This window comes from Paenibacillus sp. CMM36 (assembly GCF_053570945.1).
Window position 1 is genome coordinate 57,672 of sequence record NZ_JBSEDY010000003.1, and the last position, 115,343, is coordinate 173,014.

Annotated in this window: 95 protein-coding genes, 1 tRNA gene, 3 pseudogenes and 1 riboswitch (1 of these 100 only partly in view); of the genes and pseudogenes, 64 read left to right on the forward strand and 35 right to left on the reverse strand. The window is 46.3% G+C overall.

Annotated features, from left to right (window positions below):
• Positions 1-141: 141 nt before the first annotated feature.
• Positions 142-1,185, reverse strand: coding sequence for an ABC transporter substrate-binding protein (locus ACWA2B_RS07625; RefSeq protein ID WP_318627663.1), 1,044 nt, complete (start codon positions 1,183-1,185; stop codon positions 142-144).
• A gap of 193 nt (positions 1,186-1,378) precedes the next feature.
• A riboswitch (TPP riboswitch) is annotated at positions 1,379-1,488 on the reverse strand.
• A 270-nt stretch (positions 1,489-1,758) separates the two neighbouring features.
• Here ACWA2B_RS07625 and ACWA2B_RS07630 point away from each other — a divergent pair.
• From ACWA2B_RS07630 to ACWA2B_RS07655, 6 genes are all read left to right on the forward strand, one after another.
• Entirely contained in the window at positions 1,759-2,193 is a 435-nt protein-coding gene (locus ACWA2B_RS07630; protein ID WP_029514695.1) for a pyridoxamine 5'-phosphate oxidase family protein, read from the forward strand.
• A gap of 224 nt (positions 2,194-2,417) precedes the next feature.
• The gene (locus ACWA2B_RS07635) at positions 2,418-4,520 is read left to right on the forward strand and encodes a bifunctional 2',3'-cyclic-nucleotide 2'-phosphodiesterase/3'-nucleotidase (RefSeq protein ID WP_449291870.1); all 2,103 of its coding nucleotides are present in this window, start codon (positions 2,418-2,420) and stop codon (positions 4,518-4,520) included.
• Positions 4,521-4,789: 269 nt separating this feature from the next.
• On the forward strand, positions 4,790-5,851 hold the full coding sequence (locus tag ACWA2B_RS07640) for an EAL domain-containing protein (RefSeq protein ID WP_029514697.1): 1,062 nt from the start codon (positions 4,790-4,792) through the stop codon (positions 5,849-5,851).
• A 359-nt stretch (positions 5,852-6,210) separates the two neighbouring features.
• Positions 6,211-7,224: a zinc-dependent alcohol dehydrogenase family protein gene (locus tag ACWA2B_RS07645; protein ID WP_449291871.1), complete on the forward strand. Its 1,014-nt coding sequence runs from the start codon at positions 6,211-6,213 to the stop codon at positions 7,222-7,224.
• Between the two features lie 153 nt (positions 7,225-7,377).
• Positions 7,378-8,535, forward strand: a complete 1,158-nt coding sequence (locus ACWA2B_RS07650; RefSeq protein WP_340931231.1) for an SMP-30/gluconolactonase/LRE family protein — start codon at positions 7,378-7,380, stop codon at positions 8,533-8,535.
• 18 nt (positions 8,536-8,553) lie between these two features.
• Entirely contained in the window at positions 8,554-9,342 is a 789-nt protein-coding gene (locus ACWA2B_RS07655) for an SDR family oxidoreductase (RefSeq protein WP_449291872.1), read from the forward strand.
• A 306-nt stretch (positions 9,343-9,648) separates the two neighbouring features.
• On the opposite strand, the gene ACWA2B_RS07660 is transcribed toward ACWA2B_RS07655, so the two are convergent.
• The gene (locus ACWA2B_RS07660) at positions 9,649-10,740 is read right to left on the reverse strand and encodes a hypothetical protein (protein WP_165147945.1); all 1,092 of its coding nucleotides are present in this window, start codon (positions 10,738-10,740) and stop codon (positions 9,649-9,651) included.
• A gap of 272 nt (positions 10,741-11,012) precedes the next feature.
• Between ACWA2B_RS07660 and ACWA2B_RS07665 the strand changes: the two are divergent.
• Positions 11,013-12,713: pseudogene (locus ACWA2B_RS07665) on the forward strand (glycoside hydrolase family 13 protein).
• Between the two features lie 152 nt (positions 12,714-12,865).
• Here the strand turns inward: ACWA2B_RS07665 and pdaA are convergent.
• Positions 12,866-13,663, reverse strand: a complete 798-nt coding sequence (pdaA, locus tag ACWA2B_RS07670; protein ID WP_029514703.1) for a delta-lactam-biosynthetic de-N-acetylase — start codon at positions 13,661-13,663, stop codon at positions 12,866-12,868.
• A 261-nt stretch (positions 13,664-13,924) separates the two neighbouring features.
• Between pdaA and ACWA2B_RS07675 the strand changes: the two genes are divergently transcribed.
• Both ACWA2B_RS07675 and ACWA2B_RS07680 read left to right on the forward strand, forming a co-directional pair.
• Positions 13,925-14,947, forward strand: a complete 1,023-nt coding sequence (locus ACWA2B_RS07675; protein WP_025722905.1) for a methionine ABC transporter ATP-binding protein — start codon at positions 13,925-13,927, stop codon at positions 14,945-14,947.
• Positions 14,944-15,609 (forward strand): methionine ABC transporter permease, encoded by a 666-nt coding sequence (locus ACWA2B_RS07680; protein WP_029514704.1) that lies wholly within the window; start codon positions 14,944-14,946, stop codon positions 15,607-15,609. Before ACWA2B_RS07675 ends, ACWA2B_RS07680 begins: the two co-directional genes overlap by 4 nt.
• Here ACWA2B_RS07680 and ACWA2B_RS07685 read toward each other — a convergent pair.
• Together ACWA2B_RS07685 and ACWA2B_RS07690 are read right to left on the reverse strand one after the other, a co-directional pair.
• Positions 15,606-15,901, reverse strand: a pseudogene (locus ACWA2B_RS07685) (MerR family transcriptional regulator). The gene ACWA2B_RS07680 and the pseudogene ACWA2B_RS07685 overlap by 4 nt on opposite strands.
• Before the next feature lie 99 nt (positions 15,902-16,000).
• Complete coding sequence (locus tag ACWA2B_RS07690) at positions 16,001-16,981, reverse strand: aldo/keto reductase (protein ID WP_165147951.1); 981 nt, start codon at positions 16,979-16,981, stop codon at positions 16,001-16,003.
• Positions 16,982-17,254: 273 nt separating this feature from the next.
• On the opposite strand from ACWA2B_RS07690, the gene ACWA2B_RS07695 reads away from it, so the two are divergent.
• The 3 genes from ACWA2B_RS07695 (at position 17,255) to ACWA2B_RS07705 (ending at position 25,231) form a co-directional block, all read left to right on the forward strand.
• A complete protein-coding gene (locus ACWA2B_RS07695) occupies positions 17,255-20,617 on the forward strand; it encodes an S-layer homology domain-containing protein (protein ID WP_449291873.1) in 3,363 nt (1,120 codons plus the stop codon).
• Between the two features lie 159 nt (positions 20,618-20,776).
• On the forward strand, positions 20,777-23,923 hold the full coding sequence (locus tag ACWA2B_RS07700; protein ID WP_318627658.1) for an ATP-binding protein: 3,147 nt from the start codon (positions 20,777-20,779) through the stop codon (positions 23,921-23,923).
• Between the two features lie 156 nt (positions 23,924-24,079).
• Positions 24,080-25,231 (forward strand): response regulator, encoded by a 1,152-nt coding sequence (locus tag ACWA2B_RS07705; RefSeq protein ID WP_449291874.1) that lies wholly within the window; start codon positions 24,080-24,082, stop codon positions 25,229-25,231.
• A 141-nt stretch (positions 25,232-25,372) separates the two neighbouring features.
• Here ACWA2B_RS07705 and rpoN read toward each other — a convergent pair whose 3' ends face one another.
• Positions 25,373-26,689: an RNA polymerase factor sigma-54 gene (rpoN, locus tag ACWA2B_RS07710; protein ID WP_318627656.1), complete on the reverse strand. Its 1,317-nt coding sequence runs from the start codon at positions 26,687-26,689 to the stop codon at positions 25,373-25,375.
• 254 nt (positions 26,690-26,943) lie between these two features.
• Here rpoN and ACWA2B_RS07715 point away from each other — a divergent pair, with 254 nt between their 5' ends.
• The 5 genes from ACWA2B_RS07715 (at position 26,944) to manZ (ending at position 32,504) form a co-directional block, all read left to right on the forward strand.
• Entirely contained in the window at positions 26,944-29,736 is a 2,793-nt protein-coding gene (locus tag ACWA2B_RS07715; RefSeq protein ID WP_069010772.1) for a sigma-54-dependent transcriptional regulator, read from the forward strand.
• A 201-nt stretch (positions 29,737-29,937) separates the two neighbouring features.
• Positions 29,938-30,357: a PTS sugar transporter subunit IIA gene (locus ACWA2B_RS07720; protein WP_013369099.1), complete on the forward strand. Its 420-nt coding sequence runs from the start codon at positions 29,938-29,940 to the stop codon at positions 30,355-30,357.
• A 2-nt stretch (positions 30,358-30,359) separates the two neighbouring features.
• Positions 30,360-30,848 carry a mannose/fructose/sorbose PTS transporter subunit IIB gene (locus tag ACWA2B_RS07725; protein WP_013369100.1) on the forward strand — a complete coding sequence of 163 codons (489 nt, stop codon included), beginning with the start codon at positions 30,360-30,362 and terminating at the stop codon, positions 30,846-30,848.
• A 31-nt stretch (positions 30,849-30,879) separates the two neighbouring features.
• Positions 30,880-31,650: a PTS mannose/fructose/sorbose transporter subunit IIC gene (locus ACWA2B_RS07730; protein WP_318627655.1), complete on the forward strand. Its 771-nt coding sequence runs from the start codon at positions 30,880-30,882 to the stop codon at positions 31,648-31,650.
• A gap of 11 nt (positions 31,651-31,661) precedes the next feature.
• Positions 31,662-32,504, forward strand: a complete 843-nt coding sequence (gene manZ, locus ACWA2B_RS07735; RefSeq protein WP_275041127.1) for a PTS mannose transporter subunit IID — start codon at positions 31,662-31,664, stop codon at positions 32,502-32,504.
• A gap of 731 nt (positions 32,505-33,235) precedes the next feature.
• On the opposite strand, the gene ACWA2B_RS07740 is transcribed toward manZ, so the two are convergent.
• Positions 33,236-35,038, reverse strand: coding sequence for an alpha-glycosidase (locus tag ACWA2B_RS07740; RefSeq protein WP_449291875.1), 1,803 nt, complete (start codon positions 35,036-35,038; stop codon positions 33,236-33,238).
• A gap of 151 nt (positions 35,039-35,189) precedes the next feature.
• Here ACWA2B_RS07740 and ACWA2B_RS07745 point away from each other — a divergent pair, with 151 nt between their 5' ends.
• Genes ACWA2B_RS07745 through ACWA2B_RS07765 form a run of 5 tightly spaced genes read left to right on the forward strand, consistent with a single transcriptional unit; the run spans position 35,190 to position 39,712 of the window.
• Entirely contained in the window at positions 35,190-35,864 is a 675-nt protein-coding gene (locus ACWA2B_RS07745; protein ID WP_029514713.1) for a response regulator transcription factor, read from the forward strand.
• On the forward strand, positions 35,864-37,294 hold the full coding sequence (locus ACWA2B_RS07750) for a sensor histidine kinase (protein WP_342434779.1): 1,431 nt from the start codon (positions 35,864-35,866) through the stop codon (positions 37,292-37,294). Before ACWA2B_RS07745 ends, ACWA2B_RS07750 begins: the two co-directional genes overlap by 1 nt.
• A gap of 59 nt (positions 37,295-37,353) precedes the next feature.
• Positions 37,354-38,271, forward strand: coding sequence for an ABC transporter ATP-binding protein (locus ACWA2B_RS07755; protein WP_342434780.1), 918 nt, complete (start codon positions 37,354-37,356; stop codon positions 38,269-38,271).
• On the forward strand, positions 38,268-38,984 hold the full coding sequence (locus ACWA2B_RS07760; protein WP_029514716.1) for an ABC transporter permease: 717 nt from the start codon (positions 38,268-38,270) through the stop codon (positions 38,982-38,984). Before ACWA2B_RS07755 ends, ACWA2B_RS07760 begins: the two co-directional genes overlap by 4 nt.
• A complete protein-coding gene (locus ACWA2B_RS07765; RefSeq protein ID WP_449291876.1) occupies positions 38,984-39,712 on the forward strand; it encodes an ABC transporter permease in 729 nt (242 codons plus the stop codon). Before ACWA2B_RS07760 ends, ACWA2B_RS07765 begins: the two co-directional genes overlap by 1 nt.
• Positions 39,713-39,783: 71 nt before the next feature.
• Here the strand turns inward: ACWA2B_RS07765 and ACWA2B_RS07770 are convergent, their stop codons facing one another.
• Positions 39,784-40,740 (reverse strand): L-lactate dehydrogenase, encoded by a 957-nt coding sequence (locus tag ACWA2B_RS07770; RefSeq protein WP_029514718.1) that lies wholly within the window; start codon positions 40,738-40,740, stop codon positions 39,784-39,786.
• A 534-nt stretch (positions 40,741-41,274) separates the two neighbouring features.
• On the opposite strand from ACWA2B_RS07770, the gene ACWA2B_RS07775 reads away from it, so the two are divergent.
• The 3 genes from ACWA2B_RS07775 (at position 41,275) to ACWA2B_RS07785 (ending at position 43,068) form a co-directional block, all read left to right on the forward strand.
• Entirely contained in the window at positions 41,275-42,096 is an 822-nt protein-coding gene (locus ACWA2B_RS07775) for a MerR family transcriptional regulator (protein ID WP_029514719.1), read from the forward strand.
• A 139-nt stretch (positions 42,097-42,235) separates the two neighbouring features.
• Positions 42,236-42,802, forward strand: a complete 567-nt coding sequence (locus ACWA2B_RS07780) for an RNA 2'-phosphotransferase (RefSeq protein WP_029514720.1) — start codon at positions 42,236-42,238, stop codon at positions 42,800-42,802.
• A gap of 146 nt (positions 42,803-42,948) precedes the next feature.
• Entirely contained in the window at positions 42,949-43,068 is a 120-nt protein-coding gene (locus tag ACWA2B_RS07785; RefSeq protein WP_013369112.1) for a hypothetical protein, read from the forward strand.
• Between the two features lie 162 nt (positions 43,069-43,230).
• Here ACWA2B_RS07785 and gntK read toward each other — a convergent pair whose 3' ends face one another.
• The 3 genes from gntK to ACWA2B_RS07800 all read right to left on the reverse strand — a co-directional run bounded on the left by gntK (position 43,231) and on the right by ACWA2B_RS07800 (position 47,011).
• Complete coding sequence (gene gntK, locus ACWA2B_RS07790) at positions 43,231-44,778, reverse strand: gluconokinase (RefSeq protein WP_318627651.1); 1,548 nt, start codon at positions 44,776-44,778, stop codon at positions 43,231-43,233.
• A gap of 41 nt (positions 44,779-44,819) precedes the next feature.
• Complete coding sequence (locus ACWA2B_RS07795; protein WP_318627650.1) at positions 44,820-46,181, reverse strand: GntP family permease; 1,362 nt, start codon at positions 46,179-46,181, stop codon at positions 44,820-44,822.
• A 131-nt stretch (positions 46,182-46,312) separates the two neighbouring features.
• Positions 46,313-47,011, reverse strand: coding sequence for a GntR family transcriptional regulator (locus ACWA2B_RS07800; protein ID WP_165147990.1), 699 nt, complete (start codon positions 47,009-47,011; stop codon positions 46,313-46,315).
• 193 nt (positions 47,012-47,204) lie between these two features.
• On the opposite strand from ACWA2B_RS07800, the gene map reads away from it, so the two are divergent.
• Together map and ACWA2B_RS07810 are read left to right on the forward strand one after the other, a co-directional pair.
• Entirely contained in the window at positions 47,205-47,951 is a 747-nt protein-coding gene (map, locus tag ACWA2B_RS07805) for a type I methionyl aminopeptidase (protein ID WP_013308498.1), read from the forward strand.
• Positions 47,952-48,651: 700 nt separating this feature from the next.
• On the forward strand, positions 48,652-49,614 hold the full coding sequence (locus ACWA2B_RS07810; RefSeq protein ID WP_342425581.1) for a glycoside hydrolase family 26 protein: 963 nt from the start codon (positions 48,652-48,654) through the stop codon (positions 49,612-49,614).
• A gap of 156 nt (positions 49,615-49,770) precedes the next feature.
• On the opposite strand, the gene ACWA2B_RS07815 is transcribed toward ACWA2B_RS07810, so the two are convergent.
• On the reverse strand, positions 49,771-50,268 hold the full coding sequence (locus ACWA2B_RS07815; protein ID WP_029514725.1) for a CcdC family protein: 498 nt from the start codon (positions 50,266-50,268) through the stop codon (positions 49,771-49,773).
• A 167-nt stretch (positions 50,269-50,435) separates the two neighbouring features.
• Complete coding sequence (locus ACWA2B_RS07820; protein WP_449291877.1) at positions 50,436-50,912, reverse strand: disulfide oxidoreductase; 477 nt, start codon at positions 50,910-50,912, stop codon at positions 50,436-50,438.
• Positions 50,913-51,148: 236 nt separating this feature from the next.
• Between ACWA2B_RS07820 and ACWA2B_RS07825 the strand changes: the two genes are divergently transcribed.
• A complete protein-coding gene (locus ACWA2B_RS07825) occupies positions 51,149-51,775 on the forward strand; it encodes a nitroreductase family protein (protein ID WP_165147993.1) in 627 nt (208 codons plus the stop codon).
• 104 nt (positions 51,776-51,879) lie between these two features.
• Here the strand turns inward: ACWA2B_RS07825 and mprF are convergent, their stop codons facing one another.
• The gene (gene mprF, locus ACWA2B_RS07830) at positions 51,880-54,522 is read right to left on the reverse strand and encodes a bifunctional lysylphosphatidylglycerol flippase/synthetase MprF (protein ID WP_449291878.1); all 2,643 of its coding nucleotides are present in this window, start codon (positions 54,520-54,522) and stop codon (positions 51,880-51,882) included.
• A gap of 212 nt (positions 54,523-54,734) precedes the next feature.
• Here mprF and ACWA2B_RS07835 point away from each other — a divergent pair, with 212 nt between their 5' ends.
• The 3 genes from ACWA2B_RS07835 to ACWA2B_RS07845 all read left to right on the forward strand — a co-directional run bounded on the left by ACWA2B_RS07835 (position 54,735) and on the right by ACWA2B_RS07845 (position 58,220).
• Positions 54,735-55,496, forward strand: a complete 762-nt coding sequence (locus ACWA2B_RS07835; protein ID WP_029514729.1) for an AAA family ATPase — start codon at positions 54,735-54,737, stop codon at positions 55,494-55,496.
• 249 nt (positions 55,497-55,745) lie between these two features.
• Positions 55,746-56,948 (forward strand): MFS transporter, encoded by a 1,203-nt coding sequence (locus ACWA2B_RS07840; protein WP_449291879.1) that lies wholly within the window; start codon positions 55,746-55,748, stop codon positions 56,946-56,948.
• A 219-nt stretch (positions 56,949-57,167) separates the two neighbouring features.
• Positions 57,168-58,220 carry a lactonase family protein gene (locus ACWA2B_RS07845; RefSeq protein ID WP_449291880.1) on the forward strand — a complete coding sequence of 351 codons (1,053 nt, stop codon included), beginning with the start codon at positions 57,168-57,170 and terminating at the stop codon, positions 58,218-58,220.
• 119 nt (positions 58,221-58,339) lie between these two features.
• Here ACWA2B_RS07845 and ACWA2B_RS07850 read toward each other — a convergent pair whose 3' ends face one another.
• Positions 58,340-59,296 (reverse strand): ArsR/SmtB family transcription factor, encoded by a 957-nt coding sequence (locus ACWA2B_RS07850; protein ID WP_039270301.1) that lies wholly within the window; start codon positions 59,294-59,296, stop codon positions 58,340-58,342.
• Between the two features lie 270 nt (positions 59,297-59,566).
• Positions 59,567-60,532 (reverse strand): hypothetical protein, encoded by a 966-nt coding sequence (locus ACWA2B_RS07855; protein WP_449291881.1) that lies wholly within the window; start codon positions 60,530-60,532, stop codon positions 59,567-59,569.
• 274 nt (positions 60,533-60,806) lie between these two features.
• On the opposite strand from ACWA2B_RS07855, the gene ACWA2B_RS07860 reads away from it, so the two are divergent.
• Positions 60,807-61,439, forward strand: coding sequence for an NAD(P)-dependent oxidoreductase (locus ACWA2B_RS07860; protein ID WP_342425582.1), 633 nt, complete (start codon positions 60,807-60,809; stop codon positions 61,437-61,439).
• A 33-nt stretch (positions 61,440-61,472) separates the two neighbouring features.
• A complete protein-coding gene (locus ACWA2B_RS07865) occupies positions 61,473-63,077 on the forward strand; it encodes an NAD(P)H-hydrate dehydratase (protein ID WP_449291882.1) in 1,605 nt (534 codons plus the stop codon).
• Here ACWA2B_RS07865 and ACWA2B_RS07870 read toward each other — a convergent pair.
• Complete coding sequence (locus ACWA2B_RS07870) at positions 63,061-63,555, reverse strand: hypothetical protein (protein ID WP_165148014.1); 495 nt, start codon at positions 63,553-63,555, stop codon at positions 63,061-63,063. The two genes, ACWA2B_RS07865 and ACWA2B_RS07870, sit on opposite strands and share 17 nt — an antisense overlap.
• Positions 63,556-63,725: 170 nt before the next feature.
• On the opposite strand from ACWA2B_RS07870, the gene ACWA2B_RS07875 reads away from it, so the two are divergent.
• A complete protein-coding gene (locus tag ACWA2B_RS07875) occupies positions 63,726-64,562 on the forward strand; it encodes an HAD hydrolase-like protein (protein WP_029517887.1) in 837 nt (278 codons plus the stop codon).
• Between the two features lie 183 nt (positions 64,563-64,745).
• Here ACWA2B_RS07875 and ACWA2B_RS07880 read toward each other — a convergent pair whose 3' ends face one another.
• The 3 genes from ACWA2B_RS07880 to ACWA2B_RS07890 all read right to left on the reverse strand — a co-directional run bounded on the left by ACWA2B_RS07880 (position 64,746) and on the right by ACWA2B_RS07890 (position 70,049).
• Positions 64,746-66,497, reverse strand: a complete 1,752-nt coding sequence (locus tag ACWA2B_RS07880) for a methyl-accepting chemotaxis protein (protein ID WP_449291883.1) — start codon at positions 66,495-66,497, stop codon at positions 64,746-64,748.
• A gap of 166 nt (positions 66,498-66,663) precedes the next feature.
• Complete coding sequence (locus ACWA2B_RS07885) at positions 66,664-67,695, reverse strand: ribonucleotide-diphosphate reductase subunit beta (RefSeq protein WP_029517885.1); 1,032 nt, start codon at positions 67,693-67,695, stop codon at positions 66,664-66,666.
• Between the two features lie 20 nt (positions 67,696-67,715).
• Positions 67,716-70,049 carry a ribonucleoside-diphosphate reductase subunit alpha gene (locus ACWA2B_RS07890; protein ID WP_449291884.1) on the reverse strand — a complete coding sequence of 778 codons (2,334 nt, stop codon included), beginning with the start codon at positions 70,047-70,049 and terminating at the stop codon, positions 67,716-67,718.
• A gap of 526 nt (positions 70,050-70,575) precedes the next feature.
• Between ACWA2B_RS07890 and ACWA2B_RS07895 the strand changes: the two genes are divergently transcribed.
• Positions 70,576-70,923, forward strand: coding sequence for an MTH1187 family thiamine-binding protein (locus ACWA2B_RS07895; RefSeq protein ID WP_029517883.1), 348 nt, complete (start codon positions 70,576-70,578; stop codon positions 70,921-70,923).
• A 73-nt stretch (positions 70,924-70,996) separates the two neighbouring features.
• Positions 70,997-71,068: transfer RNA gene (locus ACWA2B_RS07900), tRNA-Thr, on the forward strand.
• Positions 71,069-71,162: 94 nt separating this feature from the next.
• On the opposite strand, the pseudogene ACWA2B_RS07905 reads toward ACWA2B_RS07900, so the two are convergent.
• Positions 71,163-71,351 (reverse strand): annotated as a pseudogene (locus tag ACWA2B_RS07905) (tyrosine-type recombinase/integrase); the annotation flags it as partial.
• Positions 71,352-71,578: 227 nt separating this feature from the next.
• Positions 71,579-72,571 carry a YiiG family protein gene (locus ACWA2B_RS07910; protein WP_449291885.1) on the reverse strand — a complete coding sequence of 331 codons (993 nt, stop codon included), beginning with the start codon at positions 72,569-72,571 and terminating at the stop codon, positions 71,579-71,581.
• A 916-nt stretch (positions 72,572-73,487) separates the two neighbouring features.
• Between ACWA2B_RS07910 and ACWA2B_RS07915 the strand changes: the two genes are divergently transcribed.
• The gene (locus tag ACWA2B_RS07915) at positions 73,488-74,909 is read left to right on the forward strand and encodes a transcriptional regulator (protein WP_340953987.1); all 1,422 of its coding nucleotides are present in this window, start codon (positions 73,488-73,490) and stop codon (positions 74,907-74,909) included.
• 182 nt (positions 74,910-75,091) lie between these two features.
• On the opposite strand, the gene ACWA2B_RS07920 is transcribed toward ACWA2B_RS07915, so the two are convergent.
• Positions 75,092-75,610 carry a DUF3231 family protein gene (locus tag ACWA2B_RS07920; protein ID WP_069010789.1) on the reverse strand — a complete coding sequence of 173 codons (519 nt, stop codon included), beginning with the start codon at positions 75,608-75,610 and terminating at the stop codon, positions 75,092-75,094.
• Positions 75,611-75,763: 153 nt separating this feature from the next.
• On the opposite strand from ACWA2B_RS07920, the gene ACWA2B_RS07925 reads away from it, so the two are divergent.
• Positions 75,764-76,012: a WGxxGxxG family protein gene (locus tag ACWA2B_RS07925; protein ID WP_029516020.1), complete on the forward strand. Its 249-nt coding sequence runs from the start codon at positions 75,764-75,766 to the stop codon at positions 76,010-76,012.
• A gap of 228 nt (positions 76,013-76,240) precedes the next feature.
• Here the strand turns inward: ACWA2B_RS07925 and ACWA2B_RS07930 are convergent, their stop codons facing one another.
• The gene (locus tag ACWA2B_RS07930) at positions 76,241-76,744 is read right to left on the reverse strand and encodes a hypothetical protein (protein WP_340931251.1); all 504 of its coding nucleotides are present in this window, start codon (positions 76,742-76,744) and stop codon (positions 76,241-76,243) included.
• A 408-nt stretch (positions 76,745-77,152) separates the two neighbouring features.
• Here ACWA2B_RS07930 and ACWA2B_RS07935 point away from each other — a divergent pair, with 408 nt between their 5' ends.
• The 3 genes from ACWA2B_RS07935 (at position 77,153) to ACWA2B_RS07945 (ending at position 79,109) form a co-directional block, all read left to right on the forward strand.
• Entirely contained in the window at positions 77,153-77,749 is a 597-nt protein-coding gene (locus tag ACWA2B_RS07935) for a glycosyltransferase (RefSeq protein ID WP_340931252.1), read from the forward strand.
• 223 nt (positions 77,750-77,972) lie between these two features.
• Positions 77,973-78,854 carry a glycosyltransferase family 2 protein gene (locus ACWA2B_RS07940; RefSeq protein WP_029516018.1) on the forward strand — a complete coding sequence of 294 codons (882 nt, stop codon included), beginning with the start codon at positions 77,973-77,975 and terminating at the stop codon, positions 78,852-78,854.
• Positions 78,855-79,001: 147 nt separating this feature from the next.
• Positions 79,002-79,109 (forward strand): hypothetical protein, encoded by a 108-nt coding sequence (locus ACWA2B_RS07945; RefSeq protein WP_023986758.1) that lies wholly within the window; start codon positions 79,002-79,004, stop codon positions 79,107-79,109.
• A 220-nt stretch (positions 79,110-79,329) separates the two neighbouring features.
• Here the strand turns inward: ACWA2B_RS07945 and ACWA2B_RS07950 are convergent, their stop codons facing one another.
• Both ACWA2B_RS07950 and ACWA2B_RS07955 read right to left on the reverse strand, forming a co-directional pair.
• On the reverse strand, positions 79,330-79,971 hold the full coding sequence (locus ACWA2B_RS07950; protein ID WP_449291886.1) for a hypothetical protein: 642 nt from the start codon (positions 79,969-79,971) through the stop codon (positions 79,330-79,332).
• A 276-nt stretch (positions 79,972-80,247) separates the two neighbouring features.
• Entirely contained in the window at positions 80,248-81,360 is a 1,113-nt protein-coding gene (locus ACWA2B_RS07955) for an SPRY domain-containing protein (protein ID WP_449291887.1), read from the reverse strand.
• A 365-nt stretch (positions 81,361-81,725) separates the two neighbouring features.
• On the opposite strand from ACWA2B_RS07955, the gene ACWA2B_RS07960 reads away from it, so the two are divergent.
• On the forward strand, positions 81,726-82,541 hold the full coding sequence (locus ACWA2B_RS07960; protein WP_039270320.1) for a DUF2935 domain-containing protein: 816 nt from the start codon (positions 81,726-81,728) through the stop codon (positions 82,539-82,541).
• A gap of 134 nt (positions 82,542-82,675) precedes the next feature.
• Here ACWA2B_RS07960 and ACWA2B_RS07965 read toward each other — a convergent pair whose 3' ends face one another.
• The 3 genes from ACWA2B_RS07965 to ACWA2B_RS07975 form a co-directional block, all read right to left on the reverse strand.
• Complete coding sequence (locus ACWA2B_RS07965) at positions 82,676-83,575, reverse strand: alpha/beta hydrolase family protein (protein ID WP_449291888.1); 900 nt, start codon at positions 83,573-83,575, stop codon at positions 82,676-82,678.
• 147 nt (positions 83,576-83,722) lie between these two features.
• Positions 83,723-84,088, reverse strand: a complete 366-nt coding sequence (locus tag ACWA2B_RS07970) for a cupin domain-containing protein (RefSeq protein ID WP_039270324.1) — start codon at positions 84,086-84,088, stop codon at positions 83,723-83,725.
• A gap of 109 nt (positions 84,089-84,197) precedes the next feature.
• A complete protein-coding gene (locus tag ACWA2B_RS07975) occupies positions 84,198-84,740 on the reverse strand; it encodes a GNAT family N-acetyltransferase (RefSeq protein WP_080658582.1) in 543 nt (180 codons plus the stop codon).
• A gap of 176 nt (positions 84,741-84,916) precedes the next feature.
• Between ACWA2B_RS07975 and ACWA2B_RS07980 the strand changes: the two genes are divergently transcribed.
• Positions 84,917-85,771, forward strand: a complete 855-nt coding sequence (locus tag ACWA2B_RS07980) for an aminoglycoside 6-adenylyltransferase (RefSeq protein ID WP_029516010.1) — start codon at positions 84,917-84,919, stop codon at positions 85,769-85,771.
• Positions 85,755-86,348, forward strand: coding sequence for a dienelactone hydrolase family protein (locus ACWA2B_RS07985; RefSeq protein ID WP_318627639.1), 594 nt, complete (start codon positions 85,755-85,757; stop codon positions 86,346-86,348). Before ACWA2B_RS07980 ends, ACWA2B_RS07985 begins: the two co-directional genes overlap by 17 nt.
• Before the next feature lie 322 nt (positions 86,349-86,670).
• On the opposite strand, the gene ACWA2B_RS07990 is transcribed toward ACWA2B_RS07985, so the two are convergent.
• Entirely contained in the window at positions 86,671-87,360 is a 690-nt protein-coding gene (locus ACWA2B_RS07990) for an ArsR/SmtB family transcription factor (protein WP_029516008.1), read from the reverse strand.
• Positions 87,361-87,458: 98 nt separating this feature from the next.
• Between ACWA2B_RS07990 and ACWA2B_RS07995 the strand changes: the two genes are divergently transcribed.
• From ACWA2B_RS07995 to ACWA2B_RS08005, 3 genes are all read left to right on the forward strand, one after another.
• Complete coding sequence (locus ACWA2B_RS07995; protein ID WP_165148038.1) at positions 87,459-88,097, forward strand: flavin reductase family protein; 639 nt, start codon at positions 87,459-87,461, stop codon at positions 88,095-88,097.
• A 153-nt stretch (positions 88,098-88,250) separates the two neighbouring features.
• Positions 88,251-89,543 carry a homocysteine synthase gene (locus tag ACWA2B_RS08000; RefSeq protein ID WP_165148041.1) on the forward strand — a complete coding sequence of 431 codons (1,293 nt, stop codon included), beginning with the start codon at positions 88,251-88,253 and terminating at the stop codon, positions 89,541-89,543.
• Positions 89,544-89,733: 190 nt separating this feature from the next.
• Complete coding sequence (locus ACWA2B_RS08005) at positions 89,734-91,398, forward strand: CoA-disulfide reductase (protein ID WP_449291889.1); 1,665 nt, start codon at positions 89,734-89,736, stop codon at positions 91,396-91,398.
• Here ACWA2B_RS08005 and ACWA2B_RS08010 read toward each other — a convergent pair.
• Positions 91,383-91,751, reverse strand: a complete 369-nt coding sequence (locus ACWA2B_RS08010; protein WP_029516003.1) for a VOC family protein — start codon at positions 91,749-91,751, stop codon at positions 91,383-91,385. The two genes, ACWA2B_RS08005 and ACWA2B_RS08010, sit on opposite strands and share 16 nt — an antisense overlap.
• A gap of 164 nt (positions 91,752-91,915) precedes the next feature.
• Between ACWA2B_RS08010 and ACWA2B_RS08015 the strand changes: the two genes are divergently transcribed.
• The 7 genes from ACWA2B_RS08015 (at position 91,916) to ACWA2B_RS08045 (ending at position 98,316) form a co-directional block, all read left to right on the forward strand.
• Positions 91,916-92,221: a hypothetical protein gene (locus tag ACWA2B_RS08015; RefSeq protein WP_238794843.1), complete on the forward strand. Its 306-nt coding sequence runs from the start codon at positions 91,916-91,918 to the stop codon at positions 92,219-92,221.
• A 340-nt stretch (positions 92,222-92,561) separates the two neighbouring features.
• Positions 92,562-92,684 carry a hypothetical protein gene (locus ACWA2B_RS08020; RefSeq protein WP_342434792.1) on the forward strand — a complete coding sequence of 41 codons (123 nt, stop codon included), beginning with the start codon at positions 92,562-92,564 and terminating at the stop codon, positions 92,682-92,684.
• A 98-nt stretch (positions 92,685-92,782) separates the two neighbouring features.
• Positions 92,783-93,091, forward strand: coding sequence for a hypothetical protein (locus tag ACWA2B_RS08025; RefSeq protein ID WP_029516002.1), 309 nt, complete (start codon positions 92,783-92,785; stop codon positions 93,089-93,091).
• A 729-nt stretch (positions 93,092-93,820) separates the two neighbouring features.
• Entirely contained in the window at positions 93,821-95,323 is a 1,503-nt protein-coding gene (locus tag ACWA2B_RS08030; RefSeq protein ID WP_165148047.1) for an HD-GYP domain-containing protein, read from the forward strand.
• A gap of 175 nt (positions 95,324-95,498) precedes the next feature.
• Positions 95,499-96,944: an ATP-binding protein gene (locus tag ACWA2B_RS08035; RefSeq protein WP_029516000.1), complete on the forward strand. Its 1,446-nt coding sequence runs from the start codon at positions 95,499-95,501 to the stop codon at positions 96,942-96,944.
• 46 nt (positions 96,945-96,990) lie between these two features.
• Positions 96,991-97,716, forward strand: a complete 726-nt coding sequence (locus tag ACWA2B_RS08040) for an NAD(P)H-binding protein (RefSeq protein WP_318627634.1) — start codon at positions 96,991-96,993, stop codon at positions 97,714-97,716.
• Between the two features lie 219 nt (positions 97,717-97,935).
• Positions 97,936-98,316, forward strand: coding sequence for a RidA family protein (locus tag ACWA2B_RS08045; protein WP_029515998.1), 381 nt, complete (start codon positions 97,936-97,938; stop codon positions 98,314-98,316).
• Positions 98,317-98,477: 161 nt separating this feature from the next.
• Here the strand turns inward: ACWA2B_RS08045 and ACWA2B_RS08050 are convergent, their stop codons facing one another.
• On the reverse strand, positions 98,478-99,233 hold the full coding sequence (locus ACWA2B_RS08050) for a tryptophan-rich sensory protein (protein ID WP_449291890.1): 756 nt from the start codon (positions 99,231-99,233) through the stop codon (positions 98,478-98,480).
• A 242-nt stretch (positions 99,234-99,475) separates the two neighbouring features.
• Here ACWA2B_RS08050 and ACWA2B_RS08055 point away from each other — a divergent pair, with 242 nt between their 5' ends.
• The 3 genes from ACWA2B_RS08055 (at position 99,476) to ACWA2B_RS08065 (ending at position 102,498) form a co-directional block, all read left to right on the forward strand.
• Positions 99,476-100,426 (forward strand): bile acid:sodium symporter family protein, encoded by a 951-nt coding sequence (locus ACWA2B_RS08055; RefSeq protein WP_029515995.1) that lies wholly within the window; start codon positions 99,476-99,478, stop codon positions 100,424-100,426.
• Positions 100,427-100,673: 247 nt separating this feature from the next.
• Positions 100,674-101,798, forward strand: a complete 1,125-nt coding sequence (locus tag ACWA2B_RS08060) for an NADH-dependent flavin oxidoreductase (RefSeq protein ID WP_029515994.1) — start codon at positions 100,674-100,676, stop codon at positions 101,796-101,798.
• 112 nt (positions 101,799-101,910) lie between these two features.
• Entirely contained in the window at positions 101,911-102,498 is a 588-nt protein-coding gene (locus tag ACWA2B_RS08065) for a GNAT family N-acetyltransferase (protein ID WP_029515993.1), read from the forward strand.
• Here the strand turns inward: ACWA2B_RS08065 and ACWA2B_RS08070 are convergent.
• Both ACWA2B_RS08070 and ACWA2B_RS08075 read right to left on the reverse strand, forming a co-directional pair.
• Entirely contained in the window at positions 102,428-104,086 is a 1,659-nt protein-coding gene (locus tag ACWA2B_RS08070) for a response regulator (RefSeq protein ID WP_029515992.1), read from the reverse strand. The genes ACWA2B_RS08065 and ACWA2B_RS08070 overlap by 71 nt on opposite strands.
• Positions 104,087-104,093: 7 nt before the next feature.
• A complete protein-coding gene (locus ACWA2B_RS08075; RefSeq protein ID WP_342434794.1) occupies positions 104,094-105,908 on the reverse strand; it encodes a sensor histidine kinase in 1,815 nt (604 codons plus the stop codon).
• Positions 105,909-106,115: 207 nt separating this feature from the next.
• Between ACWA2B_RS08075 and ACWA2B_RS08080 the strand changes: the two genes are divergently transcribed.
• The 3 genes from ACWA2B_RS08080 (at position 106,116) to ACWA2B_RS08090 (ending at position 109,351) form a co-directional block, all read left to right on the forward strand.
• On the forward strand, positions 106,116-106,997 hold the full coding sequence (locus ACWA2B_RS08080; protein WP_029515990.1) for a carbohydrate ABC transporter permease: 882 nt from the start codon (positions 106,116-106,118) through the stop codon (positions 106,995-106,997).
• Complete coding sequence (locus tag ACWA2B_RS08085) at positions 106,998-107,834, forward strand: carbohydrate ABC transporter permease (RefSeq protein ID WP_029515989.1); 837 nt, start codon at positions 106,998-107,000, stop codon at positions 107,832-107,834.
• Positions 107,835-108,055: 221 nt separating this feature from the next.
• Positions 108,056-109,351 (forward strand): ABC transporter substrate-binding protein, encoded by a 1,296-nt coding sequence (locus ACWA2B_RS08090; RefSeq protein ID WP_165148071.1) that lies wholly within the window; start codon positions 108,056-108,058, stop codon positions 109,349-109,351.
• Between the two features lie 82 nt (positions 109,352-109,433).
• Here ACWA2B_RS08090 and ACWA2B_RS08095 read toward each other — a convergent pair whose 3' ends face one another.
• Positions 109,434-109,973, reverse strand: a complete 540-nt coding sequence (locus tag ACWA2B_RS08095) for a dihydrofolate reductase family protein (RefSeq protein WP_029515987.1) — start codon at positions 109,971-109,973, stop codon at positions 109,434-109,436.
• A gap of 108 nt (positions 109,974-110,081) precedes the next feature.
• On the opposite strand from ACWA2B_RS08095, the gene ACWA2B_RS08100 reads away from it, so the two are divergent.
• The 4 genes from ACWA2B_RS08100 to ACWA2B_RS08115 all read left to right on the forward strand — a co-directional run.
• A complete protein-coding gene (locus ACWA2B_RS08100; RefSeq protein ID WP_029515986.1) occupies positions 110,082-111,035 on the forward strand; it encodes a helix-turn-helix transcriptional regulator in 954 nt (317 codons plus the stop codon).
• A 157-nt stretch (positions 111,036-111,192) separates the two neighbouring features.
• The gene (locus ACWA2B_RS08105) at positions 111,193-114,318 is read left to right on the forward strand and encodes a DEAD/DEAH box helicase (RefSeq protein WP_069010809.1); all 3,126 of its coding nucleotides are present in this window, start codon (positions 111,193-111,195) and stop codon (positions 114,316-114,318) included.
• 20 nt (positions 114,319-114,338) lie between these two features.
• Positions 114,339-115,064, forward strand: coding sequence for a hypothetical protein (locus ACWA2B_RS08110; protein ID WP_029515984.1), 726 nt, complete (start codon positions 114,339-114,341; stop codon positions 115,062-115,064).
• A 151-nt stretch (positions 115,065-115,215) separates the two neighbouring features.
• Positions 115,216-115,343: the beginning of a M15 family metallopeptidase gene (locus ACWA2B_RS08115; protein ID WP_029515983.1), read on the forward strand. The gene runs 778 nt beyond the window's last position; 128 of the gene's 906 nt are visible here — the first part of the coding sequence; its start codon is at positions 115,216-115,218; its stop codon lies off the right edge, out of view.

Consider the following 115,343-nt stretch of genomic DNA (forward strand, 5'->3'; position numbering starts at 1 on the left):
ATAACCTCCCCGGATTTCTACATTAATCATAAGTTTTTATTAAGAAATCCGGGGCGGTGGCGATGGGAAGCACCATCCGACTGCGTAGTGGCGCTTCGTTCACTTCTCTAGTTCAGTCTTATTTAGCGTTTTAACAAATGGTCAGCGCTTGGGCAAGAAGTCGTTTGTGAAGGCCTTATCGACTTCCAAAGGCTTGCTGAGCAGCTTGCGTTCGTACATCCAGTCCGAATAGTTTTGCCATACCTCCGCTTTTTGCACGCCCCATTGCGCGGCATCATCCTGATAACGTGGGCTTAGCCATTTTTGGCTGGCAAGTACCAGTTTTTTATCCAGCTCCGGTACAGCTTTGCTTAAGATGTCCGCGGCTTCTTCCGGATGGGCGATAGTGTATTCATAGCCTTGTGCGGTAGCATCCATGAACGCTTTAACCAGCTCGGGATCATTTTTTATCGTTTGTTCGTTGCTCACAATTACAGGTGTATAGTAATCGAGGCTTTTGGAATAATCTTTTACATACAGCATATCCAGAGGCTCACCTCGAAGCTGGGCCTCAATTCCGGTCCATGCGTAGAAAATCCAGGCAAAGTCGATATCCCGCTTCACGGCTGTAAAATAGTCTGCATTGCCCATGTTGACGATCTTCACTTTGCTCACATCGCCTTTGTCTGAATCCATGATGGATTTCATGACCGCTTCTTCTACGGGAGAGCCCCAACCGCCGTATTTTTTACCTTCAAAATCTTTCGGGCTTTTAATTCCGCGATCTACCGGGGCTGCGAAGCCTGAGGTATTATGCTGAATCACCGCAGCGATGGATACAAGCGGCACACCTTGCGTGCGGGCCTGTGTGACGCCTTCTTGGTAGCTGATACCAAAAGGTGCAGCATTAGAAGCAACCATTTGATCGGCTCCGCCTGAACCAGGTTGAACAATTTGGACATTCAAACCTGCTTTTTCGTAAAATCCTTTGTCCTTGGCGACATAGAGTCCCGTATGATTCGTATTGGGTGTCCAGTCGAGCACGATTTTAACATCTTTGAGCCCCTTTGCCGGAGTAGACGTTTGAGTGTCGGTAGCGGAAGCTGCTTCTTGGGATGTAGGGGGACTTCCACCGCAAGCGGTCAGGGTCAGGGCCATGAGCCACAGACTGATCAGTCCCAGGCTTAATATTTTCATGCGCTTCATCGTTAGTGTTCTCTCCTTTAATTACCCGTTATCCGTCCAATCAGACAGCTTAAGTTTCCCATTTTCATAAAAATAACATCTGCCGGACGTGATCTTTCCAACAACTTAATCTTCAACAAAAAAAGCGCCCCGAGTTTCCGGGACGCTTGCGCTTGTATATACCAAAGTAAGGGATGGTCCTATGTAAAAAAGGCACATCTTGCTTAAGCATTCCTACGCTGGCATTACCCAGATCAGGTTGTAAGGGTCAGTGTCTTGGGACACACTCTCAGCCGGCCGATTCCAGCACCCCTGGCATTGTATGGTTTAATGGGTTCATTTATTCGGGTTTACTACGACGATTATATGCTTTGAATGCGGGTCTGTCCAGCATGAAGGGAGAGATAACGGTTCATTTGCCGAACGACAGGGTACACTTTTACTGTGAGCTTTGATCTGAAAATGAGTATGAATCAATCCGATTCGATCCGGTCATGTTATTTTCAGAACAGCTGCGCAGGTAGGTTCAGATGGGCTGGTGCCCAATGGCATGGCCGTAGAGAATTCTAATTCGTGAAAAGGAGTTGTTGTACTGTGGGTAAAACGGAAACATTGGATCGCAACCAACTGGAACAAGCCATTGTGAAGGCTTTGGATAACAACAAATTTTGTTCGTTAGGTACGGTAGAGGGTGGCAAACCGAAAGTACGCTATATGGCCCTTTTTAACGATGGAATGAACATTCATCTGGCGACAGATCGCAAAACGCATAAAGTGGATGAGCTAAAGGACAATCCGAATGCTTATCTGCTGCTGGGTTATGAGGTTGGCGGTACGAAGGAAGTTGTAGAAGTGGAGGCTACCGTCCAGATTACAGCTGATGAGGGGCTGCGCAAACAAGTGTGGAACGATTCCTTGAAGGAATGGTTCTCCGGACCGGATGATCCCGATTATGTCATTCTGGACGTGAATCCGACTCGCATTGAGTATGTGGGTCAGCAAACGGAGCGCCAGGTGTGGAAGAAATAATACGAATATAAATGGATAAACCAGTGAATCTCCGAGTTTTTATTAGGAGGTTTGCTGGTTTTTTTATGTTTGAGAAAAATAATTATTTTTTCATAAATAATTTTAAGTAAATGACTACTCTTTTGTCTGGCGTTGGATTAAAATAGAAATGGTGGGTTCAAGGCTTACATATATGTGCAAAAGTATGTATATGAGGCATACACCTTAATGAGGAGGGGTATATTTTGTTATTTCGTAAAAATTGGTTTAAAGGGTTTACAGCAGCAGTTGTAGCTTGTAGCATGCTGGTGTTTTCAGCCGCTCCATCCTGGGCAGCTATTGATTCTCGTGATAGCGCTACGGTGAATTTGCGGATCATGGAAACAACGGATATTCACGCGTCCCTGATGAACTACGATTACTATTCGGACAAAGAAACCAACGAATATGGCTTGGTTAGTACAGCTAGTTTGATCCAGAAGGCACGTAGTGAAACAAGAAACAGTATGCTGTTCGATAATGGTGATTTGCTGCAGGGCAACCCATTAGGCGATTATATGGCCCGCAACAAAACCTTTGAGAAAGAAGGCGGTGTCCATCCGGTCTACAAGATGATGAACCTGATGGGCTATGATGCAGCTACAGTGGGCAACCATGAATTCAACTACGGTCTCGACTTTCTGGACAAATCGCTCAAGGGAGCTGATTTTCCTTATGTAAATGCGAACGTTTATGTTGATAAAGGGGGCCAAGCTACTAAAAATTATTTTACCCCTTATCAGATTCTTGATAAAACAGTAACGGACGAGAAGGGCGAAGAGCATACACTCAGAGTGGGTGTGATCGGTCTGGTCACACCTCAAATTATGCAGTGGGATGAAGCCAATTTGAAGGATAAAGTCGTTACGAAGGATATTGTGGAAACGGCGAAAAAGTTTATTCCTCAAATGAAGACGGAAGGTGCTGACATTATTGTCGTGCTTGCGCATACCGGTTATGAGGATGTGCCACAAACGCCACTGATGGAGAATGCCGTTAAGTATTTGAGCCAGGTGGACGGAATTAACGCTATTCTGTTTGGGCATGCTCATAAATCTTTCCCTGGCCCTGATTTTAAAGATATGAAGGGTGTAGATCTGGATAAGGGAACCATTAATGGCGTACCAGCCGTGGAAGCCTCCTCATGGGGCAAGGATCTGGGTATCATTGACCTGAGCCTAGAAAAGAAAAATCGCGAGTGGAACGTGACTAACTCTCAATCTCAAGTGCGTCCGGTTGTGAGCACCACTAATCAGACTGTGCAGTTTATCCCTGAATTTAAACTGATTGATGCGGTCAAAGAAGAGCATCAAGGAACGCTGGATTATATTCGCCAGCCTGTAGGAACAACGACGGCGCCAATTACCAGTTATTTTGCATTAGTGCAGGACGACCCTTCCATTCAAATTGTGACGAATGCACAGAAATGGTATGTTCAAAACCATCTCAAAGGAACTGAATACGAAAAACTTCCAGTATTGTCGGCAGGCGCTCCATTCAAGGCCGGCGGTCGAAACGGAGCCGAGTATTACACTAATATTCCTGAAGGTACGGTAGCGATTAAAAACGTGTCCGACCTGTATGTGTACCCGAACACGGTTCATGCTGTAGAAGTGACCGGTGCTGAAATTCAGGAATGGCTGGAGTGGTCTGCGGGTCAGTTCAACCGTATTGATCCAAAGCAAACTGAGGAGCAATCGCTGATCAACAAAGATTTCCCAACCTACAATTTCGATGTCATTGACGGTGTGAATTACCAGATTGATGTAACGCAGCCTGCACGATATGATGCCAAGGGAACTATTATTGATTCTTCAGCGCATCGTATCAAGGATCTGCAATACAATGGGAAGGCTATTGATCCTGCACAGAAATTTATCGTAGCCACCAATAACTATCGTGCTTCCTCATCCAAACTGGCCAACCCAGATGGCAAACGAATTGTGATGGCAGCACCGGATGAAAGTCGTCAAGTCGTTGTTGACTATATCCGTACGAACGGAACGATTAATCCATCGGCGGATGGCAACTGGTCTATTGCTTCTTTTGGTCAGGCAAAGGTTACTTTCGAGTCCTCTCCTGATGCCAAAGACGTGCTGGCAGGCAATCAACAAATTTCATACTTGAGCAGCGCGGCAGACGGTTTTGCCAAATACAGCTTAAAAGCTGGCGCTAAGCCTAGTACAGCAACGACTTCTGTAAAGGAAGCTGTGGCTCCCGCGAAAGCAACAGCAAAGCCAGCTGTTAAAACGACCAAACCGGCGGTTGTTAAACCAGCTAAAACAACAAAGCCAAAGGCATCCAAATAACTTCGAATTTTAGTTTTCGTTTAATATCAGAATGAAGCAGCAAGTCTCTTTAACCAAGAGATTTGCTGCTTTTTTTAATATCAAAAAACAGCCCCGAATTATTATGAGTGTAAAAAGGTTTTGTTTTTGTCGAATATGTACTTAAGTCCTAAGTTATCGTTAAAAAAAGCTGCTTTTTTGTAAAAAAACGTAATTATATAGTACTTTTGTTCTAGTTATTTGTGATATAATGGTGAAAAAACCGGAAAATTGTTCCGAGGAGGACCATTATGACATGCAGCAATTGCAGCATCATATTACCTATAAAGGATCAAGGATTGCTTAGAATTAGGTATTCCAGGGTGTCGCTTACTCCAGCATTAGATGGTTTGGGTATGCTATCGGAACAAATGAAGCAGCAACATGAGCGTGAGGGCGGCATAGAGTTTCGCTATGAGAGCCGTTCAGAGTTGGAACAGCTGGTTAACGGACTGGCTCGTCTGCCGCAGGAATACTTGAACCATATACAAGTTGTGGTGACTGGCTTGCATCATGTCGAAGGATATGAGGACTGGCTTTTATTTAGTCAATTGCAAGCCAGACTGCAACATCCGGATATCGTGAGTATTATTAAGGATCAAAGTTTTTCCAGCCATATGCAGCCTATTGTTGACCACAAGCTGGATATTATCGGGTTTGAGTTTTTGCTGCGTCCGTCACATGCGGAAAGACCTTTTCAGCCTTTCCGACTGTTTGAAATCGCCCGTGAAGCTGGCTTGCATGCTCATCTGGATCGCTCGGCTCGTTTTTCCGCTATTGAAAAAAGTGCAACATGCCTTCCGGCGGGGATTAAACGTTTTATTAACTTTCTCCCTTCCACCATTTATAATCCGGCTTATTGCTTGAATCACACCTTTGAGACGATTGATCGGTTATCCATGAGTACGAAGGATTTTGTATTTGAGGTCGTAGAAACGGAAGAGATAGACGACCTTAATTTTTTGCATCATATCTTTGAGCAGTATCGTAATCGAGGAGTTTCAGTTGCCCTGGACGATGTGGGGGCAGGCTATTCTACGACAGAGCTTATGAATTGCCTTCAGCCGGATTATGTCAAAATTGACCGTAGTATAATTGACGGCTGTCATAGTAACAGTAATCAGAAGCGGCAAATCACAGGAATTGTAGAATCGGCTTTTCGTTTTGGAGGCCAAGTGTTGGCTGAAGGAGTAGAGCAGATAGAGGATTTTGAATTTTGTCGTGAAGCAGGTGTGTCACTGGCTCAGGGTTATTTGTTTGGAAAGCCGGAGCCCGGTCCGCCCTCCAATTTTATGCTTAGCAGCGTAATATAGTCAGGAACAAATTTAAGTAGATGTAGTTTATAAAAATTGGAGCTTAAATAAGGCTGTCGTATAAGCATTAATGTAAAAAACGCGAGTGCAGAGGTTATTTCACCCCTGCAACTCGCGTTTTTTGGTCATGCTTGCCCACCTGAACAAGCTCTGGCAAGCAAAGCCATCCAGTCTCCAATTTTACTTGGTAAGGGACGTTAAAAGCCCGGAAGCAGTTTACGACCGTTTTTTTTAAAAGTAAAGATTGACGTTTTGAAGACAATTGGATACAGTGTACTATATAGGAAACATTGTTTCCTTGGTGATACGCTGTATCTATATTAGGTAAAAGGTTTAACAATACAGGGAGGACAACCAAAATGAAAGCAGTGCAACTGAAAAACGGTTTTGGCTTTGAAGAGTTAACCTTGACGGAACTTGACACACCGGTGCCTGGACGGCTGGAAGTTCTGATCCGCATAAGGGCAGCGTCCCTCAATTACCGTGATTTGGTAGTTATCAACGGAGTCATGCCGATCGGCATTCAATTTCCCTTCATTCCGTTATCCGATGGAGCGGGTGAAATTGTAGCTGTGGGCGAAGGGGTGACAAAATTTCAGGTTGGACAAAGGGTAGCGGCAAATTTACAACAGAAATTCATTGGCGGGAGCACGAGAGCGGAGGTCTTAAAGGACAGTCTGGGAGGCCCGCTCAGTGGAGTGGCGGCTGAATATATCGTTCTGCATGAAGAAGGGGTCGTCGCCATTCCGGATCATCTATCTTGGGAGGAGGCTTCCACTTTGCCGATTGCGGCATTAACCGCATGGAGCATGCTGATGGAATCCGGTGGGCTACGAGCGGGAGATACGGTGCTCTTGCAAGGAACAGGCGGTGTTTCCATCTTTGGGCTTCAATTCTCTCTGATGGCGGGAGCACGGGTAATTATCACATCGAGCAGCAATGACAAGCTGGAACGGGCAAAGGCTCTCGGCGCATGGCAGACAATCAACTATTCGGAGGTTCCAGAGTGGGATAAGGTAGCTCTGGAGCTGACAGACGGCGGAGTCGACCATGTCCTGGATGTAGGGGGAGCGGCAACAATGGCGCAATCCATCAATGCACTTCGTACCGGAGGGACTGTGAGCATGGTCGGATTCTTATCGGGCTTGACCATTCCTGAGTTCGATGTCACTAGCATTTTGCAGAAGGCTGCAACGATTCGCGGTAGCCAGGTTGGTAACCGGGAACATTTCGAAAACATGAATCGTGCCATTTCCCGCCATCGTTTACATCCTGTCATCGACCGGGTATTCCCGCTCAGCCGAATCGGCGAAGCCTTCGCACTTTTGGCTGAAGGAAAACAGTATTTCGGTAAAATCGTCGTTCAAATATAAATGAGCATTTTGCATAAATCCCAAGAGCGATTTCAAATCAGTAATATATAGATCGAAACGGTTTAGTTCGTCTATATAGTGTACTTTCGAGCGTTGGGAATTGAATTATGCAAAATGCTGAAATATTATTCACATCACATAGGAGGCACTCTAATGCCCAGTAAACCTGATTTATCTGTCAAAGATTCTCAAGAAAGAAAGAATAAAAAACCGCGTAAGTGGGTACGCAGAACCGGATTATCGCTGCTGTCGGTAATCCTTCTGGGAGTGGTTATTTTTATGCTCATCCCTTCCCCTGTACAGCCTGCAAAATGGCTTGCACCTTCGGCCCCCTCTTTTGAACAAGCGGGTCCATGGCAACAAAACAACAAACTCAGCTCCGCAGAGCTTGTTACAGATGCCCCTAAGTTTCCGGAATTTATCACCTTTGACAAGGAAGGAAATTTATATACGGGAGACTCCGATGGGAAAATTTATAAGGTTGTCTTTGATACAAAGGGCAATCCGCAAAAGGCCCAGCTATATGCAGATACCAAAGGAACGCCCAATGGACTTATGTTTGATGCAAGTGGAAACCTGATCGTTACGGATGTTAAGAAGGGGCTGCTGTCGGTAGATCCATCCGGAAACGTGACGGTGTTGGCCAATCAAGTCGACGACACACCGATCTATTTGGCCAACGAGCTGGATATTGCCAAAGATGGTACCATTTATTTTTCTGACACCTCCAATTATGGCAGTGTAGTCTTCAAAGAAATCGCCGAGAACAAGCCGCATGGACGTTTGCTGAAATATAATCCGGCGACCAAGCAGACGACAGTTCTGTTGGAAGGTCTTTATTTTGCGAACGGGGTTGCCTTGTCTGCGGACGAAGATTTTGTACTTGTGGCAGAGTCGTATCACTACCAATTGACCCGATACTGGCTCAAAGGGCCGAAGAAAGGGACTTCGGATATTTTTGCGGATAATCTCGCCGGTTTTCCGGATAACATTACGCGTGATGATCAAGGCCATTTCTGGGTCGGTCTCTTCACGACACGTATTCCCTTTGTAGATCAGATGCATGGAAGCCCGTGGCTGGCTGGAATGATGGCCAAATTGCCTCAATCGCTGCTCAGCGGTGCAAGCGCACCTGTGAAGCATGGGCTTGCTGTGGAGCTTAATCCGCAGGGGAAACTCATCGGAAGCTGGCATGATCCTGAAGGCTCGCTTTATGGGGTAACCACGGCTGTAAATCATGACGGATATTTATATATAGGTACAGCTCCTGGAGGCAGCCAGGGTGTTCATCGTGTGCTTTTAACCAAATAAGCCTGGGGAGGGTTTAACATGATATTGGATGAGTTGAAATTATCCTGGAAAGCGAAGGAAAGCCTGGCCGGGAAAGTAGCCTTGGTAACAGGCGCAAGCAGCGGCATTGGGGCATCGATTGCAAAAAAACTGGCAAAGCGTGGCGCGTATGTAGCTGTATTGGCGCGCCGTCAGGTGCGATTGGATGAATTGGTTCGCGACTTGCACCAAGAGGAATTGTACGAGGTCATGGCAATACCTGCCGATATCCAAAAGGCTGAAGACATACAGCAGGCGGTCCACGCCATTCTTGAACGCTGGGGGCGGCTTGACATTATCGTTGCCAATGCTGGCTTCGGGTATCGAAGCCCACTGGCAGAGGTGGAACTGGAACGCTGGGAGGAGCTTTACAAGACGAATGTGCACGGTCTTGTCCTGACACTGAAGTACGGACTTCAGCCAATGAGGGAACAGGCCAAGGGGGATGTTGTCATTGTCTCCTCTATTGCAGCGAAGGAAGTGGTTGCCGGAGGAGGACTATACAGCGCTACCAAGTACGGCGTTAGCGCCATAGCCTCTGCATTGCGTTTGGAGACCAGTACGCAAGGAATTCGTGTAACTGCGATTCACCCCGGGGCGGTGGCGACAGAGTTTTCGCAGGTGGCCGGATATCCCGAGCAGGAAATTCGGGCGTTTGCTTCGAGCGTTTTGCCGCTGCATCCCGATGATGTTGCAGAAGCTGCCCTTTATGCACTAGAGCAGCCGGAGCATGTCAATATTCCAGAGTTGACCATTATGCCTTCGAGGCAGGTCCAGCGGTTCAAATAGAGCGATATTTATTCTGACACAAACCGGGTGACCGGGTATGGTCATCGCCGATGCCGGGTATGGCGGCGAAGAGGACTACGTGCCTTCGCTTGAACATAACCTGCTCAAATGGGTGAGCATGAACCAAAAGGCGCGAGCTACAGGGGGGGAATAACCCTTGCACTCGCGCTTTTTTATACTAATGATGAAGCGTGACTGTCCAATAAAGTTTAAAACCACTTTGGGACAGCTCCATTTACTATAGAGGAGACCATATCCCGTAACATTTTGGCCCCACGTTCGCTCATCCAGTCATCGTGAGCACAGCTATAGTGTAATGACGTACAGACCTAGCGGCGTAGTTGCGCTACCTGCAACCATGAAGCTGAGAGAATAGCTGGATCTGCCGGGGGGAACGCTGATATCAGCCAATCGGCATACCTTGGTATTATCTCGTAGCAAAGGGATACCATATACACGATCATCCACGCGTACAGCCCCGGCGAACGCGCCCCCACGTGGATTCGCGTAGATTCTGACGATACGTACCTCGTCACTGTCGTTAACGATGGGAATGGTCGCGTTGTATATGGTTCCGAATTGTCCGCGATTATCTAGCGCAGGCCCCAGCTCGCTGCGTGCCCCGGTAAACAGCAGATCGGCAGGAGCCTCACCGTTCAGCTTTTTGGTGGCACACGCCCGATAGTTTGCGCTCTGTCCCACCACGTACTCTGGCATCCGCGCATTCGTTTCGGAAAAGGACCACACCCCTCGTGGATGCGCCTGTGGTGGAGGTACGGGAGGAAGCGCATCCATATGAATCTGGCGCAGATCGGTCTGCGTGTCCTTGCTGATCACGGTGCGAATCACATAATCCAGCGTACCGTGGCCTTCAGCAAATTCTACGGTAAGGTCATAGATGAATCCGGCCAGCGATCCCTCGGGCAGCTCAAATTCCTCCAGCAGAGCGGTGCCTTTGCCGAATTTATGACGGTCTGCTGGCTTCACACGTTCCATCGTACCCGCCAAACAGCTTTTGGCAATAGACTGCCCGACATCAATAATCCAGTTGCCGTCCTCAGGCACAATCTTAAGAGCGCGTTCAATATGGCGTACTTCCAGTTTAGCAGCGCTCCTGTTCTCTACAGTGATGCCCAGTTTAACAGGGCTGTCGATTTTGTTATAATGCCAGCCGAAAATGCGATGTTTGACTGTTCGGGTTGTCGAGCGAACCATGTCATGCCACAGGGTGGCTTGCTCGGTAGGTACCGTCACATGGGTAAGCGTCTCCGGGTTATCGCTAAGCATCAGGCGGCGTGTTCCGCCCTCAGTGGCTGACTCCACATCCACATGGATGTTGGGCGGGATCACGGCAGTTTCCACAATCAGATCCTTTGGCTCCTTGGATCGATGGTTCATGTAAATTCCTCCTTTTATTCAAAAGTGGCACCGCTTTGGGTACATGTATATGGGCAGTTCATAAATATAGGTAACGCCAGATCCATTTATACAACCTGTTTTACAAAATATTTTTTTAAAATAAACCTCCGCAGATTATAGCGGTTCTGCTAATGCGTCGAAGCAAGCTTACAAGACTCTTGTTCCCAATTACCAACGATTCGCAGCCAGGTATTGCGTGTATGTTAAGAGCATAAGCTATTGGATGTACAGAGAAGCTACAGGAGGGAAACATGCCTAAAAAAATATGGTGGAAGGAAGCCGTTGTATATCAGATTTACCCGATCAGTTTTCAGGATTCTGACGGAGACGGTAAAGGGGACTTGCGAGGCATTTTGTCCAGGCTGGATTATTTGTGTGAACTGGGTATTGATGTTATCTGGATTTGTCCGGTATATAAATCGCCCAATCACGATAATGGATATGATATTAGCGATTATTATGCCATTATGGATGAGTTTGGAACAATGGAGGATTTTGACGAACTGCTTCACCAGGCGCATGAACGAGGTATCAAAATCATGATGGATTTGGTATTAAACCATACATCGGATGAGCATCCGTGGTTTACGGAGTCACGCTCGTCCAAGGATAATCCGAAGCGGGACTACTACATATGGCGAACAGGCAAAAATGGCGGATATCCGAACAACTGGGAATCGTATTTTTCTGGCTCAGTGTGGAAATATGACAAGCTTACAGACGAATATTACATGCATCTATATTCCGAGCATCAGCCGGATCTGAACTGGGAAAATGAAGAGATGGTGGGCGAGCTCTACCGCATGGTGGAATGGTGGCTGAAAAAGGGAGTCGATGGCTTCCGTTTTGACGCTATTGCCCATATTGTCAAAGCCGAAGGGCTGCCGGATGCCGATAATCCCGACAAACGAACCTTGGTACGGGCTTATCAGCTCTTTTCCAATCTGGAACAGGTACATGTGCTTCTACGGATGCTGAATGAAAAGGTGCTGGAATGTTATCCCTTAATGACAGTTGGCGAAACGTCTGGCTTAGGACCGGAACAGGCGCTTGATTATGTGGGAGACCAGCGGCATGAATTGAATATGGTCTTCCAGTTTGAACACATGTTTATTGATGCACAAGGGCTAGGGACGGAAAAATGGAAATCCAAGCCATGGACGCTGGTGGAGCTGAAAAAAATAATGAGCAGTTGGTAGACAGTGCTTCATCAGGAAGGATGGAATGCCAATTATCTCAACAATCATGATCAACCTCGGGCTCTCTCCAGATTTGCGAATGATGGACAATATCGTGTGGAATCCGCCAAAATGCTGGCAACCTTCACACATATGCTTGAGGGTACGCCTTATATTTATCAGGGTGAGGAAATTGGGATGACGAATATTGCATTCCCGTCGATTGATGATTATCGGGATGTGGAAACGTTAAACTATTATGAGCAGCAACGAAAGATTGGTGAGCCGGAGGAGCAGATTATGGCGGCAATCTGGCGAAAAAGCCGGGATAATGCACGCACTCCTATGCAGTGGGATGCTGGTCCTGCGGCCGGATTTACCGATGGAGAGCCGTGGATGAAGATTAACGATAACTACACACACATTAATGCAGAGGCTGAAAGAAATAATCCAGGCTCGATTTTCCACTATTATCGTAAGTTGATTGCTCTGCGCAAACAACATGAGGTCATAGTCTATGGCGAATACAAGCTTCTGTTGCCACTGGATACAGAGCTGTATGTATTCACTCGTATGTTGGGAAAAGAGCGTTTGCTGGTCATTTTGAATTTCTTTGACCGTGATCCGGTGTTCCACTGGCCCGAAGGTGAGGAGCTTCCTGCCGCCAAGGCGGAACTACTTCTCTCCAACTACGAACCGGTACAAGGGGAACAACTGCATGCCTTGAAGCTGCGGCCTTATGAAGCCAGAGTGTATAAGCTAACCATGCATTAGGCTTTGCTATCTTTAGAATGGTAAAAGGAAGGGAAGGCCCATAGAGCCTTCCCTTCCTTGGAGTAAACTAAAAAGCCCAATCCACACTGGCTACCATGGGCAGGTGTGGATCGGGCTCATTATGATATGGTCTCATTAAATGTAGTTACTTTTTAGTGATAATGTTTCACCTTAAGGTCGTCTAGACTTTTAAACTCATACCCTTGCTTGCGAGCCTCGTCGATGATAGAAGCAAGCGCCTCGGCATTATCCTTGGATACGGAATGGAGCAAAATGACCGCTCCAGGGTGGAGCTGCTGCATGACTTGACGATAGGCATAGTCCGTTCCTTGCTGAATTTTTGTGTCCCAGTCCTTGTAAGCCACAGACCAGAATACGCTCGTATATCCGGCTTCTCGACAGGAGGCCAATGCTTTTTCACTAAAAATGCCGCGAGGCGGCCGGACATATTTCATTTCTTTTTGCCCGGTTAGCTCTGCCGATGCATTTCGTACCCGATCCAGCTCAGACCGGATCTCTGCCGAAGAAATGGTGCTCATATCAGGATGGCTCCATGAATGGTTGCCGATAATATGGCCCTCACTCGCCATGCGTCGCATCAAAGCTGGCTGGTCTTTTACAAAATGCCCCGTCACAAAGAAGGCGGCCGGAACCTTTTTGGCCTTCAATACATCCAGCACTTTCGGAGTATACCCATTCTCATAGCCGTTGTCGAAAGTGAGAAATAATTCTTTTTTAGTCGTATCCCCCAGAAAGATGCCATCTTGTCTTTCGATCAGGTGCATAAAGCCTTCTTGTGCGATGGAAGGCAGCTCCCCTCCTTTACTTTTTTTAAACCCAAAATGATAAGGCTGTCCGTCAACAGTCTGAGTAGCCCATGCGGGTTCCGCCGTAACTGCCAACATACCCGTTACTGCAATGCATAGCCACAAGGTAAATATTCGCTTCATCTATTTTCCTCCGCTTTCGTCCCGTTCGGGTAAGGTGTGTATGCTTCGACATATTTCATACCATCTGCAATATCGTACTGATTTATGCAAGGACATGCTTTGACCGAATGTAAAACTCATATTGACATGAATATTAAATCGAAGTAGTATACTTTATAAAACTCACTAGAATACTCGGATTTAATTCGATCGTTTATGCCGAAGAAAAGCATCAGTTCAGAATATCTTACATACTTGTAAGACCGGAAGGAGTTAAGACTCATGATTGAACTTAGGAATGTATCTAAAACGTACGTGAGAAAAGGCCTAAGTATTGAAGCGTTAAAAAATATAAATATCAAAGTGGATAAAGGAGACATCTTCGGATTTATCGGATTCAGTGGCGCAGGGAAAAGTACGCTAATCCGTTTGGTCAATCGTCTTGAGAAAGTAACCAGCGGAGAGGTTCTTGTTGAAGGGGAGCAGTTAAATACCTATTCTACCTCTGGACTGCGGAAGGTAAGGAAGAAGATTGGAATGATTTTTCAGCATTTTAATCTGCTGGAATCAAAAACGGTGTTCGACAACATTGCAATTCCGTTGGTGCTGCTTAAGCGCAACAAACGCGAAATAGAGGGGCGTGTGAAAGAGCTTTTGGCGTTCATAGGATTGTCGGACAAGGCGAACAGCTATCCCAACGAGCTTTCCGGCGGACAAAAGCAACGTGTCGGGATTGCACGGGCGCTTGCGAGCAACCCATCCATTTTGCTCTGTGATGAGGCGACCTCGGCACTTGATCCGCAGACCACACAGTCTATTCTCGACTTGCTTCGCAAAATCAACAAGGAATACAAGATCACCATATTGATCATTACCCATGAGATGTCGGTGATTCAGCGAATTTGCAACAAGGTTGCCGTAATGGAAAAAGGGGAAATTATCGAGCAGGGCAATGTCCTGGAGGTATTCGGACAGCCGCAGCACCCAACGACGCAGAGCTTTGTACGCACGGTCATTCACGATGCAGTACCCGAGAGTGTGCTACAAACGTTCGAACAGCAAGAATCACAGCGGATTTACAAGCTGGAATTTATAGGACAGGTTGCTTCTGATCCGGTGGTTCATGAATTAATTCGGCAGCATGATATCCATGTGAACATTTTGTTTGCCAACATGACGGAGATTCAAGAAACGACGATTGGCTATATGACGATCCAACTGCGAGGTGGGCAGCATTCCATTCAGCAGGCTGTTGATTTTATCAAGAGCAAAGGAGTCCATATTCAGGAGGTAGAGAGTCTATGATGATTACAGGAACCACGATAACCTGGGATCAACTGTGGGAAGCTTTGTATGAATCCGTGCTCATGGTCAGCATATCCTTATTCATTGGCGCCCTGATCGGTATCCCTATCGGTATTTTACTCGTCATCACACGCCCGGGCGGAATTCTGGAGAACAAATGGCTGCACAATATTTTGAATCCGATCATTAACATTGTTCGTTCCTTACCGTTTATTATCTTGCTGATTGCGATCATTCCGTTAACCCGTCTGATTGTGCATACATCCATTGGGACCAGCGCGGCAATTGTCCCCTTGATTATATATATTGCGCCATATATCGGAAGGCTGGTCGAAAACTCGCTGTTGGAGGTGAATCCGGGGATATTGGAGGCAGCAGATGCGATGGGGGCGACCCCGTTCCAGGTCATTCGATACTTTTTGCTTCCTGAGGCATTCAGTTCTCTGATTTTGTCGTTAACGACAGCAGCCATTGGTCTGATTGGTGCTACTGCTATGGCTGGTGCGGTCGGCGGAGGCGGAATTGGCGATCTGGCGATCGCATATGGCTATCAACGTTTTGATACGCTGGTTATGCTGATTACCGTCATCATTCTAGTCTTGTTTGTACAAGGTGTTCAGTCCTTGGGGAACCTATTGTCCCGTAAAGCACGCAGGGGTTAAATTAGATGTTTTTTTTCACCTATTGTCTGTTCATAGCTTGTAATTTTATAATCCATGCGTTCCAATACGTTGTTCATATCTTTCATTTTTGCAATGAGCTGCTTGCGCTGCTCTATTAGGAGTTCTTTTCTCGCATACATTTAATATATTCAACCCATCTGCAATCTTCTTCCGTGTAATCTCTGATGCCACTTTTATTACGGTTCACACGCGGAATAAGTCCGATGCGTTCATAATAGCGGAGTGTATCCTGAGATAGTTCGAATTTTTTGCTTACTTCTGCGATCAACATGCAGACTTCACCTCCTGATTTCTGATCAAGAAACGCCCTATGTAAATGGATAGGGCGTTCTTGTCGTTTCTTATTTCGAAACTGTCATTTCATCCATATTTACTGGGCGCCAACTACCGGATGAGGAACATACGGCTCTTCCAGCAATGCGATTTCTTCAGGTGTTAACGTAATCGAAAGAGCAGCTACTGCATCTTCAAGATGAGACGTTTTTGTAGCACCGATAATCGGAGCTGTTACCGGTTCTTTCTGTAGCAACCAGGCAAGTGCGATTTGAACGCGTGGAACTCCGCGTTTTTCTGCGATGGCCGCAACCTGCTCCACGATCAATCGATCGGTATCTGCAGTCGCATCGTATTTAGATTTTGCCACTTGATCGGTTTCGGAACGATGTGTTGTTTCCTGCGCATCACGCGTCAATCTTCCACCTGCAAGTGGGCTGTATGGAATCACACCGATTTTTTCTTCCTTACAAAGCGGCAGCATCTCTCTCTCCTCTTCACGATATAAGAGGTTTAAATGATTTTGCATCGATACAAACCGGGTCCATCCATTCTTCTCAGCTATATGCAAAGCCTTTAGAAACTGCCATGCGTACATGGCAGAAGCTCCGATATATCTTGCCTTCCCAGCCTTCACAACATCATGTAATGCTTCCATCGTCTCTTCAATAGGGGTAGTGTAATCCCAGCGATGAATTTGGTACAGATCCACATAATCTGTCCCCAGTCGCTTAAGGCTCTTATCGATTTCACTCATAATAGCCTTTCGAGAAAGTCCCGCACCATTGGGGCCTTGATGCATACGGAAATGAACCTTCGTTGCAAGGACAATTTCATCTCGATTCGCAAAATCTTTTAAAGCCCGTCCGACGATTTCTTCGCTAGTTCCGTCTGAATATACATTCGCGGTATCAAAAAAATTGATGCCTAGCTCCAGGGCCTTTTTTATAATGGGACGACTGCGCTCTTCATCTAATATCCATGGATGAATCCATCGTTCTGCAACCCCAAAGCCCATACACCCAAGACAAAGCCGGGATACATCCAAGCCGGTATTTCCAAGTTTCATATAGTCCATTTGATTATACCTCTCTTTCCTAGATATTGTTTTCTTCAAATGTTCTACTCCAGCTACTTACACCGGATATTATTACATTTGGAGTTCACTCCAAGTCAAGCGATTTTGTTGCGTGATGCCTTCATATAGGACTAATTGTTCAGAATCGGTTCAGTGGGGTTTCGTATAATTCTCTTAGCATAGTTCCTTGGTTGCATAATCCGTAGAACTAAACATGACTAAAGACTTTGATAAAACAGGATATATGCCAATAAATAGCGTCTAGGAGTGGAAATGTTGAAACTTATAAATCGAAATAAATGGATTGCATCTGCGATGGTATTGGGGATTGCTTCAGGCTCCATCGTATCTTTGCCTTGGCTGGGGGGCGCTCAGACTGCTTATGCAGCGACAGCAGATACACAAAGTGAAACTGGATTTGTAGCACAAGCTCGTACTTTGGGTTTGATGACAGGTGGGAATCAGGGCGATTTTATGGCACAAAAGAATTTGACCCGCGCTGAAGCGGCCAAAATTTTGTGCGGTCTGTTCCAGTTGGAAGTTAACAATCAGCCGCAGACTTCTTTTATGGATGTATCGTCCGATGCATGGGGCGCTCCCTATATTGAGGCCGTACGTGCAGCCGGGTATATGACAGGTAACGGAGAACTCTTCCGTCCGGGGGATGCCATTACCAAGGAAGAACTGATTGTTTCGCTCGTACGTGCAATGCACTTGCAGGATACAAGTACTGCGGATGCACAGCAAAATGCAGTTCAGGTTGCCCGCTCTTACGGTCTGTTATCAGAGGATGCTTCTGCAACGGATTTGAAAAATCCATTGAACCGGGAGAGTGGTGCAGAAGTATTCGTCAGCCTGCTGGATCATCCGGTAGGAGAAGTGAAATCAGAGGGCAATACCGTTCGAATCGGAAATATCCCGTACCAGTTGGAAGGATCTTTGCAAGGCTTGTTTGGTGAAAATAACAAAGCTGTATTAAAAGGGGCAAAAATCGATCTTAACCGTAATTTGCGTACACTCACAGGTGTAAATAAGCTGGAAATTAACGCAGACGGTGGTGTATTTGACGGTAAGGGTGTGTCTTTTGATGGACGCCTGATCGTCAATGGTTCGGTAACCTTGAAAAACATGTCCTCCACAGGCGTATTAGAAATCAAAGGCTCAGGGACCCAGCCTGTATCGGCCATTTTGGAAAATACGACATGGTCCGGTGTAGAACTGGGCTCCAAGGATGCCAAACTGACTGCAACCGGGACGACAAAGATTGACAACCTTACGCTGAAAAATGATGCATCGATCGGGACCGAGGGGGATGCAGCGATTAGTCGTGTTTCATTGCAACAGGGACTAGGCAAGCTGTTGGTGAGCGGAAGTATTGGTTTGCTGGATGCATCACAATATGTGGGTGTTCCTTTTATCACACTGGCCAAGGGGGCTGCAATCAACCAGCTCAATCTGCCGGAACAAAAACAGCCGCAGGATGTTATTGTTAACTATAATGCGATGAAGGAAGCTGTTAGTCTCGTAAATGGTACGAAGAACTCATCCTCTGTTGGATCGGTTGTCACGGACACAGATAGCAAAGATAAGAAAAAACGTGACAGTGATATCGTCAGTATAGACCGCAGTCAGTTGGAGACGGAAGTCCATGCAGCCAAAGAACTGTTGGAGCGTGCAGGTGAGGGTGGACTGGATCAGGCGCTTTACACGGTCGCAGCGAAGGAAAACCTGTCCATAGCAATCAATCAGGCTATGCTGGTACTGAACAATACGGCAGCTACACAGGCAGAAGTAGATCAAGCGCTCAGCACATTGAAACAGGATGTTTCTGTGTACACAACCTCAGCCACAGAGCCGGTGATTGGAACACAGGAATTAACTAGACTGGTTCAGTTAGCTTCGACTACCCTTGAACAAAACCGAATGGTTGGTGATGAATTTCCACCTCTTTGGGACGACTCACTAAGTCAAGCGATTCAATTTGGCAACAATGTGTTGGAAGGAAATGCGCCTCAAAATATTGTGGATCGGGAAGCAGAAAGCTTGCGTCGAGTAATAAAGGTATACAAAGCATCAGTAAAACTCAGAGATGCCTATCTGCATTTTGTCGATGTAACGGATCGTGTGGATAATTTGAAAACAGATAAAGCGCGTTACAAGTCCTTAGTAAGAGAAGGATCAAATGTATATGTGAATCCATTGGCTACAACTGAGCAGTTGGAAGAATGGACACAAAAAATAGATCTTGCTACAGAATCATTCTTGGCACTGCAAGCAGCGGACTTCTCGGTGCTTAAGAATACTTTACAAGAAGCGCAGGTTATCTACGATCAGAATGGTTCTCAAAATGCTGAACTAGATAACTTGATTCAGGAATATACAGAGAAGATGCACACTGCTATGACCCAGCAGGACGTATTGAACTTGAACATGGAGCTGAGTCAAAGGCTTACGGAGTTCACTGTGCCATTGCCTGCTACAACTCGGGAAAAACTGCAGCAGCTGGTTCAAGATATTCAACTAAAACTGCTGTCTAACCCTGTGGCTCGTAATTACTTGAATACGGAAATGCTGTCTTTAGAGCAACAAACAGGACAAGCCAACTTTGCACTCATTATGCCATTTACTCCTGAGGAGCAATTGGTCATCTCTTATAATCAATTAAGTCAGGCTAAAGGGACCTATCTTGAAAAATATAACGAGAAAAGACTACAATTGAGAGACAAAGTCATTGAAATGCAGACTTCGATCAATGGAATTTTGCTGCAAAATTCAGGCGCATTAAGCGCTGAGGCTCAGCAAGCCTTGTCTTCTGCTTCAGAGCATGCCTCTACTTTCTTAGGCTTGTCCAGCTTTGAATTACAAGACGTTGTTCCTGTATATGAGGAGCTGCAACAAGTACAGAGCCAGTATGCTGCACCTATAACGGTGGATACTACGTTGTTGAATCACAATATCAATTTGGCCAATAATGAAATTTTGACGTTCGGCCGTCATTATACGGAACAAGATAACGAAGAACTTCAAGGGCAGATTAATCTGGCAAACCTTGTGCTTAATAATCCGGATAGCACACAGGTACAGGTAGACCAAGCTAATACGGATCTGATTACAGCGTTTGCGAACTACCAATTCAAATGGATCGTAACTGATCTTGATATCAATGAGCTTAAGAACATTGCGAACAATCTGCTTACAGTAAATGGTACAGATCCTACGACGGTCTACTTTCACAGAGTAGTGGATGCATTCAATCGTTTGGACCAGTATTTGCCTATGCCAGAACTTAAGAAAAATTACATGGATCTGGAAGATGCGATTCAGGAGTATAAAGATTATGTAGCCAGCCAGCAACAAAACAGCGGAACAGGAAGCAGTGACAGTAACGGTCGACCAACACCGCCGAGCGATAGCAACGGAACAGGAAGCGGCGACAGTAGCAGCGGAGCAACACCGCCGAGCGATAGCAACGGAACAGGAAGCGGCGACAGCAGCAGTGGAGCAACACCGCCGAGCGATAGCAACGGAACAGGAAGCGGTGACAGCAACGGTGGAGCAACACCGCCGAGCGATAACAGTGGAGACGATTCAAGCTCGATTCCTGGCGGTAGTATTGATGGCGTTATGATTCCTTAATAGGAGAGGCTAGAAACTACAAGTACGTATTGAAGGGGACGATTCCGCACAGATTTTATCTGCGGCGGGCGTCCTTTTTTGTATGGACAACGCTTCTAATGTAGCTGAATAGAATAACCGATACAAAAGATAGACGTTATTGAAAAGAGCGGAGGATTTATGAAAAAACAGGGTGTTTTATTTTTTATTATACTTCTGCTTGCGGTTGCGTTACCAGTGTATCCGTTAGTGTCGGGTGTTTTATCCGGAAACAGTCATTGGAAAGCTCATAACGGTATTATTGATTTGCGTAATTGGGACCCTCATAAGGAAGGCCCTGTACAGCTGGGAGGGGAGTGGGAATTTTACCCTAATCAGCTTGTGCAACCTTTATCCTTTCATGAAATGCAACAAGATAAGGATTGGGAAAGTCATCAGAGTTCTTCAGAGTTGGGGATGGAAACGAGATCTTCTGCCAAGATTGTGGATGTGCCAGGTAGATGGAATCAGTGGATGCCTAAGGGACAGGCGACCGGATATGGAACCTATCATATCCGTGTGCTGTTGCCTGAAAAAGCGGAAAATCTGTACGGCATCTATATGCAAAACATTCGCAGTGCCAGCCAAGTATGGATTGACGGAGAAAACGTCGGAGCGAGTGGTATTCCCTCTGTTTCTGCCGACAAGGGTAAGCAGGGCAATGTTCCCTATGTTGGGTTTGCATCGGTAGATGGACATTCGGCTGATATTACCGTGCATGTGGCTAATTATAGCTATTCCTCTGGTGGGATTATTTATCCACTGTTATTTGGGGATTACGAGAGTATTACGCATAGCCGGGAAGTTGCAATGGCAGAGGACACCGTACTGATCGCAGGATTTTTTATTCCTACCGTATTTTTTATCATGCTATACCTTTTGCGTAAAAAGGAGAAGGCATTACTTTACTTAGGATGCTTTTGCATCGCGGCTTTATTTTATATTCTGACACATGGAGAAAAGCTGCTGGTTTGGGGAATACCGGATTTACCTTATGAATGGGTACTGAAAATACAGTCGTTCTCGTCAACGCTGTTCTACTATTTTCTGATCCGCTATGTTCATCTTTCGACGCAGATTGTTATGAATCGGATCGTGCTGCGCTTCTATCATATTACAACCGCACTGATGCTGGGTATGGGGCTATTTTTGCCTACATTGGTACTCTCATCCTTTGAATTGTTTATTCTTCTTTTTGGTGTAGTCAGTGTGGGATACGTGTTACTAATCTTGATTCGTGGGCTTCTTCAACAGACGGATGACGCTGCACTGCTAGTCATTAGTATTATGAGCATTCTTATGATTGTAGTGACTAGTTTTGTGTATATTCTGGGCTGGGGAGATGTACGTGGGGTGACAGCCTATGAAATGCTCATATTCGTATTGGCTCAAACGCTGCTGCTGGCCAAACGTTTTGTACATTCGTTTATGGAGGTTGAGAACCTGTCACGACGATTGCTCACACTGGATGGGTTGAAAAACGAATTTCTGGCGAACACGTCACATGAACTGCGCACTCCTCTGCATGGAATTATTAATATCGCTCAATCCATGCTAGACCGCTACGGGACACAATTCAATGAGCCGCAAAAGCACAATTTGGCCTTGATTGCGAATGTAGGACGCAGACTTTCTTATTTAATTAACGATATTCTGGATTTTTCTAATTTGAAAAATGGCAGATTAGCCTTAAATCGTCGGCCTGTCAATGTACAGGCAGCTGTGAATTCCGTGCTGGAGGTATTGGGGCATACGGTGGGTAAGAAAAAGCTTCAATTCGTCAAAGAATGGCCCAGTTCGTTGCCCAAAGTAGATGCGGATGAGGATCGGCTGATTCAGATTTTATACAATTTGTTGGGTAATGCGGTGAAATTTACGGAGGAAGGCAAAATCGTAATCTCTGCCAAAGCGGGGACCCGTGAAATGGAAATCAGTATAAAGGATACCGGCTCCGGTATTGCCCAGGAGCATCTTTCGCATATATTTGAACCTTTTAACCGAGGGGCGAATGCTGAGGATGAAGGATACAGTGGGACAGGGCTTGGATTAGGCATAGTCCGTCGTCTGGTGGAACTGCATGGGGGTCATATCCGGGTAGAATCTAGATTAGGCAAGGGTTCGACCTTTTATTTTACACTGCCCTTGGCGCAGACCGGAACGTTGGGACATGAAGCTCAAAAAGATGTTTCGCCTGCGGTTATATTGCAGCCTGGCGTGACGTCGGGTCCGAATGTGATTCCGCATGAAGAGGACGCACTGGAGCGAGTCCAGACTGTTCCTTACAAAGTGCTGGCTGTAGATGACGACGAGGTTAACCTTCGGGTACTGGAGGAACTATTATATGCCACAGGTTGTAGCGTGGTGGCTGTGGATCATGCCGAGGAGGCACTTCACATGCTGAATGGCCGTACCCGATTTGACCTGGTCATTACGGACTGGATGATGCCGGAAATGTCCGGTATTGAGCTGTGCCGACGGATAAGGGAACGGTATTCCCTGTCCGAGCTACCGGTGTTGCTCCTGACGGCACGCGATCTGCCCGGCGATATCCGCGCAGGTTTTATGGCCGGAGCGAATGATTTTCTACGTAAGCCTGTTGATGCTGAGGAATTAAAAGCGCGTGTGCGCACGCTGCTGAACATGCGCCATTCAGCGGAGGAAGCGGTGCGTCTTGAAATGGCCTTTTTACAGGCACAAATCAAGCCGCATTTTCTGTACAATGCCTTGAATGTCATTGTTTCGACCGTAGCCGTAGACCCGGACAAAGCAGCGGAGCTGCTCATGGAGCTAAGCCAGTATTTGCGGGGGAGCTTTGATTTTCAGAACAGGGAGAATACGGTACCGTTATCCAAGGAGCTGGAATTGGTAGAATCGTATGTGGCACTGGAAAAAGCACGATTTGAAGAACGTTTGCAGGTAACCGTAGAGGTAGGGAGGAACATCCGGTCGCTCATCCCGCCGTTAAGTATTCAACCCATCGTGGAAAATGCGATACGGCATGGTGTGATGCAACGGGCAACAGGTGGAACCGTGCGAGTGGTTGTGCAGGAGGATGGAACCGATTTTGTGGTCAGCGTGACCGATGACGGCGTAGGGATTCCACCGGAGCGACTGGAACAACTGCTGTCGGATGATCATATATCTTCCAGCGTGGGACTGCGTAATATCCATCGCCGTCTTATCCATATGTATGGAGAAGGACTGCGGATTGAAAGTAATCCTATGCAAGGGACGACGGTAAGCTTCCGTGTGCCGGAAACGATTTCGCCCCGGAATACCGATGAATAAAAAAAGTACAGTACATTCGTCGGAAAAGCTAATGTCACGCCCGCGACGATACGATATATAAAATATAAGAAATTAAAATTCGTAAGGATAAAGCAGATAGCATGTAGATAGAGCATCATGATGGATGGTTGCAGCAGGAAGGGAGCACGGACACAAATGAAGGCGATTTTGATTGATGATGAGAGGTCGGCATTAACCTACTTGGAACGGTTGCTGGAGACGGACGGACGGTTAACGGTAATGGGGAAATATACGTCTGCACAAGCGGGGCTGGATCATCTGGCGTCAGAACGTGCGGATATTGTTTTTATAGATATCGGAATGCCAGAGATGAACGGTCTGGAGGCCGCCGAGTGGATTCAACAGCTGGATTCCCATATTCATATCGTCTTTGTGACCGCGTACTCGGAATATGCTATTGAAGCGTTCGAGCTGCAAGCACTGGATTACTTGTTAAAGCCTGTTCATGCCCGGCGGCTATCCAAAACGATAGATCGGATTGCAGCCACGCTGGCTGATTTCCGTTCCTCCAGCTTGGGAGTTGCAGCAGAGCAATCCCCCAAGGTACGTTGTTTTCAAAAGCTTGAAATTTTGGAGGTTGGACAGGAAGCCGTAGGAGCGAAACCACTCAAATGGCGCACGTTAAAGTCACAGGAGCTATTTTCCTTTTTACTACACCATGAAGGGGAATGGGTGAGCAAAGAACAATTGCTGGATGCGCTGTGGCCTGAATATCATTTGGACAAGGCTGTTGTTCACCTGCACACGTCCATTTACCAAATTCGCAAGGCGTTGAAAGAACGGATGCAAGATACAAAACTAGAATACAATCTGGATCGCTACCGCTTGAACCGCAATGGCTGGATTACAGATGTGGAGCTCTTCGAGCGGGGAATATCCGAATGGGCTGCATCCGGTAGCGGCGGTACGCCGCGTATTGATAGCCTGTTGGCTCTATACCGTGGCAACTACCTGGAGGAGCACGATTACCCGTGGGCGTATGCAAAAAGGGAGAAGCTGCGCAGTATGTATCTGGCATGTGCTTCTGAGCTGGCGAGAGAAGAGCTTCGCTCAGGTCGTACCCGGCAGTCTGTTCAGCGCTTGCTCAGCCTACAGCAGCGGGAGCCGTACTCAGACGATATCTGCAGTCTGCTGCTGACCGCCTATGCCCAACTGGGCGATTATACCGCTGCGCAAAAGCATTATGAAAGCTTCGTCAGAATATTGGAAGATGAGTTGGGTATTGAACCGCAGCAGGTGACGCACCAGTTGTACGTGCAATTGAAAACACAGACGCTACCTGCGTAAACGGCTGTACTGGCTCAGGTCGTATGAATAGGCCAACCAGAGATTACTGGTTGGCCTATTCTATTGGAGATTCTACGAGGGAGGCAGCCGGGAGAATGTGATAGCGCTGCTTTTTAGTTTTCACAACCGCTTGCTGAAGCTTTAATACACTTTTCTCCTGGTGGAGGATAAATACCCCAATTCTTCACGGTATTTGGCTACCGTTCTGCGTGACAGCTCTAGTCCTTCCTTTGCCATCAGCTCTGTGATTGCCTGATCTGAAAATGGTTTTTGCTTCTCTTCACTGTCGATGATCTGCTTTATCCGCATTTTTGCGCTCTCTGATGAAGTAGCATCCCCGTCTTTCGATCCTAGGGCGGAGGTGAAGAAATATTTGAGTTCAAACAATCCACGGGGCGTCTGCATGTATTTATTACTGACCGCCCGGCTGATCGTGGATTCATGCAGGCCGGTTATTCCAGCAATCTCCTTTTGGGTCATCGATTTCAGATGATAAACGCCATGCTCAAAAAATTCCCGTTGCCTATCAACAATAGCCTGGGCCACACGCATCAGGGTCAGGCGGCGCTGCTCAAGGCTATGAATAAGCCATAATGCTGTATTCATCTTCTCACGAAGAAATCGTTTCTCTTCCTCCATCGCCGGCTTTCGAAGCATACTTTGGTAAAAAGGATTAATCCCGACGCGTGGGACTGTGATATCATTAACTGTCACAACGTAGTCGTTTTTGGATTTCTCCACTGAGATATCTGCTATATGATACTGGCGTTCATATGGAGCAAATGCCGCTCCCGGACAAGGATTCAGCTTGCGTATCTGATCGATCATTTGTTGTACCATGTGAATGTCGATCCCTAGAGCATCCGCGATTTTTTGTATGCGGTTACATGAAAGATTGACCATGTGATGTCGCACGATTTCTTCCAGGTAAACATCATCATTCCCGGCATATCGCAGCTGCAAAAGAAGACATTCCTCCAGACTGCGGGCAGCGATTCCTGCCGGTTCAAAGCCTTGGATCAGGGCAAGTATATTTTCAACCTCATCGGTGGGGACGTCAAGTATTCCGGCAGCTGTATTTACATCCAGCTCAAGGTAGCCTTTTTCATTTAAATTCCCAATTAGAAACATGCCAATCATCTGTTGTAGTTTGGATAGCCCGCGGACCATCCCAAGCTGCGCTTTGAGATGTCTATATAAATTATCTGCGGGATTAGAGACAAAGTCCAGAAGGTCTACCGGATTATCATTTTTTCGTAGCGAATATTCTTCTTCTGTGTTGATTCTTTCGATGGACATATCGATCTCTGCCAAGTCAATGATCGGATTTTCATTTGCTTGCTCATGAAGATATGACATCAGATCGACCGAAGAATATTGAAGAATCGTGATGGCTTGTCGTAATTCTGGAGTCATAGCCAGCCTGAATGTTTGCTCTTGCTGTAATCCGTAGCGCATTATTTTATCTCAGCTCCTTACTGGGAAACAAAAATAACTTTTTATGCAGCTTATTCGTGAAGCTTATGCAATTATACTGCCAACCTTTGATCTTGGAAAAGAAGTGAATGGAATGGGCTGAATTTGAGTTTTGGATAGATTCAATAAAAAGGGTATCAGATTAATGATTAACTTGTCAGTTTATTTTCTTGTAGAGGATTATTTCTTTTTTTATATACTAATTAAATAAGAACTAGTCAGCATGGGGGAATACCGTGAAACGAATTGATGAGATCTTAGAGTATATTGCCAATGGGACAAAGAAACTGTCGGTAGAGGCCTTGCAGGACGGCGGTGGAATTACGGCTGCGGAAATAGCCGATCAACAGAATATGTTAAGAAATAATGTAAGCAAGGAGCTTAATAGCCTACTTCGCGCCGACTTGATTATTAAAATCAAGGGGAGACCCGTCAAGTTTTTGCACAAGCAGGTGATCGAGGAGACCTTTCGGGTTCAGCTTAAAGAGAAACAAATCCAAGTCAACAGTATTCATGAAATATTGCTGCCTGGAGAGCAAGTGGATCCGTTTCACGCCTTAATTGGTTTCATGGGGAGTATGAGGAACCAGGTTGAGCAGGGAAAAGCGGCAATATTATACCCGCCGAAGGGCCTACATACGCTGATTGTGGGACAGACTGGCGTTGGAAAAACAATGTTCGCTAGGTTGATGTATAATTATGGGAAATATATGAAGCGCTTTTCAGAGCAAGCACCGTTTATCGTATTTAACTGCGCTGATTATTACAATAACCCTCAGCTGCTACTTTCCCACATTTTTGGTCATGTAAAAGGAGCATTTACCGGGGCTGATCGGGAGAAAGAGGGACTGGTCGAGAAAGCGGATGGGGGCATTCTGTTTTTGGATGAGATTCATCGGCTGCCCCCAGAAGGCCAAGAAATGATATTTTATTTCATGGACACGAACAGTTACAACAAATTGGGCGAGTCGGAGCGCAAGCGGGAAGCGAATGTGCTGCTCATCGGCGCTACGACCGAAGATCCCGGTTCTTCCATGCTGAAAACCTTTATCAGACGGATACCGATTACGATCAACATTCCTTCCTTGCAAGAGCGAACTGTTGAAGAGAGGTTTTTGATCCTGAAGCATCTCTTTGCAAACGAAGCCCATCGTGTGAACAAGCCTATTAGGGTTGAATTGGAAACTGTAAAAGCACTGATTGGCAGCGTAACCTATGGAAATATCGGTCAGTTGAAATCGAACATTCAGCTTGTGTGTGCCAAAGGATTTTTGAACAGCATACATGAAAATAAGGAAGAGATTGAACTTGATTTTAAAATTTTGCCCGGAAATATCAAGGAAGGTCTATTTAATATGGGGAAGAACCGCAAGGAGATTGCCGAAATGGAGATGGTCAACTCCTCGCTGTATATTACTCCTGAAGGCAGCAAAGGAATGGATGAAGTAGACGCTTTTGAACTGCCGTTCAACTTGTACAAATTGATTGAAGACAAGATAGGGATGCTCAAAGAAGAAGGACTCGACGACAGTTTTATCAATAAGTTTATTACTACAGATGTCAATATTCACATCAAAAGCTTCTATAACCGATTTTATAACATCAAAGGGGGAAGGGAACGGATCCTTAAGATCGTAGGCAGAAATATCCTAGAGTTCGCTGAACAGGTGCAAGAGATGGCTCAAAAAGAATTGAACAGAAATTACAGCGACAGGTTTGTTTATGCCTTCAGTCTTCATTTAAGTGCTTTTTTAAAGCGAATCCGGGAGAAAAAATATGTCAGTAAACAAATCTATGAACCGATGAATGATCAGGATGAAGAATACAGACTGGCACTCATTATCAAGGATTTGATCGAGTCCAAGTTTGAAGTCAGCGTACCCGATGCCGAGACCACCTATGTGGCGATTCTTCTGAAATCGGTAGAAGAGGAGCACCAGGGAAATGTGGGAATCATCGTAGCTGCACATGGCAACAGTACGGCAAGCAGTGTCGTTAGCGTTGTCGACAGCCTGCTGGGGAGCTCAAATATTTGCGCAGTAGACATGCCTTTGGATGTTAGCCCCAGAGAAATCCTGGAAGTTATTGTGGAAAAAGTGAAGGACATTGACAATGGCAGAGGCGTATTGCTGCTGGTTGATATGGGCTCCTTGCTCAATCTTGAAGCAACCATTATGGAACGTGTCGGGATTAAGGTGAAGACTATCGATATGGTTTCAACCCCGCTTGTGTTGGAGGCTGTGCGAAAGGCCAGTATTTTTGATATGAATATAGAGGAAATTTATCAATCTTTGAAGGATTTTCGTGGATATAACACTGGAAATGCTGGAGTGAAAGCGGAAAAGACCAGTAATAAGGTAATCGTGACGGTCTGTTCCTCCGGCAAAGGTGCCGCCGCCAAGCTAAAGGAGTTTGTAGAGAAGGTTGTTTATGACTTAACCGAAGAGAAAATAGTTGTTGTACCGGCAAAGGTCAGGGAATTGGATAAAGTGGTGAAGGATTTACGGGCCAAGCATACGCTTCTTGCGGTGATTGGGGTTAAGCGGCCAAGCGAGCTCAATGTACCGTTTATCCCTTTGGAAAAACTGATCGAGGCAAGCGGTGAACAGGCATTAAGAGAATTGTTGCTCAACAATCAGTTGCCTGTTATGCATGAACACGGAAGCGTGATCGTAAGAGATCTATGTGAGGATACGCTAAAGGAGTTTATGACTTATTTGAATCCTCACAAAATTTTGGGGATTTTGATGAAATTTATCGAGCAGCTGGAACAGGAACTGGAGGCTGATTTCCATTATGCAAAGAAGGTTCAGCTTGCTGTTCATACGGCTCATGCGCTGGAACGAATGGTCATTGGAGAAGGGCTAGTGTATCAGGAGGATGTATCCTTGCTTGACCAACGATTAATCGATGTGGTGAACCGTTCCTGCAATATATTTGCCTCCAGTATTAACATTAAGCTGACTAATGATGAAAAATATTATATTTGCGAAATCCTAAGCGAAGTATATAACTGTATCCCCAAGTAGTGGCGCAAGTGTATAAAACGATGCTGGATGTGTATTAATCATGCGGATAAGGATAATAAGTAGTTGGTGAGAAAAGGCCAAATTCCCGGAGCAGCCGAGGGTTTGGTCTTTTTTTTTTGATAGTTAATCGCATCATACAGAATCTTGGCATGAGACTTGCATATAAGTATAGGCGAAGGATGCAAGGAGGGGGTGAAACAAATGATAGGTGTTATTGTTGGCACTCATGGAAAATTTTCTGAAGAGATCCTAAGATCCACGGAAATGATTTTTGGCCATCTGGAAAATGTGGTGGGTGTAACGTTTGAACCAGGTGAAAGTGTTAACGGACTTGTTGAGAAGTACAAAGCGGCCTTGGAAACAATTGATTGGACGGACGGATTGATTTTTCTCGTCGATTTGTTTGGTGGCAGTCCCTATAATGCGGCCAGTAGGATTGTGGCCAGGTATGAAAAAATGGACATTGTAACAGGGGTGAACCTGCCAATGATCGTAGACCTGCTGACTAATAGAGGGCTGGAGAACGTGGAGAATCTAAGTGATCTGGCCATCCGTGCGGGTCAGGATTCAATGAAGTCTTTTCGTGTCATCCGGGACATACAAACAGAGGAGGAATTATAGGTATGGAAATATCATTTGTTCGTATTGATGACCGTCTAATTCATGGTCAGGTGGCTACTGTGTGGGTGAAGGAAACGAAGTGTAACAAAATTATCGCCGTCAGCAATGAGGTCGCTGCGGATACGCTGCGCAAAACCTTATTGTTACAAGTGGCACCGCCGGGGATTAAAGCTTATGTTGTCACGATTGCGAAAGCGATTGAAGCTTATAACAATCCTAAATATAACGATTTCAAGACCTTGTTCCTGTTTACCAATCCCACGGATGTACTGCGGGTTGTAGAAGGTGGGGTACCGTTTACATCGGTAAATGTAGGTGGAATGTGCTTCAAAGAAGGCAAAACACAAATTACCGGAGCAGTGTCCGTAGACAAGCAGGATGTAGAGGCATTTTATAAATTGCACGAAAAGGGGATAGAACTGGAGATTAGAAAAGTGGCCAGTGATCCTAAAATTAATTTGATTAACAAGCTCCAAAATGTCCAGTTTTAACAACACGTACGCATAAGAGAGGGGGTCAAACATGAGTGTTTTTGAAATCGTAATGGTCACGCTGGTTGCAGCCATTTGCGGAATGGGCAGTGTTTTGGATGAAGGACAGACTCATCGTCCTATAGTTGCGTGTACACTGATCGGTCTGGTCCTGGGAGATCTCAAAACCGGTATTATTCTAGGCGGTACGCTGGAATTGTTGGCTTTGGGCTGGATGAATGTCGGAGCGTCCATGGCTCCGGATGCGGCTTTGGCCAGTGTAGTCTCAACCATATTGGTTATTGTCGGGCACCAATCGATCGGTGCGGGAATTGCCGTTGCGATTCCGATTGCGGCTGGCGGACAAGTGTTAACTATCTTTGTTAGAACGATTACCGTGTTCTTTCAGCATCTGGCAGATAAATATGCCGAATCTTCAAATTTCAAAGGAATTGAATTATGTCACTTCATAGCCCTCCTTCTTCAGGGATTACGTGTCGCTTTGCCTGCCGTATTGGTGGCTATTGCAGCAGAAACCGGTCTAGTTACGACTTTGCTGGATGCCATCCCGGAGGTCATTACAAAAGGGCTGCAAATTGCAGGGGGATTCATCGTCGTTGTAGGATATGCCATGGTTATTAACATGATGGCAGCCAAATATCTGATGCCTTTCTTTTTCTTGGGCTTTGTCATCGCGGCATTTACAAGCATCAATCTGGTTGGCTTTGGAATCATGGGAGCGGTTCTGGCTCTGCTGTATATCCAGCTCAATCCTAAATATAGCCAGCTCAAAGATCAAGTGGGTGAAATTGAAGAGCTCTAAAGAAATTCTTAATGAAAGAGTGGGGTACTATGGAAGAAAAAAAGTTGACCAAAAGCGATTTAAACAAAATGTTTTTCCGTTCATGGTTCCTGCTGGGCTCGTTTAACTTTGAGCGTATGCAGTCGATTGGTTTTTGTGTCACCTTGATTCCGGCAATCAAGCGGTTATACAGCAAGAAGGAAGACCAAAAAGAAGCACTAAAGCGGCATTTGGAGTTTTTTAATACTCAACCGTTTATCTCTGCACCGATTATGGGGGTAACGGCCGCTATGGAGGAGCAGAAAGCCAATGGCCAGCCGATTGATAATGCTACCATAAGTGGTGTGAAAGTTGGCTTAATGGGACCTTTGGCTGGAGTAGGAGACCCTATTTTCTGGGGAACATTACGCCCCGTTCTGGCTGCATTAGGAGCTTCCATTGCGTTGTCCGGAAGCGTTATCGGGCCTGTCCTATTTTTCTTGCTTTTTAATGTTATTCGCCTGGCCACTAAGTGGTACGGACTGAAATACGGCTACAAAAAAGGGACGGAGATTGTGTCCGACATGTCCGGAAACCGACTGCAAAAGCTTACGGAATCGGCCTCCATCCTGGGACTATTTGTTATGGGCGCCCTCGTATCCAAATGGACTACTCTGAATATACCACTCGAAGTATCCCGATATACCCGTTCGGATGGAGTAGAGGTTGTTACGACGATACAGATGATTCTGGATCAATTGATACCTGGTCTGTTACCTCTCTTGCTGACTTTTTTATGCATGAGACTGCTCAAAAAGAAAGTAAATGCTATAGCTCTGATTTTTGCTTTATTCGCAATAGGAATTATTGGATACGCTCTTGGTGTATTGGCTTAAGCCAATTTGTAAAGTGATCCGGTCAAGCAGCCGTCTCTGACCGGCAACCTGCCGCTTAACTTGTAAACGCTTTAAATTTTACGGATTAAAATATTCAATTATCTACAAGCGAATCTGCTAGCGTTCAACGATAGTCATGAAAGGCTGCTGGCTTGTTGATAGCTGATATAAGCAATGATTCTATATCATTAATCATTACAGGCTCAATGATGGTTTTAAAGCCACATTGAGCCTGTAAAAGCAGGTTCCGCTCTTTTGCTGTTAGTATGTTCGTTGCAATTTCTTGGAGGAGCTTGCCAGCTCGGGTACTAATAGCCTCTTTTCTCTATGATCTGATATTCGCCGAGACCTGTTTTCTTCAGCGGCATATGCATATAGCATATCTCTCCACAGTTAGGTCATATTGAGAGGTTTATGAAGCCATGAAGACTTAAGGAGGCCACTGCATTAGGAAAAAGGAGACGAACTGGCTTTAAGGGCAAAAGAATTAGGGTGGACGTTAGACAATCTTCTTCAGCTCAAACAGGGCAAGGTGGTAACCCCATTTCAATCAATGCTTCGGATGTTGGGGTAGTAAGAACAGATGTTAAAAACAAATAATCGACTTGGATAGAAGCTCATATTCAACGTAAAAAGACCACCAGGAACAAGTTAACTATCTTGTTCCTGGTGGTTTCGCTTTTTTTGCCGTATTCGGCAGGTACTTTCATCAGCATCCGCGTCTATATAGCCTATGCCTTGCTTTGCGTCTTGTTGTCGACTTCTTTTGCAGAGTTGATTGATCGCACAGGCGTTGCCTTCAGCACAACATATCCGTAAGGAGGAAGCTCGGCATGCAGTCCCTTCGGTCCTACGGACCACTGGCTTTCGCCAAAGGCTAATTGCCATTCCTGCTCAGGAATGTCCAATTCAAAAACGTGATCCTCATCGGAACGATTGAGCAGCACGAGCAGCACTTCTTCCCCGCTGCGGCGCTCGTAGGCAAGTGAGGCACCCTCCGGCTGTGCCTCCAGGAAAGTGATGCCTCCTTGATCACGGAGGACCGGGTGCCCCTTACGAAGCGCAATCAGCTCGCGGTAAAAGTCGAACAGCTCGTGGTCCTGCTTATCGGCATCCCACTCCATGCACTGGCGGCAGCCTGGATCGGCATCTCCATCCAGGCCGATCTCATCGCCGTAAAAAATGCAGGGTGCGCCCATATACGTGAACTGGAACAAAGCAGCCAGCCGCATCAGTCGCTTGTCGCCCCCGCACAGCGTCAGTAGGCGCGGTGTATCATGGCTATCCAGCAGATTGAAAGCAACCTCGGATGCTTGCTGTGGATAGCGGGCCAGCTGTCGTCCGATGGCGTAGGCAAAGCTTTGGGCATCGGTCACTTTTTTGACGAAAAAATCATTCACCGCGTAGGTGAACGGATAATTCATCGTTGCATCGAATTGGTCCCCCTGAAGCCATTCAGACGATTCATTCCACATTTCACCCAAAATGTACGCATCCGGATTGGCCTGCTTGACCGTAGTGCGGAATTCCCGCCAAAAGGCGTGGTCCACCTCGTCTGCCACATCCAACCGCCAACCATCGATGCCGATTTCTTCGATCCAGTGCTTTGCCACATCCAGCAGGTACTTTTTTACCTCAGGATGTTCGGTGTTCAGCTTGGGCATCATCGGTTCCAGCCCGAATGTATCGTACGTCGGTATGCCATCCACCACTTTCAGGGGAAAGCTATGTACATGGAACCAGTCCTTGTAAGGCGAGGCATCGCCTTTTTCCTGGACGTCGACGAACGGTTTAAAAGTACGCCCTGAATGGTTGAACACCGCATCAAGCAGCACCCGAATTCCTCGATCGTGGCAGGCATCGACCAGTTTTTTCAATGTCTTTTTGTCCCCGAAATGTGGGTCCACCTCCATATAATCCTCTGTATCATATTTATGATTGGTCGTCGCCTTGAAGACAGGAGTCATATATATGGCGTTAATTCCCAGCTCGTTCAGGTGGTCCAGGTGATCCAGAATCCCCTGTAGATCGCCACCGAAAAAATTGTCTCTTTGTGGGGTTCCACCCCATGTCTCTGCACCTTCTGGGCTGATGGAGGGGTCACCGTTCGCAAAGCGTTCCGGGAAAATCTGATAAAATACCGCATCCTTCACCCATGCGGGTGGCTTCAGAATATCAATCGGGTTCAAAAACGGATATTGGAACAGTTTATCTGCATTTTCGGGTTCTTGGGTAGTAAAGTCGTCCTCGTTCATCCAAATACGTTCCTCACCGTCTTCTAGCAAAAATCCATATTTCAGCCGACGGTGAGTAGGTTTTATACTGCACTCATAGTAATCAAACCTGCCATCAGTAGCGAATTTGGACATCGGGACAAGCTGTCGGGTGCGGTCCCAATCGTATTTATCTCCGGTGAGAGCATGAACGGTGTTCAGGTCATTTTTCTTCGCACGTAGCCGTAGAAATATCGTTTCATCATTATAACCAAAAGCCCAATTGCGTTTCGGGTGATGGTATATAGCTTCCAGCAGCATCGGGTAGGCCTCCTTTTTTCATAAGCATTCAAATTTGAAAATGTGAAGCGTATGTCGTATAAGATAGTTATTAACCTTTTTAAGTGGGTTATGTACCATAAATGCTATAATGCCCATTACATAAAAGAAAAACGATAAGTAGGTGCTCATGATGAAAACAAATGTGTTATACATCGAAGATGACCAGGATATCGGTGCTTGGACGCATCAGTATTTGGAAGAGCGGAATTACGCTGTAGTATGGCTTCGCAGCGGGGATGGGGCTGTGGAGGCAGCCCGTACGTGCCAACTCGTGATTTTGGATGTGATGTTACCTGGTCTGGATGGATTCACCATAGGGAAACGGCTCAAGAAAGAGTACCCGGAGCTTCCCATTCTCATGTTGTCTGCTCGTACCTCCATAGACGATAAACTGCAAGGACTGGATTTCGCTGACGATTATGTAACCAAGCCCTTTCACCCGGACGAGCTCATAGCACGTATGGAGATTTTGCTGCGCCGATCAGGAACCGTGCCTGAAGAATCCTTACAACTGGGGCATCTCTCTGTGTTCTCTCCTGATAACCGTATTGTGAACCGTGATACCGGGGAGGAAATTACACTGACAGGCAAGCAATATCACATTTTTGCTTATTTACTGCGGCATTTGGGCCAGATTATGACGAAAGAGCAAATGTATGAAGCGGTATGGGGAGATCCATATATCGACGGAGACAAAACTTTAATGGTTCACATCCGACACCTGCGCGAAAAGCTGGAGATTGATCCTGCGACACCTCGCATCATTGAGACGATCCGTGGTGTAGGATATCGGGTGAAAGCATAATGAACAGGACGCGCAAGGGTTGGAGGAGGTTGCATCCCAGCTCTAAGCCGGATCAGGGAGGTCGGTTTCGCAGTTCACTGTTGTTCCGTTATCTGGTCATCATTGTGGTTGCTATGATGCTGTTGCCCATTGTGTTGCCTGCTACAGCCTTGATATATAGCGTGTTATTCAATTGGGGGGCGGGGTCCAAGCCTAAAAACGCTTACTATCCCTCTGCTACCCATACCGAAAATAGCTGGCATCGCGAAGCTGTAGCCTTGAAGGGAGCCACACCAGAGCAAATCTCAGTCCATCTGCGCAAAATACAACAAGATATGTTCCCTAAATCCCAAATATTTTGGGTGGATACCGCAGGGTTAACTAGGTTGGAGTTACCGACCCAACCTAACCTGCCAAAACAATGGAACGCTGCGCAGGCTATAGCTTTTATGAAGCAAGCAAGCTATGAGGGGCCGTTTACGGTAGTAGCCTTTATTGGCGGGGGCAAGAATGATGTAAATCAGGGCTATATGGTATTAAAAGTGCCTCGTTCGTTCTTTGAACAGCCACCTACTGATAGTAGTATGTTGATGTACTATTTCTTTTTTATTGTATTGATTTTGGGCGCTTTTATATCCGTATCTCTTCTGTTTTTTGGAGACATTCGGCGTAGACTGTTGCAGCTTCAGGCCGCCATGTCGCAGCGAGGAGAGGACGGCTTGCCTATTCTTGTTGCCACTGGACGCCCGGATGAAATCGGCAAGCTGGAAGAAGCATTTAATCAGATGGTCGAGCAGTTGGCAGAGAGTCGGGGACGTGAGCGTCAGGAGGAAGAGCTACGGAAGAGACTGGTCGCGGATCTGTCACACGATATTCGGACGCCGCTTACGGTCGTGCGTAGCCATCTGTATACACTAGATGGTGAAAATCTCAGCAGCAGAGGGAAACAGTCGATTACACTAATGGAAAACAAGCTAAAGGACCTTGGGAGTCTGATCGACAACTTGCTGACCTATAATCTCCTATCCAGTGGCAAATACACCATGAATAACACACCGCGTGATATCCTGCGACTGGTGCGTGAGTGTGCGGCCAGCTGGTACCCGGTGTGGGAAAAAGAAGGCTTTGAAGTGGATATCGACCTGCCTGAGCATAGTATGGTGTGGAATGTCGATGAGCAAGGCTTCCGCCGTTTGCTGGACAATCTCTTTCAAAATGTAGTTCGCCATGCTGCCTCAGGCCGATATATTGGTGTTCAAGTCCAGAAGGATAATGGGACAGAGGCATTGGTTATCACAGATAAAGGGCCTGGTATGGAGCAACAGTCCAGTGAAAAAGGAGCCGGGATTGGTTTAGCGATTACAGAACTGCTGGCTCGTGAAATGAATTTGGAGAGGGAGATTTTCAGTTCATCAGCCGGGACCCGAATCCGTTTTTTAAACAAAACTTAAACTCAGAGTTCCCTTGGCTTTAAACTTGGCACGTTACGATAGGTGTCGAGGTGAGGAACTTGAACGAATACATTATTGAAACGAACAGTCTCAGCAAAATATACAAAGGCCGCGCGGCGGTTAATCAGCTGGACCTGAAAATAGCTCGGGGAGATATTTACGGATTTCTGGGTCCAAATGGAGCAGGGAAAACGACAACGATCCGCATGCTGCTTGGACTTATTCGCCAAACTCGAGGAACGATCCGTATATTCGGCAAAGATATTCGCAGACATAAGCTTGATATTTTGCGTAAAGTCGGCTCGTTGGTGGAGTATCCTTCGTATTATGGTCATTTGAACGCCATTGAAAATCTGGAGGCCATTCGCCGTATTTTGAATGTACCCAAGCAAAACATTGCGGAAGTGTTAGAGGTCGTCCGACTGACCAAGCATGCCAAACGTCCAGTCAAAGGCTACTCGCTGGGCATGAAGCAGAGACTTGGTATTGCAGCAGCCCTGCTTGGGAATCCAGAAGTGCTCATTTTGGATGAGCCTACGAATGGTTTGGACCCGGAGGGTATTCAGGAAATGCGCACATTGATTCAGGCGATGCCCAAGCAACGGGGGATCACCGTACTGGTATCCAGCCATCTGTTGAGCGAGGTAGAGCATATGGCGAATACCGTAGGTATTATTCGTGAAGGAGAGCTGGTCTTTCAAAACACGATTCATAATCTCCGTCAGGAATCCGCGGGCGGAATTCGGATCGTCGTGTCGGAACCGGAAGCAGCCCAATTGATTGCGCGTGAGCAGGGCTACCATTCGGTGAAGGACGGATCGGCGCTGGAGTTCGAGAACATGAATGATGCGGCTGTTGCGCTGCTGGTCAGAAGATTGGTCGAAAATACGCATGCCGTATACCGTGTGGAGGAACGCCGCAAATCGCTGGAGGATATGTTCATGCAGGTGGTGGGCAAAGGAGGGGCTTCCTTATGATGCTGCGAGCACTCACGGCGGATCTGCTCAAAGCACGCAGAAAGGGAATCTGGTTCTTGGTGTTCCTCGGTCCCCTTGGGCTGGTGGCCATGCAGGCGCTCAACTTTGGACTTCGATATGACTATCTGATTCCGCGTAACAAGGGTCATCTGTGGGAAGTTTTGATGGATAACATCGCTCTTTTTGTACCCCTTGCGCTGGTGCTAGGAGCTACTATGGTGGCTTCCATGTTGGCGAATGTGGAGCATACATCTAACTCATGGAAGCAGTTGCTGGCCTTGCCGATTTCCAAATTCAGCGTCTATATGGCCAAGCTGACGTTGGCGATTGGGATGCTGTGTGTGTCCTGTCTACTCCTGACGGTAGGGACTTGGGTGTTGGGAATGATCCTTGGCTTCGGGGGAGAACCTGCACCCGTAGGAGAACTGCTACGACTCGGGTTTTGGCCCTTGGGCGGCACGCTGCCTATGCTTGTACTATTGTTGTGGTTAACGGTCACGTTCCATAATCAGGCGCTGCCTGTAACACTGGGCATTACGTTAGGCATCGGCAGCTTGTTTGCTTCACAGCTGTCCGAATGGTTTCCATTGGCCTGGCCTCAATTCGCCTGGGTTGCACCTCAAGCGTGGATGTTTGCGTCCGTCGGGTGCGGAACGGGTATGCTTCTCAGCCTGCTGACAGCGGCCCATTTTAGCCGAAAGGATGTGGCGTAATGTTCGGAGGATATGCACGGTTACTTTCTGTTGAACGGTTGAAAATGGCGAAATCGCCCGTCTGGCTGCTCGCGCTCGTCAGCCCGGCGATTGCCGTCCTGATTGGTTTGCTGGCGAATCCGGGAGGGAACTGGCTGTTGCTGTTGTCAGCCATGCTTACAGTTCATGCGCTGCTGTTCCTGCCGATGCTGACGGCCGTGTTTGGGTCTCTGGTCTGCCGTTTCGAGCATGGGGGCGGCGGCTGGAAGCAGCTGATGTCATTGCCATTGTTCCGCACCAGTCTGTACGCAGCTAAGCTGACTATCATTATGGCCTTGGTCGGATTGACCCAGCTACTGTTCGGGGGAGCGTTGCTGAGTGTTGGAGCTGTGCAGGGGATGAACGGACCGATTCCTTGGGCTGTGATCGCTCAAAGTCTGCTCGCAGGCTGGGTGGCCTGCCTGCCGCTGGCTGCGTTGCAGTTGATGGTATCCTTCTTGTGGTCCAGCTTTGCCGCACCGCTTGCGTTGAATTTTGTGTTCACCGTGCCGAATATTCTGGTCGCCAATTCTCAAACCTACGGTCCGTACTATCCATGGACACAGCCTTTATTGGCGATGATGCCGAGTGGAAGAGACAACTTTGGGGCGTTCATGGTGCCAACTGATACACTATTGACGGTTATAATGGGCAGCTTTGTCGTATTTACGTTGGCGGGACTGACGGTATTTCGTTATAAAGAGATATAGGGCGAAATACGGGGATTGCAAAAACTCCTTATCCTCAATGAGGGTAAGGAGTTTTTTTCTGTGCTATTGGTTTACACTAAGTCTGAAATGGCACGGATATTATTGCTGATAAAGTGGCAAGAGGCGTCGAACTTCGCTTGTTCCTCTGGACTTAGTTCCAACTCGATGACCTCTTGAATTCCTCCGCTGCCGATAATCGCTGGAACGCCCGTGCAGACATCGGTGTGCCCGTACTCGCCGTCCAATACAGCAGAGACCGCTATAATTTTACCATCATCATTTAAAATGGAACGGGTAATGTATGCCAGAGCATTGGCAATACCAAAATAAGTGGCGCCTTTGCGGGTGAAGATTTCCCAGCCTGCATCCCTGGTTTTACGGGCAATGTCGTCCAGATCGACGTGGCTGAATCGTTCCTTATGCTGCCGTAAAATGTGTAAAAGCGGCTTACCGCCAATCGTTACGTGTGACCAGGCAACGAATTGGGATTCGCCATGCTCGCCAAGAGCATATCCTTGTACGCTGCGCGGATCTATGGAAAACACCTCAGAAAGCAACGTCTTGAGCCGGGACGAGTCGATAGAGGTGCCCGTGCCGATCACCTTGTTGCGCGGCAGACCGGATATACTTTGTACCATATACGTTACAATGTCGACAGGATTAGCGGCAATGACGAATATACCGTCGAAGCCACCCTCCATAATCGCTGTTACAATCTCTCTGGTGATAAGCACTGCGTCGTCCAGTACAGACAGGCGGTCTTGACCTGGTCTAGGGTTGGCTCCAGCCGTTATAATCACCACGTCCATATCCGTGCAGTCTGCATACGTGCCTGCACGTACCTTAGTGCGTGTGGACGTAAACTCCATACAATGGGACAGATCCAGTGCATGGGCCAAAGCCCGATCATACGTGCGGTCAATCATCATGATTTCATCACAAATGGACTGATTAACCATTGAGTAGGCACAGCTCGAACCGACCATTCCCGCGCCGACAATAGCTACTTTCCTTGCCTTCCCCTTCATCTATGTTGCCTCCTCGTTCCAGCGAACGTTAATATGCTACAAATTATGCCTGAAATCCATTTTACGTTACATAACATAACATATTGCTGATCTTTTGAAAATATCCATTTTTTTGTCTCCATTCCGGAAAATTAAAAATGAACTGTGAAAGAGGTGTCTTTCTGCGATTAATTGTAGAATCAACGTAAATTATCAATACTTTTACTGGAAGGTAGGAGATTGCATTTCAATTTATATTTAAGGTGACCGCTGTATAAATTATAACATGAACTATGTTGATGGAAGGAATAGTGCCATAGGAATTATAAAAGTATGACATTTATGTGACGCTCTTTAAAGAGTCTTTAGTGTACATAGAACGAAGTATTCTCTGCAATGTCGTTTCTTGTATTTCTACAAAGATTCCGTTATGACAAAGGTTCTTAGCAGTCTGCAATATTAGAACATTTTTGCCAAAGGGTTTCCAATGGATTTCGCGAATTCTACATATACAAGCTTATTTCTTTCCATACCATCCGGGGAGGTAATGATTAAATGGAAGAAATCAAATCGACGACGGAAGCAGCAAAACAGTTGGGAATCGGGGCGAGTACCCTTCGTAAATATGCAGCGGCGCTGGAGGAGCAGGGGTATGTGTTTCAGCGTTCCGCGAATCAATCAAGAATGTTCAGTGCTGAGGATGTTGAGTGCTTGAAGGTGATGCGGAGGGCGTTGCGTGAGCAGCATATGACGATGGAGCAGGCGGTTCAGGTGGTGCTTGAGAGAGTGACCGCTCCCTTTCCAATGGAGGATGAGGAATTCCGCTTGCCACCCATCTCGGATGCTGAGTCACTGACCGCAACCTGGGAAGAAATAATGGCGGCGGCTGAAGGCAGGGAAGAGACGGTCATGCAGGCTCAAGTCGCTGCTACGGTTGAACTGACAGAGTTACAGGATGAAATGAATGCTCAGACACTGTCAGAAGAACCCATGCAGCTACAGTTGCAGGAAGAGTTCCAGACTTTGGCATCAACTATTGAGTATAGATTGAAGCAAGCGCCTGTATCTGTACAAACACAGGAGTCCGTAGAGCCACAAGAACTGGCGCAGATGCAGGACATGGTGCAAAACGCTTTGTTGGAAATGCGGAGCCGTTTGGAGGAACTGGAAGCAGAGCACAGCCGTTTGGTGGAAAAGAATATCAACTTGTCTAACCAACTGGAGGATCAAAAACGCTGGATGAAAGAAAAGATCGACGAGGAACGGGATCGGCAGTTAATTACGAATTTGCGTACCTACCAGGGCAGACAACGAAAATCGCGCAGTTCGTTGTTGTCCTGGCTTGGTCTGACACCACGCAGACGCAGAGAGGCATAACTAGCATCTTTTCTGATAAAGACCATCAGACCTTCCCGGTTCTGATGGTCTTTTAGCGTATAAAGAAGAAATAAGAGGAATCCTTAATTTTATGTAGAAATATCTTTTGATCTACTATATTAAAGGAAGGAGAAATTCAATGAAGAAACAAAAGGAAGATATGAAGCTAAGTAAAATAATGAGCAAAATGCTGCGACACAAACCCGAGGAATCCGGGCTAAAGTTAGACATTACAGACGGCTCTTGTACTGTGGAACACTTACTTCAAATCATTCAAAGCTTGCCAGGCTGGTCAGGTGTAAAGCAGACTGATATTGAGCGGATCGTGCGCAATTCAGATAAGCAGCGTTTTGAAATCCATAACGGTAGAATCAGAGCTAGATATGGACATAGCTATCAAAAGATAGAGTATACTCCCGGGAATCCACCAGATGTACTATACCATGGTACGAATAAGCAAGCATTGCCATTTATTATGGCGGATGGTTTAGATCCTGTTGGCAGAAAGTATGTACATTTATCTGAAAGCACTAACTTTGCAGCATTAGCAGGGAGCCGAAGAGGTGAATTGGTCATGCTCAAGGTAAACACGATTAAAGCAAGAGAAGAGGGAATCGCATTTTATTATGCAGGGCATGAGGTGTGGCTTGCTGAGTGGATTCCTTGGGACTTGTGCAGTATTGATGATGAAGAGAGCAACACTTGAGGGGTTCTATAATTTTGAGGTTAATACATAATGCTAGTCTCCAAAATAAACAGGCATTCGCCGTAAAAATGGGGGAATGCCCCCCTTACGCATTTGACCAGGTCTACATACAATGATCCTGTAAATGAGCGAAGGGAGTGTTGTAAATGAGTCATATGTGCGGAGTAGGCGGTATGGGTTGCGGCGTAGGCGCATGGACCTCTGTAGGAGCGATTCTGGTTCTGTTTATTTTGTTGGTGATCATCTCTAAAACCCTGTTTCTGTAATTTCGGTCTTGGCCGATTTCCTGTAAAATGCACGAATGCTGCTCTACGTGACGAAGGGCGCACAACAATAAAGCGAAGACCCTTGATGAGAAGGGTCTTCGCTTTACAAGTTTAAGGGCCTATGGCTTCGCTGCTGTAACTCCATTCGGTTTACCTTGTAACTCAAGACTGTAGGGACTTGGCTTGAAATTCCGCAATATCCTTGAATTCTTCTTCGAATTTACGTGAAATGCGAATATAAATCGGCAGTAAATCGCGATAAATATCCACGTGTTCTGCTACCGGTTTGTGCTGGTGAGTGGTACCAATCATACCAGACACAGCATCCAGCGAATCAATCCGTCCCAGTGCGTACAAGCCTAGAATAGCTGCACCCAGACATGAGCTTTCCAGACTTTCGGGAATAATGACTTCCTGATCAAATATATCTGCCATGAGCTGTCTCCATAGCTCCGAGCGTGCAAATCCACCCGTGGCGTGAATGACTGACGGTCTGTCGATGACTTCTTCCATGGCGAGCATGACGGTATACAAATTGAACAGCACACCCTCCAGAGCGGCGCGAATCATATGCTCTTTTTTGTGACGCAGGGACAGACCGAAGAAGGAGCCGCGAGCATTCGGGTCCCATAGGGGCGCACGTTCACCGGATAAGTACGGAAGAAAGAGCAGACCGTCGGAGCCAGGACGTACCTGTTCCGCAATTTGGGTCAGCACATGATATGGATCAAGTCCCAGTCGTTTGGCCGTTTCCACTTCGGAGGCTGCAAATTCATCCCGGATCCAGCGGAAGACTATACCTCCGTTGTTCACCGGGCCGCCGATGACCCACAGCTTTTCGGTCAAGGCGTAACAGAAAAAGCGCCCTTTGGCATCCGTGAGCGGCTTATCAACTACGGTGCGGATGGCTCCGCTGGTGCCGATGGTAACAGCGACAACTCCAGGCTTGATCGCATTCACACCGAGGTTGGACAAGACACCGTCGCTGGCCCCGATCACAAAAGGAGTCGTCTTCAGTAGGCCCATGTCATGTGCATAGGTCTCATCCAGCCCTTTGAGCACATGAGTTGTCGGCACCAGCTCGGATAGCTGCTCCTTCGTCACACCTGCAATATGCAGCGCTTCCTCGTCCCAGTTCAACTGCTGCAAATTCATGAGTCCGGTTGCAGAGGCAATCGAGTGGTCCACGACATATTGGTGGAATAACCGGGCAAAAACGTACTCCTTAATGGAAATGAATTTGTACGTCTGGGTCGCAACATCTGGTAAATCCCGTGTAATCCACATTAGTTTTGTGAGCGGTGACATAGGATGAATAGGCGTTCCGGTACGTAAGTAAATATCGTGTCCGTTGTATTCATGTTTGAGCGCTTCGGCCCATTTGGCGCTGCGGTTATCTGCCCAAGTGATAGAGGCGGTCAGCGGTTTTCCATTCTTATCCACCGCCAGTACACTGTGCATGGCCGAACTGAAGGAGACGAACAGCACATGCTCAGCTGACACTCCGCTTTGTTTCATGACCTCTTGCACCGTCGTCACAACAGCTTTGAAAATATCTTCCGGATCTTGTTCTGCCGCATCCGGCTCAGGTGTATGGAGCGGATAACCCACATGGTGCTGGGCGGCAATATTGCCGTTTTCTTCGAAAAGAACTGCTTTGGTACTGGTCGTACCGATATCGACGCCGATCATATATCGGGTGTCTGTCATATTCAATCTCCCCTTCACTTACCGTTATTAGCTCATTAACGTTAAGTTAACACACTCAGCAGCATAATCAAACCGAAAGCGACCAGGGAGAGGATGGTTTCCATAACGGTCCATGATTTTAGAGTCTGCGGAACCGTCATATTGAAAAATTCTTTAATCATCCAAAAACCGGCGTCATTCACATGAGACAAGATCAGCGACCCTGCTCCTGTAGCAAGGACGACCAGTTCGACATTCGCGCCGGGTGTAAGTGCCAGCACAGGTGCGACAATACCGGAGCCTGTCGTCATCGCGACTGTCGCTGACCCAGTGGCTACACGAATGAGCGCAGCGACCAGAAAAGCAAATACAATCACATTCATATGGGCTCCTGTAGCGACCGCTGCAATGGCCTGACCTACACCGCTGTTGATCAATACCGTTTTAAATGCACCACCGCTCCCGATAATTAAGATAATAGAGGCTGTTGGTGCCAGACATTCACTGGTAAAACGGGACAAGTCCTCTTTCTTTAGACCACGTGCATAGCCTAGCGAGAAAAAAGAAAACACGGCCGCAATCAGTAATGCCATAACCTCATCACCAATGAATTTGAAAAATACAGTGAGCGGATGTGTATTGGCCGGGTCTACAATTTCAGCGACTGATCCGCTAAGCATTAGAATAACAGGTAACAAAATGGTGAACAAAGTAATCCAAAAGGGAGGCAACGACCGCCCCGTCGTATTTCTGAACTGCTCGTCCAGCCTCTCGGAAGGTCTGACCATGATTCTTTTGCCAATCCAAGCGCCAAAGACCGGGCCTGCAATAATGGCGGATGGGATGCCCACGATGAGTGCATATCCTATCGTGCGTCCAATATTGGCGTTAAAGGCTTCAATCGCGATCATCGGAGCCGGGTGGGGTGGTAAAAGGCCGTGTACCGTCGATAGTCCTGCCAGCATTGGAATACCGATTTTCAGCAGAGACATGTTCATTTTACGGGCAACCGTGAACAGGATGGGAATTAATAAAATAATACCAACCTCAAAAAACACCGGAATTCCCACGATAAAGCCTACGATCATCATCGCCCAATGAACGCGTTTTTCACCAAAACGATCCATCAGTGTAGTCGCGATGCGTTCGGCACCGCCAGATTCTGCCATCATTTTACCGAGCATTGTGCCTAAACCGATCACGATGGCGATGGAGCCAAGTGTACTGCCGAGCCCTTTGGTGATGGAGGCAGTAACTTCATGACCAGGCATCCCGTTAACCAGTCCGAGAAATACCGACGAAAGCAGCAGTGAAACGAAGGGATTCCATTTGAATTTAGCAATCAGCAAAATCAAAAGAATGACGGTAACTAGCGCCCATATGAGCAGGGACGCGTTATGGCTTAAGCCGAATAATGTGTTCATGAAGGTATGCCTCCTTATTCTTATATGTATAGCTAAATGTATACTTGTCGACAACTTCAATTAAAAGAGAGCCGCGCCAGCGAGAAACGCATAAAGCGCGGTACATCTGCTCTTTGTCACGCATATTGTGGCTAGGACGATGTCTTTCTTCTGTAGGGAGACAGGACGCTATCGTTAACCGCGTTGCGGGTATCTCGATAATGATCCTCAATAAATCCTGACAACTCCTGAGCATCCCCCTGATTTAAAGCGTTTGCAAAGGTTCGATGTTTGTGAATCGTGACTTGTGATTCTTCGATGTTGGACGCAAATCGTTGTTCTGTTGCAGCTAACATGACCGTCAGGATTAGCTGTCTCATGCCATTCCAGGTATGAAGAATACGGGTATGGCCAGCTTCCAGAACCAGAGCTTCATGAAAATTAAAATCCTGAAGAGAAAATTCAACGACATCCCTGTACTTGAGAGCGACTTCCATTTTGTCAATCATCTGATTCAAAACAGTCACCAATGTGGCATTATCACTATGTACATACCTTTGTACAACAAAATGTTCAATCAGCATTCGCACATCGAATAGCTCCTCCATATCACCGGGTGTCATGCCGACGACAATCGCCCCCATGCGCTCCAAACGGATCAGTCCTTCGCCTGAGAGTGCCTTCAAGGCTTCACGCACCGGAGAACGACTGGTACCAAAATCGGCAGCAATCTGATTCTCAGATAGCACAGTGCCTGGTGTCTGAACGCCGCGTATAATCTGAAGCCGAAGTTCACAAGCAATCCTTTCCCCAAGCGATGCGCCCTGTAACCAGGTTGTTGGATATTTCATAGGATACTCCTATCTAGGAAATGATTTTGCATACTGGTATACAAGTTATGGAATATTATATACCCCGTTTAAGATCCTTGTAAACGGTATCAGTTGACATCGGTTCCATTTCGCTGCTTTTAGCGTTACAATAGAAGCAGAAAAAAGAAGCAGTGAAAAGTGGAACGAACACGGAAAAGAAGGAGACCGTTTAATGATTATCATTAAAACCAAAGAACAAATTGAAAATATGAAAAAAGCTGGAGACATTTTGGCTGCTTGCCACCGGGAAATTGCCAAAATGATCAAGCCGGGCATTACGACACTGGAAATTGACGCCTTTGCGGAATCCTTTATGAAGAAGCATGGCGCAACACCGGAGCAAAAGGGCTATAACGGCTACCAGTTTGCAACTTGTGGCTCACCTAACGATGTGATTTGCCACGGCTTTCCGAATAAGACACCGTTGAAGGACGGGGACATCGTGACGATCGACATGGTTGTGAACCTGAATGGCTGGCTGGCAGATTCCGCTTGGTCGTATGCGGTGGGTAATGTGTCTGAGCAGGCGCAAAAGCTGCTGGATGTTACCAAGGAATCGCTGTATAAAGGGATTGAGCAAGCCGTTATCGGTAACCGGATCGGTGATATTTCCCATGCGATACAAACCTACGCGGAAGCGGAAGGCTTCTCGGTCGTACGCGAATTTATTGGGCACGGTATCGGAGAAGAGATGCATGAGCAACCGCAGGTTCCACATTACGGACCTCCACACCGTGGACCACGCTTAAAAGAGGGTATGGTCATTACAATTGAGCCGATGCTCAACACAGGCACATACCGCAGTAAAATTGATGCGGACGGCTGGACCGCACGCACGTTGGACGGCGGCTTGTCTGCGCAATACGAGCATACGCTGGCCATTACAGCAGAGGGTCCGATCATTTTGACCCAGCAATAATAAAAGCAGGCATCCACCGCAAGCATACAGACTACCGTGGTGAATGGTCTGGACATATTACAGAAAAGGGGCTGTCCAGAGGACAGTCCCTTTTGCTACGTGCATTCTATAAAGGTCCAGTACAAAAAAATTGCTGCGGCGGGTGAAGAACCTGAGCTTTTAGCCCGGAACATTCGTGCCTTACTGCGGGGAATAATGGTTTCACCTCCAAAAACCGATTTTGGCCAAAAGGCGAATATCGGTTTTTTTCATTTCATGAGTGCCAGGCCACCATTTTAACGAAATATACACTATGCCATCAGAGTGATCAGCTTAGTTCTGGACGCTAGGATACGCTAAGTGTGTGATTATGAATCTTCTATATAGTACAAAAATAACAATAATTTGAAAACAAATTCATAAGAATGAAATGAAAAAATTTCCTTTATTACACATTTAGTCCCTACCACATTTTGCAGAAATTGTTTGTTCATTGTTATATGAATTATTTTTTTGCTCTAATAGAACTATTTCAACTTTTTTCCTTGATGTCGATGTAATTGAGGATCACAAAAACGTATTCCTTTAGGAAGATGGAGATCCACTCGCTAAAACGAAAAACATGTAGGTTGCGAGTCAGATTGTCCTAGGGGAATATCGGTCACATCTTAAGTCTTGCGATTACAAACAGCAAGATATAAACATCAGGAGGATAACCATTATGAATTCATTCAAGAAAACGAAGAGCTTGATCAGCGCCCTGACCGGGGCTGCATTATTATTCTCGCTACCAATGACGGCAGGCGCGGAGAGCAATATCAACTATACTGGCATGTTCCTGGGCTATGACGGTAGTGTAAACACCAGTCCTGTCTGGACCTACAACCCTGACATCGTCTCCTATGATCTGCTGAACTGGAACCAGGGGGGAACCGATGCAGCCTCCATTACCTCCAATAGCGCCTCCGCCATCCAAGCCTTGGGGAAAATCGTCACCGTTTCCACCCACATGCCCAATCCCCAGGGTGGAAATGTAAACGCCCCGATGTCTGATTCCGATTTCGAGATCTTGGCTAATACAGACATTTCATCCATCAATTCGTCCAGCCCCGCATGGCTGCAAAATTATAAGGCCCAGGTTGACAATGTCGTGACCGGCCTGCAAAAGTTTAATTCATCCCCCGTTTACTACAGACCCTTCCATGAAATGAACGGAGGCTGGTTCTGGTGGGGGGACAAGAACACGACGGACTATAAGAACCTGTACATCAATCTGTACAATTACATTGTGACGACCAATGGCATGTCCAACGTCAATTTTGTCTATGCTCCAAATAAAGGAGCCAACGCGGCTGCTTATTACCCCGGCTCCAGCTATGTCACCTGGATTGGCATCGACGCTTACAGCGACGATCCGTCCAATGACAATGAAATTAAGATGGCTTACAATGACATCAAAGGACTTGGAAAAACTTATGGCTTCTGCGAAATTGGACCAGCCGTGGGTGGCGACCATGTGGATCGCAACAATAATCAGCTCAAGGAATTCGATTATTCGCTTTGGAACAAGGCCCTGAATGAAATCTACACCGGAGCAAGCTTCTTTATCACCTGGGACGGCGCTTATGCTCCGCAGAACAACATAAACGGCAGCACGCTGTTTACAAAAGAAAGCTCCCAGTAAGTGCCTAGCGCCCGGCGTCCGGGCAAGACGGAAATGTAGCCTCCGATAGACTAAAAAGACGAAAAGACCAAAAAGGCACGGCCTCCTGGCTGGGAGAACGTGTCCTTTTTTGGTCTATACAGCAATATGCTAGCAAGCATGTTAAAAAACCGTTGGTCAGATGCGGACTTCTGTCTCGTCCGGAACGAATTGACGATATTGAAAATACATACGGAGCCGCCAGTGTAACAAGGTGCCGAAGGCTAGGATGAAAAATAGCCCTGCTGTCTGCGGAATGGTAATGTAATGCTGAATAAATTCATGCAGTAGCAATCGGACGATCAGCAGGCTGAATAGGATAAAGAAGAAGGTACGTGAGCGTTGCACGAAAACCAGCCCTTCTTGCAACTCAAATTTGGTGCTGCGGATCAACGGGTAAGAAAAAATAAACCAGCCGACCAGAAAGGCGCCCAGCGCCCAAAGCCAGGGAACCCGTACTTCCGGCACCACGAACATCATAAAACCGGTGCTCATGCCGAGCGGAGGGATGATGATTTTTTTGGCATTAATCGGGCGATGACCTGTCTTCATACGGATGAAAATAGCCGATATAGCGATTAAGATCATACCGAAGGTTGCGCCATATTGCAGCAATGGGGTGCTAATATGAAACATGGACTGGCCCCCTCTATAAGGAATATAAGCGTTATTGGACAGACTGCAAACCTTTCACATTATACCACATATGCAATGGATATATTTAGTTACAGTCTCTCCCCCGGCAAGCGGATTATACGCCTCTTGGTGATAACACTGGCCCTATAATTGGGTCTCTTTCATACTTATGCGAGTTCTGTTGCTTGTACCTCTCCCTGAGCTGACTTTTTCTCCTTTCGTATGATATAACCCATGGCTACAATAATAAGGATAAAGGCGATCAGTGCGAGAAAAGGAATGGTGATGAAATCGAACCAGTTTAGGTAATCCTGTTCACAGGATACTCTGCCGCAGGAAGTTGAAGTTTGCGTAGCTGCCTTGGCAGCTGCATGGATGCGCTGAATGGTAAAATGATAGGCCGAAATCGCACCTCCAATGATAGCCAACGGCATGACATAACGGAGTATCCCCGAATCCCCTCGAAAATAGGCGATCCCGAGTAGAAGGGTCAGGGGATACATCAGAATGCGCTGAAACCAGCATAGCTTACAAGGCTCATACCCCAAAATCTCGCTGAGATACAGACTGCCCAAAGTTGCCACACAAGCTACAACCCAGGCGGCAAACAAAGCAATATCTGTTTTTTTAAACGATCCAATCATAGTAACGCTCCTTTTTTAATTCAAATGAGAACAAAATGAACTCATTATGTCTTGTCCCATCGGCAGGCATCTGCCGATATGTATGTCTTTATCCGTATTGTACTGTATTTTGAGTGCAGGGTCATACTTAAACATATTGACATGACTAACTATCATTTTTATAATTGCAGTAGTTTGGGAAGTTAATGAGGATTCAAGTTAGATATATATCATAAGAAATTAGGAGTGTGCCCAGAATGTCGAGTAGTCCAAAAAATGAAACCCTATCTACGATTAGTGAAAGACACGCGGTAAAGAGCTATGTTAAGGATTTTAAATTGCCAGAGGAAGATTTGGAGGCTATTTTGACTGCGGCGGTAGAAGCTCCTTCCGCTTGGAACCTTCAACATTGGAAATTCCTTGTTATCGAAAGCGAAGCGGACAAGCAAAAATTGCTGCCTATCGCCTATAATCAGGGCCAAGTAGCGGAAAGTTCCGTTACGATTGCCGTATTGGGTGATTTGGAAGCGAACCGCAACACCGTCATTTATGATCAGGCGGTAGAAGCAGGCGCACTGCCAGCGGAAATCCGTGACGCATTGGTAGGTCAAATCAACGGCGCGTACCAAAACCCGCAAGTAGCTCGCGATGCAGCCATCCTGAACTCTGCTCTTGCAGCACAAAATATTATGTTGGCTGCTAAATCTCTGGGCTACGACACTTGCGCAATGGGCGGTTTCATTCCAGCACAATTGATCGAGCAATTCAATATTCCAGCGCGTTACCTGCCAACCCTGCTTATTAGCGTAGGTAAGGCACAAGTGCCAGCACGTCCATCAGGACGTTTTCCACTCTCTGAAGTTGTTGTAAAAGGCAGCTTCTAAGAAGATTTGTGAATATAAAAGGGTGTTCCAGCAACCGTTCGTGGTTGGGGAACACCCTTTTTCACATCGTGTTAGGCTACTAAAGTCCTGTTGTCAGCCTTTGTTTAGTCCGAGCGCTTGGATACGAGATATACCAGCTCCAGCGTCAGGATCGGTAGAAAGACAGAAGCCGGATAGGCCAGATAGCGCGGCTCCCATTGCGGCTTGAACTTATCCTTAAAGCGCCGCAGCCCCTGAAAACCGTAAAAATGACCCCCGTATTGGAAAACAAGTCGAGCCAGCTTTTCCTCGCGCAATGCCTTTTCACTTTGTCCTACCTGGGACAGCGGTGCCATTCCCAGATTAAATGTCGTATATCCGCTCTCCTTGGCCCACTCAATGACCCGTGAGAATAAATAATCCATCGTGCCATTTGGCGTGTCAGGCAAGTGGCGCATCAGGTCAATGGAGACCGTCCGTCCATGATCATAGGCAGGGGCCATCGTAGCGAAAGCGATGACCTTCCCTTCAGAGTCCTTTAGCAATGCAATCGGAGCCAACTGAAGATAGGATTCTTTGAACCAGCCGAGTGAATATCCCTTCTCCTTGCGCCCGTCCAGCCAAATATTCGAAACCTGACGCATCTCCTCAATCAGTGACGCCTCTAGAGGCGGTTGGATGATTTCGAACGAGTAGCCATCGCGGTCAAAGCGGTTTTTGGCGCTGCGTAGCGCTTGATTGCTTTTGCCCGTCAGTGTAAAGGATTCCAGCGGCACCAGTGCTTCCTCGCCCAGTTTGAAAAAGCGATAGCCGTTCTCGTGATAGATGGACAAATACTCCGGCGATGCCTGATAAAATACAGCCGTTAACGCATACCGATCTGCGAACCGCTGAAATTCCTGAATGGCTTCACTCACACGTTCTTTTGGACCGAGTGGGTCACCTAATACAATCAGTTTGTCCCGGCTACGAGCGTAGGGAATGACAACCTGTTCATTTTTGGTCCAATACAGATATTTATCGCCCAGAAAAAGCATATGAGAGACGAGATTACCACCCTGCCGTTCCAAAAATTCTTTTAGCTTATCCAGCTCCTGCTCGTCGGGTAGATTAGCGATGCTACGCTGAGGTCGAAGAAAGAAATATACCGTCAGGAATACCCATGCCAAAATCAGACTAAACACGGCGGTAACTCCGTAATCGCTGCGGTTCATAAAAAAGTCTAGATGGACCTTGGCATGCAAATGGCGCATAAAGGGAGTGTTGGAGCCTGCCCCAATGATAAAATAAGCCCCGGTTACGAGTAGAGATAATCCACCCCATATTAAAATGTTGTGCCGATTCAGCGGCGCACTGACCCGATAAAACCGCGAACGCGAAATCCATAGCATTAACGCCACAAACAGTAGGAATAAAGCTTCTTCAAAATCCAGACCTTTAGTGAAGGTGAAAATAGCTCCTGTCAGAAGCAGTATCAATGTCAGTCGTAATGCTCTGCGAATACGCAGGGAGATTCCATGGGACAGGACGACAAGCATAATTCCGATGATGACCGAGATTTCATGCGACAAGCGCATGACGGGCAGGCTGAGCAAATGCTCAGCAAAACGAAGCCGATATAACAGACCGGGCGTAGCTGCCGACAAAAGAAGCACCACGCCGGATATGAGTACCAGCTTACCAAGCGCCCATACCCCTAGATCGGCCAAAAACCGGAATTGACCAGGCCAGCCCCATACCTTCTGCCAGGCATTAAGGGAGTAATCCCAACCTGTCTCAGCTAGCTGATTCAGGCGCTCGTTACGCGGAATCATTTCCAGCGCGGCTAACACCAAGCCGATGAGCCACGGGATGATGTAATAAAAGACGCGAAAGACCAGTAGGACAGCCAGTGCCCGATCTGAGTTGGCTCCCGCCATTTGCAGCCCGAGCAGGGCAATGATGTCGAATGCCCCGACCCCTCCGGGTGCAAGACTGATTAACCCGGCAATCGCGGCTATTACATAAATGCCGAACACAGCATGCATCGGCAGTTCATGGAGCAAGTGCGAGCCGATCCATGCAAAGGTAAGGCCAGCCAGCAGCCATTCCAGTAGGGAAGCACTGATGGAAGCGGAGATGGTGGACCAGGAAAGCTGTCCTTCTCCCTTGTTGAACCATGTGGAGTACCGTTTGGAGCGCTGCATGATCAGGAATAGCGGTAGGTACAATGCCATTCCCCACAGCGCCCAATGAAGCCACGGGTGAGCATCCAGTACAGGCTGTACCGGATACAGATGAACAATGGCTCCCCAAGCCAGCAAAGATAGTCCGGTAATGACGACTGGCGAAAGAAACACGACCGCAGAGGTGATGACACCCAACGGCACACCGCTTTTCTTATACAGCACTGTGCGAAGTCCCGCTCCTGTAAAGCCTGCAAAACCAAAGACATTATTAAAGGTATTGGAGATCCAGGCGTAGCGAAATGTTGTTCCAGGCTTGACCTGAAGCTTGAAATGATGTCTGATTACGTAATCATATGCACTCATAGCCGCCACAGCAACCAGTGAGAACAAGCCAATCTCGATGAGAAAGGTGGCATCCATTCGCCGCAGCTCATGAAGCATACGCGCCAGATTAAAGTCTTTTAGTTCTCGTCCCGCCTCCCATATAATAAAAGCCAGTACAGCCAACGGTAGCAAAATACGTGTCAATCGCTGCCTGTAGATGGTCATTATGAACTGTACGATTTTAAAAGACTGAATCGGTTTGTGATTAGATTTCATAGATTCACCTGCTTGGAAAAGAATGAGATATACACGGAATGAGGTGCTTAGATTTCATACCCGCTGAACATTACTATATATTATACCTGTAATAATCGCTTCAATAACAACAGAAGGGTTACGAAATGGGATTTCAGATTGATTGCTGTAAATAATTCCAATATAATGATGAAAAACCTAGTGAATTGCTTGGCAATGGAGCTGAACTGGACATGAGTATATGGGACCGTAATCTTTTTATACGTCGCCTGGAGCTGATATGGCCTCCAGATGCGGACAAGAGCCAATATCCGTTTAACTTAAAAGCCTTACACCAGTGGAACGAACTCAAATTTCATCCTTCCGTCACCTATATTATTGGAGAAAATGGCGTAGGTAAATCGACGCTTATGGAGGCAATCGCGGTCGCGTGGGGATTTAATCCAGAGGGAGGAACTAAAAATTTCAATTTTTCTACACAAGCCACGCATTCCTCACTGTATGAGCATATCCGGCTGGTGAGAGGGGTAGAAAAGCCAAGGGATGGCTTCTTTTTCCGGGCGGAGAGCTACTATAATGTGGCGACTCACATCGACGAGCTGGATCGAGAAGGAGGAGGGCGACCGATTCGAGATTCCTACGGGGGTAAATCGCTGCATGAGCAGTCGCATGGCGAGTCTTTTTTTGCTGCCTTTGTGCATCGGTTTGGAGGGCAAGGATTGTATATTTTGGATGAACCGGAAGCTGCATTATCGCCTTTGCGCCAGATGGCCATGCTTGCACGGATTCACGAGCTGGTGCAGCAGGGCTCACAGTTTATCATTTCTACTCATTCCCCTATTTTGATGGCGTATCCAGATTCCATCTTGTATCATCTGACACATGAAGGGATCGACACCCGGACGCTAGAGGAAACCGATCATTTTATCATTACGAAACAATTTCTGAATAACAGGGAAAAGATGATACAGGAGCTATTCGAAGATCCACAATAAAGTTCGTAGGGACCGCCAGACCGTTCCAGAAATTCATCCTGGTCGTTCGTTATGAGAGGGACAACATCGCCATTTCAAGTTGTTCCTTTTTGCTGTTCTGCCCAAAGGAAAGATTCAGGGTTATCGGAAGTATTTTATGATTGTTATTTGTCCTTCTCTCTATTAATATAATGAAGAGTTTTGCTGGAATGGTTGCAAAATAAGATTTTCGTATACGAAATAAAGAACCTGAGGAGGACAAAACGCTACATGTCAGATTCACAACAGTTGAAAATGGGGCCGCTGGTCATTTTGATGATTAATATGTTTATTGCCATGCTGGGAATTGGCCTCATTATTCCGATCCTTCCCAAGTTTATGAGCTCCTTGGGAGGCAGTGGTGAAACGGGTGGTTATTTGGTTGCCGTGTTTGGCTTAACCCAATTCCTGTTTTCGCCGTTAGCGGGAGAATGGTCCGATAAATACGGACGTAAAAAAATGATTATTATCGGTTTGGTAATCATGACGGCGTCTTCTGTATTGTTTGCGATTGGGGAATCGTTAACCATACTGTATATCTCCCGTTTGCTGGGAGGTGCAGGAGCAGCTTTTATGATTCCTCCGATGATGGCCTATATTGCTGATATTACAACGGTCCACAATCGCGGTAGAGGAATGGGATTGTTGGGTGCCGCCATGTCTCTTGGCTTTGTGATCGGTCCTGGTGTGGGCGGCTTGCTGGCAGATATCTCGATTCGTACGCCCTTATATGTTTCGGCGGCCGTATCGGGCGTAGCTGCACTGATTTCCTTGATTATGCTGCCCGAAACCTTGTCGCTGGAGAAACAGTTGAAGTTTCGGAATGTCAAGGCCAAACGGGATAATGTGATTAAACAGTTTGCCCTTTCTTTCCGCAAGCCTTACTTTATGCTGCTGATTATGATATTCACGCTAACCTTTGGATTGACGCATTTTGAAACGATGTTTCCTTTCTTCGTGACGGGCAAGTTTCATTACAATGAGCGTGATATTGCTATCATTATTACCGTAGGAGCACTGGTCGGAACCGTGATTCAAGCTGTGGTCATTAGCCCGATGTTGAATCGTTTTGGCGAAAAAGGTGTCATTATCGGTTCCTTTCTGTTTTCAGCGATTTCCCTTGTGCTTATGCTGCTCTCCGGCAACTTTTATTATGTACTCGGGGTATCGCTTATCTTCTTTACCGCTACGTCGTTGCTGCGGCCAGCTATTAATACTGCTTTATCCAAAATGGCGGGGGATGAGCAGGGAGTTGCAGCCGGCATGAACAATGCTTATATGAGTATTGGTAATATTCTGGGGCCTGCACTTGCGGGTAAATTGTTCGATGTGCATATCAATTTGCCATATATTTTTGGGGCAGTCATCCTCATCCTTAGTTTGGGGCTGGCTGTAAAATGGAATAGCAGAGATACGCAATCCACAGCGGTTTAATGTTGTTCTTGTCGTAAATTTAGTCTCTTTTGGTGTGAACTGTGACGTTCTTATGAACCACAGATGGCGCCGAAGGAGGCTATTTTTTTGCATACATTGCGAAACGTTAATGAAACGACAGAATCTTGGGTAATAATGCATGATGGTTTTACAACAAGACAAATAGTAGAGCTAAAAGCCAGATAATATGTAAAAAAAGCTAGAAGGAGCTGAGAGCCGATGGAAGAGCGAAATGAGCAGCTATTTTATACAGGAACTTATGCGTCTCGTCAGGAAAGAGGAATATATGTATGTGCTTTGAATGTGACCCATGGTGATCTGCGCATGGTTGGAGGTGTGGAAGGGATGGAGAGGCCCTCTTTTCTCGCGCTACACCCGGATGGGACAAAGCTGTATGCTGCCAGTGAAACAGAAGGAGGTGAGCTGTATGCGTATCAGGTGAATACCCAGACGGGGGAATTACATCCTTTGGATCGCAAAGGGACAGAGGGAGCACATACTTGCTATGTTTCCGTAACAACCGATGGACGATATGTGCTGGCTTCCAACTATTCAGGCGGCAATGCCGTTGTGTTCCCTGTGACGGAAGCTGGAGGATTAGGAGACATGTCGGGGCAAGTTCAGCATACCGGCTCAGGTATTCGCCAGGACCGTCAGGATGCGGCACATCCGCATTCGATTATTCCAGATCCTTCAGGACAGTATGCCCTGATATGTGATCTGGGGCTGGATCAGATTGTGGTATACCGTTTGACAGAGGATGGCAAACTGGTGACCCATCGTGAGACAGATCTGCCACCTGGTTCTGGACCGCGTCATCTGGTTTTTCATCCTTCGCGTCCATATGCTTTTGTCGCCAATGAGTTGAACAATACCGTCGCTGTGTTTAGTTATAACGAACGTAATGGTGAGCTTACATTGCTGCAAAGCCTGTCCACACTGCCAGAAGGCTTTATAGATGTAGAAAATACGGCAGCCGATATTCGGATTACGCCCTGTGGGCGCTTTTTGTATGTGTCAAACCGCGGCCATGACAGCATCGTGCTATACCATGTCGATCTGGACAGCGGCAAGCTGAAGACGGTTGAATGGGTGGAAACCTTCGGCAGCACACCGCGTAACTTCAACATCTTATCCGGTTATCTGGTAGTAGCGAATCAGGATGGAAACAATATCGTATCCTTTGCCATCCATAGTGAGGATGGACGGCTGACCCGAACGGGATATGTGCTGGAGGTTCCTTCACCTGTATGTATTGAACCTGTTCGCTAATCGGATAGCACGTGGCAAAAGAGTACGATATAAGTGAATGAAAAAATAAAACACGGCGCTTTGTTTCCCATGAAAGGCATGGGCAAAACGCCGTGTTCAGGTCTTGAAGTGGCCTAAAACTATTTGCTGCTATCGCCAGCTTCTACCGTTACTGTTTTGGTATGATTTTCTGCATGTTTGTAGTACAAACGGAACAAGATGTCCTGATTGTAGTTACCGAATCCGGTGCCGAACAGAGTAACCCCTCCCACATGCTGGGCATCATCCAATATGGCAATACGGAATTTCCATTGTTTCTGATCAATCAGCACTTGGCTTAAAGTCACGTCAGAAATTTGCTTCCCATCCATAAAGGTACCCTCGGAGGTAACGCGAAGTCTTTTGAGGAGACCATATTGATTGATAAAATCAGGCCACCATGCAGGTGTGTATTTACCACGGTTATCCCCGAAATCCCCTGGGCTGGTCCATGTACCCAAATTCACATCATTTAGGAAAAAAGTGATATCTGAAGGCCAATTATCATTGGTAAAAGGGGCCTCGGATGATAGTTCCATCGAAATTTCCAGTTCCTCAGCTTTTTGGCTGGACAGTAGGAAATTCGGCACCTTATAATCCATATATCCTTGGCTGAACCATAGAATTTTGGAATTGAAGCGCTCAGGGTCCAAGAACGAACGAGGCTCATCGAATTCACCAATGATCTTTTCGACGGTAGCCAGTCCGCAGGTCGCCTGTATTTCAAAATCTGTAAAATGTCCGACGGAAATCTCTGTCTGATGGAATTGCCGTACATCCTGCTGATAGCGTGGCATGGCGATTTCAATTTTGTCTGTTGCCAGTGAGCACACTTTCTGTACCCCGCCTCGTCCAGGCAGCATTTTGGTCGAAATAATGGACGCTCTCTCCAGTTTCTTGACATGCATCGTCATAATCGCACTGCTGAGCCCCAACGCTTCCGCCAGCTCACGTATATTCATAGGCTTCTCCGCAAGCAGAACAATCATGTTTAGCCGAACCTCACTGGCCAGCGCCTCATAAACGGGAAGTGATTTTTCAGAAATGTCCAGTTGCATAGTTCCTCCAATTCTAACGCACATCATAAATTGATGGTAGTTTAACATATATGGATTTTTTTCAATAATAATACATATAAAACGATATGATTTACATTTATATAAACAATATACCCTTTCCTTGATCATTGGCACAAGCCTAACCCCACAAAAATCCAAAAATTGTTCAAAAAACAGGACACCCCATAAACTCTTTCTTTGTTGTTGGGATGTCCTGTGATGGTATGTGATTTGCAGGTAGGATACGGGTAAAGGCATGTCCATTGGTGTTTAGGATCGGATATGTTCTTCTGCCAAAGAAGAGTCAGCCGTTTTATCTTTATCTGCTGCGCGTAAATCCTGATGTTGAGAAGCATCTGCCTTGATCAAGCCGGGATGACCAACATAAGGACGATCACTGCGAGAGCGGCCTCGGGTAAGTCGGAAGCCGATCAAGAACAGCACAAGCTGAACAGCCAGTATGTAGGGAGACGCTTCCGGTCCGATCCATTGAAGCAGGGCGACAGCGGCGATTACCAAGCACAACAGGCTTGTTGGAAAATGGGATGCCGTCACGTCCAGATCATTTTGCCTGCGCAGGGTCATCAGCCGGTACACATACAGTAGGGCGATCAAGCCTGAAACGAACCTCATCCATGCACACCCTATGAGCCATGAGGCAGATTGTGCAGTGTCGGGCAGACTAACATCAACATGGCTGGAGGCTGTCAGTTCCACAACCAGCCTTGTGACCAACCAGACGATTCCTGCCAGTGCCAGCGGACCAGCTGCTGGACGCAATAGCTTCCACAATGCTGTTCCCCAGCCCGGAGCATGAGATTCCAGCAGAACAAGACGCCGTTCCTCAATGAGTTTGTTCATTTCACGCTCCAGTGATTTGAGAAGCAATTCTCTGCGGAACGTATCACATTCCCGGAGGGATGCTTGAACCTGCTCTTGAAGGTGAGGGGTCAAATAGGGAGCAGCTTTGGCTTCCTGAAGAGCGTGGATGAGTCCGTTCTGGTACTGCTTTTCGCTGTTATTGAACCCGTTCTGGGTAGCGGTTTGGAGACAACCAGCTAATCGTCCATAGATACGCAGCGATTCCTGTAATTCTTCCAGCCGCTGCTGACGCGAATTTCGAAGCTGGGCTGCACTGTGAACATACAGCCATACCAGCAAAGACAACGCCAGCAGGAAGGCAATCAGACCGGGTGAGATATATGCGACTAACGCCGCGAAGTCCGTCGGGGACACCCGCAATCCCTCCTTCCATTGTTCTTTCTACACTATTGCACAGACCACACAGGCATTTCAAGGGCTTGTATATCTCTGACCAAGATATATGAAGTATTTTTTGGTAAAATAGACAACATTACAAGCAGGAAGAGGAGATTCGTCATGAATAAAAATATAGAAAATGCAACAGAACATCATGAGACATCAAATCGATATCTTGCACGGGTTTAAGCTGGAGATAAAACGGATAAATAACAGTAAGTAAATTATAGACAGGAAGAAGGCAGTGAATATGAAGGTTATTATTTTCGGGGCAACAGGAACAATCGGCAAAGCGTTAGTAAAGGAAGCTATCAAGCGTAAGTATCAGGTGACGGCGGCGGTGCGCGATCCGCAACGTATGACAGAGCAAAGTGAATATTTGACTGTGGTTCAAGCGGATATTCTGAATCCAAATTCTGTTACGGATGTGGCCAAAGGGCACGATGCTATCATTAGCGCATACGGTCCCAAGTTTGGAGAAGAGGAAGAACTGCTCGAAGCGACTCGTTCTTTGCTGGAAGGAACTCGGCGTTCTGGCGCGGAGCGCATACTTGTCGTTGGTGGAGCGGGAAGTCTGAAAACAGAAAACGGTGAACGCCTCATGGATACCGCCGAGTTTCCGGAGGAAGTGAAGCCGCTGGCGGCTGCCCATGCAGATGCACTGGAGCTGTATCGCGCTGCGGATGTAGACTGGACCTATTGTAGTCCTGCCGGAATGATTGAAGCAGGAAAACGTACAGGACAGTTCCGTATTGGTTTGGATCATTTGGTGGTTGACGAATTAGGCCATAGCCGTATCTCGGTCGAAGATTATGCGGTAGCCCTGATTGATGAGTTAGTAGAAGGGGAATTTGTCAATTCCCGTTTTACGGTTGGATATTAATAAGCAGGGATAGCCATACGGGAGGCGAAAAGCATGTATATGGTGACCGCCGAAGAAATGCGAGAATTGGATCGCTATACAATTGACAAGCTGGGTATTCCGGCCCTTACCTTGATGGAAAATGCCGGGCGCGCGGTAGCTGACGAGGTATTGAAGCTTTCACACACTGGGCCGGGGGATATACCGGGACATGGCGGTGTTGTACGGACAGAGACGTGGAGTCAAGGACGACATGACTTACGGGAACGAGAACACTGGTATATCCTCGTAGGCAAAGGCAACAACGGTGGTGACGGACTGGTGGCGGCCCGCCATTTAACCGATGCAGGGCTACGCGTCACCGTTGTGTACGTCGAGCCGCCAGACACGCTGCGGGGTGAGGCGGCTGCGCAGCGCGATATCATCGCGGCTCTGGGTATCCCGGTGATCCTCTATGGCCGGGATACCCTCGACCTGCGCGGCGCCTCCGGCATCGTCGATGCCCTGCTGGGCACGGGCACGCAAGGCCCGCCGCGCGAACCCTACGCCTCGCTGATCCGCGAGGCCAATGCCAGCGGCGTGCCGCTGGTGTCGGTAGACGTGCCTAGCGGCCTTGACGCCGACACAGGTGCACTGCACGAGCCGTGCATTCGTGCGCGCGTCACCGTATGCCTCGCCTACTTGAAGCGTGGGCTCGTCCAATATCCAGGCGCCGGGACCGCAGGCGATGTGGTGGTACGCTACATCGGTATTCCACCCGGCCTTGCCCGTGAGTGCGGCGTGCAGCTGCAGCTCTTGACCCGTGACACGCTGCGCGCTGCGCTGGACGTGGATGTAAGCCGCAGCCGCGTGCCGGATGGACACAAGGGCACCTACGGCCACGTTCTGGTCGCGGCTGGAAGCCTGCGCATGAGCGGCGCGGGCTTGCTGGCCGCACGTGCCGCCCTGCGCATCGGCAGCGGCCTTGTCACGTGGGCGGTGCCCGAAGCGCTGCTGCCGCGCGTCATTGGCGCCGCGCCGGAACTAATGCTCGCTGCCGCAGTAGCAGGCGGAGACGGCGAATGGAACGCCGACTCCGCAGACGAGCTGCTACAGCTCGCGCAGGCACGTGATGTGCTGGCCGTCGGCCCCGGCCTCGGCCGCTTTGCAGGGGACACCGGCTGGCTGCGCCGCCTGTGGGAGGAATACGGCGGTCCGCTTGTGCTTGATGCGGACGCCTTGAACATCCTCGCCTCGGCGGGGCCTGAGCTGGAGGCTTGGAAGCCGAGAAGTGCGGCGGTCGTACTGACGCCGCACCCCGGTGAAATGGCTCGTCTGCTGGGCATACCGACAGCAGAGGTGCAGCGTGACCGTATCACCCATGCCCGGGAGTACGCCCGAACACGTGGGGTCACGCTGGTGCTCAAAGGAGCGCGCACGGTCATCGCTTGTCCCGATGGAACGGCCTACGTTAATACCACAGGCCATGCTGGGATGGCGACAGGCGGTGCGGGCGATGTGCTAACAGGCATCATCGCAGGTTTGCTGGCTCAGGGCCTGAGTGCTTCGCAGGCAGCAGCTTTTGGCGTGTATTTGCATGGTGCGGCTGGAGAAACAGCCGCACGTCATCGCCAGCATCCTGCCTCTGTGATCGCTGGGGACATTATTGAAGCCCTATAGGCCATAGCAGCAGTGGCAGGAGGAAGGCCAGCATGATCTGTAATCCATATTCACGGTTCAGCCAGTGCCTTCCTCCATAATACAGCAGTGTAATCCCTGCACCTGCTATGCCGTTGCTCCATGAAATGCCCGTTCCGGCAGGCGACATCAAAGAACCTAGCAGGAGAAAGACACTGAATCCTGCAGCGAGGTATAGGGTGAGCTGCTCGGGCTTGCGAAGCCAGGGTAAAAGATCGCATAGCGCATCAGCGACAAGAGCGGCAGGAAGGGCAAAACCATAGGCCCACAGCTGCGCGGTCAGTTCACCACTATTGCCTGCTATAGTCAGAGGAACCCCTATTACTTCCTCTGTCAGATAGCAGTAGACCCATAAGAGACCAAAAACCAATCCTCCACAGGCCAGTTTATTCAGCGCATAACAACCAAGCTCCATCCGCCAAGGCATTTTGGAATTAAATTCATTCCAAGGCTGTCTCATGTTGCGACTCCTCCTCTGATCACACTCGGTATTCACAACCAATCAAGGAATTTATTTTCAATTACAATCCGCTTACCGTTTACGACATTTCAGTTTACGTTAGCTGTGTATCATGTTCCTAAGCAAAATAAAGATTGCGGATAGCCGCGGTACGGAAAGGCGGGGATTGCATGATACAGGCGGTTATTTTTAATCTCGAAAGTACATTGTTAGACCCCGGAGGACGAGGCTTAACCCAGGGAATGCGTGATATTTTCAGATGGAAAGGTATACAGGTAACTGAAGAACAGGTATCTCATGGGCGAGGAATGCCGATCCGGGATCATATTGCGAATGTGCTGGGACTTTCAGAGGTTCGGAAAAAATGGCTGGAGTGCTTTGGTGCGCATCCTGGCAGAGTGGATATTGAGCATATTTATCTTGAGCTTGTCCCTGTTCTCCGCTCCTTGATCCAAGGGGCTGAGCCTGCTATCGGTATAGATAGGGCGCTGCAGGAGTTGCAGGATCGTCGCATTCAGTCAGGTGCCACTGCATCCTGTCCAATGGAGATGCTCAGTCACGTATTTACGCCTGCGCAGTCACCCTATACGCTGGATTGTATGGTTGCCCCTTGTGAAGTTTCGCAGGGGAGACCTTATCCGTGGATGATCTATGAAATTGCACATCGCTTGCAGGTATTTCCGCTGAGCGATATTGTGAAAGTAGGAGATACAGCAGCCGATATGCAAGAAGGACGGAACGCCGGTGTATGGACGATTGGTGTCTTGAACCATAACGAAAGCGTGACGACCGTAGCTCAAACGACCAGCCATGAAGCGGAAGACAGAGTGGCTGAGGAACGGCGCAGACAGAGTGTATATGGTTTGAAAAGAGCAGGAGCCCACATCGTGATGAACTCGGTCGCTGACTTGCCGCGTATTCTGCGTGAAATCGAAATGCTCCAGCATACGGGAGGCTATCCTTCTTACACAAAACAGGTGAAAACAGCGGCGCTACCTCCATCATAAGAACGGGTATGATTCTGGGTTGCTTGAATACACACTTCTAGGTTATATGTATGCACCTACTCGGATAAAGGTGAACTCTGCTCGGCTTTCAAAACATAATAATGGAGCATTCGCTACGTTAGCGAATGCTCCATTTTAGTTTACTTTTTTTGTTTAGTTGAATCGAATCCAGCATCATATTTACTATTCAGCGTTTTTTACCCGGAACTGGTCGGCATGACGCTGCAGATTGTTTGATAGTGTGGTGAGATTGCGGGCTACTTCGGATAGTTCTTTTACCGCTAGGGCCTGTTTCTGAGCGCTTGCTGATACATCTTCTGTCATTCCGGCAGTCTGCTGTGCCGCGCTGGCTGTGTGATTTAAATGTTGATCTACGCTGTGACGTACCTCTTGCATCTCTGCCGTCAACTGAGCCAGATGTGCAGCTAACTCCTCAACTTCCCGTGAAACCTGGGTGACTTTGTCAACAGACTGTAGACATGCTGAAATTTGGGTTTCTTGTTCATTGACGGTCTTTATGTTTTCATCAAATTGATCACCCATTTGCTCAATTTGCTCAACAAAGCTGCTTAAGATTTCGTCGATTTCACGAATCGATATGGCGGATTGTTGGGCAAGTTGCCCCATTTCATGAGCGACCACAGAAAAACCCTTGCCAGCTTCGCCTGCACGTGAGGCTTCAATAGATGCATTGAAGGACAAAATCTGCGTCTGCTTTACGATGCCCTGTACCTGTTGACCGATGTTAGCTGCCTCGCGGGATTTTTCGGTTAACGCGTGGGACATGCGTTGCATCTGCTTGATACGCAGGGCGCTTTCTCGTCCTTTTTCTAATAACAGTTCATGCTCACTGGCTACCTGATTGCGAACCTCATTGAGATGATGGGCTGTATCCGTGAATTGCTGCACATGGCTTCCGACTTCATCCAGCGTTTGTCCTAATCGGTCAGATTGTTGAACTGATTCCACCGCTTGTTCTGCTTGGTTAATAGAGACATCGGCAATTTGCTGGAGCGTACGGGACAGTTCCTCAGTCTGATGGAGTGTCCCCTCCGTTGTCACGACGATATTCTTCGAAGCATGCTGGAGTGTACTTGAACTGCTTTGAATATCCACAATCATATTCGACATGGCTTCCACCATTTTGTTCGTCAATCCGCTGATTTCGCCTAACTGATCATAGGTTACTTGAGGCGATGTAACCGTAAGGTTGCCGTCGGCTACTTGCTCCAGTGTATTTTTAATAAATCTCACCTGACGCAGTATCCGCCGGGTTACCAGCATCATAGCCGTAATGGAGATGATCAGAATGATGGAGATAACAGGAATAACTAATCGGTAGGCCTCGGGCAAGGTATGTTCGTATACTTCAGTCACAGAGGACAGGGATCTATCGATTCCCAAATAACTAATGATGGTTCCATCTGTATCCTTAATGGGAGTAAAGGAGGAAAACATCGTCCCCCACTCAGGGTCCGTTGTAATATCTGTAGTCACTGTTTCCCCTTGTTTCAATTTCTCTTCCGTTTCTTTAAGGGTAAAACTTACAGGAGTTCCGAATGGACTGTAGTCTTTGTCGTCCCATGCGGCTCCATCTACCGTAATTTTCCACTCATTGCCCACACGGTTGTACATATAGATGTACAGGATTCCAGTTTGCAGCCTGAGCGTATTTAACTCGTTACGAAGTTGTTTATACTCGCTACTTTGCTCCGATGAATCCGTATTTAAGCTCTTGACTGCGGATTTGTCCAATAACTGGGCCGTGTTCTTTGCCAGCGTTTCATTATTTAGCTGCATGGTTGATAGAGAAGCATTCTGGATAGATTGATTGGTCGTCCACAGAACAATGACGCCAATCACTATTAAAGGAATGAGCAAGATGAAGTAGAGTTTGGATTGTAATCCCATTCTTTTTTTAACGCTTCTTTTCATAATATGCTCCTTACTATGTTTTTTTTACCTTCATATATATCGTGTACAAATAGGAAAATATGAATAGTTATTCAGATGTTTCATGATTTTTTTTGCGTATTTGCGTAAATTCTCATGAAAAAAGCCTTAGCCCGGTAAGTACCGAGCTAAGGCTGTATCTTATGACTTACAAATCGTCAAATCCGTTGTCATCTCCGACCTTGCCATAATTGCGTGATTTTGCTTCAAAGAAGTCCGTTTTTGTCGCATTCAGCGCTTCATCTGAGAATGGTTTAATCCAAGGCATACAGTTTACATCTACGCCTTCGTACGCTTTGTCCATACCAAGCAATCTCAGGCGCATATTTGCCATGTATTTGATGTAATCGCTCAGCTCGTTCAGGTCGATGCCGCGAACCTCTTTGAGCGTATAATGCGCCCAATTCGTTTCCAGCTCCACAGCGCGGTCAATCATACGATAGACATAGTCCGTATTTTCCTTGGTATTCAGCTCAGGGAAATCAGACAACAGCTGCTTAAACACTTCGGCAAAGAAGTAGCAATGCTGATTTTCATCACGCTGAATATACGAGATCATTTGGCTGGTTGCCATCATTTTCTGATCACGGGCCAAATTGTAGAAGAAAGCAAACGTACTATAAAAGAAAATGCCTTCCAGAATCAAATCGGCTACCATCGCTTGGAAAAAGGTTTGCGGGTTCTGCTCATCGCGGAACTCCTGGTAAATGTCCGAGATGAATGTGTTACGCTCCAGCAGGACAGGATCGTTTTTCCAGTATTCAAAAATTTCCTTCTGTTCCTGATCTGACACCAAAGAAGACAGAACGTAGGAGTAGGACTGGTTATGCACCACTTCCTGCTGCCCGATAATCGCTGAAATAGCTTCCAGTGACGAGTCGGTAAAATAGCGTTTTACATCCCCGACAAACATCGTTTGCATCGAATCCAGTACAGCCAGCAGGCCGATGTTAATTTTAAAGGTGCGCTGTTCTTCGGCATCCAGCACAGGGAATTGGGACGCGTCCTTGGACATCGGAATTTCATCTGGAATCCAGTGGTTCAGCAGTAGCACTTTATACAATTTGTACATATGTGGCATCCGAATATCGTTCCAATTCAAAATACCGGAGCTTTCGCCTTCAATAATACGGGTAGAGCGATTTGGCGCTTCCGTGTTAAAAATCTTCTGTAACTGCATGAGAGCTTCTCTCCTTTAGTTTAGGATGCGCAGCTATCACATTCTTCAATCGTCAGTGCGCGGCTGCGTACATAATAGGTCGATTTCATACCTGATTTCCAGGCATGGATGTGCAGCTCTAAAAATTCAGTTGCTTTAATATCAGGCCGTACATACAGGTTAAAGCTTTGGCCCTGGTCAATATGACGCTGACGTGCAGAAGCCATGTTGATCGAAGCGTGTTGATCCAGCAAGAAAGCCGTCTTGTAGTACCAGATAGTTTTTTCGTTCAAGTCAGGTGCAGGGTTAGCAATCTTGTAAGTTGTTTTCTCTTCATAGGAAAGCAGCTCATACAATGGATCAATGCTGGCGGTAGAGCCTGCAATAATAGACGTGGAACCGTTAGGCGCGATGGCGAACAGCCATGCGTTGCGGACACCGTTTTGTTGGACTTCTTCTGCAAGCTCACTCCACTCGGAGGTAGTGACAAATTTGCCTTCGCGTGTACCATCTGTATAGCCACGGGAAGTGAAATAGTGCCCGGTAGACCAGTCAGAGCCCTCGAATTTGGCATAACGGCCTTTTTCTTTCGCTAGCTCCATGCTGGATTTGACGGCCAGGTAGTTAATTTTTTCATACAAATGATCGTTATAGGTTACCGCTTCATCGGATTCCCAACGGATACCTTCCAGTGCGAGTAGATGATGCAGTCCGAATGTACCCAGACCGACAGCGCGATATTGGCTGTTCGTATATTGTGCTTGCAGTACTTCAATGTTGTTGATATCAATAACATTATCCAGCATACGTACCTGAATCGGCACGAGGCGATCCAGCACACCTGCCGGAACCGCACGAGCCAGATGGATGGAGTTCAGGTTGCACACCACAAAGTCGCCAGGAATTTTGGAAATAACGATGCGTGTTTGTCCGTCCTTGGTGACCAATTCTTCTTTTTCCACTACAGTTGCAGATTGGTTTTGCATAATTTCCGTACACAGGTTGGAGGAATACACCATACCATGGGCGCGGTTCGGGTTGGCCCGGTTTACCGTATCACGGTAGAACATGTAAGGCGTACCTGTTTCTAGTTGTGACTTCATCAGGCGCTTCATGATGTCGATAGCAGGCACCGTAATACGAGAGAGAATCGGATGCTGCGACGCCTCTTCGTATTTCTCGCGGAAGGTACCTGAACCGAAGGTTTCATCATAAAAATCTTCCAGTCCCAGTGGACGACCGTTGTCATCTTTCCAGCCCATTACTTTCTTCACTTCATGCGGACAGAACAGATTCCATTCGCCCCGTGCTTCGACCCGCTCCATGAACAGATCGGGCAGACATACGCCATGGAACACGTCATGTGCACGCATCCGCTCGTCACCGTTGTTCAGCTTCAGGTCAAGGAATGCGAGGATGTCCTTATGGAATACGTCCAGATATACGGCAATTGCACCTTTGCGAGTACCCAATTGGTCTACGCTAACAGCTGTATTGTTCAACTGGCGAATCCACGGAATGACGCCGGAACTTGTATTTTTATGTCCACGGATATCGGAGCCACGCGCCCGTACTTTACCAAGGTATACGCCGATGCCGCCGCCCATTTTGCTAAGACGGGCTACATCCGTATTGGAGTCGAAAATACCTTCCAATGAGTCGTCTACGGTGTCGATAAAGCAGCTGGAGAGCTGTCCGGCCACCTTTTTTCCGGCATTGGACATAGTTGGTGTAGCTGCTGTCATGTACATGTTGCTCATCGCCCAGTACGCTTCTTTGACCAGCTCCATCCGCTTGTCGGCAGGCTCTTGGTGCATCAGGTACATCGCGATGATCATGTAGCGTTCTTGAGGCAGTTCCATTACGCGTCCGTCAAAATCGTTGGCCAAATAGCGCTCAGACAGTGTTAACAGCCCGATATAATCGAACAACAGGTCATTTTTCGGCAAAATGGAATCGCCCAACTCATCAATCTGCTCCTTGGTATAGTAGTCGAGCAGTTCTTGACGGTAAATTCCTTTTTGGACCAAATCAGTGATCAGTGGATAAAAAGCGCCGTAAGGCTCGTCCGCATAGGATTTGTAACGGCGGTGAGTAGCCGCTTTTTTATACAAGGAAGTGAGCAAAGCACGTGCAGCGGCAAATTTCCAGTCCGGTTCTTCCTTACTAACCAATTCAAGGGCAGCCATTGCAAACGCGTTGCTAATGTCATCCCCCGTGACTTCGTCCCGGCGCAGCTTGCTAGTTACACCGCGAATGAGTCGATCCTTATCCAGCTTGTCCAGTCCGCTGAGTACACGGTCGGCATATAAGGAGATGCGTATTTCGTCAAAAGCCAACTGGCGATTGTTTGGTTTGGTTACGAGTTGTGGCATAGGATTAATTCCTCGCTTTCCTGATTTGGAATCATACTTGGGAATAGGCATGAAAATGATCATGATGAGAAGATAATGGCGAAAAAAGCGATTGGTCAGACAGCATTTGGGGGCTGTATGTAATCCAATAACATAGAAATAGCGATGTACCTGCCAATGAAGGGGGAAAAGATGGTTCCCGTACGATTTATCGGCTACATCACTATATTTAGACGTGTTATGAATATTTAACCCAACATATTGTGTGTAAAAACTTAAAATTTCAAATAAGTGCAAGGAGTATTATAGCAACATTCGAAGCCATACGTAAAGGAAAAGGAATGGAAAATCAAAATATACAGAGAAGTCGCGGGCTGTATTTGAATTGAGACAGTTTGAACGGTACAATGAATGATAAAGATGTTTCCTACAGAAACAAGCAGCATACATATGAACTTTTTTTGTGAAATAAGGCTGCTCGCTCTATAGAATGAAATTTTAGATTTTTAAAGAAGCGATGATTTTAATTTTAGGGAGGAACCTGGCGATGGCTATTGCAGAAGTGACAGTGATCCCGATTGGAACGGGGAGTACAAGCCTGAGCGACTACGTTGCCCAGATGCAAAAAGTGTTGAAGACGCAAAAAGGAATTACCTATGAGCTTACCTCCATGAGTACGATTATTGAAGGTTCGTTGGACGATGTATTCACCGCCATCGCTGCGCTGCACGAAGCACCATTCCTGTCAGGAGCGAAGCGTGTTTCCACCTCGGTCAAAATTGATGATCGCCGTGACAAGCCTTCCTCCAGTCACCAAAAGCTCCGCTCTGTAGCAGAGAAACTATCTGGCACCGTGACAGGAAATGTTACCGAACTAAATCCAAATCCTAGTTGAAAAAGTTGATGTAAGTGATTGATTTTTATGTAACTAAGAGTATAATAGTTTTTGTTGTCAGTTACACTGACCTGCTGGTGTAGCTCAGGGGTAGAGCAACGCACTCGTAATGCGTAGGCCGGGGGTTCAATTCCCTTCACCAGCATAGCTATCAACTCAAGCACAGCGCGGCTTCCAAGCTTTTTGGAGGACGCGCTTTTTTTGTTGGAGTGAGCATTTTTCTACCATTCTTCTAATCTTTAATCTAGTAAAGTGGGTTTTTCAGTGCTAATACTCTCACCTGTAATTGAATCGCCAATGTTTTTTAACACCGCCTCTTGGAGATTCGGAAGAACATGTGAATAGGTATCCAGAGTTACATTGATAGACGAATGTCCAAGTTGCTCTTGAACGTTCTTCGGATGAATACCAGCTTTGAGAAGTAAGGTTGGTTATTTTTACACTTTCAGGATTATGCGGTTCCAGAAATTAAAGCAGCATTTTTAAATCTTATTGTTAATGCGCCGGATAAGCTTTTAACCACCATCATAGCATTCACCCTCAAGTTACCATTGGAGGACTTTAAAGCAAAAGCTCTGCTAACCTTATGGTTGGCAGAGCTTGTTCGTTACCGGAACTCCGTATTTGTTTTCGCAGCCCCTATCGTTAGATACGCTTAATTTATTTCATTATATCGTTCGACTGCCTTGCTTAGCTTATAATTGAAATTCTCAGGTGTGCCATCCGTAGTGTTCAGGAACTGGCCGTTCAGGTCAGAATCAGATACAGGTTCCTTCTTATTGATGCGTTCAATAATTTTCGAAGCAGCCGCTTTTGCCTCAGTGGCTGAGTCAACATAGTTCCTGATACTGAAGCTGTTAATCCCTTCTTTTTGAACTCGATTCTTGTCTTTTGAGATTGTCATGAGCGCACTTAGATCTGCGGTCATAATGTCGTATTTGGCTTTAAACTTCGTCATATCAAGCTGCAGCACATTGTCGGCGGTGATACCCTGCTCATCCATTTCAATGGCCGTAGCCTCGGCATCTATCATGAACTTCAAGGCATTATACCTGATCTGCTGGTCTGAATCCTTGAGTTTTTGCAGTTCAGCCAGACGCTGCTCGTTACCCAATTTTTGCATAGCCGTGAAGTATTGTTTGGAGACAGTCTCGTAAGCGAGATTGGCACTTACCAGCTTGGTATGCAGCTGTTTTCCTTTTGCGAAGTCATCATCCACGTAGCCTTTTGTATCATAGTAGGCTTTCATCTCGTCCAGGACGGACAACAGATCATTGATGACCGGTGTCAGTTTGATCACTACGGGATCTGCGTTCGCAAAAGCAGGTTGGCTTGCGGTATAGCCGTTCGCTTTATCAATAACTTCCCGCTCAGTTTCAGCAACGCCGAGCATGATGAAGCTGAAGTTCTTCTCGATTACAGGCTGTGTATCCACTCCGAACTTCTCGAAATAATGAACCAGAACCTCATTGATTCTGCCTGTCATCAAGTTATTCAGCCTCACATACGCATTGTATTTTTCGATTTCTTTGCTCTCGCCGGACGTAACGCCTGCAGTCGCTTGATTCACGGTGGATGTAATGGCAGAACAAGCGGACAACATTGCACCCAACATGATAATGGAAATAAAGAATGATAGCTTTCTCAAAATAGTGATTCCCCCGACTGAGTAATTTAACGTGCTCTTCTTTTGTAAGATGTCTGAATAGAGAACAACTGACCTTTTCCGGGCGATTAAATTCCCTCTTCGCCGCATACCGATGTTAATTGTAAAACAATCTATTCAATTTTAAATTTATTTGGTGAATAGGTCTTGAGACTTGAGTAGCATAATTTTATAAATTTCTTTGCTGTTGACGATTGCTCTGCCAACTTCCTAAATGCTTATATTCCTCTGGTCTCAGTGGTGGTTTCCCCATTGGAAATATTCCTGAAATATGATGTCCCTTATTTCTTTACTAACCATAATCGTACTCCTCTCCTTCACATAAAAGATGATACCTTTGTTTACCTAGACGAACTCATTTTAGTACAATTTTGCTACATATTGGAATATCCTACCCGTTAGCTTAACGTCGCCGTGCAGACTAGTCTGCAACTTTTCAGTAGGCTGCTGTAATATGCCAGCTATGAAGGATCTGGAGATAAAGACAGGGAGGCGGATAATTCTACACTACAGGATATCGTCCTCTGGAGGACTGGAATCGCAATCAGAAGATATCATGCACGCAGGAGACGGAGAAGGGTACTTTAGAGAGCATTAGGCATCAATGCGTATGCCGGGGGTTCAATTCCCTTCACCAGCATTCTATGAAACTCAAGCACAGCGCGACTTCCAAGCTTTTTGGAGGTCGCGCTTTTTTGTGACTTTGGACAATCTTCTACGCTGAGGTCTTTTTAGTAGGATTATTATGCTAAATATAATTAGTTTTTTTGCTTTGTTTCATGCTAAAGGCCGAATTCTTACATTAGTTGCATAGTATATTGACAGATGGTCAATTTTGGTGAAAAATGAAGTTAGTTTTTAAAAAATATGGAATATTTAAGCGGAAGGTGGCTATGGCATGAAGCATACACCTACGATACGAACAGAATTAGACAAATACTTAAAACAAGAGAGCATGAGTCTAACGCAATTCGGGCATATAGCAGGCATGAATAGGGGAATAGTAAGCGCTATTGTGACGGGGAATAAGTCTATGTCTGTTAACCAGCTTGACCTAATTACTGAAGCTATGGGTTTACCGGAGGGCTACTTTTACGATTTATTCATAGAAAACTACATCATCGACACCCCACCGAATATGAGGCGAATCGAGCCGTTTTTGTTTCGCTGTGCGGAGTTGGACAAGTTAGGCGCGATCCGTCAAGTGGTGGGAACCATCATGGACAATCTACTCTATTCACCCAAACTATTTGAGATTGCAGAAATGTTATTAGCGCAGGGACGAAATGATGCTGCATTGCTGCTCTATGAGGGCGTAGCTGAAGCCGAGAAGTACCAACATTCTGAACGTTTAGCCATCTGTCAATATCGCATATTCACGATTCAGATTGGAGATGATCAAAGCCGAAATATCAAGGCAGCTATACTGTTTGAGCCTTATGTCGAGCGACTAGATGAATTAGATCAGCTTGACGCATTGAAGGATTTGGCTAACGTATATAGGTCTTTACGTAAATGGGACAAGGTTGATGAACTAGCCCGAAAAATGAGAGATAAAGCGGAAATCCAATATACTTTGAAACATGAACAGAAGAGTCGAGAGCGTAATGAATCTACTAAGAAGCTAACTCGTCCCTTGTTTGTATACATTTCTTATGCCGATTTATTGTGTGCGAGTGTCTGTGAAGCTCAAGGCAACTATCAACAAGCTCTAGAATATACATACACCTACGCTAATCTAGATTGGGTTAAAGAGACTGACGACGATACTCAACACTGGATTAGCTTGTTCAAAAGTTGGGCAGAAGGTAATACTTACGTATATAAACTGTTGTCAGGAGATATAAGTGTGCTTCAAGATTATGTTGAATATATTGCAGCAACATCCGCCACTAACGAGAATGAGAAAATCTCAAAACTGTTGAATGTTATAATTTCAGCAAACCAATATAGTATAGATGTAGAAGGTATACTTCAGCAATTTGAAGCCGAAATAAATGCTTTTGCACAACAGCAACTATCATCAGATGATATGTATACCCAACAAGTGATACCGGCTTATATCGCGTGGTTTGGTTACGAGTTATCTTATTATTATTTACATCGAGGTTCTTACATTGATGGTTTTAAACATTTGATGTATTCATTAGTAAGTTATCATACACTAAATAATGAGACTTGTTTTATAAACTGTTTGGGTTTGTTTTTACATTTTCGGGATTATGCGACTCCTGAAACCAAAGCAGCATTTTTAAATTTTATGGAAAAGGTGTGGATGACCAATGTTGAAAAAAATGGTACTGCTAATCATCGCGGCTAGCTTTTTGTTTATTGTTACTGTGCCGGATCAAGCCCTTAACCACCACAATAGTATTCAGCCTTACGTTACCATCGGAGGTGCTTAACGTAACAAAACCAATCCCCGCTAACCTTAACTGGTCGGCGGGGATTTTTGTTGAACAATCTAAGGGGAACAGTGTGTTGAGGAATCGTACTGGAAATTTAGGCTTTAACTGGTTCAGGTCTTTTTAATTGAAGAGGGGGAGGTATTAGCCAACCCTTTTCTTTATTCATTTTTAAAATACGAACTCCCAAAGCAGTCTTAGTTAGATGATATTTCGCAAATAAAGCCCCGATGTCTTCTCTAATGGATTGACCCATAGCTTGGCTGCAAGATGTCAATCCTACAGTGGTATCTAATGCGATTTTAGCTGCGATTTCGGGATCAGTAAACCTTGCACCAACCGGGATATCCTCAAGTTTCACAGGGGGTCTTTCAGGCAAAATAGGAGCTGGGGCAATCCCATTATCAGTAAGCATTGCATCGCATTCTTGGATTTCCAGTTTAGCTTGATCAATAAGATCATCCAGTATTTTTTTGAGTTCTTTGTCTCCTGCGTGGTTTAAACATGCTTGGTAAAATGAAACGCTGCCTTTCGCTAACGCTGAAAACTGCCATACACTATAAACTTCTCCGTAATGCATGGGCTCGTCTTTTGGATTCCCGCTTAGGATACCCATTATAAAAACCACTCCTTTTTAATTTTAATGATGTACGAATTTATGATTCCCAGTAGTGAAGATTTAATGTGTGTATAAGAAATAAGTTCAATTGGCATGCTAAATACATTAAAAAATTGATTGCAAACACAAATTTAAAGGAGTGGTTTAGGTATGTTGAAAAAAATGAAGATAATGGCTGTTGTTGCATTAATGATTTCAAGCTTTGGAGCGGCAGTAGCATTTGCTGAAAACAGTCAAAACAATATGGGCACAAACGACAATGGTAGAACACAAATGCTAACTACTACTAATAATAATGATAACGATAATAATAATAATTGGGGGTGGCTTGGCCTGTTGGGATTAATTGGATTGGCAGGTTTAAAACGTCGCGAGCCTGAAAACCACAGTAAAAGATAATCGTAAACAACAACTCAAAAACAACAACTCAAAAACAACAACTCAAAAACAACTAAACAATCCCCGCTAACCATGCTTGGTCGGCGGGGATTGTTTACTTTTAGGATTCACCACGCCGATCACCGAATAGCTATTAAGATTAACTAATCTTATTTTTCCGTGATCAATGTGAATTTAGAGTAAATGAAAGGGCTCCTCTACTTAAAACGTCAGGGTATCTTTTCTGTTTTATGGAGTAGTGGGTAATGCAGTTTCCTTCTCTTCGTTATTTTTAACTTTTCTTGTTATTTTCTTAGTTCTCCGTCTAAGAATGACGAACATATAAACTATAGCAATCAAAAGTGACTTTATATAGAAAATGTCATCTAATTGTTGATAATAGAAAGACAAAACCAAAATAAAAGTAAAGACAGAGACAATAATCCTTACCGCCAGATGATGAATAAACTTTATAAATTTACTATGTTCATTACTTTTTTGAAGATCAATTATTAAGTATAGTACAAAAACAGGTATGGCAATCGAAGCTCCTTTTAATATATCCTCTATTGATTGTGATCTAACTGTAATAAATATTAGATACGACAAAGCAAGCGTACCAAAAGTAATAAAGGAAGTGACGACATTTTTAAAATTTAAGAATCCTAATAACCATCGTACCAGTACTTTGAAAGGATATAATATAAAAATTAGTGCAAACAAGCCCATGAATACTTCTATCATATATTCCATTCTAACTCTCCTTATGTTATTTAGAACTTAATTCTATACACTTACTATTTTCATTTATTAAATGTTCTCATATATCCACATCGGTTGTGGTATTTGCTTTTTATCTGCCATACATATTATCGGTATTTCCTGTTATTTTCTTTGATTATTTGTTCCATTGAAACAATTTTCTAACTAATGTGATAATGTCTTGTTGCCTCAATTTACCTTCTAACAAAACCTCTTGATCGTGACATGGCTCCCACAATGATGGAAAACTGTAGATAATCAATAATCCTCTGTATAAAATTTCGGATATTTCAACCATAATAAGACAGCCTGTTTTATTCCAAACGTACAGAGGAGTAGATAAAATCGAAAAACAAATGGCTGTTGGCATTGCCGTTAACCTTGGCGCTCGTTTTTAGCATGACTCCGTTAGTAGTCGCGCAAGCGAAGGTAGGGGAGGAGAAGGGTTCTGCTTGCCTAAGTTCCAAAATGGTGCAACTGAAAGGCGATATGCAGAAGGTATGGATCGACCATACGATATGGACGAGGAACTATATTGTCAGCGCCATATCTAATCTTCAAGATCAGAAGGACGTATTGGACCGGCTTTTACGGAACCAGCAGGATATAGGCAATCTGATCAAGCCTTATTATGGGGAAGCCGCTGGTAATAAGCTGGCTGATCTCCTGAGGGAGCATATTCTGATCGCAGGCAAAATTGTAGCGGCTGCCAAAGCGGGCAATCAGGCGGATGTGAAAAAGCTAGAGGCGGATTGGCATACAAACGCCGACGATATCGCCAAATTTTTAAGTGATGCGAATCCGAACTGGCAGTTTAAAACGTTACAAGATATGCTGTATACGCACCTTCAGTTGATTACGGAATTAGTCCTTGACTATACCAAAGGAGATTGGAGAGCGGGGATTGCAGCAACCGACAAAAACGAGATCCATATGATTCATTTAGCGGACATTCTGACAGAAGGCATTGTCAAACAGTTTCCTGAAAAATTTTAAGTGAGCGCTATAGACGCTGCAAAGCAGATTAGCTTTCTATAAATACCCCAAAGGGTGGCTATGGAAAGCTTTTTTTACCGAGAAGCCGCCTCAAAATATATTTCAATACATATACTTGGAGCATGAACATTCGAAGAAATAGTTTTCGAGAAAAATAGGGAAGTTGGCTTTTATGCAAAATAATATTTTCTAATTTTAAAATGTAGAATGGAGGGAACTTCTTGTGCCACGAGCTTCAGTTATACTGCCAGTTTATAACACTGTGTCCTTTGTTTGGGAAGCAATCCACAGTATATTAGCTCAAACCTATTCCGATTTTGAATTGATTATTATTGATGATGGCTCAACAGATGGATCCGCTTTTGTTATTTCACAAATAACAGATCCTAGAGTGGTTAAAATATTCCATAGTACCAATCAAGGTTTGGTTGCTACTTTAAACGAGGGATTCAATAGGGCAACTGGTGAATATATCGTTCGTATGGATAGCGATGATATTTCTACGCCAGATCGATTGGATGTGCAAATATCATTCATGGATCAAAATCCCTTAATTGATGTATGTGGTGCTGCTTTTACTACTTCTAGTGGAGGGGCACTTAAGGTGAATCCGGCTAGTCATGAAGAAATTAGAACATGGTTGTTATTTCATTGCTGTATCTGCCATCCTGCTACAATATTACGCAATAGCATGATACATCGGCTAAACATTCAATATGATAGTAGTTATCCTCATGCCGAAGACTACGAACTGTGGAACCGATTAGCCTCTCAGGTACAAATAGCAAACCTCCCCATAAGCTTATTATATTATCGTCAACATAAAGGACAAGTGTCCATTCAGCACAGAGCCATACAAGACGACACCGCTCGGAGAATTCGTCAAAGACAGTTTAGCCAGTTGGGCTTGGAATTATCAGATGAAGAGAATCAGATGATGCTGAATATTCTTGAGTTTAAAATTAATCCCTATGATTATAATTGCTACACTAAAGCTGTGGGATTTGCAAATTGGGTGTTAGATCAAAACCGTAAGTATCAGATTTACAATCAGGAACTATTAAGCATGGCTTTTTCGCGGTGTATATCTCATCTTCCATATTAACAAAGATATCAGCACGCGATCGGAAAGTATCCTAATATTCCGCTGGCATGCGTAAATGGAGTGCTTTTTATGTTTACCTGAATGCCCGGTCATAAAACATATTTACACATATATTAAGATGAAGACAAATAAAGGAGGGCTAAAGCTATGAGCGGATGTGCAGGTGCAGCTGTTTGCGGTGTGTGGACTTCTACAGCGGCTATTTTGGTGCTCTATATCCTCTTGGTTATCATCCTTAAATCATGTTGGGTTTAATTTTGCGAAAAGAATTGTATGATAATGACCCATCAATCAAGTTGAACGACCTTCTTTCATTCTGTCCGAAATTAGATTAGATAAAAAGCTCTGCTAACCTTATGGGTCGGCAGAGCTTTTTGCATTTGAACAATTTCCTAATCACTTTATTTAGCCGGATAGAGTCCCTCTCGTTGTGTATTTAGTTGAATACTCGCTTAAGGGCTTGCATGATTAAAATTTATTGATTTTCTTTCGTGAGAAAAGAAGCTGCTAACAGTGTAGTATTCGTATAGCCACCTGAAATATTTTCATATGAAAAATTAGCGATAGGAACTCCAATAACTGTAGCAACGTCTCCTTCAAAAATTTCCCCACTTGCTCCCGGATAAACTGCCATTACTGTATTATCATTTTCATCACTAATATAAACGATAGCCGTTGTTCCTATAGGAATGTTATCTTCTTCTATATCTATTACATCGCCGCTTATTTTTACAAATTTGTTTAAGTATAAGTTCAAATTTTTATTTAAGTGTTTTGTTGTTACGGATTTGTCTACTAGATTAATGACTCTGCTTTTATCTGTGGAAGGAAATAAGTCACTGTTTTTAGCAATGAAGTCATAAGACGTTTGTTCCATAGAAGCTTGATCTTCTGTTAACATGGGGGTTCCATCTTTCATGAATTCAGCAAATAAATATTGTTTATCTGTGACCTGATTTGTAGAAGCTTGCTGAGCAGTATTTTCATTGCTTGCTGTTTGTTCAGTAGCAAAGGATGTACTTGAAGACCCAGACCTTGTCGTTGCTTCTTTGAAATTGCTTCCACAAGCTGTTAGAGCTACAGAAAGTAGAGCAATGAATAGAGCTTTTTTTAACATGACGAATTCTCCTGTGAGTATCCTCATCGGTTGAGGTAGTTGCTCATTTTATCTTGTTACCTTTATTATCGAATATTAGGGTTGAATAAATAAGCAAAGCACAGCTTCCAGGCTTTTTGGAAGCCGTGCTTTTTTTGTTTAAAAAACGATTTGCAAACTTTTAGTCTAGAAAAAATGTATCGTCCAGTATAGCAATTTAGGCGTGATTTTGAGATTAAGTAAATATAAAGAAGGACTTCATCGGCAAGTTAGCCGACATGAAGCCCTTCATCATGCTTATTTAGTTGAATATTCGCTTACTTCAAATGTGAGAATTTTGTTGAAGATTACGTAGTCTTTGCGATTGCTGAATGGACCTTTGTTGTTATTGTGCTTGTCAATGGCAAAGAAAGAAGCACCTCTACCAGCATCTTTAGCGTCATACCAAGCGATGAAGGCATTCAGTTCTTTTTTACTCAAATCGAATTCTTTATCAAATCCATTGTCCATCGTTACCGTCAGAATGGCGCGATCACCAGTTGGTTGGGAGGCCCCATCGGTATCTGACGGATCAGGCTTTGTAGATGGATCCGGTGTAGTAGACGGATCAGGCTTAGTGGACGGATCCGGTGTAGTAGATGGATCTGGTGTTGTAGATGGATCTGGTGTTGTAGATGGATCTGGTGTTGTAGATGGGTCTGGTGTTGTAGATGGGTCAGGCTTTGTAGACGGATCTGGTTTAGTAGACGGATCTGGTTTAGTAGATGGATCAGGCGTTGTAGATGTACCCGAATCTTGATAAGGTAAAAAACCTTCTGGTACAGAATATTTAAAAGCGCTTGCTCCAAAATTAGCAGTAAGTTTTTTTTCTGATGCATTGCCATTGTAGATTAGTGGGAACACTTGTGATCCAGCAAGCTCTGAAGGTTTTGCAATGCTTGTTCCTTGGGAAACCCCATTTTTGTACCATGTGACTTTGTCGTTGTCCAAATCTAAAGCTACACCAATCACGTCATTGCTGCCAAACATACTACCATAAGGAGTTCTTTGAATATTGTTTGATGTGTTTTTTGTTCTAATTAACAGTTGACCATCCAAGCCATATTTAGCCATCATTTCCCATGACGATGTGGGTAGTGTACCTGTTTCCCCAGTAATTCCTATTAAAGTTATAGAATCGTACCTATTATCATTTACGCTTACTTCCCAGAACCATTTGCCTGAAGCTTTCCCAATAGTTGCTTTGTCGGCATCACCGTTACTCCCAAGAATCCTTACTAAAGATCCATTTGTCCAAGTCACATTTGTAGTTTCTGCTTTTGTAACGGTAGGGAACAATGAGAACACCGAAGCTCCAATAAGAAGGGCTAACACTATTGTTCCTAGTTTTTTGAATATAATATTCTTCATGACTTCCTCCTAAATATATGTAATAACAAGTGAATTATAGAACTAGATTGGGAGAAATGTCCAAACATTAAATGATATAAATTCAAATATGAGTATTATTATGGAATTTAATTTGTTTCAGGGGAACCTAGGTCGTCGAAAGTATGAAAAGGAGAAAACTCTAAAAGATCTAATAACTTTGACGGTCATTAGCCAGTATGAAGAAATATTTCAGGTACATAAATAAGGCAACAGAGTTACGAGTCACAATAGCTCAACTTCAAAATTAGATTTGTATGAGATTTGGAACTTCATCATTCATAATGACCTGGCATATCCCATATGACTAAGTAAGTGCTTTTTGCTCACATAGAGGAGGGATATGATTGGATGCATTCGTAGCGCGCTCATTAGATGAAATACGATTTTGGTCCAGGATTATGAAGGAGCATTCCTTTTTTCTGGGGTTAGGTTTTAGAGCGGAAGATACTCAACTTAAAACAGAAGCCAATCAGTTTTACGCTATTTTCGAGGATATCGAGAAAAGGTCGCATGAATTTAATAACAAGACAGATCCTTATACAATCAAAGAGTTTAATACGGAAGTTCAGAATGCGGCGACGAATATTTGGGCATTTAAGAGGATGGTACTGGGCCTTATATTACAATGCAAGCTTCCTGGACAAACCAATTTTCCTTTACTGGTAGATCACGTAAGTCGGGAAGCAAATTATTTCAGAAACCGTTTAGGAGAACTGAATTCAGGAACACTTGAACCCTTACCTGATGCTATTATTGACGAAAATGTATTTTTCTTAAAAATCATGGCCGATCACGCAAAATTTATAGGCCATTTACTTGATCCATCCGAACGTAAACTGGTTGAACAAGCTAGGGAGTTTAGTAATGATTTTGATATGCTAATGTTTCAAGCGATTGACCTAAGTCATATGCGACCACAGTCACAAACCGTTCCACTCCTGAGTCAATTTGTTGATGAGAACCGTGTCTCTGTGAAGTCCTTGCGTGATTTTAAGAAAACAGCGCGTGATTTAATCGACGAGTGCCGAATAAAAAGCATTATCCATCCTTTATTAGCCGATCATGTATTTCGTGAAGCTGAGAGGTTCCTTTTTATTCTCGATATGTTTGATCAATCCTTATCAGGTGTTAAGGTGAATAAGAGAGAAATCATGCACTGAGAGAGCCCAGCCAAAAGAACACAGTTTCTGTAAAATATCCAGTGGAAATAAAGCTTTAGACTGAACAAAAAATCAAACAGCGGCGGACCAAGACTTGAAAGATAAAGTCTTAGACAGCCGCTGTTGTCATCCAACTAACGTGTATGAGCATATAGAAAATCCAATATGTCAGCATTAAGTCCCCTATGGAAATGTTCGCGATCAAAGCCGGGAGGGTCTTGCGATGGGAGAAAGGCTGGAGTCCTCATCGATTTCGGGAAGGGACTCAGAAAGGAGAAATGTCCGGCGTTTTTTACTGTTTTGTATTGTACCTTCTTAGGGTCCAGCACGCCATCCAATATTATACGCGCGTGTAAAGAAGGAGTGTACTGATCCTTCTCTGCATCCATCATTAAGATAGGTAGATTAACCGTACGCAAGCTATCTTCAGCTCGAAACCAGACCGACGCTGGCGCTAGTAAAACGAGGCATTTTACTCGGTAATCTGGTGTAACCTCTATAAGCTGGGGCTTTCCGTCCGAGGTCTCGTGAGGAAAAGAAGTCGGCACGCCACCTGCCGCTGCTAATACCGTATAACCACCCATGGAATGTCCAATGAGCGACACAGCATTCCTTATCAAATTGTCCTTGAAAAGCATACTATCGAAAAACCAATCGGTGGCCATATTAAGATGTCTAGGTCTATAGATAAGATTCTGGGCAGTCCCTTCCAGACTATTATCATTTCGATTGTTAAATGGATGCTCTGGAATGCCGACAATAAAACCATTACGTGCTAAATACTGCGCCAAAATCCGATACACAAGCGGTGTACTGCCAGTACCGTGAGAGATGATAACCAAAGGGAACCTTCCTTCCGATGGCCCTGCCTCTCTCGCCAACTCTAACTGGTATGGACCCAATCGCTCTATTTGTTCGGGTTCGTTCGTTGGATACATTACCATCATGGGAAATATAATGCCTAGAGAGGAATCCTTTATTTCTACTTCTCGCCATCCTGCATAACTATTCTTAAATTCTGCATTTCTTATCATCCACTATACTCTTCCTTTCTCGAAATTTTTGTTTAACTATCCCCCCTGCCCGTTGCTTAATGCAATAATAGACAGCTACGGAGTGCATACGCCCCATCTCCGATCAGCTTCAATTTTTCTTGTTCACTTCTAATTATTGCTATATATTCAAATCCAAGTATCATTGGCTGCCGTTAATTCTGACTCTGCTCCTCCAGTATTTACCACTCCCCTCGGCTCTACTAGCATGATATGGCACTCCTCATGGGCGAAAGGTTTATGTTCGACCCCCTTAGGTACAATAAACATCTCTCCCTGAGAAACTTGTACCCGTCCATCTCTAAAATCAATGAACATCTCACCTTCAAGTACAATAAAGACCTCGTCGGTATCCTGATGATCATGCCATACAAAATCCCCAACTATTTTCACCAATTTAAATTGATAGTCATTCATTTCACCAATAACTTTCGGAGACCAATGATCACTAAACTTAGATAACTTTTCATTCAGTTTGATGGATTGATACTTCATAATAACCTCCTTGGAATTTCCCGAAATTCAATTACAATAATAAGAATATTGAAATTTGGTACTTTTATCTACCACCTACAATGGTTAAATGATTGTTCACTCTGAAAAACTAGATATCCTCAGATGGATTTATAATCGCCAAAACCTGGTGATCCTCCCATTTTCCGTTGATCTTTACGTTGCTTCGAGAGATGCCTTCTTTGTGAAAGCCAGCCTTCTCAAGCACACGTATGGATCCTGGATTCTGGGGAGAGGCTTCCCCGAAGATCCGGTGAAACTTTAGCTCATCGAAGGCATAGTGAACCACTTGCTTCACCGCCTCCGTCGTATAACCCTTTCCGTTATATGCTTGGTCTAGACTGTATCCGATCATACAGCTCTGAAGCGGTCCTCTCACCACAAAAGATAGGCTTATGCTGCCTATAATCCGGTCGTCCTCCTTGTGGCATACCACGAAGGAATATTTCCGGTCTTCCATCATGTCGGCCTTGCTTTTAATAATCGTCTGGAGCTGGTGCTCCTCCGTATAGTACTTCTCTTGGTTGTTTGGCGAAAACTTCTCAAAGAATTCTCGATTGCGCTTGTACATTGCTGCCAACTCTGCGGCGTCCGTCTCCTCAGAGAACCGGATGTATACTCGCTGCTCCGACATCTGCACCATCCTTCCAAACTGTAATATTGAAAGAATTATATCACAGGATGAAGATTGGGAAATTGATTTGATGAATGGTGTATATCAGGCAGCATTCCTTTGAATGTTAACTAAAAATATATACCGTAATTATTGGATTGGATATAATGTTTTCTAAAAAAGGAGGATATATTGTAATGAATAATGCTTACGAAGTGCTTGAGGAGCGTATATCCGAATGGGGAATCTCTAATGAGGAAATTATTGCGGTTTATATCGTTGGGTCCCGGGCAAGAGAGGACAAGCCTTTTGATGAGTTTTCTGACTTGGATGTAGTCGTCTTTTCAACGAATCCAGATTACTATCTTCAAAATGATCAATGGTTACTAAACATCGGCAAAGTTTGGACCAGCTTTATGTTTCGAACGGCAAAAGGGGATCCGGAAAAACTCGTTCTCTTTGACCAAGGGGCTGAGGTTGATTTTCTATTCCGTCATATTTCTGATCTGGATCATATAATCAAAAATGGACGTATTCCTGAAGGATTTCAGCGGGGGGTCAGGATGCTGCTCGATAAGACGGGGAATGGAAATCAAATCATTTCTCAAACCACAACGATCCCGGATACTCCTCTAATATCTGAAGGTGCTTATCTACAGGTTGTTAACATGTATTGCTTCGCCTCTCTATATGTGGCTAAACAAATTTTGCGTAATGATCTGTGGGTAGCTAAGCAAAGAGATATGGACTGTAAACAATTATTGCTGCAAATGATAGAGTGGCATGCAAAAGCTGTACATGGATCGGAATATGATACTTGGCATGCAGGGAAATTCATGAATGAATGGGCTGATCAAGATGTTGTTACTGATTTGAAGAAATCTTTTGGGAAATACGATCCCAATCATAGTTGGGAAGCATTGGTCGTATCCTTAAAGTTGTTCAAACGATTATCCTCGGAAGTGGCAGCTAAGTATAAATACGCGTATCCGGATGAATTATTTTCCCATATTCAAAACTGGTTAGGGGGACAATATGATAAGCATAGATAAAAAGTCGAGCACCCTAATTGTTGTACTGCATGAGATTTATGGGATTAACAAGCATATACAAAATTTTTGTAGCCTATTATCAGATCAGGGTTATGATGTCATTTGTCCAAATTTACTAGGCAAAGAAACGCCTTATGACTATTCGCAAGAGGAAAGTGCCTATACCAATTTTATAGAAAATATAGGATTTGAACGCTCTTTCTATCATATCGAAAGTTTATTATTAAGTATTCGAGCTCGCTATAAAAAGGTATTTATCGTCGGCTTTAGCATAGGGGCAACGGTTGCCTGGCTGTGTAGTAAAGAAAAGTATGTTGATGGAATTGTAGGATACTATGGCTCTCGTATTAGGAATTATTTAGAAATAGCTCCACATTGTCCAACACTGCTTTTTTTCCCACAGGAAGAACCATCATTTAATGTGGATGAGCTCATTTCAATTTTAGATAACCGTAATATCCGGGTACATAAATTCAGCGGACAGCACGGATTCAGTGATCCGTACTCTCCCCGATATAACGTACATTCGGCTCAGCAATCATTTAACGAAACGGTAGAGTTCTTCAAGAGAGGTTGATCAATGAACAGCTTCATCCAGCCCACACCTGTTTCATTACTCTGGGGAAACGCACAGTCTTGATATGCGGATTAGTCATATGTATACACATCATTGACTATGAAAAGGAGACGTATGTGGCTGTGGCTACCTTTTTTTCATAATACCATTCAACCTTCTCCGGCAGATGGGGCAAAAGCGGCGGATCAGAGCGGGAAAGCTTCTTAATTTATCCTGCTTACTACGACAGGAGTTAACTTTCAGGACTCCGCCATTGCTATTGCCCAATTCAAACAGTCTGCTTGATTTGAGGTAATGCGAAAAATAAAAGGACTCTGATGATCTAGTCGACCTCTATCGAAAATATCTCTTTAAAACCTCTTTTACCCTCGGCTGTAATACGTATCGCTCGGGTTGTAGGCAGACGCTCGATCCAATGTAATTCGAATAATCTGTCCAGAATAGCACTTCCTAAAGCACCGGCAAGGTGATGGCGTCGTTCACTCCAATCCAGGCATTTATGTGAGAAAGAGCGGCGCTTTTGTCTTGTTTTTGTAAGGTCAATCTGAAAGTCAGTGAAGAAAGTCTCTCCTTGGTCCGTAATATGAAGCCCGTCCTGATCCTCGGAAAGAATCCCCTTTTGCATGAAAAAATTCATGAGCTGTACGCCTAATTGACCCGCAACATGATCGTAGCAAGTTCTTGCCAACCGTATGGCCTCGTTTTCGGAGGCTTGTTTGAATGACTTGATTGGAACAGGTGGAGCTATGGATAAAAATGACTCCATCACCCGGGCAACTTCGGGGTCTTGAATGCCATAGTAACGGTGACGCCCTTGTTTTTCCACAGTAACGACGTGTGCCTCGGTCATTTTAGCCAGATGGAAGCTGGCCGTTTGCGGTTTGATGCCTGCCATATGGGCCAATTCACTTGCCGTGTGGAATCTGCCGTCTAATAAAGCGGTGAGTATAGCTGCACGAGAAGGCTCGCTAACAAGAGAAGCAATCATAGCTACATTTGACTTGGTACTCATGGCACGGTTATCCCCCTTTGTAATCCATACTTCGATGAAGGTTGAAATATTTATATTTTACAATAGGGAGGTAGATCTGAATAGAAGGAGAAGAGATAATGAACCCAACAAATCAGATGAATGAGATGAATCATACCCCAAACGTTAAAACGATTAACCCTAGCATTTTATATTACGGAACCCCTGTGATTTTACTCAATACGGTGAATGAGGATGGAACGACCAATATTAGCCCGATTTCCTCCTCGTGGGCATTAGGAGATTGTGTGGTACTAGGCATTGGAACAGGTGGCAAAGCATTAGAAAATATGGAGCGGCATCCCGAATGTGTAATCAATGTTCCGGGACCTTCCATGTGGGAAAATGTAGAACGTTTGGCTCCTTATACAGGTAAGAATCCTGTTCCAGCGGAAAAAAAGGAACATGGATTTATGTACCATAAAGATAAGTATGAGATCAGCGGACTCACTTCGATTGAGTCGAATAGGGTCAAGCCTGCCCGAATTAGGGAGTGCCCTATTCAAATTGAAGCCAAGGTGAGGGATGTAAGAATTCCTGACCATTCTCCTTATTTTGCTATCGTCGAAACTCAAGCCATACAGGTGCATGTTCATCAGGATATCATCCTCGGCGAGAACCATATTGATCCGACAAAGTGGAGTCCGCTCATCTACAATTTCCGCCATTATTTTGGTCTGGGTGAGCATTTGGGCAAAACCTTTCGATCCGAAACCTGATGCTTTAAATAAAATGATAATATCCTACCTGAATAATGAGAATTATCTTCCCAAATCGTTCTTTTTGTGCGAGAATAATTGAAAAATCATCCATGACTACGCATACAGGAAGAGACGATTCATACAGCACGTATAACAAGGGAGGAAATAATCATGTCAGAAGAACGCAAGCTGTCATTCGAAACTCTCGCTGTCCATGCCGGACAAGAGATTGATCCTACTACCTTTTCCCGCGCCGTTCCGTTGTACCAAACCACTTCATATGGATTTCGGGATGCCGAGCATGCGGCTGATTTGTTCTCGCTGAAAGAATTCGGCAACATTTATACGCGTCTGATGAATCCGACCACGGATGTGTTCGAGCAACGGATTGCCGCACTGGAAGGCGGGGCTGGCGCGTTGGCCACAGCTTCGGGAATGGCGGCGATTTCCTTCTCCATTCTGAACATTGCGGGAGCTGGAGATGAAATTGTATCAGCCTCCAGCCTGTATGGCGGTACATATAATCTGTTTTCTACCACACTGCCCAAATTGGGTATTAAGGTGCATTTTGTCGATTCGGATGATCCAGAGAATTTCCGCCATGCCATTACGGATAAAACGAAGGCCATCTTTGCCGAAACGATTGGCAATCCACAGGGCAATGTGCTGGATGTGGAAGCAGTAGCGGCGATTGCGCACGAATATGGTATTCCGCTGATTGTGGATAACACGTTCCCAAGTCCTTACTTATTGCGTCCTATTGAATACGGAGCGGACATTGTCGTGCATTCGGCAACGAAGTTTATTGGCGGACACGGTACGTCTATTGGTGGGGTGATCGTGGACAGCGGCAAGTTTGACTGGAAAGCGAATGGTCGTTTCCCGGGGCTGACTGAGCCGGACCCGAGCTACCACGGAGTTGTTTACACCGAGGCGGTGGGACCTATCGCATATATTATCAAGGCACGGGTGCAATTGCTACGGGACTTGGGAGCTGCCATTTCTCCGTTCAATTCATGGCTGCTGCTTCAAGGCTTGGAGACACTTCATCTGCGGCTGGAAAGACATAGTCAAAATGCCTTGAAGGTAGCGCAATATCTCGAAGGCCACAAGGATGTGGAGTGGGTAAGCTACACCGGGTTGCCGAGCCACCCGTCCTACGCATTAGCTCAAAAGTATTTGCCGAAAGGACAAGGAGCAATCCTGACCTTTGGTATTAAAGGTGGAAGCCAGGCGGGAAGCAAGCTAATTGCGAATGTAAAGCTATTTTCTCATTTGGCGAATGTAGGTGATTCCAAGTCTTTGATTATTCATCCGGCAAGCACAACGCACCAGCAGTTGAATGAGGAAGAACAGGTTGCTGCCGGAGTCAAACCGGAGCTGTTACGCCTATCTGTCGGGACAGAAGCAATAGACGATATATTGTATGATCTGGAGCAGGCGATCGCGGCCAGCCAGCAGTAGTAGCAGTAGACTCTTCTTAGACTAAGTGTGACAGAGCATTCGTGTAGCATCGCAAGTGATTTTTCGACCCAGATCGGTATTCGTTCAGGGTTGATCAGGCGGGGGGCAACCTCCGTCTTTTTTTGCGTGTTGACAACATACCCCCATAGGTATATACTATACCCCATAGGGTATATAAGGAGGGGAAGAAGTGGGTAGAAAAATAGTTATTATTGGCGGGGTAGCAGGTGGAGCTTCTGCTGCTGCGAGATTGCGTAGATGGAATGAGGAAGACGAGATTACTCTGTTTGAACGCGGAGAGCATGTTTCTTTTGCGAACTGTGGCCTTCCCTACTATATTGGCGGGGTAATCCCTGCGCGAGAGAAGCTGTTTCTCCAAACACCTCAAGGGATAAGAGACCGTTTTAATATAGATGTGCGGGTACTGAAAGAAGTGATACAAATAGACCGGGAGCAGAAGCTCGTCCATTTCCGCGATATGGTTACAGGGGAAACAGATGAGCAGCCATATGATATTGTGGTATTGTCGCCGGGAGCCAAACCGATGATACCGGACATTCCCGGATTACATGAAGCTATGAATCTATTTACATTAAGAAATATTCATGATACGGACGTTATTAAGGCATATGTAGATGAAAGACATCCAAAGCATGTCACGGTGATCGGGGCCGGATTTATTGGGCTGGAGATGGCCGAGAATTTGCGAGAGCGTGGACTTGCAGTAACTATTATTGATATGGGACAACAATTATTGAATCCGCTGGACCCTGAAATGGCTAAATTGGTAGAACAGCATATGAGACTGAACGGGGTGGAGGTGCGTTTAGAGGAAGGAGTCACGGCTTTTGAAGAGCAGGGTGCACAACTTCGTTTGACCTCCGGGGGTGTGCTTCAGACGGACATGGTTATTCTGGCGATCGGTGTTGTTCCTGAAAATGAGTTGGCCAAGCAAAGCGGATTGGAACTTGGTTTTCGCGGCGCCATCCTGGTCAACGCCCAACTGCAAACCAGCGATCCGGCCATTTATGCGGTGGGGGATGCCATCCAGGTCAAGGACCGCAATCATGGGTTTGCAACGATGGTATCGCTAGCTTGGGGAGCCAATCGTCAGGGGCGCTTGGCAGCGGATCATATTAACGGTCAGACAATTTCTTATGATGGGGCGCTCGGAACATCCGTCATTAAGACCTTTGCATTGACTTCAGCATCTACAGGTAATAATGAAAAAACATTACAGCGGCTGGGTGTTCCTTATCAGGCTGTTCATATTCATCCCGGTTCGCATGCTGGTTATTATCCTGGCGCATCACCCATCGCTATGAAGCTGCTCTTTAATCCCGAGAATGGGATGATCTATGGGGCGCAGGCTGTTGGAGCTGATGGAGCAGACAAAAGAATTGATGTCATTGCGACGGCTATTCGTGGTCATTTGAACGTCCGAGAACTGGCTGATATTGAACTTGCTTACGCACCTCCCTATTCTTCAGCAAAAGACCCTGTGAATATGGCTGGCTACGTGGCTTCGAATATCATGGATGGGCTGGTCCAAACGATACAGTGGCATGAAGTTGATGATTTTCACCGAAAGGGTGGTCTTATTATTGATGTTAGGGATGCAGTGGAGCTACAGGCAGGAGCCATTCCAGGTTCGATTCATATTCCTCTGGCCGAGATTAGAGAGCGGATGGCGGAAATCCCTAGTGATCTGGAGATCGCGGTATCCTGCCAAGTTGGTCTGCGAGGCTATATTGCGGCCCGAATTTTGATCCAATACGGTTATCGGGTGAGGAACGTTGATGGTGGCTATAAGACGTATTCGGTTATGGCTGAACGTGATCATCTCTTAAAATAGTTCATCACCCATCCAATCTGGTTGAGGTGATCTGTTACTTCGCCGTGCAGCGCACCAAAGAAAGTATCTTGTAGCTCCACGGTAACGGTACCCTTTTCTGCTAGTGCGTGGTAAGCCTGCTTAAGCTCGTCCTCACTTTCACAGTCGAGAATGATTTGTACATGCTGTGCTTTCAGCGGCTTACCGTAGGAATCCGAAAAATGGATATGACTGCTACCCAGGTGAAGTTCAGCGTGCAAGAGTCTGCCTTCCTGCTTGTTTAGCACTTTGATTTTTCCGCCTAAAACCGATTGGTAATAGTCAATTGACTGCTGCACGTCGTTTACAATGACAAAAGGGCTTGCACTTCTCATGGAATCATTTCCTTTCCTGTCTTTAATGTAGGATTGCTACTGTACATTATTTACGTTATTCGCAGAGTTTACCCCTTTTCTGATCAAATTATGGCTTGGTTCACTGTGTGACGTCTGTTACAATAGAAGAGGCATATACGAATGGATAGAAAAGAGGTTGAACAGTGGGCACTTCAGTGATTTGGGAAGCAGTTATATATTGGGTAATCTTGGTGATTTCCGCTCTGTGCGTGATCGCAGTATCTGGTAGTCGGAAGACGGCAAGCACGATTATTTTGGCGCCCGTTGTTTTATTCTGTACCATATTTATGATGCAGGGCTCGGTGTTTACTGCCATGCAGCACCCGACGATGGGGTCTAATGTGGGTTTGGGTATGGCATTTCTGACAACATGGGTAGTCAGCGGAATATTGTTTGCTGTAGCGCTTGTAATTGCTTTTATTAAATATAGCAAGAAGAACAAGGCGTAATTTAGCCCTAACCTCATATGAATAAAGGCTTTCGGTGATGTGCCGAAAGCCCTTTTTGTATTCCTTTTTAACCATGCAGGATGTCGCCGCTTATCTGCGTCTTCTCATAAGCAACACAACGATCAGCACGACGATGATCACGATCAATAGGAATTTCATATTCGATAACCTCCTTGGTCTGTCTCATATTTGGTATTAACCATTTTTAGTTAGTATGCACCGATGGATCTCAAGCAAGTATCTATTGTCGAGTTCTTGGGGAAATTTAGAATGTGGGATCAAAAAGAGGTTTACAGGCTTAGCTGGAAAGTGTATACATAAAGTAAGGGAGGCGATTGCCATGAGTGATCGTGCATTTCATTTGTTCTATATTATTTTCTTAACGGTTCTGGCACTTGGAAGTGTTGGTGGAGTCGCTTGGTGGCTGCGCTCTGTCGGTCGTCAAGAGAAGGAAAAAGGCTGAATTCAACATGGGAATACAAGCCCAGTGCATCTTCCAGTAGGAGGGTGCATTTTTATGTGTTATAATGGGAACATATGTTCTTTTTAGGAGGGAAGACGATGTTGCCAGATTTGGAACGAAAGCTGCTACGTATTTTGTATAATTATTTCGCCCAGCATCGCCACATGCCTACAATGGCGGAATTGACCGTAAAAACGGGCAAGCGAGACGCTGAAATTACAGTCGCCTTGCGACATATGGAACAGGAGCGCTACATCACTTGGGAAAACAATTCGGGTACCCAACATGTTGTTTTACTGGAAGGATGGGAGCGTCCCTCGACCCAAAGGCGCACTCAAGCCGAAACAAGACGTTCCACTACGCAAACGATGCCGACCGATGGTACAGAATATTGGACGAATTATTAAAAGGTATATAAAACTGGAGAATTAATGAGTTTTTAAGGTGCATATCATTTAGTTTTAAGAAAGCGAGACTATAATGACCCTATTAACCCCTTTTTGATCAAGCTATAGGCCCTGTCGATGTATCGACGGGGTCATTTTTTTGTTCATGATACGGTTTCCGTAAAATGAAAAATCCCCCGGGGATCATCCGGAGGATGGGTGCAGTTTGCATGTACTGCACAGCTTGCCCAAACTTCATCGTTTGATGGCATAATATATATTCAACCCCTGCTACCTTGCAATATATGGTCAGCATGTTCATAAGGGGCAGTGTGATTCCACTGTTCATTTTCCAAACGACAAAAGCCCTACCTCTCTTTCGTCCTTGCGGCTCCGATGACCGCGCCAGTGTGAATGTGAAAATCTTCGGCAAAAGCTCAAAATTCTACATTAGGGTTATACATAAAATTTGGAGAAGCTCCATACGGTGATTAGGAGTAATAGCTTGTTGCGTGGAATCTTATGGGGTTAATACATACTTTAATAGTATAGCAGGAATATATCTAAAACACAAGGTGTGTTTGGTTTCTTAATTAAGAATAGCATGATTTCCCATCTATAAATTGCAGACTAAAAGCCGTCTTCGTATTGTAAAATGCTCAAGCAAGAAGGTAAACTTTTGATGGTTGGACTCCGATATTGAATACACAAGATATTTTAGAGTGTACGGATGAAAAGAGGGGTAGCAATTTGCCGACCTATAAGCGCTTTATTCAGCATGTTATCCTGAACTATATTATAGGTTCGTTTATCGCTGTATTGTTGGTAGGTATGATTTTTGTATTTTCCACCTTAAATGTAGCCCACCATGAAATTTGGGGTCTTGTTAAAATTATTGCATTTTCCAGTGTTATTATGATTGCTTGTGAAACCATAGTGTTTCGAGTCCATTTGAGACCGGTTCATCGTTTTTTTCTAGGTAACCAGGAAACACTCAAGGATGTAGAAGCGGTGTATATCCGGGTTCATCATCTGCCTAATTTGTCAGTTTTACGTATTGTAGGACCGCATTTGTTAGGCTTCTCTATCCCGGCAACCGTCATTGCGTTATGGATGATACATACTGGACAACTTACCTTTCCCTTGTATTATGTAGGAATCGCCTGTATAGGAGCTTGTCTGGTCGCTTCCATGCACGCACTGGTTGAATTTTTCCTGACCATGAGAGCAATCAAACCACTGCTGGAGGAAATTCGGGATCGAACCTACCAGCAATATGGATTGAGCCTGTCCCTGCGAGGACGAGTCCTGCTATCGCTTCGGCATAAATTTCAGTTAAGTGCGACGCTCATTGGTGCTTTTCCTTTATTTTTATTTTGTTTAGCTACACAGATTCGCTTGGAACGTTTGGAGGCGGCGAATTCTAGTTCCTATTGGGCATGGGCGGGTGCGATTTTAATCTTTGGTGTAGCCTTTGCTTATCTGGGAGGCAGGTTGCTGACCCGTGAGATCGAACAGCCGATCCACCACCTGCTGGAAAAAATGAATGAAGTGAAGGAAGGCCGCCTGAACAGTAATGCCAGCGATTTGTATTCGGACGAATTTGCGGAGCTGGTCGAAGGATTTAACATGATGATTGAGGGCCTAAAGGAACGGGAAGAAAAGAACGGTCAGCTATTGGACAGTTACTTCGCCACCTTGGCGGCAGCACTGGATGCACGAGATGCCTATACCGCAGGACATTCTTTGCGTGTAGCTGAATACTCTGTACTCATTGGGCGCAAGGGAGGTTTGAATGAGGCGGACATCGATTTGCTGCGCAAAACAGCCTTGCTGCATGATATCGGTAAAATCGGCGTGGCTGACGCTGTGCTACTCAAGGACGGCAAGCTGACGGACGAGGAGTTTGATCAGATTAAAATGCACCCGGTTATGGGGGAGAGCATTCTCCGGCAAGTTGAACCGGCTTATGCTATGGCCCCTTATTTGCCTGGCGTGCGCTCGCACCATGAACGTTATGATGGCAAAGGATATCCTGACCAGCTCGCTGGGGAAGATATCCCCTTATTTGGACGAATCATTGCTGTAGCGGATGCTTATGATGCAATGACGTCTAATCGCCCCTATCGGCAAGGTATGAAGGAAGAGAAGGCGGTTATGATATTGGAGGAGGGAAAGGGAACCCAATGGGACCCTTATTTTGCCGAATTATTTGTCAAGGAGTGGCGCCGGAACAAAGGCATCACAAGCTGATTCTATAGGTATCAGCACATTAGAGCGAGCCATTGAGGTTCGCTTTTTTATATAGGGAGCTAAGCATCTTTTGACATGTCGAAAGATGGGGCTTCATGTTATGATGTACAAGAAAGGCAAACGCGGTTAACATAGGCCTGGCATCCAATTTTTTGCGCTATGGGAGTGTGAGTCCATGCAATTTTCAATGATGTTTTTAATGAATTTAGGGATGCTGATTGCCGTTGCTTATGTGGCGAACGTGATTTATAAATATGGTTTGAGTCGTACCTCTTCGCGGTTCAAATATGTCAGCTCCGTGCTGCTAGTGATATTTGGCGGATGGGTCAGCTCTTGCTTTGGTTTTAACTTTAGTGAAACGGTTATTTTTGATCTGCGTTTTGTACCGCTGATTATCGCGGCATTGGTGTATCCCCGCTCCTATACGCTTATTATTATTGGGGTCGCAATCGGACTTACGAGATTTACCTTCGGTTTGCATATGGCGGCGTGGGTCGGCTTTTTGAATATGAGCATTCTGGGCGTCCTGTGCGCCGGATTGAACTACTGGATGCGGCGTTCCACCTGGCGTCTGATTATCAAGGCATCGGTGACCATTTTAGCGGTTAATATCGTAAATACGTTAAATATAGCCTGCCTGGGCGTCATTCCCTGGCGCTATTATGTAGCGGAGGTTGTTCCTCTGACACTGCCAATCGGCATCGTCCTCAGTTTTCTATTTGCTCTGATTTTACGGGACTTTCAGATGGAGCAACAGCGGAATCATCAGATTAAGCAGGCGAATGAGTTGTTATCAGAGCAGCGAGATGAGTTGCAGAAGACAAAGGTCATTCTAGAGGAACGTGCCAAGCAACTGATGATGGCTTCCCAATATAAATCGGATTTTATGGCAACGATGTCGCATGAGTTACGTACACCTCTTAACAGCATTATTAACCTGGCGCAGATTATCAACGAGCAGGGAAAGGAACTGGATGAGGACGAGTTATACCAGTACAGCGATCTCATCTATGCCTCGGGGCATGATTTGCTCCAACTGATCAACGACATTCTGGACTTGTCCAAGGTCGAGGCTGGACACATGGAAATCGTAAGTGAGCCGGTCAATGTGCGTGAAATTGCGCAGGTGATGATGATGCAGTTTGAAGTCACTGCGAAGGATAAAAACCTGGAATTCAGCTTAAAGGAGCATGAGCCTATACCGAATGAAATTCGGTCCGATTCCAAACGAGTACAGCAAATTTTGCGTAATCTGTTGTCCAATGCCTTTAAGTTCACTCATGAAGGACGTGTATTGCTGGAAATCAGTACACAACATCTGGATCGAAAGGGACAGGAGGGAGATTGGGTTGTATTTGCTGTAAAAGATACGGGCATCGGCATTTCCAAGCTTCAGCAACACGTTATTTTTGAGGCATTCCAGCAGGCGAACGGTTCCATTAATCGTAAATATGGAGGAACTGGGTTGGGATTGTCCATCAGCCGTGATTTTTCCCGCTTGTTGGGCGGGTTTATCCGTCTGGAGAGTGAGGAGGGCAATGGAAGTACATTTTCCCTGTACCTACCGATGTGTCCGTCCAAAAGCAAGGAGGCGGACGAACAACCCTTTAAATTAACCTAATCGCAATTGTAGGAGCAGGAGCGTTATGGCACAAAGGAGGTCTATCATGGAACGTAAAGCGGTCGTTGTGGGTGCAACAGGGCTTGTCGGGGGTTATGTTGTACGAGAGCTGCTGGTGCAAAAGGAATACAACCGCGTCATGGTTATGGGCAGACGTCCGTTGGACATCAAGCATCCCAAGCTGGAGCAGGCGCTTATCGATTGGGAACAGCCACAGAAAACGGCGTTCGCCTTCGAAGGGGTGGATGATGTTTTTTGTTGCCTTGGGACAACGATGAAAAAGGCTGGCTCCAAGGAGCAGTTCCGTCAGGTGGATGTGGACTATCCAGTGCTAGCTGCCCAGTTGGGCAAAGAGGCTGGTGCTGTACAGATGCTAGCTATCTCAGCGATGGGGGCCGATCCAGATTCACGCGTGTTTTATAATCGCACCAAGGGTGAGGCTGAAGAGGCGCTTGCTGCTATCGGGCTGTCTGCGCTGCATTTGTTCCGTCCGTCGCTGATCTTGGGAGCGAGACCTGAACGACGTTTGGGCGAAGCCGCTGCCGCTGTTGTCATGAAAGCGCTGGACGGTCTGATGACGGGCAAGCTGGCTTCCTACCGTGCCATCCCGGCTTCGGTCATCGCACGAGCCATGGTACGAATCGCTCTTGCGCAGGCGAGCGGCGTACATATTTATCCGAACGACATCATTCGGGTCATCGGTGCGGAGCTAACATCCGATGTTGAGGAAACTGGTTCAGGAACGGGTGCGGATGCGGATGTAAACGTGTAAAACCACGTTTAGGATTAAAAATGATAATAACGCCGCTGTTGCCCGATGATTCGGGCAGCAGCGGCGTTATTTGTGTTTTATGGGTGGTCTGTATGTTGCGGCACATCGATCGTAATCTCTAATTCATCAAGTGCGTTAATCCGTCGCACGGAATAGTGGCTTTGGGCTTCACATGCTATAATACGGTGAACCAGTATCAGGAAGGAGAATCCAACCCATATGAAAAAAACAATTGCGACTGAAAAAGCACCCGGTGCTATCGGCCCTTATAGCCAAGCGGTAGAGGCAGGCGGGTTTGTTTACACTTCGGGACAGCTTGGACTGAATCCGGCAACAGGTGAGTTTGGTAAGGATGTACAGGAGCAGGCACGCCTGTCCTTGAGCAACGTACAAGCCATTCTGGAAGCGGCAGGCAGCAACATGAACCAGGTTGTGAAAGCGACTGTATTCCTGAAGGACATGAACGATTTTGTCAGCGTCAATGAGGTGTACAGTTCTTTCTTTGAGCAACCCTATCCAGCACGCAGTGCGGTGGAGGTAGCCCGTCTGCCTAAGGATGCACTGGTAGAGATTGAAGTCATTGCATTGAAGGGCGAATAGTCTGTACCCGGTGTAGATCACTCAACAAGCAAGCTTATAGATTTGATCAAAGTCTATACCTAATCATATTGGATAAAATGAATAAACAAAGCAAGCGAGCTTGGGCTAGATGATTCAGACCCGAACTCGCTTGTTTTTGCTAGTAGATATCAATAGTTTCTTTAATCCCGGTCTCGATTACGGGCAAAGAATAGCCATAGGGCGTACACCAGAATGATTGCTGCCAAGATCAATGCAGCCAGCCGTACATTTTCATGGTTCGGATGCTCGACGGCGATGGCGACATAGGCCCATACAAATACGAGAGGATAAATGCTGTCACGATAAGGAAAGCTGACCATGATCGCCAATATGGTGCCGATGAGCAGGATAATGATCGCCCATGTCGTATCGCTGAGTCCCCAGCCACTCCATTCATTCTTTTCCAGTGCCACTGCAATATTGATAATAGTAGCAACGGATACCCAACCGAGGTTGAGGCTGAACGGTAGCTTGACGAACCACATTTCTCCGCGGGTTGGCTGAGGTGTGCGGGTACGTACATACACGACGCCCAAGGAAAGCAAGTATAAAATAATAACGATGACGCACAGTTCTACGTATACATACTGCCAGAGGAAAATCCAGATGATATTGAAAAGACAGCCTAGAATAAAAAAAATACCGATGGATTGAACGCTTGTCTTGGCTTGCCCTGTAGGTGTAACTTGATACACAACAAAGCAGGCGAGCAGCACGTAGATGACCGACCAGATGGAAAAAGCGTAACCCGCTGGGGTGATCAAGGTAGGGTACATGTTGGATACAGCAGCAGTACTTCTGCCACCGATAGGAAGTGTAGAAGCCAGAAAGTTAATGAAAACGACAGCAATAAATACAATAATATTCCACCATTTATACGGATGGCTTCGTGACATTGGGATATCTCCTCCTCAACGAATGATGATCCAAAATGACTGACTGGTCACAATCTTCTACTATGAATATACCCACTTTACTTTCGAATATGTCGGAACGGTAAAAGTTTCTTGATCCCGGCATAATCATAAAAAGTGGTATGTATATGCAGTCATATGTAGTACAATGATAAAAATTTTAAGCACTATATAAGCTGTATTTCCTCAAATTCAACTTATATAGAAGTAAGGAGATAAGTTGAATGAATAGATTGGAGAAAGTAGGGAAATTTGTAGGAGGGACCTTTTCCATCTGGGTACTTTTATTTGCATGCTTGGGATTTTTCTTTCCTGCGGCGTTTACAGGGTTGAAAGGATACATACAGTTATTTCTGGGCATTGTCATGTTCGGGATGGGGCTAACTTTATCTGCGGCTGACTTTCGCGAAGTATTCCGGCGTCCAGTGGATGTGGCTATTGGTGTGGTCGGGCATTATCTGATTATGCCGTTTCTGGCCTTTGGATTGGCATTAGTATTGCAGTTGCCACCGGATATTGCGGTAGGTGTCATTTTGGTTGGCTGTTGCCCGAGTGGAACTGCGTCCAACGTAATGACGCTTTTATCCAAAGGCGACGTGGCGTTGGGGGTATCGATTGCTTCGGTGTCGACGCTGATTGCTCCACTGGCTACCCCGGCGATGATTAACCTGCTTGCTGGACGTTGGATGAATATTGATGCGAAGTCGCTGATCATGGATATTCTGATCGTGGTTATTGTCCCGATTGTGCTGGGTGTTATCGTCAAATCGCTATTTCGCAAGCAGGCAGAAGCCAGTGTCCAGGCGCTGCCGCTCATATCAACACTGGTGATTATGCTCATCGTGGCTATTGTGATTGCAGGCAGTAAAGGCAAGATTTTGGAGACAGGTCCGATTATTTTTGGTGTGGTTATTTTGCATAACGGAATCGGGTTCCTGCTTGGATATTGGTTTGCCAAGCTGTTCGGCATGGATCTTTCCAAGCGTAAAGCTGTTACGCTGGAAACGGGAATGCAGAATTCCGGACTGGGTGCTGCGCTGGCAGCAGCTCATTTTAACCCGATTGCTGCTGTACCGAGTGCGATTTTTAGCGTGTGGCATAATATTTCCGGCTCGTTGCTCGCGACTTGGTTTTCCCGCCGGGAGGAGAAGAAAAGCACAACCGGGAAGCATTAAGCTTTGTTAGTGGCTTGTGCCAAGTGGCTACGGTTCAGCTTTTTCGAACAGTTTAGGGATGGTCAGAAAGGATAGATTTGACTTTATAGTTGCGGATCATTATACTGTGGTTATTATAACCACTGTATTTAAGTAAGCAACAGTAGTTTGAGTCGTTATGGAGGAAAACTACATCGAATTCGTATTTGGCTTCATGCTCAACAGCCTTATATTATCTGATCTGATTTAACTGAAGGAGAGAGAAAGAATGAACCCAAAATATAATTCTCTATTTGAAGCTTTTACCCTGCCATCCGGTGTTACGTTGAAGAACCGTATTACCATGGCACCTATGACTAACTTTGCTTCCCACGAAAATGGTGAAGTGAGTGACGAGGAACTGGCATACTACCGTGAACGCTCAGGTGGTGTGGGCGCAGTTATTACCGCTTGTGTGTATGTAACTCCAGATGGTAAAGGATTTGTTAATGAGTTTGGTGCGGACAAGGATGAAATGATTCCTAGCCTGCGCCGTCTGGCGGATACGATTCATCAGGAGGGCGCGAAAGCGATCCTGCAAATTTATCATGGTGGCCGCCTGTGTCCACCGGATCAGATTCCAGACGGACAACCGATTAGTGCAAGCGCAGTAGCTGAGGAAAAAGAAGGCGCACCTGTGCCGCGTGAAATGACATCCGACGATATCCATCGCGTCATTCGCGCCTATGGCGAAGCAACTCGCCGCGCGATTGAAGCAGGCTATGATGGTGTGGAGCTGCACGGAGCGAATGGTTACCTGGTGCAGCAGTTCTTCTCCCCGCACTCCAACCTTCGTACCGATGAATGGGGAGGAAGTGTTGAAAAACGAATGACCTTCCCGCTGGCGATTGTTCACGAAGTGAAGAAAGTGATCGCAGAACATGCAAAGGGGCCATTCATTTTCGGATACCGCTTGTCTCCTGAGGAAGGACACACGCCAGGCATCACGCTGGATGATACGATGGTGCTTGTAGACCGTCTGGCGGATCAAGGGCTGGATTACCTGCACATTTCCGTAAATCATTTCTTCGGTGGTTCGTTCCGTGACCGTAGTGACGAACGGTCACGTACCGTTCTCATCCATGAGAAGGTAGGTAACCGTGTGCCGATTATGGGAGTCGGATCGCTGAATACACCGGACGAGGCGCTTGCAGCACTGGAGACAGGTGTACCGCTTGTATCGCTGGGACGTCCACTTTTGATGGAGCCGCAATGGGTTCAGAAGGTGCAAAACGGCACAGAAGATACCATTCGCACGACCTTATCCAAGCAAGCCCAGCAGGAGCTAGTCATTCCTGACTACCTGTGGGGTGCGTTGACGACCCTTCCAGGCTGGATGCCTGTTACGGACTAAATTTTGAATGACGGAGATACCCTAGGCTGCTCTCATGCACCTGGGGTATTTTCCTGTCTTGTGACCGTGAACACAATAATATAGGAATAACTGAGAAAGAAGGAAACTGACAATGTTACATGGAGCTAATGGCGCGATTTTGATGGAGTCAACCCATCCGGGGCTACAGATTCGACTGTTGCAAGTAAATGATGCAGAACGTTTATTAGAGATCAGACGTGAAAATTTTGATTTTTTCAAACCGTTCGAGCCAGAACGGCCTGAAGTTTACTTTACCCTGGAAGAACAGGCGCGTCTGATTTCCAACGGTTTGGAAGCGGCACAAGCCGGACAGGGATATACGTTTGGACTTTTTTTGCCGGAAAATAATAAGCTGATTGGCAGAATAGAGCTGTCGGGTGTCGCTAGAGGCCCCTTTCAAAACGCCAATCTGGGCTACTTTGTAGATCCTGCTTACCACGGACAAGGCTATGCTACTTCCGCAGTGAAGGATATTGTACGCTACGCCCTGAATGAGTTGGAATTACACCGTATTCAAGCTGGAGTGATGCCAAGAAATACGCCTTCCAATCGAGTGATGGAAAAGGCAGGATTTCGCCGCGAAGGGCTAGCTCTCAACTACTTGAAGATTAATGGTGTGTGGGAAGATCACGTGCTGTATGCGATAACGGCTGAGGATTTGCAGAATGGCGTCTTCTGAACTCGCCAGGCGTGACACCCTCCAGTTTTTTGAACACCTTGCCAAAATATTTTTCATCCTGATAACCGACCATACCGGCAATATGATGAAGGCGCAGCTTGTCATTCAGCAGTAATAGCTTTGCCTTGCCCATCCTGATCTGGCACAAATAGTCCGACAGATTAACCCCGTACTCCTGCTTGAATTTACGAGAAATATATTCCCGACTGAGGTAAAAGCGGCTCGCCATATCCTGTAGAGAAATGTCCTCGTCGTAGTGTGCATCCAGATAGCGGGCAATATCACGGATGGTCGGGTTGTTTGGACTATGGCTTGGTGTAAGTGCCTGACCGGCTGCCAGCAGTCGGTTTTCGACCTGTCTTTGCCATAAGGGCAACGAAAGCATGCCGCGGTTGTCGACCGGCAAGGCATGAATGGAGCCGGACTCATCTGCCATCTCCTCGCCATCGGTATCTCCAGGTCTGTCATTCAACCAGCGGGCCAGCATCCAGTCCAGCTCTTGATTCCAACTGGCTAGCTGCTCTGCTGTAACCGAAGGCAACTCGGCTACGGCTGCTATCCAGCGGCCTACCGCTATAGACACACGACTGGCATTACAGCTGAGCGCACTAAGCCGTAGTTCCTCTTCCATGTCAGGTAACTGGGGAAGACGAATGCTCTGCCGTGTCTGGGTACTCTGGTGCATCCAGTCGGCTTGCAACACATCCCGTTTCCACAACGCTTGCCTTGCCTCTTGGTAGGCAGTGGCTGCCGCTATGGGAAAGGCACCAAAAGAGCCAACCCCGATGTGCATGTAGCACCGCAAAGCGGTTTTGATTCCTGTATGAATATCCTGCAAGAGCTTTGACCAACGAGATGGATCGCCCCAATATAGCAGAATAATTTCGTCCATACGCTCCAGATGACGGAATGCAACTCCGGTTTGAGAAGATCCGAGAAATTCGTTGCAGATGTTAGTGAGGGAAAAGCTCAAAAGCGCACGCCGCGTTTTATATTTGTCCAGTATATCGGCATCCAGCTGAGTAGTACTCATCACAGCTGCATTACATATCTGAATAGCTGCGGGAAGACGTAGCTCCTCGCGTAAGGGCGTAATGGAAAGAGGGGTATTCGCTATCCCGGAAACGATTTCAGTCAGGAGCTTATCAGTATAGTGTGGCCTCATCCGATTGACTTCCATGGCCTGCATCGTCTGCCTGTTCCGGTCTTGCTCTGCTGTCCGCCAGGCTTGAGTGGCTTTTTTTACAGCCTCGTTAATCTCCACTGGATCCACGGGCTTAAGAATATAGTCCATGCCTCCCCGGCGGATGACCTGTCGAACCAAGTCAAAATCATCATAGCCACTGACCACCACGACTCTGGTTGCTGGGGAATTGACTTGAATCCACTCCATCAGTGCTATCCCATCCTTGCCGGGCATCCGCATATCCGTGAGTACAACGGGTGGGGAAAGGGCGGTAATGACCTCAATCGCCTGATCGCCCGACTCGGCTTCAATCACCTCGCTCACACCGCAAGCTTCCCAATGTACGAGCATCCGTATGGCATGGCGCACATGCTTCTCATCATCCACAATCAGGACTTTCATTGACAGATCACTCTCCCTTAATATGAATCTCCGTATGGGCTTCAGTGCGAATTTCGAGTGTGTACCGGACACCATGAGGCAGAATGTTGTCTACGCACAGGGTGTTAGAACCATCCTCCGAGTGAAGCTGAATACGCAATAGAACATTACGAAGGCCAATGGAGTCCTGCTCGCTAGTGTCTGGCTCCTCGTAGGCTTTTAGCGGACGTTTTAACATATGCTGGAGTTGCTCCAACTCGGCTTGTGGAATGTTAGTTCCGTTATTTTCCACTGTTATTTTCACAATGCCTTTCCGGATTCGGCTGCCTGTAATGCGAATTTCACCGGGCCCCAGCCGGGGATCGGCACCGTGCTTAAAGTAGTTTTCCACCAACGGTTGGAGAATCATTTTAGGCACCCGATCATTCAGGACCTCATCCTCCCACTGGTAAGTGACTTCTAATTGCTCACCGAAGCGTTCCTTTTGCAAATCAAGATATTGTTTTACATGTTCGGCTTCTTCCTTAAGTGTAACGACCGTATGGTCCCTCATATTATAGCGCAGCATTTTGGCAAGGGAAGAGAGCAGCGAATAAATTCGCGGCACCTCATGCTGTAGAGCCAGGGTTCCAATAGACTGTAGCGTATTATATAAAAAGTGAGGATTAATCTGTGCCTGAAGCGCTTTCAATTGATGTGTCTTGTTAGCCAGCTCCAGCTTGTATTCCCGCAAAATGAGGTTATTGATGGTATCCATCATCTGTCTGAAACGGCGCGACAGTATTCCGATTTCATCGTTACTCATGGCCCGAATGTCTACATCCAGTTGACCGGACTGAATCTGGTTTATGTAACGAGTCAGTCGCTTAATAGGTGCCGTGATTTTTATCGAAATCCATAACGTGGCAACAATGGCAAGTAGCAATGCTGCGCCTGTAATGACCGCATTGATCTGAGTCAGGCGGGTAGCCCGTAAATACAGCGTACGATGTGGAATTTTCTTGACGAGTGTCCAGCCTGACAAGTTGGCATCCAGCTTGCCGTACACGTGCAGTGCTGTATCATCCTCAATCACTCCGTGCTCGCCTTCTTTAGAAATTCGATTGAGCAGGTCAGATTCCTTCCAGTGTGTTCCAATTGATGCTTCTTTTCCGCTATATATGATCGTTCCGTTTCGATCGATCAAAAACAGCTCCTCTGTATCCGCATCATACAATTGACGGCAAATACTGCGCAGCGGCTCCAGATCAACATCTATAGCCAGTACCCCAAGCGTCTCTGAGGCAGGAATGTTCCGAATCGCCCGATGAAGTGTAAATACTTGCTGCTCTGTGCTGTGCTCCGCATAGGAAACCGCCGAAAAGCCGTACAAATGCTTCATATGCGTGGGCTGTATGAACAGTCCGGAAGGCCCATAATGAATAAAACCGGTAAAGGGCTCCAGCCGGAATTCCCGTAGAGGAACCGTGCTGGTAATCAGCGTAGATTGCCCGGCCTCAAAAGAATGCAAATACACCTGGTCAATGCCTGACGTAGCATTCATCATCGTTTGCAGAGTGGTGTATATTTCAGCGACGGCCCGGTAATCATCCGGAATTTTGGCCAGATTACGCAGAAAATGAGGGTCATTATAGACTCCGATGGACGCGCGATTCAAACCCTGTAAATAGTTATCCAAATTCGTAATTCCCTGAAAAATAAGCCGCTCATTTTCTTGTGTGGCCTGCTCCCGCAAGGAGTGCTTGGTGAGAACGAAGGTCATGGTCATCGACAGCAGTAGCGGCAGGGTGACCGCAATGAGCAAAAACCAGATTAGGCGAGAACGAATACTGTAAAATTTCATGCAGTGAGCTCCTTTCACAATTCAAGGCGAGCCAGAGGTCAATATTTTCCCCCTTAATGGTTCACGATCCTACGTGTTCTCGAGAGCGCTTATTCGACATAATGAACATGTGAATCGCATATCCTTACGGCCCAAACATCATACTGCTGAAAGAAAGCCGTAAAGGAGCGTTCCAGACACCAATAGACAACATAAGGGGGGATCGGTTTGAATCGCGCCAAGTCGTCGCAATGGCTACAGCAATGGATTTTTGTAGGGCCGTCGACGTTATTTTTCGTTATCATTATTGTAATCCCTTTCATGCTCGGAATGTACTATTCTTTTACAGAGTGGAATGGAGTAGCCAATCAGGCAAAGTGGGTCGGGCTGGATAATTTCAGTCACATTTTATGGAATGATGACAAATTTGGGACAGCGTTCTGGTTTACGGTCCGTTTTACGGTGGTAGGAGTGGTGGCTGCGAATATTTTTGGCTTTCTGCTGGCGTATTTTCTAACCAAACCGTTGAAAACAAAAAATGTACTAAGGACCATCTTTTTTATGCCCAATGTGATCGGAGGTCTGTTGCTGGGCTTTATCTGGCAGTTTATTTTCGTCAAGGGATTTGCAGCAATCGGAGAGAGCACGAACTTGTCCTTCTTCAATCTGTCCTGGTTGGGAGATGAGATCACGGCCTTCTGGGGCATTGTAATCGTGTTTATCTGGCAAACTGCCGGGTATTTGATGGTGATTTATATCTCTTCCCTAACCAATGTGCCCCGCGATATGCTAGAAGCAGCCGAAATTGACGGAGCTAGTCGGATGCAAATTTTGCGGTCGATTATACTTCCTTTAATCATGCCTGCCGTTACGGTTTGTCTTTTCCTGGCGATATCATGGTCATTCAAAATGTTCGATCTTAATTTGTCACTGACCAAAGGCGGTCCCTTCGGGTCCACAGAGTCGGTTGCACTCAATATTTACAATGAAGCGTTTGTGAATAATCGTTATGGGCTGGGAACAGCTAAAGCACTCATTTTCTTTATCATTGTTGCTCTGGTTACGAGCCTTCAGGTACGACTGACGAAAAGTCGGGAGGTGGAAGCGTAAATGGAAACAAGCAAGCGCTACCGCTTTGGAACATGGGCGACCGAGATAGTGATGATCCTCGTCGCATTGTTATTCCTCGTCCCGTTTTACTTTTTATTCGTGAATTCGGTCAAAAGCTTTGGTGACCTGCTCACCGATTCTGCGGCCTGGCCACAAACCTTTGTATGGAGCAACTACGCTAGAGCGTGGAGCATCACACGTTTTCCCGAAGCTTTATGGAATTCATTCGTGGTTACGGTAGTTAGTAATCTGCTGCTCGTACTGATCAGCTCAATGGCAGCTTACCGAATGGTCCGGCGTCCGACGCGTTATAATCGAGTGTTGTTCAGCCTGTTCGTAGCTGCTATGGTTATTCCTTTTCAATCGGTGATGATTCCTTTGGTCAAGGTTGTAAGTACACTGGATTTAATGAACAGTATAAGTGGTCTGGTCATCTGTTATCTGGGATTCGGAGCTCCAATGTCGATCTTTCTCTTTCATGGATTCGTCAAAGGTGTGCCAGTCGAGGTGGAAGAAGCAGCTACGGTGGACGGCTGTACGCCTTACGGAGTGTTTTTCCGAATTGTGTATCCGTTGATGCTGCCGATGATGGTAACTGTTATTATTTTAAATACGCTCTGGATTTGGAATGATTATCTCCTGCCTTCTCTGGTACTGCAAAAGGCTGAGCTGCGCACGATTCCGATTGCGACCTATGCCTTTTTCGGACAATACACAAAGCAGTGGGATTTGGCTTTGCCTGCTCTGGTGCTGGGCATCTTGCCAGTCATCGCATTCTTTCTGGCTATGCAAAAATATATTATACAAGGTATTATGGCGGGTTCGGTCAAGGGTTGAGTGTGGGATGAGCTGAAAATGTACACGGTGTGCCACTCCGCAAACGAGGGTGCTTACCATCGCTGTTAGCCTCCAGATTTCCCTGAATAAACGAATAAAGGTGGGAATCTAGAGACAAAGGCGAGCGCTATCGCTTGTTCAGCACCATTCCGTTAGCTCCGTTTCCACATGAATTTTTCGAGTTCATCTGGTATGAATTTAGAATAGAAAGGAACATCAAAATGAAAACGCATACTTTTAAAAAGAAAGCTCAAGCATTAATCTTGCTTCTCGCGGCCTTTGCCCTGGTTTTGGCAGGTTGTAACAGCAGTGGCGGACAAAACGCAGGCAAAGAGGAAGTGAAGGAAAAAACCATTCACATTTTTCAATTCAAGGTAGAGATTGCAGAAGCGCTGAACCGCATGAAGGCGGAATACGAAGCGTCTCATCCAGGGATCAAGCTCGATATTCAGACCGTGGGCGGGGGCAGTGATTACGGAGCGGCTTTAAAGGCGAAGTTTGCTTCCGGGGAGCAGCCGGATATTTTTAACGTCGGCGGTTACCGCGAGCTGGATACGTGGCTGGAATATTTGGAGGACCTGTCTGACCAGCCTTGGGTTGGGGATGTGGTCGATGTCGCCAAAGAGCCGATGACCAAAGACGGCAAGCTGTATGGTCAGCCGATGAATCTGGAAGGATACGGCTTTATTTATAACAAGGATTTGTTCAAGAAGGCGGGGATTACGGAGACCCCTAAAACATTGTCCGAACTGGAGGGAGCTGCACAAAAGCTCCAAGCCGCTGGGATTACTCCATTTTCTAATGGATATCAGGAGTTTTGGGTGCTGGGCAATCATTTGCTGAACGTGGCATTTGCCAATCAGCCAGACCCTTCGGCCTTCGTTAAGGGACTGAATGATGGAACTGCAAAGATTCCGGGCAACGCTGTATTTGCCGAGTGGGTTAAGTTGTTCGATCTGACACTGAAGTATGGGAATACGAAGCCGCTCACGACTGATTACAACACGCAGGTAACGAACTTCGCCACTGGAAAGGCTGCCATGATGCAGCAGGGGAACTGGACTCAAGTCCAAATTGATGGAATTAATCCGAAGCTGAATCTGGGTATTTTGCCTATGCCGATTGGTGAAGACGCAACAGCCGGAGATAAGCTGTTTGTAGGTGTCGCCAACAACTGGGTGGTTAATAAAAATTCGTCTGTCAAACCCGAGGCGAAAGAGTTCTTAAACTGGATGGTAACATCCGAGCAGGGTAAAAAGTATATCACCAAGGAATTCAAGTTTATTCCAGCGTTCAAGAGCATCGAAGGGGCAGAGGCTGATATGGGCCAATTGGGTGCTGAAGTGGTGAAGTACAGTAAGGAAAACAAACTGCTGGGCTGGTTCTTTAGCCGCTATCCTGAAGGAGCACAGCAAGAATTCGGAAGTCAGATGCAAGCCTATGTGGCAGGTAAATCGGATGCTGGGAAGCTATTCGATGATTTCCAGAAAACATGGGAAAATTTGAAGACTAAATAAGAACAAAAGCACGCGATAAAGCCTTCGTATGTCAGGGAAATTGCATGATCCTGAACATACGAAGGCTTTTTTGCAAAATTAATTATATATGGTAATGGAGAAGAACAATATCCCCGCGGCGTTCTATTTCTTGGAGTTCAAACGTACTTGGTAGTGTTCCCTCTGGAAATAACGGTATCCCTTGTCCAAGCACTTTGGGAATGATCGCAATGATAGCTTTCTCCAGCAGTCCAGCTTGTAAGAAGGCCTGGACTAACTGGCCTCCACCGACTAGCCATACCGCACCTTCCGATTGTCCTTGTAGACGTGGAACCAGTTCAGTCAGAGCTTCGTCCGTAAATGTAATATGTGGCGCCTGCTGTTGCTCCGTTAATGCTCGTGTGAGCACATAGCATGGCTTTCCAGCATAAGGGAAATCATCTGAGAGCTTCAATACTTCCTCATACGTCAGTCTGCCCATCAGCACCGTACCAACGGTATCGTAAAAGTCGGCATATCCATTGTCCCCACCATCCCCTTTAACATCATACAGCCAGTCCACCGAACCGTCCGGCAAAGCGATATACCCGTCGAGACTCATGGCAATATACAGCACAACTGCGTTTGATTTCAAATCCTTCATAGTGTTCATTCACTCCTTTCTATATCCTAATGTTACAATGTATTTATGACATCGTATGTCGTAGTTAAACGGTCATTTTAAATTAATTTTTGATTAGAGGGGTACCTTATGAACGAACGCAGAATTGCTCTTATGAGGATACTGGATTCCCGAAAAAAATATACGGCGCGTGAGCTGGCTGAACGTTTTGGTGTCTCCGTCAGGACGATACAGAGAGATCTCGACTATTTGCAGCAGACCGGATTACCCCTTTATACCGAAATGGGTCCTCATGGCGGGTATCGGGCACTTCCCAATCGGCTTCTTCCTCCCCTTCATCTTGCTCGTGACGAGGCCTTGGGTCTTTTTCTCATGCTGCAACTGTTGGAGAACATTCCAGATATCCCTTTTGGCTCAGTTCGTGAGCATTTATCCGAGCACTATTATGCCGAACTTCCACAGGATGTGCAGGACAGCATCGATCAATTAAAGGAGTACATTTCTTTTCGTATGCTACCTACTCACGCAGAGTCACCCTACACCTCAATCATTTTGGAGGCTGCGCTGAATAAGCGCCGGGTGAACATGCATTACCGCTCCGCTTCCGGGGCAAAGTGGACTCAGGTATATCCGATTGGACTGTATTTTGATCACGGATATTGGTACATGCCAGCGTATAGCAGAGACCGCATCATTTTGTATCGTTCAGATCGGGTGATCACAATAACGATGCTGGACGACACCTTGGACACCCTTCCTACACTTCAAGAATGGTTGGCTTCGGAGGATTCCCGTATAGGAATTCCGTCCAAAATAAAATTTACCGCATTGGGTGTCAGGCTGGCCGGATCAGATGCCCTCTTCCAAAATGTTTCCCATCAGGAAGGGCAGGCTCAGGAATGGCAGGGATATATTCCGGTCGAAGAGTTTAGATATGTATCCCGACTTTTGCTAAAATACGGGCCAGAGGCCGAGGTCGTATTTCCCAAAGAACTGCGTGTACAGGTCAAGCAACTGTTGCAAGACAGCCTGAACCCTTATCTGAAGGATGCAAAAGCGGATGATGAAGAAAAAGACAATTAATCCTGTAAATTGATTCTCTTATTTATAGTTAACCACATGAATATTTAAGGTTATTGACTTATGACTTTCCATTTATTTTTGTGATAAAGTTTTGAAAAGAGCCCGTTTTCGTATATGATGAAGAGTAATAATTCAAAAGGCTGGACGGGAGACAGATATGAATCAACCGCTTTATGGGATATGGCTCGGAGATGTGTTTTTTTGCTTTTCTGGTGAGACGTCGGAACCACGTATCGATGCGTGGAGCAGTGTAATTCGCAGGCTGACGCTAAAGGGAGACCTTCGGCCGTTTCGGCAGGCTGCGTTGCGCCTTGCCGAGGTACGAATACCGAACACTGCTCGTGTGGAAACCGCGGGCAGAGGTGGCAAAAGACGTTCCATGCTGGGGCGTACATTGGAGGGCTTGGCGCTGGAACCGCGCGAGACGATGGCACTGCTGACCCGCATGGACGAGAAGGGCTGTGCGGCATCGGGCATTACGCTGGGCGAGGAAATGCAATATTGGCAAAAAGCCGCTTATTTTGCGCTAGAGCTGATGCAGCGGGGCGAAATTACGCCATCGCTTACAGAGGCGCGTCCATCGGGACCGCGTCGTCGCGGTCCGGAAGCGGCTGTCGGGGTGTGGATTCCTCGTCTGTATCAAGAGGAGGACATACGCCGCTTTCATGAGCTGGCTGCTGCAATGCCGGCTGTTTGTATGGCGGCTCCTGCCGTTTTCGCGGGTAAGGAGCCTGAAACACGCGAGGATGCAGCCGGAATCGTGCTGTACTCCTTCTTGTGTGCGGTCATCCATGCGGAAACGACCGCGGTGTTGGCAGCATCAGACCGTGAGCTGGGACGATATCGTGCAGAGTATCGGCGCGGAGGATCGCCGCTGACAGAGCTATGGTGGAACAGTCTGCTGACAGGTTCCCGCCCGGTGGCGATTCAGGGAACGCCCGCGGAGATGGAGGAGCTGGTTCTCCAAGCGTCCTCTCTTAAGGGAAGCGCAATGCCTGTCACGGAGCGGGAAGACAAGGAGCCGATAGAAGGGCAACTGCGGTTGTGCCTTCGTTTGGAGCCTTCGCTGGAAGAGAGTGTGAAGGAATGGCGCATTACCTTTTGGGCAGAAAGCGATGCTGAGCCGGGGTTGCGACTGCCTGCTCTGGCACTGTGGGCGCATCCTGAACGCGATCTGGTTCGCGGCGGAATTGTATATCGTCAAGTGCAGGCGCAACTGCTAATGAGGCTCGGACAGGCTGCTGAAGCGGCACCTATATTGCAAGAAGCGTTGAACCGCCCTTATCCCGAAGGGCTGACACTGGAGCCGGAGATGTTCTTCCGCTTCCTGACGGAAGCCGTTCCCGCATTACAAAAGAACGGTATTACCGTGCAAATGCCTTCACGCTGGAGCCGGGAGGGCCGAAGACGTGCAGGCTTGCGGCTCAAAATGCGTTCGACAGAGCAGGGTGCCAAGCCGGATGGTGTGATTGCCGATACATCGACTGTCGGCATTAACCGCATGATTTCGTTTGATGCCGAGGCTGTGCTGGGTGATACAACTTTGACGATGGAGGAACTGGAAAGCATTGTCGCCGCTAATTTGCCGTATGTACGTCTCGGAGGGGAATGGATCGAGGTCGATCCTAAGGAAATTCGTCAGGTGCTGCGCTTTATCAAGCGCGGTGAGAACGGTGAGATGAGCTTGTCCGAATGGATGCATCTGGCCGCAGAAAATGAAAGTGCAGGCGAGGCCTCATGGAAAGGCTTGTCCATCTTTGGCGCGGAATCCGCCGGATTGCTTGCGTCTTTGGCTGAGGGCGGCGTACTTCGTTCGGTAGAGCCGCGACCTGTGCCAGAGACGCTGCACGGCGCATTACGGCCCTATCAAGAGCGCGGCTTTCAATGGCTGGCCGCGATGCGTGGATTAGGTTTTGGCGTCTGCCTTGCGGACGATATGGGGCTTGGTAAAACGATTCAGGTCATCACCTGCCTACTCGACGGTGGCATCGGCGCAGATGATCAACGTCCGGCGTTGATCATCTGTCCAACGTCCTTGCTCGGCAACTGGCAGCGCGAGTTGAAACGCTTTTCACCGGATTTGTCACTGTATATTCACCATGGAAACCAGCGACTCCACGGCGAGCTGTTTCAGGAAAGTGTACGTGAGTATGATATCGTCCTCACTACCTATCATTTGGCGGGACGGGACGGTAGCGATTTATCTGCGGTATACTGGTCCTCCATCGTGTTGGATGAAGCGCAATATATAAAAAATGCACGAACAAAGCAAGCACAAAGCGTCATGAAGCTGTCTGCTCCACATCGGATTGCCATGACGGGTACCCCGGTAGAGAATCGGCTGAGCGAGCTGTGGTCTATTTTTCAATTCCTGAACCCAGGTTACCTCGGTACGGCGTCTTCATTCCGCCAACGGTACAGTCTGGCGGGAGAGGAGCGGGGGTCTGCGTTGCGTGAGCTTCATCGCCTCGTCTCCCCGTTCATGCTGCGTCGACTCAAAAGCGACCCAGATATACGCAAGGATTTGCCGGAGAAGCTGGAGTTGAAATCCTACTGTGTACTGACACCAGAGCAGGCCGGATTGTATCGGGGCGTAGTGGATCAATTATTGGGAACACTGGATGGGCAGATCGGTATAGCTCGCAAAGGGCTTGTTCTGTCTTCACTGACCAAGTTGAAGCAGATTTGTGACCATCCGGGTCTGATCATTCCGGGTCGGGCTGATAGTGGTAAAACGCAAAACTCGGGCAAAATGGAGCGACTGCTGGAATTGGTAGAGACGATTCGCGAGAACGGCGAATCGGCGCTGATATTCACCCAATATGTGTCGATGGGAGAATTGCTGGTCTCCCGTTTGGCCAAAATCTTCGGGGAAGAGCCGTATTTTCTACATGGAGGACTGGCGAAAACCAGACGGGATGAAATGGTTCACAACTTCCAGCAGGGAGAAGGGCCGAATATATTCGTACTTTCCCTGCGTGCAGGTGGTGTGGGCCTGAACCTGACACGTGCCAGCCATGTCATTCACTATGACCGCTGGTGGAATCCTGCAGTGGAAAATCAGGCGACAGACCGCGTATTCCGTATTGGTCAAAGCCGCAATGTACAAGTGCACAAGCTGATTTGTCAAGGTACACTGGAGGAGCGAATCGACGAGCTGATCGAGAGCAAAAAGGCACTTTCCGAGCAGGTTGTCGGCTCCGGTGAACATTGGCTCACCGAAATGTCTGATGATGAATTGCGCGGTCTGATAGCGTTGCAAAATGATGTATGGATTGAGTGAGCAGAGAAAGGATGAAGGCGATGACGAGGCCGCGAGTGAAGCTGAAAGTAACTGACGGTCAATGGATAGCGGAATTAGACAGAAATGGCTTGGAAGGCGAATCAACGGGTGTACCTTCCGCACATGCTGTCCAATGGATGGGTCCAGCGCCTGTACTAAACCCCGAACAGCGAAAGGCATGGCTGGAGCAGCTAAAAGCAGATCCTTTGGACATCTACCGCTTTTTGCAAGGGAAAACCTGTCTATCGCTGGATGAGATCGTTCAGCTAGCAGCTGAGACAGCCACTTCCAGCATGGAGGATGGCGTGGGTGTAGTCGACGATGTGAAGAAGGCTCTTCAGACCGGGATGGAAAGCGAGCCGCAGACCTGTCTGGAATTGATCGGAATGACGCGGGAAGAGCTGCTGGAGTACGTATTCAGTGCTTGGGCCGGAGAGTTATCTCATGTGCAGGGGACATCCCCCGCGCTTGAGTCTACCTCGCGGCCGGAAGGCGGACGCAGTGGATCGGCTGCGATTAGCGAATGGATTGCCGAGTCAGCGGCAGAAGGAGCATTACATCGTCCCGGTGCAGGTTTTCATGCGATTGAGATTCATCTGCCGCAGAAGCTTGTTCCTAAGAAGGAAGCGGATATTACGGCTTTGCTGCCGGGTTTACCCCGTGCGGAAGAGGCATTGAAACTCATACGTGAACGGGTAGCCGAGCGGGCCCGAGCTGCAATTCCGCAAAAACGTCATACTCCGTAACAATTCGGGTATATACTTCCTTTTTCGAGTCTATTCGCCTTCATCGAACGGGATAACGGCTTCGAAGAGTGTCCAAAGTTCAGTTACAATGGGGGAACGGAAAAGTCACTGCAAGTCATGTATCAATTGCAATATTGGAGGAGATACCAGCATGAAACGACATATACAACAGACGCGCACATCTCAGCGATGGACCAAAGCGCTCATTCCAGGGCTGATCCTGCCAGGGCTATTACTGGCAGCCTGCCAGCAGGGAGGATCAGGTGGACAGGAAAGCGA

Coding starts and splice junctions, on each gene's coding strand:
- ACWA2B_RS07625 (WP_318627663.1), bottom strand. CDS start 1,185: ATGAAGCGCATGAAAATATTAAGCCTGGGACTGATCAGTCTGTGGCTC.
- ACWA2B_RS07640 (WP_029514697.1), top strand. CDS start 4,790: ATGACATGCAGCAATTGCAGCATCATATTACCTATAAAGGATCAAGGA.
- ACWA2B_RS07645 (WP_449291871.1), top strand. CDS start 6,211: ATGAAAGCAGTGCAACTGAAAAACGGTTTTGGCTTTGAAGAGTTAACC.
- ACWA2B_RS07650 (WP_340931231.1), top strand. CDS start 7,378: ATGCCCAGTAAACCTGATTTATCTGTCAAAGATTCTCAAGAAAGAAAG.
- ACWA2B_RS07655 (WP_449291872.1), top strand. CDS start 8,554: ATGATATTGGATGAGTTGAAATTATCCTGGAAAGCGAAGGAAAGCCTG.
- ACWA2B_RS07660 (WP_165147945.1), bottom strand. CDS start 10,740: ATGAACCATCGATCCAAGGAGCCAAAGGATCTGATTGTGGAAACTGCC.
- pdaA (WP_029514703.1), bottom strand. CDS start 13,663: ATGAAGCGAATATTTACCTTGTGGCTATGCATTGCAGTAACGGGTATG.
- ACWA2B_RS07675 (WP_025722905.1), top strand. CDS start 13,925: ATGATTGAACTTAGGAATGTATCTAAAACGTACGTGAGAAAAGGCCTA.
- ACWA2B_RS07680 (WP_029514704.1), top strand. CDS start 14,944: ATGATGATTACAGGAACCACGATAACCTGGGATCAACTGTGGGAAGCT.
- ACWA2B_RS07690 (WP_165147951.1), bottom strand. CDS start 16,981: ATGGACTATATGAAACTTGGAAATACCGGCTTGGATGTATCCCGGCTT.
- ACWA2B_RS07695 (WP_449291873.1), top strand. CDS start 17,255: ATGTTGAAACTTATAAATCGAAATAAATGGATTGCATCTGCGATGGTA.
- ACWA2B_RS07700 (WP_318627658.1), top strand. CDS start 20,777: ATGAAAAAACAGGGTGTTTTATTTTTTATTATACTTCTGCTTGCGGTT.
- ACWA2B_RS07705 (WP_449291874.1), top strand. CDS start 24,080: ATGAAGGCGATTTTGATTGATGATGAGAGGTCGGCATTAACCTACTTG.
- rpoN (WP_318627656.1), bottom strand. CDS start 26,689: ATGCGCTACGGATTACAGCAAGAGCAAACATTCAGGCTGGCTATGACT.
- ACWA2B_RS07720 (WP_013369099.1), top strand. CDS start 29,938: ATGATAGGTGTTATTGTTGGCACTCATGGAAAATTTTCTGAAGAGATC.
- ACWA2B_RS07725 (WP_013369100.1), top strand. CDS start 30,360: ATGGAAATATCATTTGTTCGTATTGATGACCGTCTAATTCATGGTCAG.
- ACWA2B_RS07730 (WP_318627655.1), top strand. CDS start 30,880: ATGAGTGTTTTTGAAATCGTAATGGTCACGCTGGTTGCAGCCATTTGC.
- manZ (WP_275041127.1), top strand. CDS start 31,662: ATGAAAGAGTGGGGTACTATGGAAGAAAAAAAGTTGACCAAAAGCGAT.
- ACWA2B_RS07740 (WP_449291875.1), bottom strand. CDS start 35,038: ATGCTGCTGGAAGCTATATACCATCACCCGAAACGCAATTGGGCTTTT.
- ACWA2B_RS07745 (WP_029514713.1), top strand. CDS start 35,190: ATGAAAACAAATGTGTTATACATCGAAGATGACCAGGATATCGGTGCT.
- ACWA2B_RS07750 (WP_342434779.1), top strand. CDS start 35,864: ATGAACAGGACGCGCAAGGGTTGGAGGAGGTTGCATCCCAGCTCTAAG.
- ACWA2B_RS07760 (WP_029514716.1), top strand. CDS start 38,268: ATGATGCTGCGAGCACTCACGGCGGATCTGCTCAAAGCACGCAGAAAG.
- ACWA2B_RS07765 (WP_449291876.1), top strand. CDS start 38,984: ATGTTCGGAGGATATGCACGGTTACTTTCTGTTGAACGGTTGAAAATG.
- ACWA2B_RS07770 (WP_029514718.1), bottom strand. CDS start 40,740: ATGAAGGGGAAGGCAAGGAAAGTAGCTATTGTCGGCGCGGGAATGGTC.
- ACWA2B_RS07775 (WP_029514719.1), top strand. CDS start 41,275: ATGGAAGAAATCAAATCGACGACGGAAGCAGCAAAACAGTTGGGAATC.
- ACWA2B_RS07780 (WP_029514720.1), top strand. CDS start 42,236: ATGAAGAAACAAAAGGAAGATATGAAGCTAAGTAAAATAATGAGCAAA.
- ACWA2B_RS07785 (WP_013369112.1), top strand. CDS start 42,949: ATGAGTCATATGTGCGGAGTAGGCGGTATGGGTTGCGGCGTAGGCGCA.
- gntK (WP_318627651.1), bottom strand. CDS start 44,778: ATGACAGACACCCGATATATGATCGGCGTCGATATCGGTACGACCAGT.
- ACWA2B_RS07795 (WP_318627650.1), bottom strand. CDS start 46,181: ATGAACACATTATTCGGCTTAAGCCATAACGCGTCCCTGCTCATATGG.
- ACWA2B_RS07800 (WP_165147990.1), bottom strand. CDS start 47,011: ATGAAATATCCAACAACCTGGTTACAGGGCGCATCGCTTGGGGAAAGG.
- map (WP_013308498.1), top strand. CDS start 47,205: ATGATTATCATTAAAACCAAAGAACAAATTGAAAATATGAAAAAAGCT.
- ACWA2B_RS07810 (WP_342425581.1), top strand. CDS start 48,652: ATGAATTCATTCAAGAAAACGAAGAGCTTGATCAGCGCCCTGACCGGG.
- ACWA2B_RS07815 (WP_029514725.1), bottom strand. CDS start 50,268: ATGTTTCATATTAGCACCCCATTGCTGCAATATGGCGCAACCTTCGGT.
- ACWA2B_RS07820 (WP_449291877.1), bottom strand. CDS start 50,912: ATGATTGGATCGTTTAAAAAAACAGATATTGCTTTGTTTGCCGCCTGG.
- ACWA2B_RS07825 (WP_165147993.1), top strand. CDS start 51,149: ATGTCGAGTAGTCCAAAAAATGAAACCCTATCTACGATTAGTGAAAGA.
- mprF (WP_449291878.1), bottom strand. CDS start 54,522: ATGAAATCTAATCACAAACCGATTCAGTCTTTTAAAATCGTACAGTTC.
- ACWA2B_RS07835 (WP_029514729.1), top strand. CDS start 54,735: ATGAGTATATGGGACCGTAATCTTTTTATACGTCGCCTGGAGCTGATA.
- ACWA2B_RS07840 (WP_449291879.1), top strand. CDS start 55,746: ATGTCAGATTCACAACAGTTGAAAATGGGGCCGCTGGTCATTTTGATG.
- ACWA2B_RS07845 (WP_449291880.1), top strand. CDS start 57,168: ATGGAAGAGCGAAATGAGCAGCTATTTTATACAGGAACTTATGCGTCT.
- ACWA2B_RS07850 (WP_039270301.1), bottom strand. CDS start 59,296: ATGCAACTGGACATTTCTGAAAAATCACTTCCCGTTTATGAGGCGCTG.
- ACWA2B_RS07860 (WP_342425582.1), top strand. CDS start 60,807: ATGAAGGTTATTATTTTCGGGGCAACAGGAACAATCGGCAAAGCGTTA.
- ACWA2B_RS07865 (WP_449291882.1), top strand. CDS start 61,473: ATGTATATGGTGACCGCCGAAGAAATGCGAGAATTGGATCGCTATACA.
- ACWA2B_RS07870 (WP_165148014.1), bottom strand. CDS start 63,555: ATGAGACAGCCTTGGAATGAATTTAATTCCAAAATGCCTTGGCGGATG.
- ACWA2B_RS07875 (WP_029517887.1), top strand. CDS start 63,726: ATGATACAGGCGGTTATTTTTAATCTCGAAAGTACATTGTTAGACCCC.
- ACWA2B_RS07880 (WP_449291883.1), bottom strand. CDS start 66,497: ATGAAAAGAAGCGTTAAAAAAAGAATGGGATTACAATCCAAACTCTAC.
- ACWA2B_RS07885 (WP_029517885.1), bottom strand. CDS start 67,695: ATGCAGTTACAGAAGATTTTTAACACGGAAGCGCCAAATCGCTCTACC.
- ACWA2B_RS07890 (WP_449291884.1), bottom strand. CDS start 70,049: ATGCCACAACTCGTAACCAAACCAAACAATCGCCAGTTGGCTTTTGAC.
- ACWA2B_RS07895 (WP_029517883.1), top strand. CDS start 70,576: ATGGCTATTGCAGAAGTGACAGTGATCCCGATTGGAACGGGGAGTACA.
- ACWA2B_RS07915 (WP_340953987.1), top strand. CDS start 73,488: ATGAAGCATACACCTACGATACGAACAGAATTAGACAAATACTTAAAA.
- ACWA2B_RS07920 (WP_069010789.1), bottom strand. CDS start 75,610: ATGGGTATCCTAAGCGGGAATCCAAAAGACGAGCCCATGCATTACGGA.
- ACWA2B_RS07925 (WP_029516020.1), top strand. CDS start 75,764: ATGTTGAAAAAAATGAAGATAATGGCTGTTGTTGCATTAATGATTTCA.
- ACWA2B_RS07930 (WP_340931251.1), bottom strand. CDS start 76,744: ATGGAATATATGATAGAAGTATTCATGGGCTTGTTTGCACTAATTTTT.
- ACWA2B_RS07935 (WP_340931252.1), top strand. CDS start 77,153: ATGACTCCGTTAGTAGTCGCGCAAGCGAAGGTAGGGGAGGAGAAGGGT.
- ACWA2B_RS07945 (WP_023986758.1), top strand. CDS start 79,002: ATGAGCGGATGTGCAGGTGCAGCTGTTTGCGGTGTGTGGACTTCTACA.
- ACWA2B_RS07950 (WP_449291886.1), bottom strand. CDS start 79,971: ATGTTAAAAAAAGCTCTATTCATTGCTCTACTTTCTGTAGCTCTAACA.
- ACWA2B_RS07955 (WP_449291887.1), bottom strand. CDS start 81,360: ATGAAGAATATTATATTCAAAAAACTAGGAACAATAGTGTTAGCCCTT.
- ACWA2B_RS07965 (WP_449291888.1), bottom strand. CDS start 83,575: ATGATAAGAAATGCAGAATTTAAGAATAGTTATGCAGGATGGCGAGAA.
- ACWA2B_RS07970 (WP_039270324.1), bottom strand. CDS start 84,088: ATGAAGTATCAATCCATCAAACTGAATGAAAAGTTATCTAAGTTTAGT.
- ACWA2B_RS07975 (WP_080658582.1), bottom strand. CDS start 84,740: ATGTCGGAGCAGCGAGTATACATCCGGTTCTCTGAGGAGACGGACGCC.
- ACWA2B_RS07980 (WP_029516010.1), top strand. CDS start 84,917: ATGAATAATGCTTACGAAGTGCTTGAGGAGCGTATATCCGAATGGGGA.
- ACWA2B_RS07985 (WP_318627639.1), top strand. CDS start 85,755: ATGATAAGCATAGATAAAAAGTCGAGCACCCTAATTGTTGTACTGCAT.
- ACWA2B_RS07990 (WP_029516008.1), bottom strand. CDS start 87,360: ATGAGTACCAAGTCAAATGTAGCTATGATTGCTTCTCTTGTTAGCGAG.
- ACWA2B_RS07995 (WP_165148038.1), top strand. CDS start 87,459: ATGAACCCAACAAATCAGATGAATGAGATGAATCATACCCCAAACGTT.
- ACWA2B_RS08000 (WP_165148041.1), top strand. CDS start 88,251: ATGTCAGAAGAACGCAAGCTGTCATTCGAAACTCTCGCTGTCCATGCC.
- ACWA2B_RS08010 (WP_029516003.1), bottom strand. CDS start 91,751: ATGAGAAGTGCAAGCCCTTTTGTCATTGTAAACGACGTGCAGCAGTCA.
- ACWA2B_RS08020 (WP_342434792.1), top strand. CDS start 92,562: ATGAGTGATCGTGCATTTCATTTGTTCTATATTATTTTCTTAACGGTT.
- ACWA2B_RS08025 (WP_029516002.1), top strand. CDS start 92,783: ATGTTGCCAGATTTGGAACGAAAGCTGCTACGTATTTTGTATAATTAT.
- ACWA2B_RS08035 (WP_029516000.1), top strand. CDS start 95,499: ATGCAATTTTCAATGATGTTTTTAATGAATTTAGGGATGCTGATTGCC.
- ACWA2B_RS08040 (WP_318627634.1), top strand. CDS start 96,991: ATGGAACGTAAAGCGGTCGTTGTGGGTGCAACAGGGCTTGTCGGGGGT.
- ACWA2B_RS08045 (WP_029515998.1), top strand. CDS start 97,936: ATGAAAAAAACAATTGCGACTGAAAAAGCACCCGGTGCTATCGGCCCT.
- ACWA2B_RS08050 (WP_449291890.1), bottom strand. CDS start 99,233: ATGTCACGAAGCCATCCGTATAAATGGTGGAATATTATTGTATTTATT.
- ACWA2B_RS08055 (WP_029515995.1), top strand. CDS start 99,476: ATGAATAGATTGGAGAAAGTAGGGAAATTTGTAGGAGGGACCTTTTCC.
- ACWA2B_RS08060 (WP_029515994.1), top strand. CDS start 100,674: ATGAACCCAAAATATAATTCTCTATTTGAAGCTTTTACCCTGCCATCC.
- ACWA2B_RS08065 (WP_029515993.1), top strand. CDS start 101,911: ATGTTACATGGAGCTAATGGCGCGATTTTGATGGAGTCAACCCATCCG.
- ACWA2B_RS08070 (WP_029515992.1), bottom strand. CDS start 104,086: ATGAAAGTCCTGATTGTGGATGATGAGAAGCATGTGCGCCATGCCATA.
- ACWA2B_RS08075 (WP_342434794.1), bottom strand. CDS start 105,908: ATGAAATTTTACAGTATTCGTTCTCGCCTAATCTGGTTTTTGCTCATT.
- ACWA2B_RS08085 (WP_029515989.1), top strand. CDS start 106,998: ATGGAAACAAGCAAGCGCTACCGCTTTGGAACATGGGCGACCGAGATA.
- ACWA2B_RS08090 (WP_165148071.1), top strand. CDS start 108,056: ATGAAAACGCATACTTTTAAAAAGAAAGCTCAAGCATTAATCTTGCTT.
- ACWA2B_RS08095 (WP_029515987.1), bottom strand. CDS start 109,973: ATGAAGGATTTGAAATCAAACGCAGTTGTGCTGTATATTGCCATGAGT.
- ACWA2B_RS08100 (WP_029515986.1), top strand. CDS start 110,082: ATGAACGAACGCAGAATTGCTCTTATGAGGATACTGGATTCCCGAAAA.
- ACWA2B_RS08105 (WP_069010809.1), top strand. CDS start 111,193: ATGAATCAACCGCTTTATGGGATATGGCTCGGAGATGTGTTTTTTTGC.
- ACWA2B_RS08110 (WP_029515984.1), top strand. CDS start 114,339: ATGACGAGGCCGCGAGTGAAGCTGAAAGTAACTGACGGTCAATGGATA.